Annotated in this window: 114 protein-coding genes and 12 pseudogenes (1 of these 126 running past the window's edge); 76 read left to right on the forward strand and 50 right to left on the reverse strand. The window is 38.7% G+C overall.

Annotation, left to right across the window (positions count from 1 at the left end; translation table 11 throughout):
• Position 1 precedes the first annotated feature (1 nt).
• Positions 2 to 1,240 carry a transposase gene (locus tag C6H66_RS02175; RefSeq protein ID WP_105394681.1) on the reverse strand — a complete coding sequence of 413 codons (1,239 nt, stop codon included), beginning with the start codon at positions 1,238 to 1,240 and terminating at the stop codon, positions 2 to 4.
• 264 nt (positions 1,241 to 1,504) lie between these two features.
• Here C6H66_RS02175 and C6H66_RS02180 point away from each other — a divergent pair, with 264 nt between their 5' ends.
• The 4 genes and pseudogenes from C6H66_RS02180 to C6H66_RS02195 all read left to right on the forward strand — a co-directional run bounded on the left by C6H66_RS02180 (position 1,505) and on the right by C6H66_RS02195 (position 3,006).
• Positions 1,505 to 1,747 carry a type II toxin-antitoxin system ParD family antitoxin gene (locus C6H66_RS02180; RefSeq protein WP_036811444.1) on the forward strand — a complete coding sequence of 81 codons (243 nt, stop codon included), beginning with the start codon at positions 1,505 to 1,507 and terminating at the stop codon, positions 1,745 to 1,747.
• A complete protein-coding gene (locus C6H66_RS02185; protein WP_105394682.1) occupies positions 1,740 to 2,024 on the forward strand; it encodes a type II toxin-antitoxin system RelE/ParE family toxin in 285 nt (94 codons plus the stop codon). Before C6H66_RS02180 ends, C6H66_RS02185 begins: the two co-directional genes overlap by 8 nt.
• Positions 2,025 to 2,653: 629 nt before the next feature.
• Positions 2,654 to 2,773, forward strand: a pseudogene (locus C6H66_RS26335) (type II toxin-antitoxin system RelE/ParE family toxin); the annotation flags it as partial.
• On the forward strand, positions 2,773 to 3,006 hold the full coding sequence (locus C6H66_RS02195) for a HigA family addiction module antitoxin (RefSeq protein WP_282183105.1): 234 nt from the start codon (positions 2,773 to 2,775) through the stop codon (positions 3,004 to 3,006). The pseudogene C6H66_RS26335 and the gene C6H66_RS02195, both read left to right, overlap by 1 nt.
• A 319-nt stretch (positions 3,007 to 3,325) precedes the next feature.
• On the opposite strand, the gene C6H66_RS02200 is transcribed toward C6H66_RS02195, so the two are convergent.
• Together C6H66_RS02200 and C6H66_RS02205 are read right to left on the reverse strand one after the other, a co-directional pair.
• Positions 3,326 to 3,673: a type II toxin-antitoxin system HicB family antitoxin gene (locus C6H66_RS02200; protein ID WP_036780168.1), complete on the reverse strand. Its 348-nt coding sequence runs from the start codon at positions 3,671 to 3,673 to the stop codon at positions 3,326 to 3,328.
• Positions 3,666 to 3,943 (reverse strand): annotated as a pseudogene (locus tag C6H66_RS02205) (type II toxin-antitoxin system HicA family toxin). Before C6H66_RS02205 ends, C6H66_RS02200 begins: the two are co-directional and overlap by 8 nt.
• Before the next feature lie 139 nt (positions 3,944 to 4,082).
• Here C6H66_RS02205 and C6H66_RS02210 point away from each other — a divergent pair.
• A complete protein-coding gene (locus C6H66_RS02210) occupies positions 4,083 to 4,358 on the forward strand; it encodes a helix-turn-helix domain-containing protein (RefSeq protein WP_036780172.1) in 276 nt (91 codons plus the stop codon).
• Positions 4,359 to 4,503: 145 nt separating this feature from the next.
• On the opposite strand, the gene C6H66_RS02215 is transcribed toward C6H66_RS02210, so the two are convergent.
• The 5 genes from C6H66_RS02215 to C6H66_RS26575 are packed head-to-tail and all read right to left on the reverse strand — an operon-like array spanning position 4,504 to position 7,172.
• Positions 4,504 to 4,722, reverse strand: a complete 219-nt coding sequence (locus C6H66_RS02215; RefSeq protein ID WP_023045648.1) for an ogr/Delta-like zinc finger family protein — start codon at positions 4,720 to 4,722, stop codon at positions 4,504 to 4,506.
• Positions 4,723 to 4,776: 54 nt separating this feature from the next.
• On the reverse strand, positions 4,777 to 5,886 hold the full coding sequence (locus C6H66_RS02220; RefSeq protein ID WP_422615619.1) for a phage late control D family protein: 1,110 nt from the start codon (positions 5,884 to 5,886) through the stop codon (positions 4,777 to 4,779).
• Entirely contained in the window at positions 5,883 to 6,347 is a 465-nt protein-coding gene (locus tag C6H66_RS02225; protein WP_105394683.1) for a phage tail protein, read from the reverse strand. Before C6H66_RS02225 ends, C6H66_RS02220 begins: the two co-directional genes overlap by 4 nt.
• Complete coding sequence (locus tag C6H66_RS02230; RefSeq protein WP_248000589.1) at positions 6,256 to 6,906, reverse strand: phage tail tape measure protein; 651 nt, start codon at positions 6,904 to 6,906, stop codon at positions 6,256 to 6,258. Before C6H66_RS02230 ends, C6H66_RS02225 begins: the two co-directional genes overlap by 92 nt.
• Before the next feature lie 50 nt (positions 6,907 to 6,956).
• Positions 6,957 to 7,172, reverse strand: coding sequence for a phage tail tape measure protein (locus C6H66_RS26575; RefSeq protein ID WP_248000590.1), 216 nt, complete (start codon positions 7,170 to 7,172; stop codon positions 6,957 to 6,959).
• Between the two features lie 425 nt (positions 7,173 to 7,597).
• Between C6H66_RS26575 and C6H66_RS02235 the strand changes: the two genes are divergently transcribed.
• The gene (locus C6H66_RS02235) at positions 7,598 to 8,809 is read left to right on the forward strand and encodes an MFS transporter (protein WP_105394684.1); all 1,212 of its coding nucleotides are present in this window, start codon (positions 7,598 to 7,600) and stop codon (positions 8,807 to 8,809) included.
• Between the two features lie 98 nt (positions 8,810 to 8,907).
• On the opposite strand, the gene C6H66_RS02240 is transcribed toward C6H66_RS02235, so the two are convergent.
• From C6H66_RS02240 to C6H66_RS02290, 12 genes are all read right to left on the reverse strand, one after another.
• Entirely contained in the window at positions 8,908 to 9,621 is a 714-nt protein-coding gene (locus tag C6H66_RS02240; protein WP_219847603.1) for an HAD family hydrolase, read from the reverse strand.
• Entirely contained in the window at positions 9,587 to 9,745 is a 159-nt protein-coding gene (locus tag C6H66_RS26340) for a hypothetical protein (RefSeq protein ID WP_219847604.1), read from the reverse strand. The genes C6H66_RS02240 and C6H66_RS26340 overlap by 35 nt, the downstream gene beginning before the upstream one ends.
• A gap of 248 nt (positions 9,746 to 9,993) precedes the next feature.
• Positions 9,994 to 10,788 carry a thymidylate synthase gene (gene thyA, locus C6H66_RS02245; protein ID WP_105394685.1) on the reverse strand — a complete coding sequence of 265 codons (795 nt, stop codon included), beginning with the start codon at positions 10,786 to 10,788 and terminating at the stop codon, positions 9,994 to 9,996.
• Between the two features lie 396 nt (positions 10,789 to 11,184).
• Entirely contained in the window at positions 11,185 to 11,409 is a 225-nt protein-coding gene (locus C6H66_RS02250; RefSeq protein WP_105394686.1) for a hypothetical protein, read from the reverse strand.
• 45 nt (positions 11,410 to 11,454) lie between these two features.
• Positions 11,455 to 11,667, reverse strand: coding sequence for a hypothetical protein (locus tag C6H66_RS02255; protein WP_181150135.1), 213 nt, complete (start codon positions 11,665 to 11,667; stop codon positions 11,455 to 11,457).
• 184 nt (positions 11,668 to 11,851) lie between these two features.
• The gene (locus C6H66_RS02260) at positions 11,852 to 12,664 is read right to left on the reverse strand and encodes a leucine-rich repeat domain-containing protein (protein WP_105394688.1); all 813 of its coding nucleotides are present in this window, start codon (positions 12,662 to 12,664) and stop codon (positions 11,852 to 11,854) included.
• A gap of 13 nt (positions 12,665 to 12,677) precedes the next feature.
• Positions 12,678 to 12,950: a hypothetical protein gene (locus tag C6H66_RS02265; RefSeq protein ID WP_105394689.1), complete on the reverse strand. Its 273-nt coding sequence runs from the start codon at positions 12,948 to 12,950 to the stop codon at positions 12,678 to 12,680.
• Between the two features lie 39 nt (positions 12,951 to 12,989).
• Complete coding sequence (locus tag C6H66_RS02270; RefSeq protein ID WP_105394690.1) at positions 12,990 to 13,703, reverse strand: hypothetical protein; 714 nt, start codon at positions 13,701 to 13,703, stop codon at positions 12,990 to 12,992.
• Positions 13,700 to 14,263, reverse strand: a complete 564-nt coding sequence (locus tag C6H66_RS02275) for a histidine phosphatase family protein (RefSeq protein WP_105394691.1) — start codon at positions 14,261 to 14,263, stop codon at positions 13,700 to 13,702. Before C6H66_RS02275 ends, C6H66_RS02270 begins: the two co-directional genes overlap by 4 nt.
• Positions 14,241 to 14,843 (reverse strand): hypothetical protein, encoded by a 603-nt coding sequence (locus tag C6H66_RS02280; RefSeq protein WP_105394692.1) that lies wholly within the window; start codon positions 14,841 to 14,843, stop codon positions 14,241 to 14,243. Before C6H66_RS02280 ends, C6H66_RS02275 begins: the two co-directional genes overlap by 23 nt.
• Positions 14,844 to 15,055: 212 nt before the next feature.
• Positions 15,056 to 15,886 (reverse strand): hypothetical protein, encoded by an 831-nt coding sequence (locus C6H66_RS02285; protein WP_105394693.1) that lies wholly within the window; start codon positions 15,884 to 15,886, stop codon positions 15,056 to 15,058.
• A gap of 12 nt (positions 15,887 to 15,898) precedes the next feature.
• Complete coding sequence (locus C6H66_RS02290) at positions 15,899 to 16,654, reverse strand: hypothetical protein (protein ID WP_105394694.1); 756 nt, start codon at positions 16,652 to 16,654, stop codon at positions 15,899 to 15,901.
• Between the two features lie 348 nt (positions 16,655 to 17,002).
• Between C6H66_RS02290 and C6H66_RS02295 the strand changes: the two genes are divergently transcribed.
• A complete protein-coding gene (locus tag C6H66_RS02295) occupies positions 17,003 to 17,596 on the forward strand; it encodes an IS1595 family transposase (protein WP_219847605.1) in 594 nt (197 codons plus the stop codon).
• Positions 17,597 to 18,046: 450 nt separating this feature from the next.
• Here C6H66_RS02295 and C6H66_RS02300 read toward each other — a convergent pair.
• A pseudogene (locus C6H66_RS02300) lies at positions 18,047 to 18,943 on the reverse strand (ISKra4 family transposase); the annotation flags it as partial.
• A 165-nt stretch (positions 18,944 to 19,108) separates the two neighbouring features.
• On the opposite strand from C6H66_RS02300, the gene C6H66_RS27560 reads away from it, so the two are divergent.
• From C6H66_RS27560 to C6H66_RS02315, 3 genes are all read left to right on the forward strand, one after another.
• Positions 19,109 to 19,321, forward strand: a complete 213-nt coding sequence (locus C6H66_RS27560) for a phage integrase (protein WP_422615620.1) — start codon at positions 19,109 to 19,111, stop codon at positions 19,319 to 19,321.
• 22 nt (positions 19,322 to 19,343) lie between these two features.
• The gene (locus C6H66_RS02310) at positions 19,344 to 19,637 is read left to right on the forward strand and encodes a helix-turn-helix domain-containing protein (RefSeq protein WP_023043964.1); all 294 of its coding nucleotides are present in this window, start codon (positions 19,344 to 19,346) and stop codon (positions 19,635 to 19,637) included.
• Positions 19,638 to 19,703: 66 nt separating this feature from the next.
• Positions 19,704 to 20,672: a phage integrase gene (locus C6H66_RS02315; RefSeq protein WP_105394757.1), complete on the forward strand. Its 969-nt coding sequence runs from the start codon at positions 19,704 to 19,706 to the stop codon at positions 20,670 to 20,672.
• Positions 20,673 to 20,902: 230 nt separating this feature from the next.
• Here C6H66_RS02315 and cpxP read toward each other — a convergent pair whose 3' ends face one another.
• Entirely contained in the window at positions 20,903 to 21,394 is a 492-nt protein-coding gene (gene cpxP / locus C6H66_RS02320; RefSeq protein ID WP_105394695.1) for a cell-envelope stress modulator CpxP, read from the reverse strand.
• 157 nt (positions 21,395 to 21,551) lie between these two features.
• Between cpxP and cpxR the strand changes: the two genes are divergently transcribed.
• The 40 genes and pseudogenes from cpxR to C6H66_RS02535 all read left to right on the forward strand — a co-directional run bounded on the left by cpxR (position 21,552) and on the right by C6H66_RS02535 (position 66,262).
• On the forward strand, positions 21,552 to 22,247 hold the full coding sequence (gene cpxR / locus C6H66_RS02325; RefSeq protein ID WP_036780962.1) for an envelope stress response regulator transcription factor CpxR: 696 nt from the start codon (positions 21,552 to 21,554) through the stop codon (positions 22,245 to 22,247).
• Positions 22,244 to 23,614 carry an envelope stress sensor histidine kinase CpxA gene (gene cpxA / locus C6H66_RS02330; protein ID WP_046395440.1) on the forward strand — a complete coding sequence of 457 codons (1,371 nt, stop codon included), beginning with the start codon at positions 22,244 to 22,246 and terminating at the stop codon, positions 23,612 to 23,614. Before cpxR ends, cpxA begins: the two co-directional genes overlap by 4 nt.
• A gap of 400 nt (positions 23,615 to 24,014) precedes the next feature.
• Positions 24,015 to 25,325 (forward strand): nucleotide sugar dehydrogenase, encoded by a 1,311-nt coding sequence (locus C6H66_RS02335; RefSeq protein ID WP_105394696.1) that lies wholly within the window; start codon positions 24,015 to 24,017, stop codon positions 25,323 to 25,325.
• A 14-nt stretch (positions 25,326 to 25,339) separates the two neighbouring features.
• Complete coding sequence (locus tag C6H66_RS02340) at positions 25,340 to 26,389, forward strand: Gfo/Idh/MocA family protein (protein ID WP_105394697.1); 1,050 nt, start codon at positions 25,340 to 25,342, stop codon at positions 26,387 to 26,389.
• Positions 26,390 to 26,407: 18 nt separating this feature from the next.
• Positions 26,408 to 26,995, forward strand: coding sequence for an acyltransferase (locus C6H66_RS02345; RefSeq protein ID WP_046395443.1), 588 nt, complete (start codon positions 26,408 to 26,410; stop codon positions 26,993 to 26,995).
• 14 nt (positions 26,996 to 27,009) lie between these two features.
• Complete coding sequence (locus tag C6H66_RS02350; RefSeq protein ID WP_105394698.1) at positions 27,010 to 28,080, forward strand: DegT/DnrJ/EryC1/StrS family aminotransferase; 1,071 nt, start codon at positions 27,010 to 27,012, stop codon at positions 28,078 to 28,080.
• 5 nt (positions 28,081 to 28,085) lie between these two features.
• Positions 28,086 to 29,024, forward strand: a complete 939-nt coding sequence (locus C6H66_RS02355; protein WP_248000591.1) for an oligosaccharide flippase family protein — start codon at positions 28,086 to 28,088, stop codon at positions 29,022 to 29,024.
• Between the two features lie 287 nt (positions 29,025 to 29,311).
• Positions 29,312 to 30,424 (forward strand): D-glucuronyl C5-epimerase family protein, encoded by a 1,113-nt coding sequence (locus tag C6H66_RS02360; protein ID WP_105394699.1) that lies wholly within the window; start codon positions 29,312 to 29,314, stop codon positions 30,422 to 30,424.
• Between the two features lie 1,217 nt (positions 30,425 to 31,641).
• Positions 31,642 to 32,745 (forward strand): glycosyltransferase, encoded by a 1,104-nt coding sequence (locus tag C6H66_RS02370; RefSeq protein WP_105394700.1) that lies wholly within the window; start codon positions 31,642 to 31,644, stop codon positions 32,743 to 32,745.
• A 5-nt stretch (positions 32,746 to 32,750) separates the two neighbouring features.
• On the forward strand, positions 32,751 to 33,728 hold the full coding sequence (gene wecB / locus C6H66_RS02375; RefSeq protein ID WP_282183108.1) for a non-hydrolyzing UDP-N-acetylglucosamine 2-epimerase: 978 nt from the start codon (positions 32,751 to 32,753) through the stop codon (positions 33,726 to 33,728).
• A 90-nt stretch (positions 33,729 to 33,818) separates the two neighbouring features.
• A complete protein-coding gene (locus C6H66_RS02380; protein ID WP_105394701.1) occupies positions 33,819 to 35,057 on the forward strand; it encodes a glycosyltransferase family 4 protein in 1,239 nt (412 codons plus the stop codon).
• Entirely contained in the window at positions 35,050 to 36,207 is a 1,158-nt protein-coding gene (locus C6H66_RS02385) for a DegT/DnrJ/EryC1/StrS family aminotransferase (RefSeq protein ID WP_105394702.1), read from the forward strand. The genes C6H66_RS02380 and C6H66_RS02385 overlap by 8 nt, the downstream gene beginning before the upstream one ends.
• Positions 36,208 to 36,819 (forward strand): sugar transferase, encoded by a 612-nt coding sequence (locus C6H66_RS02390; RefSeq protein ID WP_046395453.1) that lies wholly within the window; start codon positions 36,208 to 36,210, stop codon positions 36,817 to 36,819.
• Between the two features lie 9 nt (positions 36,820 to 36,828).
• Positions 36,829 to 38,704, forward strand: a pseudogene (locus C6H66_RS02395) (polysaccharide biosynthesis protein).
• Positions 38,705 to 38,990: 286 nt separating this feature from the next.
• Complete coding sequence (locus C6H66_RS02400; protein WP_105394703.1) at positions 38,991 to 39,950, forward strand: DMT family transporter; 960 nt, start codon at positions 38,991 to 38,993, stop codon at positions 39,948 to 39,950.
• 804 nt (positions 39,951 to 40,754) lie between these two features.
• Positions 40,755 to 42,065: a nucleotide sugar dehydrogenase gene (locus C6H66_RS02405; protein ID WP_105394704.1), complete on the forward strand. Its 1,311-nt coding sequence runs from the start codon at positions 40,755 to 40,757 to the stop codon at positions 42,063 to 42,065.
• Positions 42,066 to 42,078: 13 nt separating this feature from the next.
• Entirely contained in the window at positions 42,079 to 43,128 is a 1,050-nt protein-coding gene (locus C6H66_RS02410; protein WP_105394705.1) for a Gfo/Idh/MocA family protein, read from the forward strand.
• Between the two features lie 17 nt (positions 43,129 to 43,145).
• Complete coding sequence (locus C6H66_RS02415; RefSeq protein ID WP_105394706.1) at positions 43,146 to 43,733, forward strand: acyltransferase; 588 nt, start codon at positions 43,146 to 43,148, stop codon at positions 43,731 to 43,733.
• Between the two features lie 14 nt (positions 43,734 to 43,747).
• Positions 43,748 to 44,827: a DegT/DnrJ/EryC1/StrS family aminotransferase gene (locus C6H66_RS02420; RefSeq protein ID WP_105394707.1), complete on the forward strand. Its 1,080-nt coding sequence runs from the start codon at positions 43,748 to 43,750 to the stop codon at positions 44,825 to 44,827.
• A gap of 5 nt (positions 44,828 to 44,832) precedes the next feature.
• A complete protein-coding gene (gene wecB, locus C6H66_RS02425; RefSeq protein WP_105394708.1) occupies positions 44,833 to 45,951 on the forward strand; it encodes a non-hydrolyzing UDP-N-acetylglucosamine 2-epimerase in 1,119 nt (372 codons plus the stop codon).
• A 438-nt stretch (positions 45,952 to 46,389) separates the two neighbouring features.
• Positions 46,390 to 47,190 carry a hypothetical protein gene (locus C6H66_RS02435; protein ID WP_105394710.1) on the forward strand — a complete coding sequence of 267 codons (801 nt, stop codon included), beginning with the start codon at positions 46,390 to 46,392 and terminating at the stop codon, positions 47,188 to 47,190.
• Complete coding sequence (locus C6H66_RS02440) at positions 47,187 to 48,197, forward strand: glycosyltransferase family protein (RefSeq protein ID WP_105394711.1); 1,011 nt, start codon at positions 47,187 to 47,189, stop codon at positions 48,195 to 48,197. The genes C6H66_RS02435 and C6H66_RS02440 overlap by 4 nt, the downstream gene beginning before the upstream one ends.
• On the forward strand, positions 48,194 to 48,754 hold the full coding sequence (locus tag C6H66_RS02445) for a hypothetical protein (protein WP_105394712.1): 561 nt from the start codon (positions 48,194 to 48,196) through the stop codon (positions 48,752 to 48,754). The genes C6H66_RS02440 and C6H66_RS02445 overlap by 4 nt, the downstream gene beginning before the upstream one ends.
• 683 nt (positions 48,755 to 49,437) lie before the next feature.
• Positions 49,438 to 50,076: a PIG-L deacetylase family protein gene (locus C6H66_RS02455; protein ID WP_105394714.1), complete on the forward strand. Its 639-nt coding sequence runs from the start codon at positions 49,438 to 49,440 to the stop codon at positions 50,074 to 50,076.
• The gene (locus C6H66_RS02460) at positions 50,061 to 50,939 is read left to right on the forward strand and encodes a UDP-3-O-(3-hydroxymyristoyl)glucosamine N-acyltransferase (protein WP_105394715.1); all 879 of its coding nucleotides are present in this window, start codon (positions 50,061 to 50,063) and stop codon (positions 50,937 to 50,939) included. Before C6H66_RS02455 ends, C6H66_RS02460 begins: the two co-directional genes overlap by 16 nt.
• 51 nt (positions 50,940 to 50,990) lie before the next feature.
• Positions 50,991 to 52,184 (forward strand): glycosyltransferase family 4 protein, encoded by a 1,194-nt coding sequence (locus tag C6H66_RS02465; RefSeq protein ID WP_248000592.1) that lies wholly within the window; start codon positions 50,991 to 50,993, stop codon positions 52,182 to 52,184.
• Positions 52,181 to 53,338: a DegT/DnrJ/EryC1/StrS family aminotransferase gene (locus C6H66_RS02470; RefSeq protein ID WP_105394717.1), complete on the forward strand. Its 1,158-nt coding sequence runs from the start codon at positions 52,181 to 52,183 to the stop codon at positions 53,336 to 53,338. The genes C6H66_RS02465 and C6H66_RS02470 overlap by 4 nt, the downstream gene beginning before the upstream one ends.
• Positions 53,339 to 53,950 carry a sugar transferase gene (locus C6H66_RS02475; RefSeq protein ID WP_248000593.1) on the forward strand — a complete coding sequence of 204 codons (612 nt, stop codon included), beginning with the start codon at positions 53,339 to 53,341 and terminating at the stop codon, positions 53,948 to 53,950.
• A 9-nt stretch (positions 53,951 to 53,959) separates the two neighbouring features.
• Positions 53,960 to 55,835, forward strand: a pseudogene (locus C6H66_RS02480) (polysaccharide biosynthesis protein).
• A gap of 244 nt (positions 55,836 to 56,079) precedes the next feature.
• Complete coding sequence (locus C6H66_RS02485; RefSeq protein ID WP_105394718.1) at positions 56,080 to 56,925, forward strand: 3-hydroxyacyl-CoA dehydrogenase family protein; 846 nt, start codon at positions 56,080 to 56,082, stop codon at positions 56,923 to 56,925.
• A gap of 589 nt (positions 56,926 to 57,514) precedes the next feature.
• On the forward strand, positions 57,515 to 58,612 hold the full coding sequence (locus tag C6H66_RS02490) for an ISAs1-like element ISPlu18 family transposase (RefSeq protein ID WP_105394719.1): 1,098 nt from the start codon (positions 57,515 to 57,517) through the stop codon (positions 58,610 to 58,612).
• Between the two features lie 103 nt (positions 58,613 to 58,715).
• Positions 58,716 to 59,735 (forward strand): UDP-glucose 4-epimerase GalE, encoded by a 1,020-nt coding sequence (gene galE / locus C6H66_RS02495; RefSeq protein WP_105394720.1) that lies wholly within the window; start codon positions 58,716 to 58,718, stop codon positions 59,733 to 59,735.
• Entirely contained in the window at positions 59,735 to 60,445 is a 711-nt protein-coding gene (locus C6H66_RS02500) for a LicD family protein (protein ID WP_105394721.1), read from the forward strand. Before galE ends, C6H66_RS02500 begins: the two co-directional genes overlap by 1 nt.
• A 61-nt stretch (positions 60,446 to 60,506) precedes the next feature.
• Positions 60,507 to 61,409: a choline kinase family protein gene (locus tag C6H66_RS02505; protein ID WP_181150136.1), complete on the forward strand. Its 903-nt coding sequence runs from the start codon at positions 60,507 to 60,509 to the stop codon at positions 61,407 to 61,409.
• Positions 61,393 to 62,346 (forward strand): DMT family transporter, encoded by a 954-nt coding sequence (locus tag C6H66_RS02510; protein WP_248000594.1) that lies wholly within the window; start codon positions 61,393 to 61,395, stop codon positions 62,344 to 62,346. The genes C6H66_RS02505 and C6H66_RS02510 overlap by 17 nt, the downstream gene beginning before the upstream one ends.
• Positions 62,343 to 63,050: an NTP transferase domain-containing protein gene (locus C6H66_RS02515; protein WP_105394724.1), complete on the forward strand. Its 708-nt coding sequence runs from the start codon at positions 62,343 to 62,345 to the stop codon at positions 63,048 to 63,050. The genes C6H66_RS02510 and C6H66_RS02515 overlap by 4 nt, the downstream gene beginning before the upstream one ends.
• 78 nt (positions 63,051 to 63,128) lie before the next feature.
• A pseudogene (locus tag C6H66_RS26585) lies at positions 63,129 to 63,348 on the forward strand (IS256 family transposase); the annotation flags it as partial.
• Between the two features lie 256 nt (positions 63,349 to 63,604).
• Positions 63,605 to 64,303 (forward strand): class I SAM-dependent methyltransferase, encoded by a 699-nt coding sequence (locus C6H66_RS02525; RefSeq protein ID WP_105394725.1) that lies wholly within the window; start codon positions 63,605 to 63,607, stop codon positions 64,301 to 64,303.
• 193 nt (positions 64,304 to 64,496) lie between these two features.
• Entirely contained in the window at positions 64,497 to 64,985 is a 489-nt protein-coding gene (trmL, locus tag C6H66_RS02530) for a tRNA (uridine(34)/cytosine(34)/5-carboxymethylaminomethyluridine(34)-2'-O)-methyltransferase TrmL (RefSeq protein WP_105394759.1), read from the forward strand.
• Between the two features lie 578 nt (positions 64,986 to 65,563).
• Positions 65,564 to 66,262 (forward strand): class I SAM-dependent methyltransferase, encoded by a 699-nt coding sequence (locus tag C6H66_RS02535; RefSeq protein ID WP_105394726.1) that lies wholly within the window; start codon positions 65,564 to 65,566, stop codon positions 66,260 to 66,262.
• A gap of 99 nt (positions 66,263 to 66,361) precedes the next feature.
• Here the strand turns inward: C6H66_RS02535 and cysE are convergent, their stop codons facing one another.
• From cysE to C6H66_RS02555, 4 genes are all read right to left on the reverse strand, one after another.
• Complete coding sequence (cysE, locus tag C6H66_RS02540; protein WP_036811250.1) at positions 66,362 to 67,183, reverse strand: serine O-acetyltransferase; 822 nt, start codon at positions 67,181 to 67,183, stop codon at positions 66,362 to 66,364.
• Positions 67,184 to 67,227: 44 nt separating this feature from the next.
• The gene (gpsA, locus tag C6H66_RS02545) at positions 67,228 to 68,250 is read right to left on the reverse strand and encodes an NAD(P)H-dependent glycerol-3-phosphate dehydrogenase (protein WP_105394727.1); all 1,023 of its coding nucleotides are present in this window, start codon (positions 68,248 to 68,250) and stop codon (positions 67,228 to 67,230) included.
• On the reverse strand, positions 68,250 to 68,726 hold the full coding sequence (gene secB / locus C6H66_RS02550; RefSeq protein ID WP_036811245.1) for a protein-export chaperone SecB: 477 nt from the start codon (positions 68,724 to 68,726) through the stop codon (positions 68,250 to 68,252). The genes gpsA and secB overlap by 1 nt, the downstream gene beginning before the upstream one ends.
• A 69-nt stretch (positions 68,727 to 68,795) precedes the next feature.
• On the reverse strand, positions 68,796 to 69,233 hold the full coding sequence (locus tag C6H66_RS02555) for a rhodanese-like domain-containing protein (RefSeq protein ID WP_040149769.1): 438 nt from the start codon (positions 69,231 to 69,233) through the stop codon (positions 68,796 to 68,798).
• Between the two features lie 356 nt (positions 69,234 to 69,589).
• Between C6H66_RS02555 and envC the strand changes: the two genes are divergently transcribed.
• Complete coding sequence (envC, locus tag C6H66_RS02560) at positions 69,590 to 70,897, forward strand: murein hydrolase activator EnvC (protein WP_040149771.1); 1,308 nt, start codon at positions 69,590 to 69,592, stop codon at positions 70,895 to 70,897.
• A gap of 5 nt (positions 70,898 to 70,902) precedes the next feature.
• On the forward strand, positions 70,903 to 71,811 hold the full coding sequence (locus C6H66_RS02565; protein ID WP_046395476.1) for a divergent polysaccharide deacetylase family protein: 909 nt from the start codon (positions 70,903 to 70,905) through the stop codon (positions 71,809 to 71,811).
• A 253-nt stretch (positions 71,812 to 72,064) separates the two neighbouring features.
• On the opposite strand, the gene tdh is transcribed toward C6H66_RS02565, so the two are convergent.
• Together tdh and kbl are read right to left on the reverse strand one after the other, a co-directional pair.
• Positions 72,065 to 73,090, reverse strand: a complete 1,026-nt coding sequence (gene tdh / locus C6H66_RS02570) for an L-threonine 3-dehydrogenase (RefSeq protein ID WP_036811235.1) — start codon at positions 73,088 to 73,090, stop codon at positions 72,065 to 72,067.
• A 9-nt stretch (positions 73,091 to 73,099) separates the two neighbouring features.
• Positions 73,100 to 74,296, reverse strand: coding sequence for a glycine C-acetyltransferase (gene kbl / locus C6H66_RS02575; RefSeq protein WP_046394911.1), 1,197 nt, complete (start codon positions 74,294 to 74,296; stop codon positions 73,100 to 73,102).
• 233 nt (positions 74,297 to 74,529) lie between these two features.
• On the opposite strand from kbl, the gene rfaD reads away from it, so the two are divergent.
• The 3 genes from rfaD to rfaC are packed head-to-tail and all read left to right on the forward strand — an operon-like array spanning position 74,530 to position 77,493.
• Positions 74,530 to 75,468 carry an ADP-glyceromanno-heptose 6-epimerase gene (gene rfaD, locus C6H66_RS02580; protein ID WP_105394728.1) on the forward strand — a complete coding sequence of 313 codons (939 nt, stop codon included), beginning with the start codon at positions 74,530 to 74,532 and terminating at the stop codon, positions 75,466 to 75,468.
• A gap of 10 nt (positions 75,469 to 75,478) precedes the next feature.
• Positions 75,479 to 76,528 (forward strand): ADP-heptose--LPS heptosyltransferase RfaF, encoded by a 1,050-nt coding sequence (gene rfaF, locus C6H66_RS02585; RefSeq protein WP_105394729.1) that lies wholly within the window; start codon positions 75,479 to 75,481, stop codon positions 76,526 to 76,528.
• Complete coding sequence (gene rfaC, locus C6H66_RS02590) at positions 76,528 to 77,493, forward strand: lipopolysaccharide heptosyltransferase RfaC (RefSeq protein WP_105394730.1); 966 nt, start codon at positions 76,528 to 76,530, stop codon at positions 77,491 to 77,493. The genes rfaF and rfaC overlap by 1 nt, the downstream gene beginning before the upstream one ends.
• Positions 77,494 to 77,809: 316 nt before the next feature.
• Here the strand turns inward: rfaC and C6H66_RS02595 are convergent, their stop codons facing one another.
• Positions 77,810 to 78,769 (reverse strand): polysaccharide deacetylase family protein, encoded by a 960-nt coding sequence (locus C6H66_RS02595; RefSeq protein ID WP_046394907.1) that lies wholly within the window; start codon positions 78,767 to 78,769, stop codon positions 77,810 to 77,812.
• A gap of 181 nt (positions 78,770 to 78,950) precedes the next feature.
• Between C6H66_RS02595 and C6H66_RS02600 the strand changes: the two genes are divergently transcribed.
• The gene (locus C6H66_RS02600; protein WP_105394731.1) at positions 78,951 to 79,952 is read left to right on the forward strand and encodes a glycosyltransferase family 8 protein; all 1,002 of its coding nucleotides are present in this window, start codon (positions 78,951 to 78,953) and stop codon (positions 79,950 to 79,952) included.
• Positions 79,953 to 80,063: 111 nt separating this feature from the next.
• On the opposite strand, the gene C6H66_RS02605 is transcribed toward C6H66_RS02600, so the two are convergent.
• The 4 genes from C6H66_RS02605 to rfaQ form a co-directional block, all read right to left on the reverse strand.
• A complete protein-coding gene (locus tag C6H66_RS02605; RefSeq protein WP_248000595.1) occupies positions 80,064 to 81,092 on the reverse strand; it encodes a glycosyltransferase family 9 protein in 1,029 nt (342 codons plus the stop codon).
• Between the two features lie 103 nt (positions 81,093 to 81,195).
• A complete protein-coding gene (locus C6H66_RS02610) occupies positions 81,196 to 82,299 on the reverse strand; it encodes a glycosyltransferase (protein ID WP_105394733.1) in 1,104 nt (367 codons plus the stop codon).
• Complete coding sequence (locus tag C6H66_RS02615; protein ID WP_105394734.1) at positions 82,296 to 83,426, reverse strand: glycosyltransferase family 4 protein; 1,131 nt, start codon at positions 83,424 to 83,426, stop codon at positions 82,296 to 82,298. Before C6H66_RS02615 ends, C6H66_RS02610 begins: the two co-directional genes overlap by 4 nt.
• On the reverse strand, positions 83,423 to 84,487 hold the full coding sequence (gene rfaQ, locus C6H66_RS02620; RefSeq protein WP_105394735.1) for a putative lipopolysaccharide heptosyltransferase III: 1,065 nt from the start codon (positions 84,485 to 84,487) through the stop codon (positions 83,423 to 83,425). The genes C6H66_RS02615 and rfaQ overlap by 4 nt, the downstream gene beginning before the upstream one ends.
• Before the next feature lie 222 nt (positions 84,488 to 84,709).
• Here rfaQ and waaA point away from each other — a divergent pair, with 222 nt between their 5' ends.
• The 3 genes from waaA to coaD are packed head-to-tail and all read left to right on the forward strand — an operon-like array spanning position 84,710 to position 87,243.
• Positions 84,710 to 85,987, forward strand: coding sequence for a lipid IV(A) 3-deoxy-D-manno-octulosonic acid transferase (gene waaA / locus C6H66_RS02625; protein ID WP_105394736.1), 1,278 nt, complete (start codon positions 84,710 to 84,712; stop codon positions 85,985 to 85,987).
• Positions 85,988 to 86,761 carry a glycosyltransferase family 2 protein gene (locus C6H66_RS02630; protein WP_105394737.1) on the forward strand — a complete coding sequence of 258 codons (774 nt, stop codon included), beginning with the start codon at positions 85,988 to 85,990 and terminating at the stop codon, positions 86,759 to 86,761.
• Complete coding sequence (gene coaD, locus C6H66_RS02635) at positions 86,761 to 87,243, forward strand: pantetheine-phosphate adenylyltransferase (RefSeq protein WP_046394902.1); 483 nt, start codon at positions 86,761 to 86,763, stop codon at positions 87,241 to 87,243. The genes C6H66_RS02630 and coaD overlap by 1 nt, the downstream gene beginning before the upstream one ends.
• A 67-nt stretch (positions 87,244 to 87,310) precedes the next feature.
• On the opposite strand, the gene mutM is transcribed toward coaD, so the two are convergent.
• The gene (gene mutM, locus C6H66_RS02640; RefSeq protein ID WP_046394901.1) at positions 87,311 to 88,120 is read right to left on the reverse strand and encodes a bifunctional DNA-formamidopyrimidine glycosylase/DNA-(apurinic or apyrimidinic site) lyase; all 810 of its coding nucleotides are present in this window, start codon (positions 88,118 to 88,120) and stop codon (positions 87,311 to 87,313) included.
• Between the two features lie 119 nt (positions 88,121 to 88,239).
• On the opposite strand from mutM, the gene rfaL reads away from it, so the two are divergent.
• Positions 88,240 to 89,457 (forward strand): O-antigen ligase RfaL, encoded by a 1,218-nt coding sequence (gene rfaL / locus C6H66_RS02645; RefSeq protein WP_181150137.1) that lies wholly within the window; start codon positions 88,240 to 88,242, stop codon positions 89,455 to 89,457.
• A gap of 33 nt (positions 89,458 to 89,490) precedes the next feature.
• Here rfaL and C6H66_RS02650 read toward each other — a convergent pair whose 3' ends face one another.
• The 7 genes from C6H66_RS02650 to radC all read right to left on the reverse strand — a co-directional run bounded on the left by C6H66_RS02650 (position 89,491) and on the right by radC (position 95,600).
• Positions 89,491 to 90,666 (reverse strand): glycosyltransferase family 4 protein, encoded by a 1,176-nt coding sequence (locus C6H66_RS02650; RefSeq protein ID WP_105394739.1) that lies wholly within the window; start codon positions 90,664 to 90,666, stop codon positions 89,491 to 89,493.
• The gene (locus tag C6H66_RS02655) at positions 90,647 to 91,765 is read right to left on the reverse strand and encodes a glycosyltransferase family 4 protein (protein ID WP_105394740.1); all 1,119 of its coding nucleotides are present in this window, start codon (positions 91,763 to 91,765) and stop codon (positions 90,647 to 90,649) included. The genes C6H66_RS02650 and C6H66_RS02655 overlap by 20 nt, the downstream gene beginning before the upstream one ends.
• Complete coding sequence (locus C6H66_RS02660; protein WP_105394741.1) at positions 91,746 to 92,768, reverse strand: glycosyltransferase family 9 protein; 1,023 nt, start codon at positions 92,766 to 92,768, stop codon at positions 91,746 to 91,748. Before C6H66_RS02660 ends, C6H66_RS02655 begins: the two co-directional genes overlap by 20 nt.
• Positions 92,769 to 92,955: 187 nt before the next feature.
• Positions 92,956 to 94,077: a glycosyltransferase family 4 protein gene (locus C6H66_RS02665; RefSeq protein ID WP_105394742.1), complete on the reverse strand. Its 1,122-nt coding sequence runs from the start codon at positions 94,075 to 94,077 to the stop codon at positions 92,956 to 92,958.
• A gap of 174 nt (positions 94,078 to 94,251) precedes the next feature.
• Positions 94,252 to 94,419 carry a 50S ribosomal protein L33 gene (gene rpmG / locus C6H66_RS02670; RefSeq protein ID WP_010847629.1) on the reverse strand — a complete coding sequence of 56 codons (168 nt, stop codon included), beginning with the start codon at positions 94,417 to 94,419 and terminating at the stop codon, positions 94,252 to 94,254.
• 11 nt (positions 94,420 to 94,430) lie between these two features.
• Positions 94,431 to 94,667: a 50S ribosomal protein L28 gene (gene rpmB, locus C6H66_RS02675; protein ID WP_011148921.1), complete on the reverse strand. Its 237-nt coding sequence runs from the start codon at positions 94,665 to 94,667 to the stop codon at positions 94,431 to 94,433.
• Positions 94,668 to 94,907: 240 nt separating this feature from the next.
• Complete coding sequence (gene radC / locus C6H66_RS02685) at positions 94,908 to 95,600, reverse strand: RadC family protein (RefSeq protein WP_046394896.1); 693 nt, start codon at positions 95,598 to 95,600, stop codon at positions 94,908 to 94,910.
• Between the two features lie 197 nt (positions 95,601 to 95,797).
• On the opposite strand from radC, the gene coaBC reads away from it, so the two are divergent.
• The 3 genes from coaBC to slmA all read left to right on the forward strand — a co-directional run bounded on the left by coaBC (position 95,798) and on the right by slmA (position 98,168).
• Positions 95,798 to 97,015 carry a bifunctional phosphopantothenoylcysteine decarboxylase/phosphopantothenate--cysteine ligase CoaBC gene (gene coaBC, locus C6H66_RS02690; protein ID WP_105394743.1) on the forward strand — a complete coding sequence of 406 codons (1,218 nt, stop codon included), beginning with the start codon at positions 95,798 to 95,800 and terminating at the stop codon, positions 97,013 to 97,015.
• Positions 96,993 to 97,451: a dUTP diphosphatase gene (gene dut / locus C6H66_RS02695; protein WP_046394894.1), complete on the forward strand. Its 459-nt coding sequence runs from the start codon at positions 96,993 to 96,995 to the stop codon at positions 97,449 to 97,451. The genes coaBC and dut overlap by 23 nt, the downstream gene beginning before the upstream one ends.
• Positions 97,452 to 97,568: 117 nt before the next feature.
• Entirely contained in the window at positions 97,569 to 98,168 is a 600-nt protein-coding gene (slmA, locus tag C6H66_RS02700; protein WP_036778585.1) for a nucleoid occlusion factor SlmA, read from the forward strand.
• A gap of 59 nt (positions 98,169 to 98,227) precedes the next feature.
• On the opposite strand, the gene pyrE is transcribed toward slmA, so the two are convergent.
• On the reverse strand, positions 98,228 to 98,869 hold the full coding sequence (gene pyrE, locus C6H66_RS02705; RefSeq protein ID WP_046394893.1) for an orotate phosphoribosyltransferase: 642 nt from the start codon (positions 98,867 to 98,869) through the stop codon (positions 98,228 to 98,230).
• Positions 98,870 to 98,955: 86 nt separating this feature from the next.
• Positions 98,956 to 99,669, reverse strand: coding sequence for a ribonuclease PH (rph, locus tag C6H66_RS02710; protein ID WP_105394744.1), 714 nt, complete (start codon positions 99,667 to 99,669; stop codon positions 98,956 to 98,958).
• Positions 99,670 to 99,795: 126 nt separating this feature from the next.
• Between rph and C6H66_RS02715 the strand changes: the two genes are divergently transcribed.
• From C6H66_RS02715 to dinD, 8 genes and pseudogenes are all read left to right on the forward strand, one after another.
• Complete coding sequence (locus C6H66_RS02715; RefSeq protein ID WP_105394745.1) at positions 99,796 to 100,659, forward strand: YicC/YloC family endoribonuclease; 864 nt, start codon at positions 99,796 to 99,798, stop codon at positions 100,657 to 100,659.
• Between the two features lie 177 nt (positions 100,660 to 100,836).
• A pseudogene (locus tag C6H66_RS02720) lies at positions 100,837 to 101,650 on the forward strand (tyrosine-type recombinase/integrase).
• Positions 101,651 to 101,742: 92 nt separating this feature from the next.
• Entirely contained in the window at positions 101,743 to 102,636 is an 894-nt protein-coding gene (locus tag C6H66_RS02725; protein WP_105394746.1) for a hypothetical protein, read from the forward strand.
• Positions 102,637 to 102,739: 103 nt separating this feature from the next.
• Entirely contained in the window at positions 102,740 to 102,982 is a 243-nt protein-coding gene (locus C6H66_RS02730; RefSeq protein ID WP_105394747.1) for a helix-turn-helix transcriptional regulator, read from the forward strand.
• 38 nt (positions 102,983 to 103,020) lie between these two features.
• A complete protein-coding gene (locus C6H66_RS02735; protein WP_105394748.1) occupies positions 103,021 to 103,386 on the forward strand; it encodes a hypothetical protein in 366 nt (121 codons plus the stop codon).
• Between the two features lie 13 nt (positions 103,387 to 103,399).
• On the forward strand, positions 103,400 to 103,903 hold the full coding sequence (locus tag C6H66_RS02740; protein WP_339417421.1) for a BRO-N domain-containing protein: 504 nt from the start codon (positions 103,400 to 103,402) through the stop codon (positions 103,901 to 103,903).
• 492 nt (positions 103,904 to 104,395) lie between these two features.
• Complete coding sequence (locus C6H66_RS02745) at positions 104,396 to 104,683, forward strand: hypothetical protein (protein ID WP_105394749.1); 288 nt, start codon at positions 104,396 to 104,398, stop codon at positions 104,681 to 104,683.
• A 427-nt stretch (positions 104,684 to 105,110) separates the two neighbouring features.
• A complete protein-coding gene (gene dinD / locus C6H66_RS02750; protein WP_065388845.1) occupies positions 105,111 to 105,935 on the forward strand; it encodes a DNA damage-inducible protein D in 825 nt (274 codons plus the stop codon).
• A 251-nt stretch (positions 105,936 to 106,186) separates the two neighbouring features.
• On the opposite strand, the pseudogene C6H66_RS02755 reads toward dinD, so the two are convergent.
• Positions 106,187 to 106,345, reverse strand: a pseudogene (locus tag C6H66_RS02755) (IS3 family transposase); the annotation flags it as partial.
• 44 nt (positions 106,346 to 106,389) lie between these two features.
• Here C6H66_RS02755 and C6H66_RS02760 point away from each other — a divergent pair.
• Positions 106,390 to 106,860 (forward strand): annotated as a pseudogene (locus tag C6H66_RS02760) (IS630 family transposase); the annotation flags it as partial.
• Between the two features lie 57 nt (positions 106,861 to 106,917).
• Here C6H66_RS02760 and C6H66_RS26590 read toward each other — a convergent pair.
• Positions 106,918 to 107,266: pseudogene (locus C6H66_RS26590) on the reverse strand (IS3 family transposase); the annotation flags it as partial.
• 328 nt (positions 107,267 to 107,594) lie between these two features.
• Between C6H66_RS26590 and C6H66_RS25550 the strand changes: the two are divergent.
• The gene (locus tag C6H66_RS25550; protein WP_146111012.1) at positions 107,595 to 107,804 is read left to right on the forward strand and encodes a hypothetical protein; all 210 of its coding nucleotides are present in this window, start codon (positions 107,595 to 107,597) and stop codon (positions 107,802 to 107,804) included.
• Between the two features lie 49 nt (positions 107,805 to 107,853).
• Positions 107,854 to 107,943, forward strand: a pseudogene (locus C6H66_RS26595) (type II toxin-antitoxin system prevent-host-death family antitoxin); the annotation flags it as partial.
• A 217-nt stretch (positions 107,944 to 108,160) separates the two neighbouring features.
• Here the strand turns inward: C6H66_RS26595 and C6H66_RS02780 are convergent.
• Entirely contained in the window at positions 108,161 to 109,111 is a 951-nt protein-coding gene (locus C6H66_RS02780; protein WP_105394751.1) for a hypothetical protein, read from the reverse strand.
• A gap of 248 nt (positions 109,112 to 109,359) precedes the next feature.
• Between C6H66_RS02780 and C6H66_RS27565 the strand changes: the two are divergent.
• A pseudogene (locus tag C6H66_RS27565) lies at positions 109,360 to 109,467 on the forward strand (DNA translocase FtsK); the annotation flags it as partial.
• A 166-nt stretch (positions 109,468 to 109,633) separates the two neighbouring features.
• Here C6H66_RS27565 and fic read toward each other — a convergent pair.
• From fic to C6H66_RS02800, 3 genes are all read right to left on the reverse strand, one after another.
• Entirely contained in the window at positions 109,634 to 110,743 is a 1,110-nt protein-coding gene (gene fic / locus C6H66_RS02790) for a protein adenylyltransferase Fic (protein ID WP_105394752.1), read from the reverse strand.
• A gap of 183 nt (positions 110,744 to 110,926) precedes the next feature.
• Positions 110,927 to 112,144: an MFS transporter gene (locus C6H66_RS02795; RefSeq protein WP_046397228.1), complete on the reverse strand. Its 1,218-nt coding sequence runs from the start codon at positions 112,142 to 112,144 to the stop codon at positions 110,927 to 110,929.
• A gap of 47 nt (positions 112,145 to 112,191) precedes the next feature.
• Positions 112,192 to 113,112 carry a carbohydrate kinase family protein gene (locus C6H66_RS02800; RefSeq protein ID WP_105394753.1) on the reverse strand — a complete coding sequence of 307 codons (921 nt, stop codon included), beginning with the start codon at positions 113,110 to 113,112 and terminating at the stop codon, positions 112,192 to 112,194.
• Between the two features lie 754 nt (positions 113,113 to 113,866).
• Between C6H66_RS02800 and C6H66_RS02805 the strand changes: the two genes are divergently transcribed.
• Complete coding sequence (locus C6H66_RS02805; protein ID WP_105394754.1) at positions 113,867 to 114,649, forward strand: GNAT family N-acetyltransferase; 783 nt, start codon at positions 113,867 to 113,869, stop codon at positions 114,647 to 114,649.
• 88 nt (positions 114,650 to 114,737) lie between these two features.
• On the opposite strand, the gene fdhD is transcribed toward C6H66_RS02805, so the two are convergent.
• Positions 114,738 to 115,343, reverse strand: the 3' portion of a protein-coding gene (fdhD, locus tag C6H66_RS02810; protein ID WP_046396084.1) for a formate dehydrogenase accessory sulfurtransferase FdhD. 225 nt of this gene lie beyond the right edge of the window; only the last 606 of its 831 coding nucleotides appear in the window; its start codon lies off the right edge, out of view; the stop codon is at positions 114,738 to 114,740.

A 115,343-nucleotide genomic window follows, 5' to 3' on the forward strand; every position in this document is an offset into this window, starting at 1 on the left:
CTCAATATCTGTTGDKCTCGGCCATATGCAAACGAAGCGCCTCCCTCCCTTCATCTTCCGGATAACGTTTTATTTTTCTTCCTCCTTTAGCCTTTGTGCAGCCCGCTTTCTGCGGGCATCCGGCACAATTGTCAGCGCTATAAACCCGATAGGGCCGCGTTTTTTCAGTGGCTTTCACTGTACTTTGCAGGGACAATTGGTGATGCGCAGGACAAATATAGCAATCTTGCTCAGCATCATAAGTAAATAATGATTTAGGATAGATTTTTCGTGCACGCTGTCGGTCTGAATTTTCTGCACAAAACAGCAAGATCTGATGTTTCTTCGCCTCAGCAATCACATCGTCATGGAAATAACCGGCATCCAATATCAATTTTTCCGGGTGACCGCCCGAGATAGTGAGATTCTGCGCCAATAACGCGGCCATCACTTGGGTTTCACTGGAGGGATCGACCGTGTGAGCGACGATAAGACGTCTGTTGTTGACTAAAACAGACGGTTTATAGGAAGTTGAAAATCCCCTTCCCCGCTTAAGTTTCTGGACGACGGCTTCGGGTTCTGTTGGATTGATACGCAGTTGGCTGGCATCCTTCCCTTTTTTTTCGCGATTTTCTTGTCGGCGCCGTAATACGCTGGCTCCCTGTTCCAATTGCTTTATGCGTTTTTCTGTCTGCGCTGTGGCAGGGGTGGCCGTGAGAGTATTTTTTTCACGTGAAATCGCTTCCTGAGTTAAAAGGTGGTAATGAGAACAGGCCGCCTCTATCACTGTCCCGTCACCGGCCAGGCACGAGCCGTCCGAATGACTACGGTGCAAAATGGATAAGGTCAGTGCCTTAAAAAACGAGCCCGTCAGGACGGATTGGTGCTGATAAATAAAACGCCCAAGACTGGCATGATCGGGCGTAATTCCCTGACTGACAAAAATACAGCCTAAATCTAAACGCGCAAGTCGTTCAAGTTCTCTGAGCGAGCAGTGTCCTTTCATGATCCCATAAAGCAGGAGCCCTATCATGGAGCGTGGAGAATAAGGGGCTCTCCCTGTCGAAGCATAATGGCGTTCAAAAGGGCCCCAATCTTGCTCATCAAGAATGTCAGTAACAATAAATGCGCTACGCTCCCCCATTTGCCTGAGATAATCAGAAAGGGAAAGGGAGCCATCCAATACAGGTAAGTGCTGAGCTTTGACAAACTGACGTCCGGTATGAAGGGAAGGTTCCCGTTTTCGAATGAATAAGGTCATAAAAGATCTGCGCTTAAAAGAAGTACGCAGATCTTAACGGATAATACACGCCTTTTGCGACACCCTCATAAGGCGGGGGAAAAGACGGGATGGTGTTTGTTTTTAAAACATAACACATTGTAATAAAAGGATTTATTTAAGTAAGTGTCCACCCCTTGACCACATCGACATAAGCCCCGATTTTTTTCGGGGCTTCAGGACATTGGTAATGCAGCCTCATTTGCTGTACACTTGATGTATTAACTATTAATACATCGGTGAAATATGAGAAAAATTACTACTGTCAGTATGGGCGAACAACTTGACAGGTTCGTACAGCATATGATTGAAAGTGGCCGTTATGGAAATGCCAGTGAAGTTATGCGTTCGGCGCTGCGTTTGCTGGAGCAACAAGAAGCTTACGATGAGATTGTACGCAAGGCGGTTATTGCTGGCTTGGAAAGTGGGGAAAGCTCGCTGACCCTACGGGATATAGCGGAACAACGGAAACACAGACATAATGTATAAGCTCACGGATCAGGCTGCTGAAGATTTTGCTGGGATTTATGATTATACACTTTTGCAATTCGGTGAAGTTCAGGCTGACCATTATACGGAGGCACTGGAAGCATTTTTTGACACACTAGCTGAAATGCCACATATAGGGAGGGAGTACCCATCTGTCCCAGGTGTCATGCGGGTTGAGTTTCACCGCCACACGGTTTTCTATACTATCCGGGATACCGATATTCTGATTGCGCGTATCCTTCATCAACAGATGAATCACCCCCGTTATCTTCTTTGAACGGACGGGGGCTACGTTGTGCTGTGCATCAAGCCTGCGTAGCTGTCTCGCCCTGCGAGCTGCCATTGCTAATCGCAATGCTTTGTTGTTTTTATTTCTGGAGAACAAACATTTTATTGCAGGAGAAGTGAAAATAACGCCCTGGCGGGGGATTAGACCGGGTTAATGAGGAAAATGGAGACATTATGATTCATCACGAAAGAAGCAACCCCTTTATTTTCAACGAGGTTTGTCAGCAGTTTGAAACCCCTCATATATGTCTGAGGGGTTAATAAGCCCTTTGCGGGAGAAATTTTTAACAAAGCCCTCACGGGGAATAATCATACTCTAGTCGATAAAATCCAAGAGTCAACTTTCAGATTTACCGATAAGATTTGATGCGCCAATGATTTTAGTTATTGCACGTTGTATCTTTTCAATATCTTCACACGTCAAATATTGCTGAAATCGTTCATAGTCAAAATAACGTGCTCAAGCACAAAAAATATTCGTTTTTAGTAACTAATATTCATGTCACTTCACCTTGCCAAAAAATTTATACACAAGCCATCTTTGCATAAATCAACCAGATTAAATAAAATATACAGCAATTAAATCTTTAATTATCATAAATATTCATGCCTACAAGTTACCCCCTAAAAGGGACTCGGACTAGCATATGGTCAATTACTGTCAGAGCTAACTAGCGCATCACATTCGAATTTAAAAATGGTGATGCTTACATTTTAAACCTGGAGGATTATCACTAATGAGACAGGCTATTGTTTCTCATCCGGGCGTTATGGTATCCAACATGCTGGAGGATTTGGGGGTTGGCGTTCGCCAGTTTGCTAAAAACATCGGCGTAACTCCAGCGACGGTTTCCCGCTTTCTTTCGGGCAAAACAGCGTTAACCCCGGCGCTCGCCATCCAACTGTCTGCTGCGCTGGGGAGTAATCCGGCATTTTGGATGCGCTTACAGACGAACTACGACTTACTCTAACTGGAAGATGAGATCGACACGTCAGGTATCGTTCTATACGGCAACAATGACGAAACGCCGCAGGTCACTTCAAGGCATTAAGCAACAGTAAAAAGCCAACAAAAGTGGGGGCCAGTGTAGCCCGCATTTGTTGGCGGTTATCACAGCTACCCGGTCACTGCCCCATACTGTAGGCTTTTTCATTTATCAAGGCCGAACAGGAAAGTATCCTCAATAAGTCACTATTGCAGTATCTGTTATCGCTGGGGTGGTTGAGTAGACCCCAACAACCCCAAACAGCAATAAAAACAAGTTTTGTCACTGTCCGGCGTTATCTATTTTATTGAAGTTCCCGCTCAAGCAGCTGAACTATGAACTGGTTCTTTGAGACTGCGTGTGATATTGTCGCCGCAGTCAAGCGAGCTTCCAGCCAGCCAGGATAACGAAGCGTAAAAGATTTTAGCTTGCCCTCTTCCTTGAATGGGTTAATTCCCTCTTCCTCGCACGTTTCTATATATTCAGCCAGTGAGATTTGTCCCTCTTTTTCAAGCCCGTCAATACTGTTTGATACGAAATCACAATATCCGGTGACATCCAGAAACTTGCCGCGAAAGGCCCTAATTTCTGCTTCGTAGATAACAGAAGCGGGATGGCCGTCGATAGTCATAATGTTGTTGCTTTTAATCATGTTCGACCCCTATTACATTTTCGAACCACTCACGAAGGCCATTGACTGCGCCTTTATCCATTACGTTACCAGGATGAGGTTGATGAGTCTGATAGACTGAGCCCATGAGGATAAACTTCCGGCGTGATCCGTTGCCGTTCTTGATCTTCCCCCCCGTTTGTTAATCAGGCTGACTACATCATCCCATTTTATGCCGGATTTCGGCGGGGTGGTCAGCACATCCGCAAGGGTCTTGCGGTGCTTTGAGCTCAGCTCTTTAACCTTAATCATCCTTCATCCCATTGACGTCATTTGATGATATCATTCTATTTTGGTCCCATTATGATGTCAAACAATGACGTCGTTTTTCGCTTCTTAAAAATGTTAAATATATCGTCAGCTACATGTCTAATAACTGACGGTTAACTTTATGATTAACAAACGTTTAAAAGCCGCTCGTTTACGTGCAAATATCACGCAAGAAAAACTCGGAATTGCGGCTGGCATAGATGAAAAGTCAGCACGAGCGAGAGTGTCACAGTATGAAAATGGAACTCATCAGCCAACCTTTGAAACAATGTGCGCGTTTTCCAAGGTGTTAAATGTCCCTGAATGCTATTTTTATATTGTAGATGATGATTTTTCTGATGTTGTTTTGGCTATTCATCAGATTTTAGTGAACCACAGAGACGTCCCTGAAAATTGAATATAGTTTGAGACGATCATGACATAAGCCTTCTTCCCATCGTTCCTAAGCTCCTCCCAAGGAAAAGATTTTTACATAAAAAAAGCGCACCACGATGAATAATGGAACGCTTTTTTTAATTATTTACTCATCGGCACCTATTCGATCAGAATACCAGCACGGTCTGCTGTCCACTATCAGGATGCGGCGGAACCGCTTCAATCAATGTCGGCTTGGTGACGAACCGAACAAAGGTTTCATGACTAACAAACGTTGAGCCACAATTAATATTCTGGCACTGGTTGTAACGTTCCTTAGTTTGGGGAGTGTGTTCAAAACTGCTACGAGTGTGTGCGGCGTGGCCGCATAAGGGGCATCTCATCATAACGCGAATACCTCAACAAACAGGTTGCCATCGCTGAAACTGGCACTAAAGCAACTATACCCTATCTGAATCAGAAATTTTCACTTCCAATTGCAAGGATGACGTTAATCCACTGTCATTCAGGGTGTGTGTGACAGTTACCAGCGTCCAGTCTGCCGCGTCGATTTCGGTCTTGAAGCCACTCACCCTGACTTTCATTTCAGGGAACAGCTCTGGCCTTCCCTTCGCCAGTCGAATAGAGAATGACGCCACACCGCGCTGAATTTTCTCCCATTCTGCTTTAGCTGCACGTTCGGCATTGGCCTTGTTAGCATAGATGTGCTTCATCACAAAAACGTTACCCTCACTGCCAACCAGATAATGGTCCTGTTTTTTCTTTTCTTGCTGCGGATTAGTCTTACTTCGCTTGCGTTTGACAGTGATGTTCTCTTTTTTCCTTGGATTACGAGTATTAAGCCAACTGGCGGAAACGCCGGTATAAGCGCCCCGGTCAGCCAGTGAAAAACGGTGATCGTCTCCAGATTGCCGGGTAATGATAACCGAAGTCAGGGACTGCCCGCTGACAGCTTTGTTCTGCCCCTGTCGGATAAAAAGCAAATAGCCACTCTTGATCGTGGCAATGGCACCCTCCTGTTTTGCTAACCGGGTTAGAAAATTGCCGTCGGATTCGTTGGTCTGGTCAATATGACTGAGAGTGATGTTGGCTAGCATTTTGTCCACTTTCGGTGTCAAATCGTTACGCACGGCAATAGTGCGCACAATATCGCTGATCGTTTTCTGGTGATAAGCCACCTCGCGATTGATATTAAGCGTCGCCCGAAAATCTGCACTGCGGGCACGGATGATTATCTTGTCCGGCGCACCACTGTATTCGATTTCATCCACAATAAATTTACCTTTGTGGATCAGTGATTCCCCCTGCCAGCCCAGATGCAGAGATAACTCCGTCCCACGACGAGGCAGAGATAACAGACCATCGCTATCATTCAGTTCAATATCCAACTGGTCAGCCTCAAAACCCCGATTGTCGGTTAGATTCAGGGAAATCAACCGTGACTGAATGCGGGCATTGACATTTTTGTCACCAGCACTGAGAACATACACAGGTGTATTAGTTTTGCCGGTTACCCAATCTAGTTTTAGCATATCAGGTAAAGAAATCATGAAAATAGCCCGCCCAATTTGTGTGTGACACGGGTTTTCAAGTCAGTCATTTGGGTGCGAAGGTCGCCGAACATCTCCCCTAAATTGTCATCCACACGGCGCAACGTGACGGTAAAGTCAATTTTACGGGCGGTACCGTCGGTAAAAAATTCACTTTTGGTCTGGTCGATACTTTCAATAATAAACATGCCGTAAATCGTGCCGCTACCATCCAGAAATGACCATGCCTTGCCACTCTCAGCCATCAATTGCAGGGCCAGCAAGGACAACCGGCCGCCGGTGATTTCAGGGTACAGGGTGCCGGACAGTATAATAGTATCGTTATTTGGCCCCATAAACTGGAAAGCAGGACGGGCACCCACCCGATTGTTAAATCCATAGCACCATGATTGTTGGTGTTGCAAGCTCTGGTATGGCGTGGTTTTCAGCATAAAGACAAATAAGCCGAGTGCGGCCATCATGAATAAAAGTCCTCGCTATCAGAAAATGAGCTACGGGCGCGGGCGCGTTGTTGTTGCTCACGGCGATCATTTGAATACCGATATCTTCCCATGCCGATGACAGACTTTTCATGTCGCCGTCAAGGTTATTAGTCATAGTATCGGCGACTTTCCTGGCCTCACCTTGAGCGTTCTTCAATTCTTTGATGAGTTTCTGTAATTCCCCCGTACCGGCTCTTTCAGCCAATACCGACAGAGCGGAAAAGGCTTCCTCCCCGGCAATAGCTTTGAAAATGCCGGCACGCTGGGCGTTACCCGTTTTGGTAGTTTTCTTGTCCAGCTCAGTCAGAATATCCGGCAAAGCGCGGAGATTGCCCTTGGCATCCTTAGTCTGAATATTCAGCTTTGCCAACACTTTCGCAGCGGCGGCGGGCGGTTCAGCCAGCCGTCCTAAAATGGATCTTAGGGAGGTACCCGCCATACTACCCTGAATACCGGCATCACCGAGTTTACCCGTCGCCGCAGCGGCGGTTTCAATATCAACCCCTAAGCCTGCCGCTACAGGGGCAACATACTTCATGGTGTCACCCAGTATCATCAGATTAGTGTTAGAACGAGTAAAGGCACCCACTATAGTACATCACTCACCCGTTCCATTTCTTCGGATTTCAGCTTAAAACCCGTCAGGATATTGGAACCAATGTCCGCCGTCGAGGCCAAATCGGTATCACCCGCCAATGGCATCGCCAATGCACCAGGCATGGCTGATCGTATCTGGTCTGGAGTAAAGCCGGCCATTGCATAAAAACTCTGTCCCTGCGTGACCTGATTGGCGGTGGAAAGCATAAAAAAATCTGGGGCACTTATGTGACAACCGCTTGAAAGTGACGCCACACCATAAGATTAACACCCAAAAATGCATCTGTAACGGCATAGAAAGTATGCGGAGTTGTTGATTTTATCGCTAACTGAACAGAGTGCCCCAGACTTTTTTATGTTCTCAATCTACTTTTTGTTTTATGTTGTCAGAAAAAGTAAACTAGTTTACTACTCGGTTAACAAATAATAATTTAAATTTAGTTTTGTATAGAGATCACAGGGCGAGATCTTACTTTAAAATTAATTGTTTTTTGAATAAAATGGGAGTTCCTACATGAAAAATCACCTTCTTACTCGATAAAATGCGTCAGATTTTACGTACAGGCGCCAGAAGGTTATTTTAAAAAAAGTAGAATCCGCCTTGTATAGAGCCCTTTCTTAAGGATTTAAGAATGTATAAAATAAAGAATAACATTATTGCAGCAAGCTGTATTGCGAATATACTTTTATTCGCAATTATTAGTCTAGGCATCTCTCTTGCCATACTTCCGTTATATATAAATAAAATCCTGGGCTATTCTGCATTGTATGTAGGATTAGTTGTAGCTGCGGAATCACTTTCCACATTGCTATCCCGTTCTTTTTCAGGTCGTTTTTCAGATAATTATGGTCCGAGGAAAGGAATGATATTAGGACTATTTTTAATAATTTTTGCTGGTTTTTTATGTTATTTATCATTCATGTTTTTTAAACCAGGAATACTAGCTTTCTCAATAATAATTTTCTCGCGTATTCCTATGGGAATTGGTGAGAGCCTCATATTTACATGCAGCGGGACTTGGCCAATCGGTCTTGTTGGACGGGAGCATGCTGGCAAAATCATGTCTTGGTTTGGTATTGCTATGTTTCTTGGTTTAGCAATAGGAAATTACATCGGAACATGGTCTTATTATCAATCTGGCATTATATTTTCATCTATTGTAATGACACTCTTACCTGCGTTGGGTTATATAATAATATTTATTGTAAATCCAGTAGAAGTTCATCCTGAAAAAAATCAAACTACTATATTCTTCACCATAAAAAAAATATGGAAAGCTGGTTTAGGTTTTTCATTAGCTAGCATAGGTTATGCTACTATCACAACGTTCCTAGTACTTTACTTTATACAGAATGATTGGTCCAAACAGGCTGCTGTTGCTCTTTCTGCATTTGGAGTTGGTTATGTGATTTCAAGGTTAACTCTTGGCTGGAAAGCCGATAATTCTGGACTTAAAATGACCTTGTTTTCATTACTAATTGAAGCAATTGGTCTGTTACTTATAGGACTATCATCTCATCCATATGAAGCGATGTTAGGTTCTTTCCTTACTGGATTTGGGTTATCCATGGTATATCCATTACTTGCCCTACCAGCTCTGAAAAGTATGCCGGATAAAAATATTGGTCTTGCGCTCAGTACTTATGAATCTTGTTTCGATATTGGTATCCTATTTGCTGGTTTTATAGGAGGCACTATAGTATCGTCGTTTGGGTATTCAGCAGTTTTTATATTTGCATCTTGTTGTTGTATTATAGCTATATACTGTTCTGTGCTCGCTTATATACCTGCTAGAGTAGCTCGAAAAGATCTCATTCACAAACGCTCACGCAAGCGAGTATGAATCTATCGATCCATTCGGCTTAGAGAGCATAAATGCCCCACGGTTTTTTTATGCTCTTCTCTTAGTATGTTTTTTCACTAAATTTTATATTTCTATTATCAATTTCCTGCTTCTTGGATTATTCTTTGTGCTATAACTTTATCAATCATAGCCTTGACAGAGCGTTCAATAGCAGAGTCAGGGGTATAATCTGCTAAGGCCGCTAAACTTATACGCCCTTCTCTGGCAAATTGTTTGGCTTTTTCATGTGAGTGAGTGTTTTTTTTAGGATAAACAGCTATCGAGTGGCCACCTTGAGCCTTAACTAAACGCATGCACGGTATATCAGTTTCACCATCACCGATAAAAACCATATTATCAAATGGGATAGGACGTTCAGTATGGTCAATAAATTTATTGATTACCGTGTTATCACATTCATCAAGACAATTTTTATTAATACGAAATAAATATTGAGTTTTAGTTGTATAATTCACGGCTAAAGCAGGCCAATAGGCAATTCCATTGTGGTCATACATAAATCTAGATGCGTAAATTTTTTCAAATTCTTTAGCTATCTTTGTTCCTTGTATCATCTCTTGTAAACCGGAAGATATGATAAAATGCCTTACTTCAACCCCTTTAGAGTTCCCATATTGATTAATTCGCGAAAACCAATCAAGCACACCAGGAAAGAAATCAATATTTGAACCAAAATTCAGCAAATCTTGTTTTTTAATAGGTATATTAGCATCATTTGCCTTATTTAACATAAATAACATATAAGATAAAACTTCATCAGCCTTTTTTTTCTCTAGCAAGCTTTTTAACATCGTTCCAAAATTCAGAAGGATCGACATTTAAAGTAGGAATAAAATTATACTCTTGCATATTACCGGGAGCTAGTGTTCCATCAAAATCATAAGAAATTACAAACGGAATCGTCTTCTTTATCATAAAAAACCATCCTTATTTTATCCTATTGTAAACCATATTATTTCCATCATCCATTGTGATACTAGTAATCCTTGGATTACATAATATATAATTCCGTTATAAATACAACAAATGAATTAGCACTCCACTGAGTAATTCACTCGTTTTTTTGATGGTACATTTTTAAATTTTTTAGTGCAACGGTTATTTACAGAAATAACTGTCTATCTACCTAGTCAATTATTTCTGATTTTAAATATTAAATAGAGTTAAATTGCAACTGATGCTTTAATTTTTGGATGAGGGTCATAGCCTTCAATTTCAAAATCTTCAAATTGATAAGTAAACAAAGAAGTTGATTTGCGATTGATAATAAGTCTTGGTAATGCGCGCGGCGCGCGACTTAACTGCAGTAGAGTTTGCCCTATATGGTTGTTATAGATATGAACATCTCCGCCTGTCCAGATAAAATCTCCAACATCTAAATCACACTGCTGAGCCAGCATATGCACTAATAATGCATAACTAGCAATATTGAAAGGCAATCCTAAGAATACATCGCAGGAACGTTGGTAAAGCTGACAAGAAAGTTTACCATTCATCACGTAGAACTGGAATAGAGTGTGACAGGGAGCCATCGCCATTTTATCTAATTCGCCGACATTCCAAGCTGAAACAATAATTCTGCGTGAATCAGGATCATTTTTCAATTGCTCAATTACATTAGCCAATTGATCAACCTGACGACTGTCTGCAGTATTCCAAGAACGCCATTGTTTACCATAAATCGGTCCTAAATCCCCGCTTTCGTTAGCCCATTCATCCCATATAGTGACACTGTTATCATTTAAATATTTGATATTCGTATCTCCCTTTAGAAACCACAATAGTTCATGAATAATTGAACGAAGATGGCAAGCTTTGGTTGTGACTAACGGAAAGCCCTCCTGCAAATTGAAACGCATTTGATAACCAAAAATTGAGCGCGTTCCTATACCTGTCCGATCATTCTTTTCCATACCTTCTGTCAACACTTTTTTCATTAACTCTAGATACTGATTCATTTATTCCTCTTGTGTTTTATAATCTAGTTACGAGAATACCTATTAACAGAGCATATATACTCAATCTATCACCAACGTATTACCACAAATATGCACTGATATTTTACTGGTGATTTACACTAACTCAGCATATTTTCCCACTTTAAATAACATAAACAATATATATTATCTCTACTTGTATCACATGAGCATAGAAAATACGAATAAAAGAATTGTTTTATGCAATAGTTGCAATAGTACGATGAAAAAATCACCGCCGATAAACTGAGTGTTTTTTGCGTAACATATTGAAAATTTCATTTCAGCTAACACTAATTAATCTATTTTATGGTTATTCATTCCTAATAATTTACATAGAATGTGTTTTGCTTCACAGTTCAATAAATCAATTGAAATTTATTTCCTTACAAAGAAAAATTTAGGAATTAATCCCAATTTTACAGCAGCTTCATGATTGCGCAGAGAATCTTGAATTGCATAATCAAAAAACACTATTCCATCTGATTTAGGACATTTATCTATAATAATATTGTATAATTTATTAAATGCACTATAATTAATCATATTACTGTTATAAAGTGATAACATAATTAATTTATCTTCAGCTAAAGAACGTTCCATTATGATATTGTATCCATGAATTCATAAAAATAAATCGTTGATTTATCATATGCAATTGAAAAGTAAATCTATACGCATCAGATTACTCAAATTCAAACTAATAGATGGATGACGAAAGTAACTTTCATCGATCAAAATCGCTTTATTATCTAATTGAAATATTTCAGATCCCAATTTACGCATGAAATGCGATTTTCCTAAATTAGGACCACCAGAAACGGTAATGATGATTGGTTTTCTTCCAGATATTTCTTGCATCGTTGGAATATCCCAAGGATTAGAATTAATATAATGAAAATTCTCAGTTATCTTAATACAGGATGTTGGATTTATTTTATACATATTTATTTTTTCAAAATAGAATCAGATATGAACGAGACAACCTTTTTCTCTTAACATATTAATTTCTTTAGGTATTTTTGAAAATCTATTCCACCTCAAGTCAATTTTTTTTTAAATTATTCATATTTACTATATTAGCTGGTAAGCAAGTTAAATTATTGGCGCGTAAATCTAAAATAGTTAAATTATTCAACTCTGAAATTGAATCTGGTAAACGATTTAGTTTATTAAACCTTAGATTCAATTCCATTAATGAATCTAATTTTCCTATATTCACAGGGAGTTCTTCTATGCTGTTATTTGAAATATTTAATATAATTAAATTTTTCAGTTCTGTAATTCCATCGGAAATTACAGAAATCAAATTATTCATTAGATGGACCTCACGTAAAAAAAACAACTCTCTTATATTAGATGGAATATCTTCTATGCCATTATTGTAAAGACGAAGTTCAACTAATGATTTCATATCAAAAATAGAAGCCGGGATCTTTTCTAAAAGATTATCAGTTATATTAAGGTAAATAACATTTTTAAGATTATTAAAAGAATCCGGTAGATAAGATATCTTATTATTACTTACATATAAATATTTTAAAGAAGTCAATTGCCCCATTTCATGGGGTAGTTCAGAAATCTCATTATGCCCAAGATCGAGCATTTCTAATTCTGATAACTTAACTATATCGTTAGGGATTTTTTTTATATTGTTACATGACAAATTAAGAATTCTTAATTTGTCATGATTGCATATTAGATTAGGGAAATCTACAAGTTTATTATCGTAAAGACTGATATAAGATAATTCATGTCCTGCAAGAAACTCTTCTTTTAATACACTAATTTGTTGAGAATCTTTATTAAGGTATTTACTCTCATTCATATCAAAAGAAATTACATTCTGATGAAACATTTAATTTTCCTTATTAAGTAATGACAATATTTTGTAAAGGTATAGCCATAATAATCAATGAAACACGTTTATTATTAAACCAACCTATTCTTTTACCTTTTTTATCTTTATCATTAAATTCAATGATTTGTTGAATAGAACTATAAGGTATATAACGTATAAAGCAATCTTGTTTTACGACAAAATATTTTTTGTTGATATCAACAAGAACCGCGGATTCCAATCTACCATATTTGATACAAAATCCTATCTCTTTATGAAGGTAATTTGATAAAATTGTAAGCATGATTTATTTTTCACTAATTATTATAAATAACATTTATTATCAAAGAATTAAAAAACCATATACAAGTATTAATAAAAATATGAAAATTTTCAATTTATCACCATTAACATATGGCGATAAAAATCTTGAAGTAATAAAATATACTGGAACTGAAATGAATGAATATAACAAAGTATTAACACCAATAGAATTAATATAAAAAAACACAAATTGAATACAGCCTAAAATTAAATACCCACCTGCAATAAATTTCCTTACATTATCCGATGTTGAGTAATTCGCTGACCCTGACAATGCTAGTAAAGAGCCTCCTAAGCTTGATAATGCATGTATAATACCAATTAAAAAACTGGTACCTTTTGCGTTATCTCTTATAAAAAATAAGACTCTTTCTCTTAAACTTGCATTCAATCCAAATATACCTGTAAATATAAGGACTATTCCAGCAATAGTTTTATTAAACCTAAAATTAAACATATAATTTAAGATAATTAGTGAAATAATAAAGATTATACTCATTACTAGATAAAAAGAAAAGTCCATTTTATTGAATTTTTTTCTTTTCTCAAAAACTTGGAATGAATTTATTAATAAAGAACCAGGCAAGCACAATGAATGAGCCTCCGGAAAAGAAAATCCCATAAGTATCAATGTTGGTACTCCAATCATAATTAGCCCAACACCTACTAAAGATTGAAATATTGCACATGTAACTAATATAAAAATCAACAAATTTGGTTCTAGAATATTCATAAATAATTTACTTTCTTTAAAATCCAACCTACTTCAGATTCAATAAAATGTGTTATTGAACAATTTTCAATTTCTGAACAAAATTCATCAGAACCACAAAATATCCTTAAGATAGTTTTAATTACCCCTCCATGAGTATAAATAACAACTTTATTTTCGCGAGCTAAAATATCAGTGATTTCCATGCTTATTCTATGTTTAAAATCCATATATTCGCTAGGTTTCTTATCGGTCTTCTTTGGAAAAAAATCCCTTCTAATAAAAATACTACTCCTAACATGGAAATTTGCTTCATTAAAATTCTCATTAAAAGTAACCCGAGAAAAATTTTCTTCAGAAAGAGATAAATTACAAGTCTGCATAGCCCTATTAAGGGTACTACAATATAATGAGTAACTATTCATTTCAATATATTTTTTTAGCCTCATATATAATAATTTAGACTCTAAAACTCCTTTTTCAGTTAGATTACTATTCCGATCATTTGTAATTCCGCTCTGCCATTCAGATTGGGCGTGCCTTATTAAAATCAATTCCTTATGCATAGTTGATAGTTTCATTATCTAAGAAATCTCTTAAATTTTGTATAAATTCTATTTCTAAAATGGCTTCTTCATCAGATGCAGATAAATGCAGTCCATTAGTTGTAGGCGTATACCATGGTAATTCCCTAAACAAAGAACGCACACCAATTCCATTAGAGTTACTCTGAATGGCATCTCCCTGAAACTCCTTTTTTAATATTTCCCAAGTAGAGTATTTACTTCTTCTTATTATAAATAAATGCAATGGGACAAAAGAAAAAACAAAAAGTTTTTTTGCATAGGACAGAAAGGGTTTATAACAAGTAAATCTTTTTTTTAAGGCGTATTTATCATCACCTAATTTAATTACATTATTGTATCTTATAAAATTATAGCTCCCTATTTCATTTCCCTTTTGTTGTAAATTGGCATTTTTCAGTAAATTATTATAAATCCCATCAAATATAATCTCCTTGATATAACGGTTATTAGTTGTAAACTCCTCAATAATAGAGATATTATGCACCCTCATATAATTAATTAATTTTGGATATAATTTTTTCCTATCCGAGATGTTGAACTCTGGTTTTAACATCATTAATGCAATTTCTGACATTTTTATTTCTCATTTTAATTTTTCTAGCTTGTATAAAATAAATTCAAGCTACTATTCCAAAAACACCTAATTAAAAACCACAGTTATTAAAGTGGAGAAAATGCAAATAATAATAAACATCCTTCACAAGAAATGATACTTTTCCATTTGCAACATAAAATACACCAGCAATAGGTTTCAATATGGATATTTCATTTTCCTCCACCGTATATTTAACTCATTTTACCTAGAAGCTTCATTCCTCTCTGGTATTTTATATCATATATAACATGGGTATTAAAGCGGGAAACCAATGAATCTCTAATGTCTTGAATAAGTTGAATCACTCGTAAATCATTTTTAATCGCATCATCCATTCTCGGATAAAGAGAAATTTCTACTTCGCGAAATTTTTTCCAATTATTATCATCTTCTATATCAACCTCACCCCTTATATCAAAAACGGAAGAACGATCAATTGAACACCTTAATACATCATAATCATCAATAAGAACATAAAATGTAGTTCTATAACCTTTTAGAATCATTGCAGGATATATCTCTGATGGATTTATTCCAAATGTTTTTTCCAGAAATGTTCCAGGTTGCTCTATATCTTTTCTAGTAATTAGATTTTTAACAATTGATACCGCTTTCTCACCGCTTGGATTATTCTGAATTTCAGTTTTTTCTTTTCCTTCAAAAACATGTCGACGATCAAGACGATTTCCCGTTTCATCTTCAGGCATCTTAAACGCACAAAAAGCATGTGTTAGTTTACTGCATGAAGTTCTTAATAAGGCTCCGGTTGGCAATATATCATAATTTTTAGTATCATAATATATAGCAGTATTTAATGGTGGATTATCTCTAACCCAATCACGTTCTTTAAATTCTGCTGTAGGAAATTTACTTGCTAATTCAGCAGGAACACTATCTAACCATTGATAGTACTGCTCATCCGTAATATGATTGGCGAATACTTTAACTGCCAGCTGACGAAAAATATTATATCCTTCATAGTGCTCATGGATATGACCTTTACTATCTACCTTAAGATTCATAGTTTACACCTGTTATATCTGATTTAACGTATATTTCAATAATTCATCCAATTCATCTGTAGTGTACATTGGAACATTTGAAGAAGTTCCTTCTCGAGGATAAAAAGTATTATACGTGTGAGTAAAAATTCTTTTTCTCGGGCCTCTAACTAAAAAAGAAATAATAGGTTTCTCTTCTATAGGAAACATAATTCTGTGAATCGTGACATTTTCCATTGTATAAATATCACCTTTATTAACGATCATGTTATTTTTTTCATTTAGTTGAACATCCTTATCAAAATAACAATCATGTATGTTCCCTGTTTTTGACGGGTAGTATTTATACTTCTGAAAAATTTTTTTAGTTATTGATTCTTTTTCTACTTCAGAGAAAATTTGATGTTCTTGTTTTCCGCACACTATATATGAAGCAAAGCTAAAGCGGTGATCATGAATTAACTCTTGTGCCTTTTCTTTATCACTAAATGGAGGCTTCCATATATGAAGGGTTAATCTACAACGAGTTGGGTCTGCCTCATTAATCAAGACAATTTTTGAAAAATGATTCACATGCCTATATGATTGGGCTGCAATCTCGCTCAAATAACATTTATCGCTAATTATTTCTTGCAGTAATCTTGACAGCAACTCATTATCTTTTACATATTTTAAAAATTCACTTGCCATATGAAAAAATTGAGTTTCGGAATTCACATGATTATTTATTACATTAAACCTTTTACGTATATCATCCCTAACAATGCGAGTTGAGGTTAGATTGTTCATTTATTTTCTCTTGGGAAATTAATTTTAAGTCCATCATATAACAACAAGCTACAATAATGTTAATCCATATTTTAACATTATATATAATAGATTACTCCTATAAATTATGACCTCATGCTTTTTACTAAAAAAAGTAATTAATTATCAATAAAGACACGGAGTTTTGGACATATTCCCATGTATTTGCATTCAACTATCTATTTATTAAGCATTACAATACACTTCCACATTAATTCACCCCTTAATTAAAATAAGGGGCTGTCCTAGATAAGTAATTTGATCTAGGATATCCAAATGAGAAAAGGTCTGATTAGCTAATACCAACAAAAACGTCTTCAGGAGCTCTTTGTGGCAGAGGCTACAGCTCGCACTGCGGCAGAGTTAGTGGGTGTCAACAAAACGACTTCAGCTTACTATTTTCACCGCCTCAGAGTCCTTATCGCTGATTATGTCGATGAACAGTCCATGTTTGAAGGTGAAGTCGAGATAGACGAAAGCTATTTCGGGGGTAAACGTAAGGGAAAACGTGGGCGAGGTTCAGCCGAAAAAGTCCCTGTTTTCGGGCTTCTCAAGCGAGGAGGTAAGGTCTACACCCGCCTAATACCTAATGCTAAATCCGATACCTTGATGCCGATAATCACGGCGAAAATTAAGCCTGACAGCCTGGTCTACACAGACAATTTTGCCAGCTATGATGTGTTGGACGTGTCCGATTTTAAACACTATCGAATCAACCCTAGCACGGAGTTTGTAGACTCTAAAAATGGTCAAAACCACATCAATGGGATAGAGAATTTTTGGAACCAAGACAAACGTCATATGCGTAAATTTAATGGTATCCTAAAGGAACATTTTGAGCTCTTTCTCAAGGAATGTGAATGGAGATTTAACACACCGGGTGTAAAAGACCAATTACATATTCTAAAACAAATAGTTAAGTGAAAAATGTAATCGCTATCTAGGACAGCCCCAAAAATAAAGCTATAAGTGAATGAATAATATCCGTAACTATAATTTTTACTATATTCTCATAAAGAAAAATAAGTAAGGAAATAATTTTTTATCATACATAATAAAGCGTTAGTAATGCTATTATTAATGTCCGATATGATACCATAAATAATAATGTCCATTTGATTATAATAATTCCGAAACTAAATATTTCTCATGGTCTATATACGAGAATGTAATGAACACATCCCAACCACTTCGCCTTTAGCACAATGCTGGAATTGAGAGGTAAGGCGTAGATCCTCTCAGATTTCCAGCCTTATAGTGCCTAAAAGCGGGAGCCTGTCGCTCCCTGATAACTGGAGGATCCCCCCATGAAATTTACTCCTTTTGGCGTCGATATTGTAAAACATTTGGAGAGCATAAAAATCTGTGGAGCACTTATGCAGCGACCGCTTCTGTCCAAGAATGATCCATTGTGTCACCTAATTTTATACCCGGATACCAATGTTCAAATTGGGTTTTCATAATGCAATGTATCGTCATCACATATCAGGGCACAATGATTCAAATATTCTAATGCCTTATCGACATTCCCATGTCAGAGATACCATTTTGTGCTGGTTAACGTGTCTAACAATTCTGCACCGGGTTCAGGGGCGTTTTTTGATACTCCTTTGGCATATTGTTTTGAGACTATCAGGCGCATCGTGATATGAAACCAGTCGAGTACGTGCTGGGATTCAGGATACAAGTTAAATTGCAGATCCCTGAAATTATCAGCACCATCAGATAAGAAGATAATTTGTTGATTAGCCTGCATTCCTTGTGAAGATAACTGGGCCATCAATTTTCTTCTAGGGTGATTTTTCAGACACTGCACAAAACTGAAGCGTTTGGCTGGAACAGTCGCAGAGAACGATTTTCCGGCGATAATTTCGAAATGGTGTTTTCTATCATCTCGATTTTTGACATAGCCCCCATTGATACCCACCGTCATCAGTTTTCCCGGCTTGAGTAATGTTTCCCATTCTCTGGGAGCGTCGGAGAAAAAATCAGGCAATCCGTCTAATTCGGTCTATTGTCTTTTGGCGATCTGACAGAGATGATTTCTGACTGTGGCGGCATTACAGCGTTCCCCCATCGGCAGAATATCTTTGAGCAGATTGGCGGTCAATCCATAAACATCAGTGAAGCCCACCGGGTTTCTATATAGAGTTCCGGGTGAGTATGCGCATCACACCAGTTATTGAGCAAACTAACGGTTTGGGTTGAATATTTCTCACAAGCGCATCGGTAAACCCAAAATCCCTCTACCGGGATAATGCCAAATAAGGTGAGAGCATAAAAAAGTCTGGGGTACTCTGTTCAGTTAGCGATAAAATCAACAACTCCGCATACTTTCTATGCCGTTACAGCTGCATTTTTGGGTGTTAATCTTATGGTGTGGCGTCACTTCCAAGCGGTTGTGCCCCAGATTTTTTTATCTTTCTTACCAAAACAATGAGGCAGCTTAACAACCCCAAAATAGGCCATCTCACAAAGAGAGTCATCATGGAACATCGAGGAAAACGGTTGGCTGATGGAATAAGCGCGAAAACTGTAAATCGAGATATATACAGACTATCCGGCATGCTCTCGACCTTAATAAAAATCTACAAGGTGTTTTGCTCGTGCTTGATGGTTCCGACTTTTACACCACCAAGCGAATACTAGATCAATACTCGGAACTAAGTCAATGAACATAGGAGAAAAAATAAAGGCCATGCGTAATGCAGAGAACCTGAGTCAATCACAATTCTGTGAAATCATGCAGCTCCCCCTTAGCACATTAAAAAAATTAGAGGGAGGACATAACGAACCCGGCTGGAACACACTTTCTAAATTAACTCAACACCCTAAGTTCAAAAAATATACGCTGTGGCTAATGACTGACACTACAGCACCGGAAGCTGGTCAAGTCTCGCCGGCTATCGCGCACAATGGGCCAGAGAACGAAACCTCATTCCACTCAAACCAGAAAATTGGCTAGATATTGGTTATGCGTATGCTGACGGGTTGTGGTCACAATCTGTCAGTTTCATCGAAGGGCTTACTTATGCCAATTAAGAAGCTCAATGATGGTCGTTATATGGTGGATATTAGACCTCTTGGGCGACAAGGAAATCGCATCAGGAGAACATTCAACAAGAAGACAGAAGCTATTGCCTTCGAACGTCATTCAATGGCAAATGCTCAAAAACCCAGTACAAGAACTGATAGACGAGACCTTAGTGATTTACTGAACTTATGGTGGCTATATCACGGACAAACCGCAGAAAACGGCACTATAGAAAAACGACAACTGATGAAGACAATCAGGCAGTTAAATGATCCATCTATAAACCGTCTCAACAAGCATGTTTTACTGGAACACCGCAGTAATCGCCTGGCTGATGGGATCAAAGCGTCAACGATAAATCGGGATATGTATCGTCTATCAGGAATGATAACGACATTGCAAAAACTTGAAGTTTTTAGCGGTAGCAACCCACTGAATGGATTACCCCCGTTAAAGGAAAAACAGCCAGAAATGACCTTTCTAACAAAAGAAGAAGTCAAAACGCTGTTATCAGTACTATCAGGGGATGAAAGAAAAATTGCGCTGCTATGTCTCAGCACGGGTGCCAGATGGGGAGAAGCATCAACCCTAAAAAGCACCCAAGTAAAGAGTTGTCGAGTGACATTTTTAAAAACTAAAAATGGCAAGCAAAGAACTATTCCGATATCAAAAGAGTTAGAAAAGGAAATCAAACAGAAGTCAGGGGAATTATTTGACGTTGATTACGAAAGCTTTCGTACAAAATTAAAGTCAATAAAACCTGATTTACCAGAAGGACAAGCAACGCACGTTCTACGCCACACATTCGCAAGTCATTTTGTGATGAAAGGTGGAAACATTGTTGCACTGCAACAAATACTCGGTCATGCCAATATACAACAAACTATGGCGTATGCTCATCTAGCACCCGACTATTTGCAATTTGCAATCACGTTAAACCCACTGAATGGCGGCATGGAAATTTAGCAATCCTAAGCAACCGTAGCACTCAAAAGTGTCCACACTAGTGTCCACACTTGAAAATTTCCACGCTACTTACAGTTGCTTGTAAAAATTTTATCTGGTTGATTTTAAAGTGAATTAATCTTAGCCAGATAAAAAAATCCCGCCATAAGGCGGGGGAAAAGACAGGGATGGTGTCTATGGCAAGGAAAAATTCTCATTTGCTACTACTTTGCTGCTATGGGTATTACAAATCAGTTCGGTAATTGGGACATACGCTGCCGATAATGCTGTTCCAATTGTGCTTGTTGCTCAGGCGTTAACAGTTGGTATATCAGGTGATGGATACGGGCCATTTCTACCTGACGTTCCACATTACATCTGAGCATCTTTTCAATCAGGGCTTTTACTGCCACTTCATCAAAATCCTTCGCAGTGACCAGCTTACGCATCTCTTCTCGCTCTGTACGGCTCATCGACATCGATGAACGTGGTTGATGTTTCTGCCCTACCAAATCACGCATCTGTTGACGCTGCTGCTCAGTTAAAGTGATACCGCTGAACATATGGTCATTGTCACCAGCATCATTATTACGATAATAATAGTTTCCTGCATTTTTATAATCGCAAGGCGCACAATTATCAGGTACCGTAGCAGCGTGTATTGTACTTGCTGTTCCAGCTAAAGATGCTGTCGAGCCAAGAACAAACATTGACGCTAAAACTAACGCTGCTATGTTACGCATTAAACAACTCCTCGTTTCCCCGAACGATGCTATTAGGTCCAATGTGGACAACTATACCTACGCGGCTGCAAACTAGCGTCAAAGGCTTGTAAAAGAACGTAAAGTCGTGGAATAGCAAAGTTTGTTATCGTATTTTTGTTCTTGGAGGAAGTAATCGATGCATAAAATCCTATTAGTTGATGATGACCGTGAACTGACATCACTATTAAAAGAATTACTTGAAATGGAAGGATTTAACGTTGTGATCGCTCATGACGGAGAGCAGGCATTAAAATTCCTTGACGATTCGATCGACTTACTACTACTCGATATTATGATGCCGCGTAAAAATGGCATTACGACATTGAAAGAGCTGCGTCTACACCATCAAACTCCAGTCATTATGCTGACAGCGCGAGGAAGTGATTTGGATCGTGTTCTGGGACTAGAATTAGGGGCGGATGACTATCTTGCCAAACCATTTAATGATCGTGAGTTAGTAGCGCGTATACGTGCTATTCTTCGCCGCTCAAACTGGAGTGAGCAGCAACAAACAGACAGTGGCCTACCTACGCTTCAGGTCGATAACCTGCAATTGAATCCCGGCCGACAGGAAGCCAGCTTCGCTAATCAGATTCTCGATTTAACCGGTACTGAATTTACCTTGCTCTATTTACTAACTCAACATTTAGGTCAAGTTGTTTCCCGCGAACATTTGAGCCAAGAAGTATTAGGTAAGCGACTCACCCCATTTGACCGAGCAATTGATATGCATATCTCTAACCTACGCCGTAAATTACCTGAGCGGGAAGATGGACTACCCTGGTTTAAGACTTTACGTGGGCGAGGATATTTAATGGTATCTGCGACATGATAAACAGTTTAACGGCACGCATCTTCGCAATTTTCTGGTTTACGCTGGCATTAGTCCTAATGTTGGTATTAATGGTGCCGAAACTGGATTCCAGACAACTAACCTCTCTGCTGGAAAATGAATATCGGCAGGGAGTTATGCTGGAACAACATATCGAAGCGGAATTAGCTCAAGATCCCGCTAACGATTTACTTTGGTGGCGCCGTTTATTTCGCGCGACTGAAAAATGGGCCCCCCCAGGTCAGCGCTTGATACTGGTCACCAGCGAAGGGCGAGTTATCGGTGCACAAAGAAGCGAAATGCAAGTTGTCCGCAACTTTATTGGACAATCAGATAACGCCGATCACCCGAAAAAGAAAAAATATGGCCGCTCTGAAATGTTAGGGCCCTTTTCCATTCGAGATGGAGAAGATCATTATCAACTTTATTTAGTTCGTCCAGCGAATAGCCCACAATCGGATTTCATTAACCTGATGTTTGACCGGCCACTATTACTATTAACTGCCACGATGTTAATCAGTGCGCCCCTCCTATTATGGCTGGCATGGAGTTTAGCTAAACCTGCCCGCAAATTAAAAAATGCCGCCGACGATGTTGCTAAAGGTAATTTACGTCAGCATCCAGAACTGGAAGCTGGCCCGCAAGAGTTTCTGGCCGCCGGTAACAGTTTCAACCAAATGATCAGTGTATTGGAAAGAATGGTCACCGCACAACAACGGCTAATTTCCGATATCTCCCATGAACTACGCACACCGCTCACCCGCCTACAACTTGCCACAGCATTACTCCGCCGCCGTCATGGCGAGAGTAAAGAGCTGGAAAGAATTGAGACAGAAGCCCAACGGCTAGACAGCATGATTAACGATCTATTAGTACTCTCCCGCAGTCAGCATAAAAATGAACTGCTGAGAGAAAACATCAAAATGACAGATTTATGGCACGATATTCTTGACAATGCCCGCTTCGAAGCCGAACAAATGGACAAAATCCTTGAAGCAACTTTACCACCGAGTTCTTGGGCAATTTACTGCAACCCATTAGCACTTGGCAGTGCTTTTGAAAATATCGTGCGTAATGCCTTACGCTACTCCCACCACCATATTGCGGTCGCATTTAACACCGATAATCAAGGAATCACCATTACCGTTGATGATGACGGCCCGGGCGTCAACCCGGAAGACCGCGAACACATATTCCGCCCTTTCTACCGTACAGACGAAGCCCGCGATCGGGAATCCGGCGGCACTGGCCTTGGTTTAGCCATTGTTGAAACCGCGATTAACCAGCACCGTGGTTGGGTACGTGCTGAGGATAGCCCACTCGGCGGCTTACGCTTGGTTATTTGGCTACCGCTTCATGGCCGGTAATACAGATTTTTGCTAACATCACTCTACAAATTTATTAAATAAATAAATTTTATTTATACTTGACCCGGCAAGTCTGACGGTTTAACCTCCCCTGTTATTCATTAAAAATACTTATCTTTAATTGCTTTTATATTACAGCAGACAAAAGCACTGAAAAATCAAAACAGTAGATAAAATTATAAGATTCCATGGAGTTCTGGGAGCCAATAACCTAGTGCGGTAGCGTTGTTATTACTTTATTTATTATTTCAGCGATATATCTTACACAATCTATTAAAAAACCTATTAAAATTTCACCTGCCAAATGAAACTTATGGAAATAGATAGCATCCTATTAAAAACCAAATGTAATTTATTTTCATAAGTTTTATTTTTAAGTCATTATCTTAAAAGGCAAAATATGTCCTCACTCAACATTCTCACCGAGAAATTTGATAATAAAACCGCCACCATTGCCATTGTTGGCCTGGGTTATGTTGGCTTACCGTTAATGCTCAGATATAACGATATCGGTTTTAAAGTCATTGGTTTCGATATTGATAAAGAAAAAACAGATAAATTAAATCACGGCCAAAGTTACATTGAACATATTCCCGCGACCAAAATCAGTCACGCGATAAAGACCGGTTTTGAAGCCACCACAGATTTCACCAAAATCACTCAATGCGATGCCATTATTCTTTGCGTCCCGACACCGTTAAATAAATACCGTGAACCCGATATCAGTTTCGTCATTAACACCACCGACAGGGTAAAACCGTATTTAAGAGCCGGACAAGTCCTCTCCTTAGAAAGCACCACCTATCCGGGCACCACGGAAGAAGAGTTACTCCCCCGGGTTGAAGAAAGCGGATTAAAGGTGGGTGAGGATATCTTTCTGGTCTATTCACCTGAACGGGAAGATCCCGGTAACCCCGATTTCGAAACCCGCACTATTCCTAAAGTCATAGGCGGTCATACTGAAAACTGCTTAAAAGCCGGTATTGCCGTTTATCAACACGCCATTGACCAGGTTGTTCCCGTCAGCTCAACCAAAGCCGCCGAGATGACAAAACTGCTGGAGAATATCCACCGGGCGGTCAATATCGGCTTGGTCAACGAAATGAAACTGGTTGCCGATAAAATGGGGATTGATATCCACGAAGTGATTAAAGCCGCGGCAACCAAACCCTTCGGCTTCGTTCCCTATTATCCCGGCCCCGGATTAGGCGGCCACTGTATTCCCATTGATCCCTTCTATTTAACCTGGAAAGCCCGGGAATATGGTATCAATACCCGTTTTATTGAACTCTCCGGTGAAGTCAATTCCTCCATGCCGGATTATGTGGTCAATAAAACCGTATTAGCCCTTAACAAGGCTAATAAATCCATTAATGGCAGCCGCATCTTAATTCTCGGCATCGCCTATAAAAAGAATGTGGATGATATGCGAGAAAGTCCCTCAGTGCATATTATGGAAAAATTAAGAGCATTAGGGGCTAATATTGAATATGCCGATCCGCATGTCCCGCTCTTCCCGAAAATGCGGGAGCATCATTTTAATTTAATCAGCCACCCTCTCACTGAAAATAGTCTCAAAGATTTCGACTGCGTTATTTTAGCCACCGATCACGATAAATTTGATTATGAATTGATCATCAATAACGCCAAATTAGTCGTCGATACTCGTGGCAAATATGCCTCCCATCACAGAAACATTATCAAAGCTTAACTTAGGATAAGATTATGCTGAGCACTATCAACGACAGAAAGATAAGATTTGCTTTAGTCGGTTGTGGGCGGATCGCTAAAAATCATTTCAATTCTCTGGAAATACATCAAGAAACGGCCGAATTAGTGGCCGTCTGTGATAACGATCAAGACGCATTAAACACAGCAGTAGAAAAAACCGGCATCCCGGGTTTTAGCGACTTAAACACGATGCTGGATAACATCACCGCCGATATCATTATCCTGACCACCCCCTCCGGCCTGCATCCAGAACAGGCGATAGCCTGCTTTGATAAAGGCTTTCATGTCGTCACCGAAAAGCCGATGGCCACCCGGCTGGCTGAGGGAGAAAACATGGTTAAAGCGGCGGATAAAGCTGGAAAACACCTCTTCGTCGTCAAACAAAACCGCTTAAACGCCACCCTGCAATTACTGAAACGGGCGGTCAGTGAAAAACGGTTTGGTAAAATCCACCTGGTCCACCTCAACGTTTTCTGGACCCGTCCCCAGGCCTATTATGATCAGGCCGCCTGGCGCGGCACCTGGGAATTTGATGGCGGCGCCTTCATGAATCAGGCGAGCCATTATGTGGATTTAATTGAATGGTTAATCGGCCCGGTCAAAGATGTTCAGGCCATGACCTCGACCCACCTGGATATCGAAACGGAAGACACCGGGGTACTCAATATCCGCTGGCGGGATGGCACATTAGGCTCAATGGCCGTCACCATGTGCACATATCCTCAGAATCTTGAAGGCTCCATCACCATCTTAGGCGAAAAAGGCACGGTCAAAGTGGGGGGTTTGGCTGTCAATGAAATCCAGGAATGGCATTTCGCTGACGAAAAAGAGTATGACCAGCAAGTCAAAGCCGCCAATTACGAAACGACGTCGGTGTACGGATTTGGTCATCCGCTTTATTATAAAAATGTCATTGATGTGATGAAGGGCGAAGCCAAACCGATAACCGACGGCCGGGAAGGCTTAAAATCTTTAGAACTGCTTATCGCCGCCTATTTATCCGCCAGAGATAATAAAACCGTTTCTTTACCTTTAACCTATTAAATCTGTGGAAAAGGTCTCATGTCAGCAGAACACGTGATGATACATCCCAGTGCCATCGTTGATGAAGGGGCACAAATCGGAAAAAACAGCCGTATCTGGCATTTCACCCATGTCTGCTCTGGCGCTCAAATTGGCGAAGGCTGTTCTTTAGGACAAAATGTCTTTATTGGCAATCAAGTCACCATCGGCAATCACTGCAAAATACAAAATAACGTCTCGGTTTATGACAATGTTCATCTGGAAGACGGGGTATTTTGTGGTCCCAGCATGGTGTTCACCAATGTTTATAATCCGCGTTCATTGATTGAAAGAAAGAGTGAATATAAAGATACGCGAGTAAAAAAAGGCGCCACCTTAGGCGCCAACTGTACCATTGTTTGTGGCGCCACCATTGGCGCCTATGCTTTTATTGGCGCCGGCGCAGTAGTGAATAAAGATGTTCCCGATTACGCCCTGATGGTGGGGGTGCCAGCCAAACAAATTGGCTGGATGAGTGAATTTGGCGAACAATTAGATTTACCGCTACACGGCCAAGCCACCGCCACCTGCCCTCACACCCATCATATTTATCAGCTCAATAACAACATTGTCGTGCGCATTAAATAATCAAGGACCAAGGCATGCAATTTACCGATCTGGCAGCACAGCAGCTTAAAATTAAAGATAAAATTGACGCGAATATCCAGAAAGTATTAGCACATGGAAAATATATTTTAGGGCCCGAAGTCGCCGAATTAGAAGACAGGCTCATTGAATATACGGGGGCACCATATTGCATTACCTGCGCCAATGGCACCGATGCCCTGCAAATTGCTTTAATGGCGATTGGCATCAAACCCGGCGACGAAGTGATTACCCCGGGCTTTACCTACATTGCCACCGCTGAAACCGTTGCGCTACTGGGCGGTATCCCGGTTTATGTTGATGTCAAACCCACGACGTATAATTTAGATCCGGCGCTACTTGAAGCGGCGATTACCCCGAAAACCAGAGCCATCATTCCAGTTTCCTTATTTGGTCAATGTGCCGATTTTGACGAAATCAATGCCATCGCCGAAAAATATAATCTTATCGTGATAGAAGACGCAGCCCAGAGTTTCGGCGCCACTTATAAAGGCAAACGTTCCTGTAACCTGACCACAATTTCCTGTACCAGTTTCTTCCCCAGTAAACCGTTAGGGTGTTACGGTGACGGTGGAGCTATTTTCACCCACGATGAAGAACTGGCAAAAATTATTCGCCAAATTGCCCGACACGGACAAGACCGACGATACCACCATATCCGAATCGGGGTGAACAGCCGTTTAGATACCCTGCAAGCGGCTATTCTGTTACCCAAATTGGAGATATTTGATGAAGAAATGACATTACGTCAGCATGTGGCAGAAAACTATCATCAGGCGTTGAACAATATCGGCATCATGACCACGCCATATATTGAACCTCACAATCTCTCGGCCTATGCGCAATATACTATCCGGGTTAAAAACCGCGATGAATTACAACGCAAATTAAAAGAACAAGGCATTCCAACCGCCGTGCATTACCCCATTCCCCTGAATAAACAACCCGCAGTGGCCAGCCATATCGCTCTGCCTGTTGGAGATGAAATTGCACAAGAAGTCATTAGTTTGCCTATGCATCCTTATTTATCCATAGATTTAATTAATAAAATTGCCAGTTCAATTTAAAATCTATGAATTATAAATTATTGCGAAATATATCTGGCTTATTACTCTCATCATTATTCAGCCAGATATTATTACTGCTATCAACGCCAGTATTAACCAGACTATTTTCACCTGAAGAATTAGGTATTTATGCTTCATTTTCATCGCTTTTAAGTGTTTTTGCCGTCGGTGCTTGTCTTCGTTATGAATTTTCAATCAGTGCATCAGGAAAAAAACGTGAAATTAATTCACTAATCACATTATCTTGCATTATTCCCATAACCATTAGCTTGATAGTTATCACTGTTATTGCAATATCTAATATCCCAGAAAAGATAATTATAGGAAATTATATATACTATATCCCTTTAGGTATTATTACCTATGGGTTTTATCGTGCTGTAAGTTTTAATAGTATAAGAGACAAGCAATACCATGCTCTCTCTATCACTAAAATAACGCAAACAGTTGCCATGATTAGCACTCAAATCATTGGTGGTATTACTCATTTAGGTGCAAGCAGTCTCATATTAGGCCAAATATTAGGCCAATCATTAGGTGTCCTATTTTTAAGTAAAAGATCCAAATATCGTTTAATTATCAACAAACATGAATTTAAAAAAGTAAAACTGCTTGCTAACAAATATTATAAATTTCCAGCTTATGATTTTCCTGCGGCTCTCATTAACACATTGAGTAATGAACTACCTCAATTATTTATCATGTCCACCTATGGGCTAAAATCCGCAGGGTTTTATTTAATTGCATCCAGAATATCAGGAGCCCCAATTACACTATTAACCCAAACTGTTTCGTCTATATTACAAGGATATTTAAAAGACACAATTACATCACCTTTTTTAAAGATAAAAAAAAACATTTTATTGCCTAACGCTCATTGCTATTTTATTTGCTATAGTGACATACTTCGCGGGCATACCCATTATAACCTTCATTTTCGGTGAGGAATGGCTTGAATCAGGAAAATATCTATTATGTTTAATACCGCACTTATGCGGACAAATAATATATTCATCGTTATCGATATATTTATCCATTTATGAACATCAGAAAAGCAATTTATTTATTCAAACAATATCGATTATATTAAGATTAATCGCCCTCCTTACTGGATATCTATTAGGCGATATTTATCTTACCCTGTTATTATTTTCACTCACAAGTTTTATTCTTTATATGACGAGTACGGCTTATATTTTAAAATTATCTTTCATGCGTAAAGAAGGTTAAAATGAAGACAAGCAAAAATATAATAAAAATAATTCCCTATATCATTATCGTGATGATTGTCAGCTATACATTCAATAAATATGCTTATGAATTAGATGAATTCAACGGGAATATAAGAAGTCTGGTCATGAAAGGGAAATTCTCTCAACGCGAATTTAATAGCAATGGTTTTCCATTATCCCATTCACCTCATATTCCTAAGCCATTCCTATCCCCATTTTATGTTGTTCACTATGGCCTGATATACTCTTCTTTAGGTTTAAATAAAGATAATGTTAATATATTATGGCGAACCGATTCATCCTTACCCGGCTGGAATGTACCCCCACCTGAATTCAATCAAAAAGAACTAATAGCTAATTTTAAGTTCTCAGCCGACTGGTTATTAAATAATATAAAATTATTTCATGGTGAAAATCATTACTTATATGATTTCGATTGGTCATATAAAGGCTATAAAAACAATAAACTCTTTGCTCCTTGGTGGTCTGGATTAACCGATGCTTATGCCATTATTCTCCTATTAAGAGCTTATGACCATTTTGGCGATAATAAATATCTGTTAACTTCAAAATTACTCTATCAATCATCACTAGCACCTATTCATAAAGGCGGAAGTTTAACAACATTAGATAATATGCTCTGGATTGAAGAATATGTTGATCCTCAAGTCCATTCAGACCAATTGGCTTTTGTATTAAATGGTATGATCTACTCTACTTATGGTATCGAATCCTTTGAAAATTATCTAAACATAGATGAAAGCAAAAGATTATCCGATAATTTATATAAATCGATCAGCCATAATATATTTAAATTCGACATAAAAAACGAATGGTCCAGCTATGATTTAATTGGCAATCCCTGTAATATTAAATATCATAAAATACATACCCTTCTTTTAAAAGATCTGATAGATAGAAATCAAAATTTTAAAAATAAAGAAATAATAGACTTATATAATAACTGGAATAAATCCGCTGCTAATAGCGGATATTATTACATAAAACATGGCCCTATTAGTTGGGCATACTATCAATTTATCACTATGTATCTCCTGTCTATCTTAGTATTATCACTCATTTACTTCTTGATCAGAAAAAATGCAAAATAATATTAAAATAATCCTGAAAATATTTATCTATCAGGTTATTATCTACCTGAACTCAGTGCTTATATTAGAAACCTTTCATGAGATAAGAGGCTATAATATTACCCCACAAGGTTACTTAAGTATTTTTTTCTGCTGGATATCATTCTTACCACTCATTTTACTCAACAACAAAAAAAAATCCAGTGATGGTTTTTTTATGGTTAATCTATATCACTTACATTATACCCATATCAATTATATTCCCACTCATTAATTCGGCCTCTATCAATTCAATCATTTTCGTATGCACAATAAACATATTATTTTTCTCATCAATATTATTTTTTCGAATAATAGATAGAATAACGATGCCAAAACTAAAAATTCCGTGGGATTTATATAAAATACTGATAATAGGATGTGGTATTATTGTACTCTTATTCGTCATTAGTAATCCTGGATTAAGTTTAATACCCCCTAATATATTTAAAGTTTATTCCGTGAGACAGCACTTTAAAGACAGCACACCGCTACTCACTATGTACATCATCACCAATGGGGGATATGTTATTTCACCATTGCTACTATTAGCGTCACTCTATATAAAAGGCCCTATTAGATATATCCTCATTACAATAAGTATTATGATTTCCTATTTAATCTACAGCTCTTCAGGATTAAAAAGCATAGCATTCATGAATCTCGCCGTTATGATCCTATTCTTCTATATAAAAGGAACAAGATCGATAAGCAATTCAGTGATAAATATCATTCTCTATTTATTCCTGACCGCCGGGATACTATATTTTGTTTTCGATTTCTATGATCCACTGATACATTGGCTACGCAGAGTATTCTTCACACCCACATTAAACACCTATTACTTTTATGACTATATTTACAACACTAATAGTGAATTTACGACAGAAGCACCTCAAATAGTTTCTCAGATCTATTATGGCACATCAGGATCGGCGAATACCGGCTTTATTGGAGACGGCATCGCCAGATACGGCACACTGGGTTTAATCATAAACTTTTTTATATTTAATATGTTGCTCTTTGCCATGAACCTGAGCTCAAAAAAAAGTTCCATTTGAATTTTCAACAACACTCTATTTACCCTTTGTCTACACAATATCCAACTCAGCGATTACAGCACTGCTACTGACATATGGTCTGCTGGCATTAAGCATATTATTATTTTTATTCCCGACGAAAACTAACAAAATATCCTTATGAAAATTACACATATGACCTCTGTGCATTCGCGTTTCGACATCCGTATTTTCTTAAAAGAGTGTTCTGCCTTACAAAAAGAACATGAGGTCTCCCTTATTGTTGCAGATGGTAAAGGTAATGAAGTCAAGAATAACATTGCTATCATTGATGTCGGTATATTACCCGGTCGATTAAATAGGATCTTTAAAACAACCAATAAAGTTTATAAAAAAGCATTAGAATTAGACGCTGACTTATATCATTTCCATGATCCAGAACTCATCCCTATCGGATTAAAATTGAAAAAGAAAGGTAAAACAGTCATTTTTGATGCCCATGAAGATGTCCCTAAACAAATTTTTAGCAAACCTTATTTAAATAAATTTACCCGGGTTATTATCTCTAAATTATTCTCCCTCTACGAGAAATATGCTACGCCTAAATTTGATGGAATTATTACAGCTACTCCATCAATAAGAGATAAATTCTTAAAACTCAATAACAACACCATAGACATAAATAATTATCCCATATTAGGCGAGTTATATAATAAAAACGCCAACTGGCATGAAAAAGAAAAACAAGTCTGCTATGTCGGCGGCATTTCTGACATTAGAGGTATAGCCGAGATGGTTGAATCCCTCTCTTACCTTACAACAAATACGACAATGAAATTAGCGGGCAATTTTTCTGACAAAAATTTAGAAAATAAAATAAAAAGTATGAAAAATTGGCACAAAATAGATGAGCTGGGATTTTTAAATCGCATAGAAACCAAAAAACTTTTATCTAAATCTATTGCGGGTATCGTTCTATATCACCCACTCCCCAATCATATTGATGCCCAACCCAATAAAATATTCGAATATATGAGTGCGGGTATCCCGGTTATCGCTTCAAATTTCACATTATGGAAAGATATTGTTGTAAAAAACCATTGCGGCATTTGTATCGACCCATTAAATCCTAAAGAAATCGCTAATGCGATAGATTACTTGTCAAATAACCCTGATATAGCGGAAGAGATGGGTCGCAATGGGCTTATAGCAGTCAATGAAAAATACAATTGGGATATTGAACAAAATAAACTTAACAAATTTTACCAACACATTGGACGTTAATCGATATGAAAAAAATTATTACCGTATTAGGCGCCAGACCGCAATTCATTAAAGCAAGCCCAGTATCTCGCGCTTTAAAAAATCATAATAAATTTAAAGAAATTATCATTCATACAGGTCAACATTTTGATACCAATATGTCTGATATATTTTTTAATGAATTAGCCATCCCCAAACCCGATTACACCCTCAATATTCATGGCGGCTCGCACGGCGAAATGACCGGAAAGATGCTAATCGAAGTTGAAAAAGTACTTATCACAGAAAAACCGGATGCCGTCATGGTATATGGTGATACAAACTCGACTTTAGCTGGCGCACTAGCCGCGTCTAAATTACATATTCCCATTATCCATGTTGAAGCCGGCCTACGCAGTTTTAATATGCAGATGCCCGAAGAGATAAACAGAATATTAACCGATAATGTGAGTTCAATTCTATTCTGTCCAACAGACATTGCCGTCAATAACCTACAAGCAGAAGGCTTCGGCTCAAAGCCCGTTCATATCAGAAAAGTCGGTGATGTCATGGAAGATGCGGCTTTATATTTTAGCCAAATGGCCAAAAAACCCGATGGGCTGGATTCCATACAAAACTTCATATTAACCACACTCCATCGTGCTGAAAATACCGATAACCAAGCACGTTTAACTGCAATTGTAAACGCCTTAAATGATATACATAAAAGAATTGCTACTGTTATCATGCCAATTCACCCAAGAACTAAAAAAATGTTAGCGCAATACGACTTAAATTTAGATGTCCATTTAATTGAGCCAGTGGGATATTTAGAGATGATCTGGCTACTCAAAAACACTACTCTGATTATTACCGATAGTGGCGGACTACAAAAAGAGGCTTTTTTCTTCCGTAAACCTTGTGTAACCGTGAGAGATCAAACTGAATGGGTAGAACTCATTGAAACCGGCGTAAATAAACTCTCAGAAGCTGAAAATAAAAAAAATAACCCAAGCCGTTCATAACATGATAGGGACTAATATGGACTCTATTCAATCCATGTATGGCGGCGGTATCGCCGCGACAAAAATTGCTGACGAATTAGAAAAATTACTATGAATATCGTCTATATAAACCATTATGCGGGTTCGCCGGACCTGGGTATGGAATTTCGCCCATATCATTTAGGGCAAGAGTGGATTAAATCGGGACATAATATTACCCTACTCACAGCCTCTTATTCTCATGTTCGAACAAAACAACCCAAGCTGATAGATAATAAAAAAACCACCGAAAATATTAACGGATTAGAATATATCTGGTACCCAACCCCGAACTATAGCGGAAATGGATTATCCAGAGTCAAAAATATTTTCTCTTTCTTGCGACAAATTTGGTTTGATAGTCACAATCTAGTTAAAAAATATCGACCTGATGTTGTCATTGCTTCAAGTACATATCCGATGGATATCTGGGTGGCAAAACGTATTGCTCAAAAAGCTAATGCCAAACTGGTCTTTGAACTACATGATTTATGGCCGCTTTCCCCCATAGAATTAGGTGGCATGTCACCGAAACATCCCTTTATTCAATTATGTCAATTCGCTGAAAACGCAGCTTATAAACATGCTGATGTGGTTATTTCCATGCTTCCAAATGTACAAGAACATACGAAAGCACATGGATTAGACCTCAGAAAATTACATATTATCCCTAATGGCGTGGTTGTAGAGGATTGGACAAATCAGCTTACGCCATTAAACAGTTTACTAGAAGAACTTATTATAACCGAAAAAAATAAAGGACATAAAATTGTATGCTATAGCGGAGCTCACGGCCGCCCAAATGCGCTAGAAAAGCTACTAAAAACGGCTTCGCTTCTTCATGACAAACCGATAACTTTCTTATTAGTCGGCACTGGCCTTGAAAAGGATAAATTAATAAAGGAATCTCAATTACTGGGAATAAATAACGTTATATTCTTTGATCCGATCCCAAAAACTCAAATCCCAATACTACTCAATAAAATTGACATTGCCTATATAGGATTACAAAAACAATCATTATTCAGATTTGGCATCAGCCCTAATAAACTTATCGATTATATGATGGCTGGCAAACCCATTTTATGTGCGATTGATGCCGGTAATGACCCTGTTTCCGAAGTGAATTGCGGTATCACCGTTAAATCAAGCAAGCCAGAAGACATTGCTCAAGCCTTATTAAAACTCAGTGAGTTATCAACTGACGAATTAAACCAAATGGGGCAACAAGGTAAAATTTACGCTTTAGAAAATCACGCTTATTCCGTATTAGCAGACAATTTCATAAAGGCTACCATTAATCATGAATAATAAATTCCTTCCTTTTGCATTACCTGAAATTGGACAATCTGAAATTGATGAAGTTATTGACTCACTTAAAACAGGTTGGATAACCACCGGACCTAAAACCAAAAGATTTGAACAAGATTTTGCCCAATATTTAGATTCTGATGTTGAAGCCATTGCAGTAAATTCAGCAACAGCGGGATTGCATTTAGCGTTGGAAGCCATTGGTATTCAGCCGGGTGATGAAGTCATTGTTCCGACCTACACCTTTACGGCAACCGCAGAAGTTGTCCGTTATCTGGGGGCTCACCCTATTTTTGTCGACTCTTTACCTGACAGCCTGAATATTGATCCAACAGCCATAAGAAAAGCCATAACCGCCAAAACTAAAGCGATTATGCCGGTGCACTTTGCGGGTCTGTCCTGCGATATGGATGCCATCATTGCCATAGCAAAAGAATTTAATCTACGAATAGTTGAAGATGCCGCCCACTCATTTCCGACTTTATATAAAGGAAAGAAAATTGGCACGCTAGACACCGATGCCACCGTATTCAGCTTCTACGCGAATAAAACCATGACGACAGCGGAAGGCGGCATGCTAGTCTCCAGAGATCCAGATATCATAAAAAGAGCAAAAATAATGCGTCTCCACGGCATTAGCAAAGACGCCTTTGATAGATATCAATCCAAAATACCTGCCTGGTATTATGAAGTGATTGAGCCAGGCTATAAATATAATATGCCAGACATTTGTGCATCCATCGGCATCCATCAATTACAGAAAATAGACACTTTCCACCAGAAAAGAGAAGAAATGGCCAAATTCTATGATGATGAATTAAAAGATCTACCGATTATATTACCCACTAAACCTAAAGAACCGAATAGCCAACACGCCTGGCATCTATATACCATTAGATTAAATGATGAAGTAAAAATATCCAGAGATGACTTTATCATAAAAATGGCGGAAAAAAATATCGGCTGCTCTGTCCATTTTATACCACTGCATAAACAACCTATCTGGAAAAACACCTATTCTATTAATGAAAACAACTTCCCAATCGCAGAAGAAAATTTTAAAAGAATTGTATCTATTCCTTTATATACAAAAATGACAAAAGAAGACCAAATCTACGTTATCAAAACAATTAAAGAGATCTTGGCATAAATGATGACATATTATTTAGCTATAAAAAGGCTTTTTGATTTTATTGCTTCTCTCATTGGACTCATCATATTACTCCCTATTTTGACAGTTATTGCTATCTGGATAAAAATGGATTCAAAAGGACCCATTTTTTTCCGACAAAAACGAGTGGGCCAATATAACCAAGATTTTTATATTCACAAATTTAGGAGCATGACGACGGGATCAGAGCAAAAAGGACAACTCACTATCGGTCACGATCTGCGTATTACCCACTCAGGAAAATTTATACGCAAATATAAAATTGATGAATTAGCCCAACTGATTGATGTTGTTCGAGGAAAAATGAGCTTAGTCGGGCCAAGACCCGAAGTGCCACAATTTATGGACAAATATACAGATGACGTCAGAAACAAAATATTATCGGTAAAACCCGGCATAACAGATTTAGCTTCCATAGAAATGATCGATGAAAACCAGATACTAAGCCAATATAAAGATCCTCATCAAGCTTATATCGATATTATTATGCCAATAAAAGCCAAGTACTACTTAGAATATATTGATAAAAAGTCATTTTTCTATGACCTAAAGATCATTTTTAAAACAATTTACAAAGTAGTGTTTAGGTAATTAACCATTATGAACAAGAGAATGTTTTTCAATCAAGATAGATTAATCAAGACCCTCGTTCTTCTGATTGTAGATATATTTATTATCACTATTTCATACTGGCTAAGCATGTGGCTACGCCTTGACAGAGAAGTCCCCATCTATAGCTTACAACATTGGTTAACGATTATATTCACCATACCTTTAACGCTATTTATTTTCTTAAGAATTGGCTTCTATAGATCCATATTAAAATATGTCAACATGAGTATATTGAAATGGGCCATTGTTGGTTCATTTCTATCTACTCTATTATTGACCGCAATTTCCTTATATCAACAAGCATTTTTACCCAGAACTGTACCAATTATCTATTTTTCTTTTCTGGTTATTTCACTCTGCGGCACAAGATTTGTCTATCGAACGCTACGTAATTTAATAAAATATAAAGGCGCGCCTGTTATCATATACGGAGCAGGAGAATCTGGCCGGCAACTCTTACCCATATTAAGAGAACATAGAGAATTCAACCCGATTGCCTTTGTTGACGATAATATTAAATTACACAATTTATCTATTCATGGGATTTGTGTCTTTTCTCCAGAGAAGATAACGCTCTTAGTAGAAAAATATCATATAAAGAAAATATTATTAGCCATACCCAGTGCATCAATATCTAATAGAAAAAAAAATACTTGAAAGACTCCAAAAAGAGCATTGTGAAATCCTCACCATACCAAGCTTCAATGATCTGGTTGAAGGAAAAGCGCAAATAAACTCACTGAAACGTGTTTCCATTAACGATCTGCTAGGAAGAGAACAAGTTAACCCACTACAAAGTTTACTCAGTAAAAACATTAAAAACAAAAATGTGCTTATTACTGGCGCCGGAGGTTCAATCGGATCAGAGTTATGCCGGCAAATCATCACTCAATCTCCTTCACAACTGGTCTTATTTGAATTAACCGAATACTGCCTTTACTCAATAGAAAAAGAATTACAAAAGATAAACTCAGATAGAGATCTGAATATAACGATTACTGCAATTTTAGGTGATATAAAAGATTCAGATAAAATGACCAGAATAATCAATAAATTTAACATTAACACCATATACCACGCTGCGGCATATAAACACGTTCCACTGGTAGAAATGAATACCATAGAGGGCATTAATAACAATATTTTTGGCACACTTTCACTGGCTAAAGCCGCAGTTAACCAAAAAGTTGACAAATTCGTATTAATCTCTACTGACAAAGCCGTCCGCCCGACAAATACAATGGGCGCAACAAAAAGATTTGCCGAACTTATACTACAAGCTTTTGCCAAAGAGCACAGCCATACAAAATTCTCAATGGTTCGCTTTGGCAACGTCCTTGGTTCATCCGGTTCCGTTGTCCCCCTGTTCGAAAAACAGATAAAAAGTGGTGGACCGATAACCCTCACCCACAAAGACATTACCCGTTACTTCATGACAATCCCGGAAGCCGCCCAATTAGTCATCCAGGCAGGAGCACTGGGCAATAATGGCGATGTTTTTGTTCTGGATATGGGAGAGTCAGTAAAAATTTATGATCTCGCCCGAAAAATGATCCACCTTTCTGGATTAACAGTGAAAGATGAAACCAACCCTCATGGCGATATCGAAATCAAAATTACCGGATTAAGGCCCGGAGAAAAACTTTATGAAGAGCTATTAATTGGAGATAACGTTTCTGGCACCAATCACCCAAGAATAATGACAGCCAATGAAATTTTTCTGACTTGGGATAAATTAAATCCGTTATTAAATAACTTAAAAACATCTTGTGAAAATTACGATTTTAAAAATATTAGGAAGATCCTCATCAATGCGCCTATTGATTTTCATCCTAAAGATTACATTTACGATCTTCTAAAATAAAATCCATAAATACACTCATGCCATGAAGCTGGCTAAAAGCCACATTACCGACATTAACCTTCTGGATAAACAATAATCCTACGAAACCTTTAACACACGAGCAATTAAAAATCACATAATTCAGAAAACAAAAATAACAAGCCAACAAAAAACTCATTATTAGATATATCATATGCATTATACTTCCTTCAAATCCTCCCTCAATAAAGGAAAATGGTTAAACATCTGGTAATTATGGTGCTAGCCTCTTAGCATGAGTCTATAAATTTATGAAAAAAATACCCAAATGGCCATATTCACTAATAGTAAAATAACAGCCAATGCTTATGGACTCTCCTCGGGTGTTTTTTGGGGGCTAAGTGGCGTACTTTTCGCATTATTACTAAAAAACACCGCACTTTCCTATTGTTTCTTCATTCCTATCGTACTCGCTTTCCTAAATGATCTAATCTCATGCGTATATATGTTTATATATCTTATAGCTAAAGGAAAATACCGAGAGATACGCCTTATCCCCAAGAACAAGAAAAATGGAATAATTATACTGGCGGCTATATTTGGCGGTCCAATTGGTATGTCTTGTTATATTTTAGCGATTCAATACATTGGTATTAGCTACACAGCAACTATCTCGGCAACTTACCCTGCTATTGGCGCACTAACTTCTTTCTTCCTACTTAAAGATCGCATTCACCTTATCGGTATATTGGGATTAATACTAGCTGTTATATGTACCATGATATTAGGTTACTCAGCATCAACTCAAACAATATCTGGCTGGATCGGCTTCCTTTTCGCTTTTATATGTGCACTAGGCTGGAGTTCCGAAGTTGTTATCAGCTCTTATGGCATGAACAAAGATATACCTGCTGATATTGCTTATTTCATCAGGCAATTATCATCCTCAGTGGGCTATTTAGTTATTATCATATTATTCATTCACTCTTTTCCTGGTATTGTAAATATATTCTCAAATACAGGATTATACTCCTTATTATTTTTCACTTCTTTGGTAGCCACACTATCGTACCTCTTCTACTACAAAGCAATCTGCATGCTGCAACCCATCCGTGCGATGAGTTTAAACATCACTTACGCCATCTGGGCAGTCATCTTTGCTTGTTTGCTGGTAGATGAGCCTATCTCTATAAAACTAGTGCTCCTATGTGTAGGAGTCTCTGCCGGATCATTCCTGACTGCTGTAAATCCACTTAACATCAAAAAATTGATTTTGACTCTTAAATGAATGCGATTCTATTCGTATCAAGTTTAGGCTCGCTTTAATGTTATAGTTAAAGAAAACCACTAAAATTCTAATTACCTATAAAAAAATTACCTATCAATATCAAGCATTCCCTAATCTACACCAACCACTCCCCTCTCTTCTCTAGCCTTTTAGATAACAATCACTATTGAGTTTCTACACCTTCAAAGATTACGGATTTCAGAATCAGGAACATCGTTATCCCACCAATCACAATGCTAAATAAACATAATGTCACAATTAAGCTTTACTACCGAATGGATATCACGGAAATATGGCCACATCCCGAGACGAATGGAATAGCAACAAACATGTTGAAAAATAAGGCATCATAGTACGTTGTTGGTAAGGTCTACCTGCCACTCCATGAGCAGTAATACAAATTTCAGCTAACTGTATTCTACCAATTAGTTAAACAAGTGGTTTGTTAAACTTGACCCAGATAAGTTTACAGTCTAATCTCGTCCCAACTAGTTAAAAAATCTTATCCCCCATTACTTTTTGTTAAGACAGACAAAAGTATTGAGAAATCAGTGCAATAGATAAGATTTCCGAATATCACAGGCACTCTGGGAGCCAAAAACCTAGTGCGGTAGCTTTATCGTTATACTACCTATTACTTCTACCTTTAGTAACCCATGCTAACAAAACTTTCTTAAGCACGTTATTAAAGTTCCTGCTATCAAGTAAATTCATGAAAATAAACGACATTCCATTAGATACTGAATGTTATTTATTTTTATAAATTTTTTATTTAATCAAATCGGAACCTTATAAAGGCAAAATATGTCCTCACTCAACATTCTCACCGAGAAATTTGATAATAAAACCGCCACCATTGCCATTGTTGGCCTGGGTTATGTTGGCTTACCGTTAATGCTCAGATATAACGATATCGGTTTTAACGTCATTGGTTTCGATATTGATAAAGAAAAAACAGATAAATTAAATCACGGCCAAAGTTACATTGAACATATTCCCGCGGCCAAAATCAGTCACGCGATAAAGACCGGTTTTGAAGCCACCACGGATTTCACCAAAATCGCTCAATGCGATGCCATTATCCTTTGCGTCCCAACGCCGTTAAATAAATACCGTGAACCCGATATCAGTTTCGTCATTAACACCACCGACAGGGTAAAACCGTATTTAAGAGCCGGGCAAGTCCTCTCCTTAGAAAGCACCACCTATCCGGGCACCACGGAAGAAGAGTTACTCCCCCGGGTTGAAGAGAGCGGATTAACCGTCGGTGAGGATATCTTTCTGGTCTATTCACCCGAACGGGAAGATCCCGGTAATCCCGATTTCGAAACCCGTACCATCCCTAAAGTCATAGGCGGTCATACTGAAAACTGCTTAAAAGCCGGTATTGCCGTTTATCAACCCGCCATTGACCAGGTTGTTCCCGTCAGCTCAACCAAAGCCGCGGAGATGACAAAACTGCTGGAGAATATCCACCGGGCGGTTAATATCGGCTTAGTCAACGAAATGAAACTGGTTGCCGATAAAATGGGCATTGATATCCACGAAGTGATTAAAGCCGCGGCGACCAAACCCTTCGGCTTCGTTCCCTATTATCCCGGCCCCGGATTAGGCGGCCACTGTATTCCGATTGATCCTTTCTATTTAACCTGGAAAGCCCGAGAATATGGTATCAATACCCGTTTTATTGAACTCTCCGGTGAAGTGAATTCCTCCATGCCGGATTATGTGGTCAATAAAACCGTATTAGCCCTTAACAAGGCTAATAAATCCATTAATGGCAGCCGCATATTAATTCTCGGCATCGCCTATAAAAAGAATGTGGATGATATGCGAGAAAGTCCCTCCGTGCATATTATGGAAAAATTAAGAGGATTAGGAGCCAATATTGAATATGCGGATCCGCATGTCCCGGTCTTCCCGAAAATGCGGGAGCATCATTTTAATTTAATCAGCCACCCTCTCACTGAAAATAGTCTCAAAGATTTCGACTGCGTTATTTTAGCCACCGATCACGATAAATTTGATTATGAGTTAATTATCAATAACGCCAAATTAGTCGTCGATACCCGTGGCAAATATGCCCCCCACCACATAAACATTATCAAAGCTTAACTTAGGACAAGACATGCTGAGTATTATCAACGACAGAAAGATAAGATTTGCTTTAGTCGGCTGTGGGCGGATCGCTAAAAATCATTTCAATTCTCTGGAAATACATCAAGAAACGGCCGAATTAGTGGCCGTCTGTGATAACGATCAAAATGCATTAAACACGGCGGTAGAAAAAACCGGCGTACCGGGTTTTAGCGACTTAAAGACGATGCTGGATAACATCACCGCCGATATCATTATCCTGACCACCCCCTCCGGCCTGCATCCAGAACAGGCGATGGCCTGCTTTGATAAAGGTTTTCATGTCGTCACCGAAAAGCCGATGGCCACCCGGCTGGCTGAGGGAGAAAACATGGTTAAAGCGGCGGATAAAGCCGGAAAACACCTCTTCGTCGTCAAACAAAACCGCTTAAACGCCACCCTGCAATTACTGAAACGGGCGGTCAGTGAAAAACGGTTTGGCAAAATCCACCTGGTCCACCTCAACGTTTTCTGGACCCGTCCTCAGGCCTATTATGATCAGGCCGCCTGGCGCGGCACCTGGGAATTTGATGGCGGCGCCTTTATGAATCAGGCAAGCCACTATGTGGATTTAATTGAATGGCTAATCGGCCCGGTCAAAGATGTTCAGGCCATGACCTCGACCCACTTAGATATCGAAACGGAAGATACCGGGGTACTCAATATCCGCTGGCGGGATGGCACACTAGGATCGATGGCCGTCACCATGTGCACGTATCCTCAAAATCTTGAAGGCTCCATCACCATTTTAGGCGAAAAAGGCACGGTCAGAGTGGGGGGTTTAGCTGTCAATGAAATTCAGGAATGGCATTTCGCTGACGAAAAAGAGTATGACCAGCAAGTCAAAGCCGCCAATTACGAAACCACTTCGGTGTACGGATTTGGTCATCCGCTTTATTATAAAAATGTCATTGATGTGATGAAAGGCGAAGCCAAACCGATAACCGATGGCCGGGAAGGACTAAAATCATTAGAACTGCTTATCGCCGCCTATTTATCCGCCAGAGATAATAAAACCATTTCTTTGCCTTTAACCTATTAACCTGTGGAACCGGTCTCATGTCAGCGGAACACGTAATGATACATCCCAGCGCTATTGTGGATGCAGGGGCACAAATCGGAAAAAACAGCCGTATCTGGCATTTCACCCATGTTTGTTCTGGCGCCCAAATTGGCGAGGGTTGCTCCTTAGGACAAAATGTCTTTATTGGCAATCAAGTCACTATCGGCAATCACTGCAAAATACAAAATAATGTCTCGGTTTATGACAATGTTCATCTGGAAGACGGGGTATTTTGTGGTCCCAGCATGGTGTTCACCAATGTCTATAATCCCCGCTCATTCATTGAAAGAAAAAGTGAATATAAAAATACGCGAGTAAAAAAAGGCGCCACCTTAGGCGCCAACTGTACCATTGTTTGTGGCGCCACCATTGGCGCCTATGCTTTTATTGGCGCCGGCGCGGTAGTGAATAAAGATGTTCCTGATTATGCCCTGATGGTGGGGGTGCCGGCCAAACAAATTGGCTGGATGAGTGAATTTGGCGAACAGTTAGATTTACCTCTACACGGCCAAGCGACAGCTACCTGCCCGCACACCCATCATATTTATCAGCTCAATAACAACATTGTCGTGCGCATTAAATAATCAAGGACCAAGGCATGCAATTTACCGATCTGGCAGCACAGCAGCTTAAAATTAAAGATAAAATTGACGCGAATATCCAGAAAGTATTAGCGCATGGAAAATATATTTTAGGGCCTGAAGTCGCCGAATTAGAAGACAGGCTCATTGAATATACCGGGGCGCCATATTGCATTACCTGCGCCAATGGCACCGATGCCCTGCAAATTGCTTTAATGGCGATTGGCATCAAACCGGGCGATGAAGTAATTACCCCGGGCTTTACCTACATTGCCACCGCTGAAACCGTTGCGCTACTGGGCGGAGTTCCGGTTTATGTTGACGTCAAGCCCACGACGTATAATTTAGATCCAGCCCAACTCGAAGCCGCAATTACCCCAAAAACCAAAGCCATCATTCCGGTTTCCTTATTTGGTCAATGTGCCGATTTTGACGAAATCAATGCCATCGCCGAAAAATATAATCTTACCGTGATAGAAGACGCGGCCCAAAGTTTTGGCGCCACCTATAAAGGCAAGCGTTCCTGTAACCTCACTACAATTTCCTGCACCAGTTTCTTCCCCAGTAAACCGTTAGGGTGTTACGGTGACGGTGGAGCTATTTTCACCCACGATGAAGAACTGGCGAAAATTATTCGCCAAATTGCCCGACACGGACAAGACCGACGATACCACCATATCCGAATCGGGGTGAACAGCCGTTTAGATACCCTGCAAGCGGCTATTCTGTTGCCCAAACTGGAGATATTCGATGAAGAAATGACATTACGTCAGCGGGTGGCAGAAAACTACAATAACGCATTAAACAACATCGGTATCATGACCACGCCGTATATTGAGCCTCACAATCTTTCAGCCTATGCGCAATATACTCTCCGGGTTAAAAACCGCGATGAATTGCAACGCAGATTAAAAGAACAAGGTATTCCCACCGCCGTTCATTACCCCATTCCCCTGAATAAACAACCCGCAGTAGCCAGCCATATTGCTCTGCCTGTCGGTGATGAAATAGCCCAGGAAGTGATTAGTTTGCCTATGCATCCTTATTTGAAAATAGAAGAACAAAGATCAATCACTAAATTATTTGAGATCAAGTAACAAACATGAAAATAATATCTGTTTTTGGTACAAGACCTGAAGCTATAAAAATGGCTCCGTTAATAAAAGAACTAGAAAAAGACCCTAATATACATTCCATAATATGTGTAACAGGCCAACACAGAAAAATGCTAGATCAAGTCATTGAACTGTTTGGAATAAAGCCCGATTTTGATCTAAATATAATGAAAGAAAATCAAAATCTAACATCAATAACAAGTGAGATTTTAGTCAACTTAGAATATATTTTTGATAAAACAAAGCCTGATTTAGTATTGGTCCACGGAGATACAACAACATCTTTTGTAGCAAGTATGGCTGCATATTATAAAAAAATCAAGGTAGCACATATTGAAGCTGGCCTTAGAACAAATGATATTTACTCCCCTTGGCCAGAAGAAGGAAATAGAAAACTTATTAGTATTCTTAGCCATCTACACTTTACACCAACTAATGAAGCAAAAAATAATCTAATTCATGAAGGTATACCAGAAGATTGTATTTATATTACAGGTAATACAGTAATAGATGCTTTATTAGAAACAATTAAAAAAATAAATAGTAATGATTTTATAAAAAATAAACTTAAGAACGAGTTTCAATTTATAGACTTTTCTAAAAAAATAATCTTAATAACAGGTCATAGACGAGAAAATTTTGGAAAAGGAATTAATGATATATGTCATGCGATTAAACACTTGGCAAATGAATTCAAAGATATTATATTTGTTTATCCAGTACATTTAAATCCCAATATAAAAAAGCCCGCAGAAGACATACTATCCAATGTTATTAATGTTTTTTTGATTTCTCCACTAGATTATTTATCTTTTATTTATTTAATGAGCAAATCTTATCTAATATTAACAGATTCAGGAGGTATTCAAGAAGAAGCCCCATCATTAAATATACCTGTATTAGTAATGAGAAACAATTCAGAACGTCCAGAAGCTATAAAATCAGGTAGTGTCAAACTAATAGGTTCTTCTACCAATAAAATAATAATGGGCGTTACATTATTACTTAAAGATAAAAAAATATATAATAATATGAAAAATAGCACGAATCCTTATGGAGATGGGCAAGCAGCAAAGAAAATAGTCCACATATTAAAGAACTTATGAATATGACGCTATTAATTTATATTTTCGTTGCTATTAATATAATGACTCTCATTATACCTCTAGTAAAGGATAAACATAACGTAATTTTGAGTATATTCTGGATAGTGTTATTATCAATCAATATCATAATTAGCTTAAATTTGATATTGGACATTCAATTCAAAGAGGTTTATAGAAATATAATTTGTTATATCTATATTATAATAAGTAATATTCTTCTTTTTATTACATATAGTTTTTTGAAAAAAAAAATATGTAAATTTCCCTAATAAAATAACATATAATCAATATGCAACTTTATCTCATAGAAAAGCTCTCCTTTGGTCATTAATTGCGCTTATATCTTTAATAGTTTCAGTTAATAATATTTCGGATATTTTCCTTAGATGGGATTACTTAAGTGTTGAACTGGAGAACAGTAACGTATCAAGAAACATAATGTACATATCTATAGGTTTTAGTCTTGCTTATCTTGTTATATCCATTTCTAACAAAGATCATATAAAAAAGATATTACCTACCATTATTACGTTGTTATTTATAATAATAATATTAAGAATAAAATTATTTTTTATTCTATTAATGCTATGTATATTTGTCGGGAAATCCAAAAAACCACTTAAACCTAAGCAAATACTTTCCTTATTTATTTTAGGAACATTATTATATCTTTCATCTATGACTATCCGTTGGTTAGGAAGTCTAAACACATTAAACTCAGAACATATTATAGAAATAATAAGAACCGTTTGGAATGCAGGAATAGAAAGAGAATTATATTCACAATATACAAAAACCTTCCATTACTTTATTAATAATGACTATTTATTAGGACAAACATATATTATTCTAATAAACAAATTTTTATATTATTTTGGTTTAACCAATAACATAGAAAATCCAATTTATTTATATTATAAAGTTACATATAGCGCAGTGGACTCTCAAAACGCAATTATGAAAGGAAGTGCTCATCCTACAATTTATGGAGACTCTTTTGCTAATTTTGGTTGGTTTGGAACTGTTATTTTACCTATAATATATACTATTATCATTTATCTATCCAATAAATCACTAAAAAAAATAAATATAAACAATTCTTTACTAATAATAGGAGTGTTGATTTTTGTTATATTAAGCATTAGAGGTTCTGTATATTACGGATACTTGTATTTAATACTCCTAAGCTCTTTTTCTTTATCTATATATTTTACTAAAAGTTTATTGAGGAAATTATGACTGCATTTATAACCAGAAATAACCCACAAAAACATCCTGTATTAATATCTCTGATATCAGCAATAGAAAAACTATCAAATTCAAAATTAAACATTATAGAAAAAAAACTATTTTCAATAATATTTTTTCATTCCCACTCTAATCTGAAAGATAAAAAATATATTTTCGTAGATGATCCAATTACTTTTATTTACTGCAATATTTATCTAAAAGTACCAGCAGCAAAGATCATTCTTTATTCACTGGAAATGTATGAATATCAAGTGGATAACAATAAAATAAAGAATAAAATAAGAAACCTTATTTTTTACGTAACACATATTTATGCTCAAAAAAAAGCAAATAAAATTATATTTCCATCAGAAAGCAGATTTAGGTTCTATTTAAATAACAAAAATAGACTATTCTTAAAAGAAAAATCAAAGATCATCTATAATTATCCAGACTCGAATACATTGACAATATCTAATGTATGCAAGAATAAATCAAAAACAATTAAGGACTTAAAAGACAAAGGTAAAAAAATTGTCATATATGCAGGCTCAATACAAAAAGGTAGGGACATTGATATAATTGCAAAAAGCTTCGCCAAGTTATCAAACTTCCATTTAATTTTAATTGGCCCTATAAAAGAAAATAAAAATAATCACTTTGATAACCTAAAAAATGTTTCATATTTTGGGGTTATATCAAGAAATGAAGTTAACTATTTTTACTCCGTAGCTGATATTGGTTTATTAAATTACTCTAATACTCCCATAAATACAAAATTTTGTGCACCTGTAAAATTATGGGAATATCTATATTTTAAACTAAAAATCATATCGAATTCTAACTATGCAATGCAAACAGAGTGGAAAATATATGTTAATGATTTCTATAAAACAGGTGAAGACTTCATAAAAATCTTACATGCATCTGAAAAATATGAAAGCAAGCATCTGTCAAATATACCCTTTTTAGAAGAAGAAATAGCGTCTTTCATTCGAAAAGACTTACTATCGTGAAAAAAATCTTACATACCTATGGAAGTTTTTTTATTGCAAAAGCAATAAGTATATCTGTATATAGCTCTGCACTTGCTCTTTGGATGCCTGAAAAATCAATTAATTTACAATTCCAATATTTAGTATTAACTGAACTTTTTTATGGAATGCTTCTTTTCCCTTTAAAAATTTCCATAATGAAAAATAGAAAAGATACATACTCATATTTATCATGGTCTTTTATTTTTGTCATATTAGGATTCATTTATGCTTTCATCACTTTGGACGTAAATATAAACTTACTTATTCTATCAATAAGTCTTTTGTTATTTCCCATTCGCCTTTTATTAACTACTTACGGTGAAATAACGGATATAGATAATTTTATCTTAAAAGAAAATTTATCTTCAATGAGTAGTTCAATTATATGTGCAATTTTATTTTTTATTGGTTACATGACCAATACGCAATTTTTCCTAAATATCATATATAGAGAATTATTAACTACTATACTAATTATTATATTTAATTTAAATCTTATCACATTAGTATTTAAGATAAAAAAAAACCAAGATTAAATGGGACTTTCCTGAAGTCTTATCTGGAGTCGATTATTTATTAACATTATTTTTATTTAAAAATATGGTTTTTAAAATATTATCAAACGGTTCTTACATGTCTAATGAATTCTCAGAAAAGACTATCAAATATTTTTCTATACTATATGATCCAATGGCTGCGGTTTTCGGAATAGCACTACGGCGCAATTTAGCAATTAAAGGTTATACAGAATATTTGCAAAATACAAAATATCTCTTTATTATTTTAGCAATTATGAACATTGGGTTTTATCTTTTAGCCAGTAATATGTCGGAATTTTACTTTCTTGCTATAGTTTTTTTTATTTGTCTTCTTGGCTGCTTCACTAAGCAGCATTTTGCTAGTACCGAAATATATAAGATACATCATTATTTTTTTATTATCCTCAACAACCTTAGCACTATATTTTAAAGTTTTACCATTTAATTTGATACTTTACTTGCCCATATTTATTTTCATTTTTATCTATAAAAATAATCTCTACAAAAAGACACTATAGCCATAGTATACATTTTAATCATTATGTGAGAACTCCTGGGCTACAATATTAGCCATATCCTTATTACATCAAGTATTTATCCTTTGGATGTTTGAATAGCAAAACAACTTTCTAAAAAATCTAAAAGCGTATTATCAAAAAAAAATTTCAAGGACTACAATTATGAATAGAATATTCCATAATGCACTTATCCTTGCTCCTCACACTGATGACGGTGAATTAGGAGCTGGAGGCACTATAGCCAAATTAATTGAAAGTGGAACAAATATCACCTATGTTGCTTTTTCAACCGCAGAAGAATCTGTTCCTGAAGGAATGCCAAAAGATATCCTAAAAACAGAAGTTAAAGCAGCAACTCAAGCATTAGGCATAAAAAATGAGAATTTAATAATTTTTAATTACCAAGTAAGAAAATTGAATTATGCCAGGCAAGAAATCCTAGAAAATTTAATAAAAATCAGAAAAAACAATAATTTTGATCTTATTCTTATGCCTTCACTGAAGGACATACATCAAGATCATACGACCATATCGCAAGAAGGACTTAGAGCATTCAAAAATACAACTATACTTGGATATGAGTTGATTTGGAATAATTTATCTTTTGATACCACCTGTTTTATAAAATTAGAAAAAAAACACATTAATCAGAAAGTATCTGCTCTACGAGAATATAAATCACAGGGCAATAGAGATTATATGTCAGAAGATTTTATATTTTCTTTAGCAAGAACAAGAGGCGTTCAAATAGGAGCAGAATATGCTGAAAGCTTCGAGGTGATAAGATGTGTTATCAATTAATAAAAAATATCTCAACAGAAGAAATTTGTAATAAACTCAATTTACCTTATCATGGAAATAATACTAATATAACTAATGTATCTCCTATTAACCAGATAAAAGAAGGTAGCCTTTCTTTTATAAAAAGTGATATCGAATTATTAAATCCTAATGTAACATTAGTCTGTCAAAAATCTGATATAGAATTTTTTAGAAACGAAAATACAGGATTAATAATTAGTAAAAATCCAAGATTTGATTTTATCCGAATCTTAGAATTTTTAAAAAATAGTATTGGATTTAGTCATTTCGCATTTAAATCTCAAATATCTCCGACTGTATCTATAGGACACAATGTTGTAATTGAAGATGGTTGTATTATTCATGATAATGTCCAAATTGAGCATAATGTGGTAATACACTCAGGTACAATTATAGGATCAAACTCAAGAATAAGAGCGAATTCATCTATTGGAGGCGATGGTTTTGGGTTTGAACGAACAGAAGAGGGTACACCTATTCGTTTCCCACATTTAGGGGGGGTTATTATTGGGGAAAATGTAGAGATTGGATCTAATACATGTATATCAAGAGGTACTCTCTCAGACACTATAATTGAAGATTACGCCAAGATCGATAATTTAGTCCATATAGCCCATAATTGCCATATAGGAAGAGGTGCCTTCATTATTGCATGCGCTGAAATTAGTGGAGGAGTTCACATTGGAAATAATGCATGGGTTGGCCCAAATGCATCAATTATTCAGAAAAAGAATATTGGTAATAGCTCTCTTATCGGCATAGGAGCTGTATTAACAAAAGATGTACCAGATTCAACTGTCTTTGCAGGTAATCCAGCTAAAAAGATCCGAGATATAAAATAATCTATGAATATATTATATATTAACCATTATGCTGGAAGTCCAGAGTATGGAATGGAGTTTCGCCCATATTATTTGGCACAAGAATGGCTAAAACATGGTCATAGGACAACCATATTGGCATCTTCATTTTCCCATGTAAGAGCTAGACAGCCTAATGTGGGCAATAAAATTACAGAAGAAAATATTAATGGTATAAATTATATCTGGTATCCAACCAGAGTATACAATGGAAACGGAATCACTCGTGTAATAAATATTTTTTCTTTTTTATTTCAAGTTTTTTTAAATCTAAATAGGAAAAAAAATATTAATGAAATCAAACCTGATGTTATCATTGCTTCCAGTACATATCCATTAGATATATGGATTGCAAAACATATAGCAAAGAAATCTGGAGCAAAACTAATATATGAAATTCATGACTTATGGCCTCTATCGCCAATAGAATTAGGGGGAATGTCTCCTAAACATCCTTTTATAATGTTATGCCAACAAGCTGAAAACAGCGCATATAAAAATTCAGATGCTGTTATATCTATGTTACCTAACGTTCATCAACATGTTGCAGAACATGGATTAAACATAGATAAATTGCATATAATTCCTAATGGAATTGTATACTCTGATTGGGAAGACAGTAACCATGAACCTATACCAGATGATATTAAGCTCAAAATTAATGTATTAAAAAATAAAGGAAAAATTATTGTTGGTTATGCAGGATCCCATGGAATACCTAATGCATTAACCTATCTGATAGATGCAGCTAATATCTTAAGAGAAAAATCTTTTCATTTTGTTCTCGTTGGTTCAGGATTAGAGAAAGAAAATCTTATAAAATATTCAGAATCTCTAAATCTAAAAAATATAACTTTTTTCGATCCAATAACAAAAAAACAAATGCCGAACTTACTGAAATTATTTGACTTCAGTTACATTGGAGCTCATAAAACACCAATTTATCGCTTTGGTGTTTCTCCAAATAAATTAATGGACTATATGATGGCTGAAAATATTATTATAAGTTCTATTGAAGCCGGAAATGATCCCATTACTGATGTTAATTGTGGCCTAACTGTAAACCCAGAATCGCCTCAATCGATTGCCGATGGTCTGTTAAGACTGAGCCAATATTCCCCAGAAGAAAGAAGTCAAATGGGAAAAAATGGTAAAAATTATGTACTAAAAAACCATACTTATTCGATTTTGGCTGATAAATTCTTACAAGTGATGAAAAAATTATGAATAATAAATTCCTTCCTTTCGCATTACCTGAAATTGGACAATCTGAAATCGATGAAGTCATTGATTCACTCAAAACAGGTTGGATAACTACTGGCCCTAAAGCTAAAAGATTTGAACAAGATTTTGCTCACTATTTGGGTTCTGATGTTGAAGCAATCGCGGTAAATTCAGCAACAGCTGGCTTACATTTAGCGTTAGAAGCCATTGGTATCCAGTCTGGTGATGAAATCATTGTCCCTACCTACACCTTTACTGCAACAGCGGAAGTTATTCGTTATCTGGGCGCTCACCCTATTTTTGTTGATTCTTTATCTGATAGCCTGAATATTGATCCAACAGCGATAAAAAAAGCAATCACATCCAAAACCAAAGCGATTATCCCTGTACACTTTGCCGGTTTATCATGTGACATGGATGAAATCATTGCTATAGCTAAAGAATTCAATCTACGAATAATTGAAGATGCAGCCCATTCATTCCCGACCTTATATAAAGGAAAGAAAATTGGTACTCTGGACACCGATGTAACCGTATTTAGTTTCTATGCCAATAAAACCATGACGACAGCTGAAGGCGGTATGCTAGTATCCAGAAATCCAGATATCATTAAAAGAGCAAAAGTAATGCGTCTCCACGGGATTAGTAAAGATGCTTTTGACAGATACCAATCTAAAACACCAGCTTGGTATTATGAAGTCATTGAGCCGGGTTATAAATATAACATGCCAGATATTTGTGCAGCGATTGGTATTCATCAATTACAGAAAATAGATGCTTTTCAGAAGAAAAGAGAAGCAATGGCTAAATTCTATGATAATGAATTAAAAAATCTGCCAATTACCTTACCCACTAGACCTAAAGAACCTAATAGTCAACATGCCTGGCATCTATACGCTATCCGACTCAACAATAAAGTCAAAATATCAAGAGATGACTTTATAATGAAAATGGCAGAGAAAAATATAGGATGTTCTGTCCATTTTATCCCACTACATAAACAACCAATATGGAGAAATACCTATTCCCTAGATAAAAATAATTTCCCCGTAGCAGAAGAAAGTTTTAAAAATATTGTATCCATTCCTTTATATACAAGGATGACAAAAGAAGATCAAATCTACGTTGTCAATACAATTAAAGAGATTCTTGAATAAATGAAAGCAATGTATTCAATTATAAAAATAATTTTTGATTTTATCTCATCTTCAATTGGGTTATTTCTCCTTTCTCCTATTTTAATTGTGATAGCTATTTGGATAAAAATGGACTCAAAAGGGCCCATTTTTTTCCGACAAAAACGGGTAGGCCAATATAATCAAGATTTTTATATCCACAAATTTAGGAGTATGGCTACTGACTCAGAACAAAAAGGACAACTCACCATAGGTAATGATCTCCGTATTACGAATTCTGGAAAATTTATACGTAAATACAAACTTGACGAACTAGCACAACTCATTGATGTCATCCAAGGAAAAATGAGTTTAGTTGGACCAAGACCCGAAGTCCCACAGTTTATGAACAAATATCCAGGTGACATAAGAGATAAAATATTATCTGTGAAACCAGGCATAACAGATTTAGCCTCCATAGAAATGATCGATGAGAATCAGATATTAAGTCAATATAAAGATCCCCATCAAGCCTATATTGATATTATTATGCCTATAAAAGCCAAATACTACTTAGAATATATTGATAATAAATCCCTATTCTATGATCTTAGAATTATTTTTAAGACAATTTATAAAATAGTTTTTAGGTAATTAAAAATTATGAATAAAAGAATAGTTTTTAACCAAGATAGACTAATAAAGACCATAGTTCTTCTGTCAGTAGATATATTGATGATCATTTTCTCATACTGGCTAAGTATGTGGCTACGCCTTGATAGAGATGTACCCATTTATAGCTTACAGCATTGGCTAACCATTATTTTCACTATACCTTTCACGCTATTTATTTTTTTAAGAATTGGTTTCTATAGATCTATAATAAAATACGTTAATATGAGTATATTAAAATGGGCCATTGTTGGTTCATTTCTATCCACTCTATTATTGACTATAATTTCCCTATATCAACAAGCATTTTTGCCTAGAACAGTAACAGTTATTTATTTCTCTTTTCTAGTTATATCACTCTGTGGCACCAGATTCTTATACAGAGCGTTGCTCAATCTATTAAAAGATAAAGGCACCCCAGTGATTATATATGGTGCCGGAGAATCCGGTCGTCAACTTTTGCCAATATTAAGAGAACATAGAGAATTCAATCCTATCGTTTTTATTGACGATAACTCAAAATTACATAATTTATCTATTCATGGGGTTTGTGTTTTTTCTCCAGAAAAAATAACACTTTTAGTAGAAAAATATAATATAAAGAAGATATTATTAGCAATACCTAGTGCTTCAATATCCGATAGAAAAAAAAATAATTGAGAAACTACAAAAAGAGCATTGTGAAATACTCACAATCCCAAGCTTTAATGATCTGGTTGAAGGTAAAGCACAAATAAACTCACTAAAACGAGTTTCTATTAATGATCTTTTGGGAAGAGAACAAATCAATCCATTACAAGATTTACTATGTAAAAATATTAAAAATAAAAATGTCCTTATTACAGGAGCGGGCGGCTCAATAGGATCAGAGCTATGCCGACAAATTATCACTCAGTCTCCAGCTCATATGATATTATTTGAGTTAACAGAGTACTGTCTCTACTCAATAGAAAAAGAACTGCAAAGAATAAATTTAGAAAGAAATCTTAGTATAAGTATTGTTCCTATTTTAGGTGACATAAAAGATTCAGATAAGATAAATAAGATAATCAGTAAGTTCAATATTAATACAATATATCATGCTGCTGCATATAAACACGTTCCCCTTGTAGAAATGAATACGGCAGAAGGTGTGAATAATAATATTTTTGGTACATTCTCACTTGCCAAAGCAGCAATTAATCAAAAAGTTGACAAGTTTGTATTAATTTCCACAGATAAAGCTGTCCGCCCTACAAATACAATGGGAGCAACTAAAAGATTTGCAGAGCTTATATTGCAAGCTTTTGCTAAAGAAAATAGTCATACAAAATTCTCAATGGTTCGTTTTGGCAACGTTCTTGGTTCGTCTGGTTCTGTCGTTCCCCTTTTCGAGAAACAAATAAAAAGCGGTGGACCAATAACTCTAACTCATAAAGATATTACTCGTTATTTTATGACTATTCCAGAAGCTGCCCAATTGGTTATCCAGGCAGGAGCAATGGGCAACAATGGCGATGTTTTTGTTCTGGATATGGGAGAATCAGTGAAAATTTATGATCTTGCCCGGAAAATGATTAACCTTTCTGGCCTAACAATTAAAGATGAAACAAATCCTCATGGTGATATAGAAATCAGAATTACGGGATTAAGACCAGGCGAGAAACTTTATGAAGAGTTATTAATTGGTGATAATATTTCTAGTACAAATCACCCTAGAATAATGACAGCCAATGAAGCTTTTCTAACTTGGGATAAGCTAAATCCACTATTAAATAGCCTAAAAATATGTTGTGAAAATTATGATTTCGAGAGCATCAGAAAGATTCTTGTTGATTCTCCTATTGAATTTCATCCCAAAGATAATATTTACGATCTTTTAAAGTAGTATTTAAATTATCTGGCTTGATGAATAGGAATTGCTTTATATTTTTCTGAAAATGGTATAAAAAATGATTATCCACAAGATCACAAATAGATATCCTAGGTAAGTAAACAACATATATTATACGCAATAGCTGGAATTATAAAATTAAGACTAAAATGACTTCTAGATGATATTATATTGCATAATTCATTATTTTATCAACTTGAAGTTACTTCTAGAATGAATATTAATAGGACTGTTAGAAATGAAAATTGGATTGATTGGTCAAGGTGTTATGGGAAAGGGAATTGTTCAGATTTTGGCACAAACAGAATCTGTATCATCTATCCTATGGGTAGGAAGAACCCTTGATAAATGTAAGACATCCTTTACAGAATTAGAAAAACAATGGAAGAGAATGATTGCGAAAAAAAAGCTATCCGAAGATAATATGTTCTACTATATAAATAAAATATCACTAATAGATGACTACTCTCTTTTATCTAATGTAAATTGTGTAATAGAAGCTGTTCCAGAAAAGATGGAAACTAAAAGAGAAATATTTACTAAAATATCCCATGTAGTAAAAGACAATACTATCGTCGCATCAAACACGTCTTCACTATCTATTACAGAACTTGCAAGCCTATCTAAAAAGCCTGAAAACGTCATTGGATTACATTTTTTCAATCCTGCAACCGTAATGAAGCTTACAGAAGTTATTATTGGCTTAACAACCTCTCAGGATACTATCAATTGGGCTGTAGATTTTGTTAAAAAACTTAATAAAGAACCAGTTATCGTTAATGAAGCTCCTGGATTTATTGTTAATAGAATGCTTATTCCCATGATTAATGAAGCAATTGGCATCCTTGCTGAAGGTGTAGCTAACGCTGAAGAAATTGATAAAGCAATGAAGCTAGGTGCCAATCATCCTGTTGGCCCACTGTCCTTAGCAGATTTAATCGGAAATGATATAAATCTTTCAATAATGGAAAATCTCCACAATGAAACAGGGGACCCTAAATATAGAGCCCATCCTTTATTAAGAAAAATGGTCAGAGCTAATAAATTAGGTCGTAAAACTGGTTGTGGATTTTTTAAATATTAAATTTAATATAATCTCGACTTTGTAAATAACTATGTGGTGCGGTACGAAACTGCTTCTTGATTGTTTCAGCCAATAAGTTGTAATTAAATAAGATGAAACCGACTATCTCACCAATAGTTTCTTACCTGGCGGTGTGTTAAAAGTAATTTTAAAGTGTTGGAGATAACGTAGCCATACACAACAAAGAGAATTCTGACAAGAATCGTAATGTTTATGGAGCCAAAGCGACTATCAAACTTCAGTAAAAAAGCATACAAATATATACCTTTTCACAAATGATGTATCATGAGTTTTGAACCGCAGATGTTAACGAAAGATCTATCTCCTCAGATCACATTGGAATGAAACACAGTAACCTCATATAATTCCGGTAGATAAACGAACTAGTAAGAGCAAGCTATGATTGTTTAGGAATACGAGGCCGGAAAAAGCGAAAGGCCAAATGATAATCATCGATGATTGCAGGGTGAGATCTCACATTTTAATAAGGTTATTTTGGTTAAGTAAAAATCAGAATATGACTTTTTATAGGCATTTCTCTCATTAAAACGTTAAGATCTCTCTCTTCCATAAAAAAGCGATCCTAATAATGAGTATTTTTAATTTTATCAGCAAGATAGAAGACCCTCGCTCTGACATCAATAAAAAACATGAATTAATGGATGTGATTTTTTTAGCCTTCTCCGCGGTATTATGCGGCGCTTCTGGCTGGAAATCGATTCAGGAATTTGGTGAGTTACAGAGCGAGTGGCTTAAACAATACACGCATTTTACTCACGGTATTCCTCGTCGTCACTGTATTGCTAATATTATCAAAATGATAGAGCAAGATGCACTGGTTGAAGCCTTTTATGCCTGGATCAACCAGCGTCGGGTCAGGGCAGGAAAAAGTCTTATCGCCATTGATGGAAAAACCCTGAGAGGAACCTGTAAGGGGACATTATTTGAAGCCCTGCATGTGGTCAGTGCTTATGATGTTGAATCCGGTGTAGCCCTATACCATCAGGCAGCCGAAAGCAAAGGTCAGGAAGGTCCGGTTGCCAGACAATTGATTGAATTACTGGCGCTTGATGGCGCGATTGTCACTATGGATGCCTTGCATTGCCAGAAAGAAACTCTTGCGTTAATTACTCAGCGCGGCGGTGATTTTATTGTGGGTCTTAAAGGCAATCAAAAGACCCTCTATGAATGGGTCAAATCGTATTTTGCTTCGCATTATGAGAGTGATGAGCTTGTTGAATTTACGCAGAAAAATAGCGGTCATGGACGGACAGAATTTCGGCATGTCATGCAAATTCGTGCCGTATTGCCGGAGGTCCTTCGGCGGCAATGGCCTTCAATACAAAGTGTTATTGAAGTCGTCAGTGAACGAAGCGTAAAAGGTCAGCCTCCTCATCGTGATTCACGCTGGTATGTCAGCTCGCTACCGTTGGAGGCGGAAATCGTGGCTAAGGCAATAAGAAGGCACTGGTCGGTGGAAAACGAGCTGCATTGGGTATTAGATGTCACTTTTCGAGAAGATGCTATCTCACTCAAAGATCCTGATGGGGCTGCACAAATGGCGCTTTTTAACCGAATTGCATTAAGCGTGATTAAACAGAATACCAATATAAAAGACAGTCAGGCGGCTAAACGTCGAAGAGCCATTTGGTCAGGGGAATTCCGTAGTCAACTTATCTTTGATTAAATTAAATACAAAGTGGAATCCCGCCCTGTCGATGATTGTGTATAGGGATGGGTTAAATCATCATGAATTCAAAAACAACTAATGAAAGTACAAAGGAATATTAATGCCAACCCTAATCACCGGAGGAGCTGGCTATATCGGTTCACATACCATATTAGCGCTTCTAGAAAGAGGAGCTGATGTTGTTGTTATTGATAATCTGTGTAACTCATCACCCGAATCTCTTCACAGAGTTGAAAATCTTACTGGCAAATCAGTGAAGTTTTATCAAGGTGATATCCTTGATTTAGATTTACTAAATAAAATCTTCCAAGAAAACAAAATAGAATCTGTAATTCATTTTGCCGGATTAAAAGCGGTTGGTGAATCTACCAGAAAGCCACTTGAATATTATCAAAACAATGTTATTGGTACTCTAGTTCTATTGCAGGCTATGCGTGCCAACGGCGTACATCAACTGATTTTCAGCTCATCGGCAACGGTTTATGGTGATCCTGAATTTGTACCACTCACGGAAAATGCTAAAGTAGGTAGTACCACCAACCCTTATGGCACCTCCAAGCTGATGGTCGAGCAGATTCTGAAAGATTTTGCCGCAGCCGAGCCAAGTTTCAAAATCACCAGTTTAAGATATTTCAATCCTGTCGGTGCTCATCCATCAGGTATGATTGGCGAAGACCCTAACGGTATTCCCAATAACCTGTTACCTTATATCACTCAGGTTGCCATTGGCCGTTTGGAATGTTTATCAGTGTATGGCAACGATTATCTAACCAAAGACGGTACCGGTGTTCGTGATTATATTCATGTGATGGATTTGGCTGAAGGCCATATTGCCGCTATTGACTATCTGGATAAACAGCAATCCTATGAAGTTTTTAATTTAGGAACAGGTGCTGGTTATTCTGTACTTGAACTACTTCATGCTTTTGAAAAGGCATCAGGTAAAACAATTCCATATAAAATTACAGATAGACGTCCTGGGGATATTGCTGAGTGTTGGTCTGATCCGTCCAAAGCCCTCAATACCCTTGGCTGGCAAGCAACACGCAATATTGACGATATGATGCGTGATAGTTGGAATTGGCAAATAAACAACCCCTATGGATATGGCAATCAATAATGGTGATATTTAAAAAACTAAAAGGAAATATAGATAAGAACCCTCTTTTCAGATATGTCCGATTTATCCTACTTCCTTCAATTTTTTCTTCAAAAGAGGAGATTAAGAGAAATAAGAGATATCACAAATATAATCTGGCTGCTTTGTATGCATTTCAGGAAGCGATGGAAAGTATTAACAAAACATTCTGGCTGGACTGGGGAACTTTGCTGGGTGCAATAAGAGAAAAAGATTTTATCGTACATGATAATGATCTGGATTTTGGCATGTACTTATCTGATTTTTCAGATGAAATTGAAATATCCTTAATCTCCAAAGGTTTTAAGAAACTCAAAAAGTTTGAGAAAGATAAAGGGGAAACAGCACTCGAATATACTTATTCCTTAAGAGGTGTACAAGTAGATATCTTCTTCTATTCTAAAAAAGAAGAGCACATGATTTGTCATCACTTTGGTGACTTTGGAGAACCGAAAATTAAAGGCAGTATTAAAGAAGGAGAATGCACTACTTTCGAGAATTATTGTCCTTCATTCGAGTTAACTAATACCGAGTTTAAAGGTAGAAACTTTCTTATACCTAAAAATACTACTGAGTATCTAACTAACTACTATGGTAAAGATTATATGATACCTGTCATAGAAACGGAGTACATTCCTGATCGATACTCATACACTAAGCCAATTGGGGTAGGAAAATATTATTTCTATTAATTTCTTATTTAGAATAAAATTAGCTATTTTATAATCATGAATGACTTTCTCTTTTGACGAAATGAAAAAAAATATTAATGAAATCAAACAGTTTGTTGCAAAGCTATTTAAGCTAGAAGTAAATGATAAATTTGAAATCTCCGTGATCGGAGGTATGACCAACAGTAATTATTTGGTTAAATTAAATAACCAAGAGATAGTTTTGCGTGTGCCAGGCAGAAAAACAGAATGTTTCATTAATAGGTATCACGAAAAAGTCAATAGCGAATTAACTTCGTCCTTAGGAATTAATGTGCCAGTATTCTATTTTGATCACAATACTGGCTTAAAAGCAACAAAGTTCTTAAGCGGCTCTGAAACCTTATCACCAATTAACGCAAGAAACTCAGCTAATATTCCATTGATTAGTAAGCAGTTAAAATATTTACATCAATCAGATCTAGCTTTTAATAATTCATTTAATGTCTTTACTGAATTCCATCGTTATTGGTCATTACTCCACAATAAAATTATTCCTTATCCTTTTGAACATACAGCAGAAGTATTGGATTTTTTCCATCAGATTGAAGCTATTTTAAACAATCTTGGCTTAGAGCATCGACCTTGCCACAACGATTTAGTCGCTGAAAATATTCTAAAATTAAATGAAAATGTCTATTTTATAGACTGGGAATATTCAGGTATCAATGATCCTATGTTTGATATAGCTGCACTATTTCTGGAATGTGGTTATACACAAGAAGAACAGAAACTATTTCTAGCTGAATATTTTGGGGAAAATATAATGCCAAATGCACTAGAAAAGATATTATTGTTTCAATTTTCCCAAGATGTTCTCTGGACAATATGGACAATAGTAAAAGAGGAAAATGGTGAAAAATTTGGGAATTATGGAATTAACCGCTTAAAACGGGCCTATAAGCTAATGGAACGGTACAAAAATAGCTATGTTCACCAACTTTAAAGCTACTGCAAATGCCTATGGGCTGTTTTCTGGTGTTTTGTGGGGGTTAAGCGGCGTGCTTCTAGCATTATTGTTAAAAGATAGCGCCCTTTCCTCTTATTTTCTTATCCCCATTATACTCGCCTTCCTGAATGATATGATTTCATGCGGATACATATTTATGTATCTTGTACTTCAAGGAAAATACCAAGCAATACGCTCTATCCCCAAGGACAAGAAAAATGGAATAATTATACTGGCGGCTATGTTTGGTGGCCCAATGGGTATGTCTTGTTATGTTTTAGCTATTCAGTACATTGGTATTAGCTATACAGCAACTATTTCGGCCACTTATCCTGCTATTGGCGCTCTAATTTCTTTTTTTCTACTCAAAGATCGTATTCATCTTCTCGGTATATTGGGATTAATATTAGCCGTTATGTGTACCATGATACTAGGTTACTCAACATCAACTCAGACAACATCTAGCTGGCTCGGCTTTCTTTTCGCTTTTATATGTGCACTAGGCTGGAGTGCTGAAGTTGTTATCAGCTCGTATGGGATGAATAAAGATATACCTGCCGATATCGCTTATTTTATCAGGCAATTATCATCCTCTGTAGGCTACCTAGTAATTATCATACTATTCGTTCACTCTTTTCCTAGTGTTGTACATATTTTCTCAAATATGGCATTATACTCCTTATTATTTGCAACTTCTCTGGCAGCAACGATGTCATACTTTTTTTATTACAAAGCGATCAGTATGCTCCAACCTATCCGTGCTATGGGTTTAAATATCACTTATACTATCTGGGCAGTGATTTTTGCTTATTTGCTTATCGATGAACCCATCTCTGTAAAGCTATTGCTCCTATGCATAGGTGTCTCTACAGGTTCATTGCTGATCGCTGCAAATCCACGTAATATCAAAAACTTAATTTTTACACTTAAATGAATGCAATTATATTAGCAGCCGGTTTAGGTTCTCGTTTTAATAACCTAACCAAAGAAAACCATAAAGCCTTGCTACCCATCAATGGTATACCTAATATTGAGCGTACAATTCAATATTTACATGAGTTTGGTATACAGGAAATACACATAGTTACTGGACATATGGCTCACTTATTCGACTATCTTGCAACTGGATATGATTGTAACTTAATTTATAATCCTAATTATGCCAATTATAATAGTATATATTCTTTTTACTTAGCATCTGATTTCTTCAAGAACTCACTTGTTATAGATGCAGACGTTGTTCTACTAGATAATATCTTCACCTCTTTAGAACAAAGTATCTATTACGTTATCAAACGACCTAAAAGTGAGGATGCTGAATGGATACCCATATTATCTAAACAAAATTTAATCAAAGACATCCAAGTTAGTAATGCTAATAAACCTTCTCTTTTAGGTATCTCGTATTGGGATGAGGTATCATGCGAAATTATTAAGAAAGAAATACCAAAGTTCTTAAATAAAGAAAATTTGGAAAACAGCAAGTTATATTGGGATAATATTCCAATCATGCTACTTGATAAAATTAAGGTTGGTATACATTTAGTAGGAAAAAATCAAGCGGCAGAAATGGATACTATAGAAAACTATCATTACATTTGCGATACAATGATCAAAGCATGCTATACATCATCTTAACTTGAACCTGAGACTATAATTTAGATTGTGTAATTGCCTGTTTTTAATATGTTTCTTCCAACACCATAGGACAGGCAAATTATGGACAAAAAGTTTAAAGTGCTCGCAACCGAACTGGCTAAAGGCGTCAAAACCGAAGCAGATCTCAATTAGTTTTCCTATATGCTCACTAAGCTGATCGTCAAAACTGCGCTGAACGCGGAACTGACTATCTTAGATATAAGAAAATACACCAAAATCAGGCTATAATACCCGTAACAGTTACTCGTCTAAAACGTTACTCAGTGATAAGAACCAGCGCAGCGACTCAGTAGAATTGTCATCTCGGATAAAACACATCGCCGTGAATTTACTGAATAACACTAAAATATTTAAGGAGAAGATTGAAACAAAAGCATCAACGAGTACAGCCTATCTATCTGAAATTCCTGTCAAGCAAACCCTCCTGTAATCTTTTCCTAAAATACCATCATTAAAAAATAATGTATCACTAGATCTTAATAATTCACTATAAAAGTATTATCAAAATAATTAGTCTATTGGTCGTTTTTTTTATGAAAACAAAAAACTCAAGAGAGCTACTCAATGATGTAATAGAGTGGGATATATGTAATTGGAGTCATGCTTTAAAATATTGGCAGGACTATTCTAGTCTAGAACTAAAATCAGCTAATATTCTAGAACTAGGAAGCCGAAATGGTGGATTATCACTGTGGGCAGCATTAAATGGAGGTAATGTTTTATGTACGGATTTAAATGGCCCTACTTCAAAAGCACAGGAGAAACATAAGCGTTATAATATAGAAAATAGAATTCGATATGGTAAATTAAGTGCATTAGATATTAAATATAGAAACCATTTTGATATTGTTATGTTTAAATCAGTATTAGGTGGTATTGGCTACAATTCAAATAAATCGGCACAAAAAAAGGCGATTAATCAGATTTTCCATTCATTAAAAAAAGGTGGGGAATTTTGGTTTGCAGAAAATTTAATCGCATCACCATTGCATAAGTTTCTCAGAAAGAATTATGTTAATTGGGGGAATGCCTGGGGCTATGTTACTGTTAGCGAAATGACTGAGTATCTATCAGCATTTTCAAATGTTAATTATACAACTTTAGGTTTCCTTGCTACGTTTGGCAGGAATGAATCTCAAAGAAAATTTTTAGGGATGTTAGATAATAAAGTCCTAAATAAAGTGGTTCCTAAACATTGGCATTATATTATAATCGGTGTGGCAAAAAAATAATCCAGAGAATATCTAAAAATTTTAGTTTATTAGATTATATCCAGTGATGTTTTTTCGCGTTTAGGCTCACAATACAAGCTAATGTCTCAACAGGAAAAGATCTTTCAATAGATAAATAGGAATATCGATGAAGATCCCCCTGCATCCTTTCCTGATTTCTGCTAACCTGTGCCCCTTGTTTCTGGGGGGCATTATGCTAAACATCGTCTTATTTGAACCTGAAATCCCACCTAATACCGGTAATATTATTCGTCTTTGTGCTAACACCGGATTTCAATTGCATCTGATTCAACCTCTGGGGTTTACCTGGGATGATAAAAGGCTACGTCGAGCCGGGCTGGATTATCATGAGTTCGCCAATGTTAAACAACATCATGATTATTTTACCTTTTTAGAGAATGAAGGATTAACAGGAGAGTCTTCTGTTCGTTTGTTTGCTCTCACAACAAAAGGAACTCCGGCACATAGTGCTGTAAGTTATCAAGCCGGGGATTATTTAATGTTTGGGCCGGAAACCCGAGGGTTACCACCTTATGTATTGGATAATATGCCACCACAACAAAAAATTCGTATCCCAATGCTAGCAAACAGTCGCAGTATGAATCTTTCCAATTCAGTTGCCATTGTTGTTTTTGAAGCTTGGCGGCAATTAGATTATCAGGGCGCTATCATTAGAAAATAGTGTGCCAATAAATATGCCTAATATCGCTACACACTTCTGCAATGGTTCAACGTGTTATTGATCATATCACGGCAATTTTTTCCTCTTTGCGTGGGTCACAGAAATACAGTATAGGAGCTGCTCTGCACCAGACCCACGGTGAGAACCAAACAACCCTTTTCGTCATGTTCCTCAGATAGATAAAGCATGGTACGACCATGATAGTTATCAGCTCAATATTCCAATATCACATCCGACAGAAGATGGACAGAGTACAACCAGACTTTGGAGATGTAAGTGGCAGAATGACCTGATGTATCGTTAGGAAAGCAGTAAGACATCAAGGGCATAGTTTTTATCCTAGGTTTTCTGAACAAGTTTTTGCGCTAAATCATCATTTATCACAGGACGTAGGTGCTATGATTAGTATAACTTAACCCTATTGAGGAATTTTTTCTCTTTGAAAATCGATTCAGATAACTTAATCAGGGTTAATTCCCTCAAATGATCTACTATTTGATAAGACTATTTAGATCATAATAATTTAATAAAGTTAGTATTAAAACAACTCATTTTCATTGATATATATTGGTTACGCTATGAAAGCAAAAAATTCAAAAGAATTTCTCCATGATGTCATAGAATGGGACATATATAACTGGAGTTATTCCTTAAAATATTGGCAAGATCATTCTGGATTAGACTTAAAATCAGCTAATATTCTAGAGCTAGGTAGTAGAAATGGTGGGCTATCATTATGGGCGGCATTAAATGGAGCGAATGTCTTATGTACTGATTTAGATGGCCCCACGCCAAAAGCACTGGAGAAACATAAGCGTTATCATATAGAAAAGAGCATTCAATATGATAAATTAAACGCATCGGATATCAAATATAAGAACCATTTCGATATTGTTATGTTTAAGTCAGTATTAGGTGCTGTCGGTTATAATTTCAATAAAATAGCACAAAAAGAGGCTATTAATCAGATCTTTCATTCATTAAAAGAAGGAGGTGAACTTTGGTTTGCAGAAAATTTGGTTGCATCACCATTGCATAAATTCCTCAGGAAAAATTATGTTAATTGGGGAAATACCTGGGGCTATGTTACCGCCAGGGAAATGACAGATTATCTATCAGCATTTTCAAATGTTGATTATACAACATTAGGCTTCCTTGCTACGTTTGGCAGGAGTGAATTTCAAAGAAGATTTTTAGGGATGTTAGATAATAAAGTTATAAATAAAGTCGTTCCTAAACATTGGCACTATATTATAATAGGTGTAGCAAGGAAATAATTTATAAAAGCTCTAAATAAGTTAAGCATGCAAAATCATATTTCCACATTTAATATGTGAAAATATGATAATGATTACTAATATCTATATTTCGAAAAGTCAAATTCCATCACCATACTCAAAGCCATTGTTGATACCATTAAAGTGTTGGTTCATATCCAATGATGGCTTTTCGCTTTCAGGTTTACCGACGATACGGGCAGGCACCCCAGCGGCTGTTGTGTGTGGTGGAACAGAGCGCAATACAACCGAACCTGCGCCAATTTTCGCCCCACGGCCAATTTCGATATTACCCAATATTTTCGAACCTGCGCCAATCATCACCCCTTCCCTAACTTTCGGATGACGATCACCCCCTGTTTTACCAGTACCACCAAGAGTGACGGATTGCAGGATAGAAACGTCATTTTCCACTACTGCCGTTTCACCAATCACTATGCCTGTAGCATGGTCAAGCATAATGCCACAACCAATCTTTGCCGCCGGGTGAATATCAACGCCAAAAGACATCGAGATTTGGTTTTGCAGATAAATAGCCAATGCTTTACGCCCTTCTCCCCAAATCCAGTGGGCAATACGATAGGCTTGTAGAGCATGAAATCCTTTGAGGTACAGCAGAGGAGTTGAGTATTTATCTACAGCGGGATCACGTAGACGTACTGCTATGATGTCGCGGGCAGCAGAGACAATCATCTTCTGATCTGAACGATAAGCCTCTTCTACAATCTCTCTCACAGCAATAGCCGGCATAATCGGCGTAGCCAGCTTATTAGCCAGCATATAACTTAAGGCACTGCCCAGATTTTCATGCTTGAGTAATGTTGCATGAAAGAAACTGGCCAACATCGGTTCACATTCAGCCAGTGCTCTCGCTTCTGTTTTTATGTTCTTCCAAACTTCGTCCAATTCTTCTAGCGACATATTTTTTACTCTCACATTTAGAACCTATTTCATTAGATTTTTATTTAAGAACGCACATCATCGCTCTCATCCTTTCTGGCTCTTCCTAATAATGCCTGAGCAGCTTCTTTCACATTTTTATTGCAATAGAGTATCTGATAAATTTGTTCTGCAATCGGCATTTCGACATTGGCACGATCAGCCAACGCACGTACTTCTTTGGTATTGCGATAACCTTCAACAACCTGTCCAATCTGATCCTGGGCTTCTTCAACGCTAATTCCCTGCCCTAGCATCATGCCAAAGCGACGGTTACGTGATTGGTTATCAGTACAAGTTAAGACCAAATCGCCCAATCCCGCCATGCCCATAAAGGTAGAAGGATCAGCGCCAAGCGCTATACCAAGGCGACTCATTTCCGCCAATCCACGCGTAATCAAGGCAGTACGAGCATTAGCACCGAAACCCATACCATCAGATATCCCCGCGCCAATGGCAATCACGTTTTTTACGGCACCACCAAGTTGAACGCCAATAAAATCAGTATTTTTATAAACCCGAAAACTTTTGCCACAGTGGAATAATTGTTGGAGTTCGTCGCTAAAAGCAGATTCCGTCGCGGAAATAGCAATCGCAGTGGGTAAACCAGCCGCTAATTCTTTAGCAAATGTTGGGCCAGAAAGCACCGCTAGCGGTATTTCATTGCCCAATATCTCACGGGCCACATCTTGTAATAACCGACCGGTATCCGCTTCCAGACCTTTAGTTGCCCAGACGATACGTGAATCAGACCGTAGATGAGGTTTTACCTGCTTTAATACCTCACCAAACACATGGCTCGGTATCACAATAAGAATGTTACGGCTTGCTGTTAATGCTTTTATCAGGTCTGTTTCAAGCAATAAACTATCAGGAAAGGAAACATCCGGCAGAAATGCCTGATTACAACGCGCCTGTTGCAATGCCCGGATATGTTCTGGGTTGTGCCCCCAAAGTACAACATTATGGCCATTACGAGCCAGCGTAATGGCTAATGAGGTGCCGTATGAGCCGGCACCGATCACTGTCATAGAAACAGTACTATTCATTAAGCTTCCTGTTCAGTTTGTTCACCGCCCTGAGACTGTTCTGCCTGCTGTTGCAGGTAGTTCATGAACAGGGCATCAAAGTTTACTGGAGCCAGATTCAGTTGTGGGAAGGTACCACGACTAACCAAGTTAGTGATGCATTCACGAGCATATGGGAACAAGATATTCGGACAATATGCACCCAAGCAGTGAGCTAACTGCGTTCCTTCGATACCTTCAATAGAGAAAATACCCCCTTGCTGTACTTCACATAGGAATGCTGTCTCTTCTCCCAAAGTGGCCGTTACAGTTACACGCAGAACAACTTCATAAACCCCTTGAGCCAACTCACTGGAAGCAGTATCCAGATCCAGTTTTACTTCCGGCTGCCATTCCTGTTGAAACACTTGCGGTGCGTTTGGTGCTTCAAAAGAGATATCTTTGGTGTAGATGCGTTGGATCTGGAAAGCCATTTCTGTATTGCTTTGTTCTGACATAATAATTGTTACCTTTAGATGTCCTTATTAAATTTTTTATGTGAATGTCTCCATTCACGCCCAAAATGATTACTTTTTACCACGCGCCAATGGCAAGTTTTCGCCTGTCCAACCAGCCAAACCCTCTTTCAAGGAACATACGCGCTCAAAACCGGCACGAATAAGATTCTCTGCCGGAGTACGAGATTCAATACCATTCGCAGAAACAACAATTACAGGCTGCTTTTTATGTTTTTCCAACTCAGCAAAATTGTTGTCTTTAATTTCAGAGGGAGTCAGGTTTACTGCACCAATAATATGCCCTTTGCGGAAATCTTCACGGGAACGTAAATCCACGACGATGGCTTCTTCTTTGTTGATCAGATTAATAGCTTGAGCACGAGTTATCTCTTTGGTTTTAGAGAAGAAACCTCTCGATGTAGTCACAATAACGGCAACCAGCAGCGCAATCCAGATGAGGCTTAAGGTCATATGCTGGTTAATAAATTGCATGATTTCTTGCAGCATGGGGACAAAAACTCCCGTTGGTTAATAACAAATTTCTAAGGTTCCAGAGTATACCTTTGTGTTGCGTCAATTACAGCCAAATAGCATAAGCTCAATGCAAATTTTGCGGAGAGTTTCGAGAAAAAATAAAAATATCCTGAAAATGAAGCATTTTAAGTACCTTACCTGCATCTGCCCTGTCACACTCAATGCATACAGGAATTTCAGCAATAAATAGGCTAGTATGTTTATTACTATTCGATTTCGATGTTAAGACAGCATTATCTGAAAGTGTAAAAAATCAGCGTAGCATCTGGTAACTCTTTGTTCATCATGAAATAATCTAGCGCATACAGTAGCAAGGTATATTTACAGAAATGGCTGACAACAAGGAAATACATAGCCGTAATTATCGGCGCCATCAGAACTCACGGCGGAATAATATCTGTGCCTCGTTGTTCTATGCTTTCCTATTTGTTATTTTCAGCTTCAATACCTTTGCAAATCAAATTATCGCCAATAAAAATCAGCTCAAAGATCTCCAACAAGACATCGCGGAGAAAGAGAAAAGTGTACAACAACAGCAGCAAAAACGTAGTTCTTTGCTAAATCAATTAAAAGATCAGGAAAATACCATTTCCACAATTGGTCAATCCCTACACAACACTCAAACTCAACTCAGTAAGCTGAATAAAGAGATTGCTGCTCTCGTCTCCAACATCAAAAAACTGGAAAAACAACAAAACGCGCAACGAGATATGCTGGCACGCCAATTGGATGCTGCATTTCGTCAAGGGCAACATCAAGGGCTTGAACTCATGTTCAGAGGAGAAGAGGGAAAGAGAGGTGAGCGCATACTCGCTTACTATAGCTACCTTAATCAAGCCCGTCAGGACACCATTGTTAAACTTGAACAAACAACCGTTGATTTAACTGAACAAAAAAAACTTGAGCAACAGAAACAGGAAGAGCAAAAACAAGTTCTAACTGAACAACAACAGCAAAAGCAGCAAATGGAAGTAGCCCGCAATGCTCGGCAGAAAACCCTAACTGAGCTGGAATCTTCCTTAAAGCAAGACCAAAAAAATCTCGCTGAACTAAAACAAAATGAAACCCGTCTGCGAGATAAAATTGCTAAAGCAGAACGGGAAGCGAAAGCACGTGCTGAACGAGAAGCCAGAGAAGCTGCCCGTGTTCGTGCTCAGATTGCAGCGAAACAGAAGCAAGCGCAGCAAAAAGGTTCCAGCTATAAACCCACTGAAGATGAACGCGCATTGATGGCACGTACAGGTGGCCTTGGCCGTCCAGCGGGTCAGGCAATCTGGCCTGTCCACGGTAAAGTGATACATGAGTTTGGTGAAGCATTGCAAGGCGAATTGCGCTGGAAAGGCATGGTGATTTCTGCGCAAGAAGGTACTGAAGTTAAAGCAATATCCGATGGCCGGGTACTGCTGGCTGACTGGTTACAAGGCTATGGGCTGGTTGTCGTGATAGAGCACGGTAAAGGTGATATGAGTCTCTATGGCTATAATCAGAGCGCTCTGGTCAAGGTCGGCCAGCAAGTTCGAGCCGGACAACCTATTGCGTTGGTCGGTAACAGTGGCGGTCAGCAACAATCCGCACTCTATTTTGAAATCCGCCGCCAAGGAAGAGCGGTAAACCCACAACCGTGGCTTGGGAGATAAATTAGTTGAGACAACACAGGTTCACAAAAATTGGTATTACCGCCCTGCTTCTCTTGAGCCTACAAGCCAGTGCAGCCCGTCTGGCAATTGTTATTGATGATTTTGGTTACCGTCCTCATAACGAAAACAAAATATTGCAAATGCCTGTTGCGGTTTCTATCGCCATTCTGCCGGATTCACCGCATGGCAGGGAAATGGCCGAAAAAGCATACAAACAAGGGCGGGAGATCTTAATCCACCTGCCAATGGCGCCTTTAAGTAAACAACTGCTAGAACTGGATACTCTTCAGCCAACCATGAGCAGTGAAGAAATTGACCGCATCATCCAGCGTGCAATACAAAAAGTCCCTTATGCTGTAGGAATCAATAACCATATGGGTAGCGCTATGACTTCGAGCTTGCCGGGAATGCAGAAAGTGATGCGCTCACTGTCTCGTTATAACCTCTATTTTCTCGACAGTGTGACGATTGGCAATACTCAGGCAACAAAGGCAGCGCAAGGCACGCCTGTTCGCGTTATCCGCCGTAATGTTTTCCTAGATAATGTGCAATCAGAAGCGGAAACTCGCCATCAGCTAAATCGTGCTATTTCCATTGCCCGTAAAAATGGTTCCGCTATTGCTATCGGCCATCCCCATCCAACAACCATTCGCGCACTGCAACAAATGCTGCCAACGCTTCCAGCTGATATTGAGTTAGTCAGCCCAAGTAGGTTGTTAAGTGGCAAACCTGTTGGTGATAACCAGCATAAATGGGGCAAGCTGTGTGAAATAAAAGAGGCACCCATTACAGTTACCAGCCAAGATTATCTGGCAGTTATTGGCGATACTCTGGTTGATAATCCTATTGTGAACACGGTAAGCCGATATATCCAGAAACTGGCCGGAGATAAGTCTCAGGATAAAACAGAATAGAAATTCATTTTAAGAAATAGCCAATTATACCCTAAAGATTTCAAGATGCATCGCGACGGCAAGGGAGTGAATCCCCGGGAGCATAGATAACTATGTGACCGAGCGCAGCCAACAAAGAGACAACCTGAAAAATAACGGGTATATCTTGCTATTTCTATTTATTCGATGATAGCTTGCAATATCGCTAATACTTCAAATAGGCGCTCAAGAACTAAAAGCGCCTATTAATTTTAGTGATAACTGATTCGATCGGTTAATCCCAGTTCAGAATAACTTTACCAGACTGCCCTGAACGCATGATGTCAAAGCCTTTCTGGAAATCATCAATAGAGAACCGGTGGGTGATGATGGGTGTCAGATCCAAACCAGACTGAATCAATGTAGCCATTTTGTACCAAGTCTCAAACATTTCACGGCCATAAATACCTTTGATAAACAAGCCCTTGAAAATTACCTGATTCCAATCAATTGCCATATCTGATGGCGGAATGCCCAACAGTGCAACACGGCCGCCGTGATTCATGGTATTTAATAAGGTACGAAACGCCGCCGGAGCGCCGGACATTTCCAAACCAACATCAAAACCTTCCGTCATGCCCAATTCCGCCATGACATCGGTCAGATTTTCCTGACTGACGTTCACCGCACGGGTGACACCCATTTTACGTGCCAGCTCAAGGCGATACTCGTTAACGTCTGTGATAACAACATGACGCGCGCCAACATGTTTACACACTGCCGCAGCCATAATACCAATTGGGCCTGCACCAGAAACCAGCACATCTTCGCCAACCAGATCAAACGAAAGCGCGGTATGAACAGCATTGCCAAATGGGTCAAAAATAGAAGCCAGCTCATCAGAGATGTTATCTGGAATTTTGAACGCATTAAATGCAGGAATAACCAAGTATTGAGCAAAACAACCAGGGCGGTTTACCCCTACGCCAATGGTATTACGGCATAAGTGAGTACGGCCACCACGACAGTTACGACAATAACCACAAGTGATATGTCCTTCGCCAGACACCCGGTCACCAATCTTAAAACCCTTTACTTCCTGACCAATAGCGACAACTTCACCAACATATTCATGACCAACAACCATAGGTACAGGAATTGTTTTTTGCGACCAGTCATCCCAGTTATAGATGTGCACATCCGTACCACAAATCGCCGTTTTACGGATTTTGATCATCACATCATTGTGCCCCAACTCTGGCTCGGGCACATCGGTCATCCAGATGCCTTCTTCTGCTTTTAACTTTGACAATGCTTTCATAGAGATGCCTTATGCAATTACGCTCAATTGCTTACCAATTCGCGTGAACGCCGCAACTGCACGTTCAATTTGCTCTTCCGTATGCGCGGCTGACATTTGCGTGCGGATACGGGCCTGATTTTTAGGGACTACCGGATAGAAGAAGCCGGTAACATAAATGCCTTCTTTCAATAATTCTGCGGCAAACTCCTGTGCCAATTTTGCATCGCCTAACATGACAGGAATAATAGCGTGGTCAGCCCCTGCTAATGTGAAACCTGCTGCGGTCATTTTTTCACGGAACAGATTAGCGTTCTTCCACAGGCGATCACGCAATGCATCCCCCTCTTTCAGCATATCCAGTACCTTAATGGATGCCGCTACAATCGCCGGAGCCAGTGAGTTAGAGAACAGATATGGGCGTGAACGTTGGCGCAGCCACTCAACAACTTCTTTACGTGCCGCGGTATAGCCACCGGAAGCACCACCTAATGCTTTACCTAAAGTGCCGGTAATGATGTCAATACGATCCATAACGTCACAATATTCATGAGTACCACGGCCATGAGCACCAACAAAACCCACAGCATGGGAGTCATCCACCATGACCAGGGCATCAAATTCATCAGCCAGATCACAGATAGATTTTAAATCAGCAATCACACCATCCATTGAGAACACACCATCGGTTGCAATCACAATATGACGTGCATTATCTGCTTTGGCTTGTTCTAACTGTGCTCTCAGTTCCTGCATATCATTATTAGCATAGCGATAACGCTTCGCTTTACATAAACGGACACCATCAATAATAGAAGCGTGGTTCAACGCATCAGAGATAATGGCATCTTCCGGCCCAAACAACGTTTCAAATAAACCACCATTAGCATCAAAACAAGAAGAATAAAGAATGGCATCTTCCATACCCAAAAATTCTGCCAGCTTTTTCTCCAGCTCTTTATGAGTATCCTGAGTTCCACAAATAAAACGAACAGAGGCCATACCAAAACCGTGGCTATCCATTCCCGCTTTAGCCGCGGCAATCAGCTCAGGGTGATTAGCTAAACCTAAATAGTTATTTGCGCAGAAGTTAATAACGTGGCTGCCATCGGCTACAGCAATGTCAGCATTTTGTGCAGAAGTGATGATACGTTCATTTTTAAACAACCCTTCCGAATGGGCTTGTTCTAATTGTTCATTAATTTGCTGATAAAATGATGCTGACATTTATTTTCTCCTGATTTATAAATAAAGGGTCGTTAGACATTTTACTCATTGATCAGGCTACTGACGACACTATCAGGCAGATAATATTAACTTTGCTGTATCCGTCACGTCATGCGACCTGAATTACCATGATATTTCAGTATATTCCCCTGCTTAAGCTGCTGTCGTCATGGATGTTAGATGTTATTATAGACGCAATTTGCTTCATTAACCCGATTGTAGAGGTGAGTCGGATGATTATTGTCACTGGCGGTGCTGGATTTATTGGCAGCAATATTGTCAAAGCACTAAATGACGAAGGATATAAAGATATTCTGGTCGTAGATAATCTAAAAGATGGTACTAAGTTCACCAATCTGGTTGACTTGGATATTGCTGATTACATGGACAAGGAAGAGTTTATTGCCAGTATTCTGGCCGGTGATGATTTCGGTGATATTGACGCTATTTTCCATGAAGGCGCTTGCTCATCCACAACCGAGTGGGATGGCAAATATATGATGGATAATAACTATCAATATTCAAAAGAATTGCTGCACTATTGCCTTGAACGCGGCACCCCTTTCCTGTATGCCTCCTCAGCAGCAACCTATGGCGGCCGCACTGATAATTTTATCGAAGAGCGTCAATATGAGAAACCACTCAACGTTTATGGTTACTCTAAATTTCTATTCGACCAATACGTTCGGGAGATCCTGCCTCAAGCTGATTCACAAATTTGTGGTTTCCGTTATTTCAATGTATACGGACCACGGGAAGGGCACAAAAGTAGTATGGCGAGTGTTGCCTTTCATCTGAACAATCAAATCAATCAGGGACAAAATCCAAAACTATTCGCCGGCAGTGAAAGCTTTCAACGTGATTTTATTTATGTCGGTGATGCCGCGGCGGTTAATCTTTGGTTCTGGAAAAATGGCGTTTCCGGGATTTATAACTGTGGAACGGGTCGTGCTGAGTCTTTTCAGGCGGTTGCAGATGCGGTTGTTGAATTCCACCAAGATAAATCACTGCCTGTTGAGCGTATTGATTTCCCTGAACATTTGAAAGGCCGTTATCAGCGTTTCACGCAAGCAGATCTGACTAAACTTCGGGCGGCGGGTTATGATAAGCCATTCAAAACCGTTGCCGAAGGAGTAACGGAATATATGCATTGGCTTAATCAGGATAAGTAATCTACTCGCTATGAAAATATTGGTGATCGGCCCTTCGTGGGTGGGTGACATGATGATGTCGCAGAGCCTTTACCGGACATTAAAGGCTTTGCATCCTAATGCAGAAATTGATGTGATGGCCCCAGCCTGGTGCCGCCCACTGCTGGACAAAATGCCGGAGGTCAATCAAGCATTGGCTATGCCGTTAGGTCATGGCGCATTAGCACTAGGCGAACGCCGTCGTTTGGGGGTCGCCCTGCGTGAACGTAAATATAATCGTGCTTATGTGCTACCAAATTCTTTCAAATCTGCCTTGGTACCCTTCTTCGCCAATATTCCTCTGCGTACCGGCTGGCGTGGTGAAATGAGATATGGATTGCTCAATGATATTCGTACATTGAATAAAGAAGCCTTCCCATTAATGGTTCAACGCTATGCCGCATTAGCTTACGATGCAAAACCCAGTAGCGCGGCAGACCTGCCTCAACCATTACTTTCACCTCAACTAGATGTCAGTGACGAGGATATTGCTGAATCCACCGCAGCATTCAATATTTCTGATTATCGGCCTATCATCGGTTTTTGCCCCGGCGCAGAATTTGGCCCGGCAAAACGCTGGCCGCATTATCACTATGCCACGTTAGCTCAACAGCTTATTACTCAAAAGGGCTATCAAATTCTGCTATTTGGCTCAGCCAAAGATCACGAAGGTGGAGAGGATATCCGTAAATCACTGACAGGAGAAGCTTGTGAACACTGTATCAATCTTGCCGGACAAACCTCTCTTGAACAGGCAGTCAATATCATCGCGGCCTGTGACGCCATTGTGACCAACGACTCTGGCTTGATGCATGTTGCCGCAGCGCTTAATCGCCCTCTGGTTGCACTTTACGGTCCAAGTAGCCCAGATTTTACCCCACCATTATCCGATAAAGCGGAAATTATCCGTCTCATTACTGGCTATCATAAAGTCAGAAAAGGCGACAGCGCACATGGCTATCATCAGAGTCTGATTGACATTCAGCCAGAACAAGTTATCACTTCCCTGGAAAAATTATTACAAGCGGAGAACCAGAGTTAATGCGGGTTTTACTGGTTAAAACTTCTTCTATGGGCGACGTCCTCCACTCGCTCCCTGCACTGACTGATGCAGAAAAAAACTTACCTGACGTCCGTTTTGATTGGGTAGTAGAGGAAGGTTTTGCCCAAATCCCTGGCTGGCACAGCACTGTTGATCACATTATTCCTGTTGCTATTCGCCGCTGGCGTAAAAACTGGTTTAGTCCAGAAATTCGTACAGAACGTCGTTTATTCAGAGAAAAATTAAAATTACATCAATATGATGCCATCATCGATGCTCAAGGGTTATTGAAAAGCGCATTTTTAGTCACTCGATTAGCTTATGGCCCTAAACATGGTTACGACCGCAAAAGTATCCGTGAGCCATTAGCAAGTTTCTTTTATGATTATTGTCATGCAGTCAGCAAGCAACAGCACGCCGTAGAACGTATCCGGGAACTGTTTGCTGTCAGCCTGGGTTATACCAAACCGGCAGCACAGGGCGATTATGGGATTGCCCGTCATTTTCTGAATCAGCCCCCAGAAAACCAGAACAATTATCTGGTTTTTCTCCATGCCACCACTCGCGATGAAAAACATTGGCCGGAAAGTCATTGGCGACAACTTATTACCGAAATTCAGCCGACAGGTGTACAAATTAAGCTCCCTTGGGGCGCAGAACATGAATACCAACGTGCGCTGAGACTGGCAGAAAACTTTCCTCACGTGGAAGTACTACCAAAGCTGACTTTAGCACAAGTAGCCCAAGAGTTAGCTGGTGCAAAAGCGGTTGTTTCTGTTGATACTGGCCTGAGCCACCTCACTGCTGCATTGGATCGCCCTAATATCACGTTGTTTGGTCCGACAGATCCAGGACTAATTGGTGGCTATGGCAAAGAACAAATATCTTTAAAAGCGGGGGATGGGAATATCAAAAGTATTACCCCATCGAAGGTATTAGCTCATCTTCAAAAAAATATTGGCTGATTAATTATTAAATATGAGGCGTTTCTGGTAGACGCCTGATTTTTTAGTTGTTAACTGAAAACAGATAATTCGCTATAAACCCTATCCCATATTATCTATTTTTCTATTCAAACGCTAAAATAAGCGCTTTATAATAATAGCACATGTATTATTTAATTATTATTATACAAAATTTCCTTCAACTTAATCTTATTAACAAAATGAACACTAATTTAAACAAAATAATATATTCAACACTTAACCTAATTTAGGCAGTATTATCTGCCCAAATTTAAGTGAATCTCTATTAATATCTATATTAATTCTATTTTATTAATCATGATGACTTCTTAAATTGATAATATTCAGCCAATGTCATTCCTTGAACCTGTGGTTGTAAGTAGTTAAATAGTGCTTCTAGATCCCGATAAAGTAATTCAATCTGTTGTTCATTTTTAAATGTCGGACTGCCACCAGGCATAAATTCAGATGAATGCAGCATAAATTCAACATAATCACAGCCTTCTGCTAATGTCTGCTGAACCACTTTTTTCATTTGTTCCAAATTTCCCCCCTTTGGCCTTAGCCAGTTAACAGATGGAGAACGCTGTTTCCCACGTAAGCTGTCATATTTCTGTTTAAGGAAATTCATCAACGGAGAGTGTTTATATTGAATACTCATAGGGACTTCCAGCAAAGAAGAATCACCTTCTTTAGCAATATCCTGCAAATCCATAAAATAGGCATAAGATGGAAAGTAACGATAATCAGTTCCACCATTACCATTAGGGTCGCCTTTGGTGAAACGCCAATTAACCCGTGGTGTTACTGAACAATCGACTTGATAACCATATTCCACCAGCAATTCAGCATAATATTCATTAAATGCCCAACGACCTGCCCGATGACTTAACATTTTGACCTGTAGTTTGTCTTCCAATAACTTAGTCATGAGATCAACTTTGGCTCTAACTTGTTCTTTTGGAAATTCAATCAGATAAGGTTTATAACGCATGTCATCGTCTGTAAGAGGAACAAGTGGCGGGTTATTCCAGGCATGTAAATGCATACCAATTTCCCCCTGCCCTCTGGCAATAATATCTTTGGCAAATTCAATGTATAAATCATTCATTGCCATTTCATAGTTCGTCAACCAAACCGGCTTAAAACCAAAACGTTCACATAAACGCTGAAATCTTGGTAAGTAATGGGTATTTTTTGTCGAAATCTGACCGTGATTTTGCCACAGGTCATCACCCTCAGTGTCTATAGTGATAATAAATGCAGGTCGAGTCATCAGAATATGCCCACAATAGAATAATATGATGGCTTTATAGTACGCAGATCTATAAAATAGTGCAATTATCTTATCATACGTATAGTAGCTCTATATCTTAATTAAATTTCATGCTTCGCATTGTTAAATCAACAATATAGATGTTATTTCAGCTCATAATACACTTACTATTAAGCAACATATGGAAATATCAGAGAATATTATTAATTTCGGTTTCGGTGACTGTAAAGTAACAAATTTTGCTTTCCCAGGCGATAAATTTGATCCCTCTGTGGAACATTTTGATGTCTTCTTTGGCGTAACCAATGATTATTTAAGGCATGCAATAACGACTACTGCCTCAATAATTGAGAATAACAGAAACATTAGTTTTGTATATCACTTTATTTCTTCTGATGATTTATTAAATTACCAATACTCCATTGAAGAATGGGTTAAAGATAAAAAAATAAAAATAATCATTCATGAATTAAAGGATACTATACTTAACAATAAGGAATTCGATAGTAAATACTCAATCGCTGCCTTTTTCAGAATATTATGTCCTTACTTTTCTAATAATGACTACTCTCTATACGTTGACAGTGATGTCATATGTATAAATAATATAGAAGACCTATTCATAAAATCAAGCAACAGTACATTAAAAGCTGTCAGAGATTGCTATTCTTCGGCAAAATCAAGAATTGAATTTTTAGGTCTAAAAGATAAGAATTATTTCAATTCAGGAGTTCTTGTTTTTAATAATAAACCCTGGATAGAAAAGCAATTAACTAAAAAAATCATTAATTTTGTTTTAAATGATACTAGAGAATTTGATTTCCCCGATCAAGATGCTATAAATGGTTGCTTGTCCAACGAGATAGAATGTTTAGATGACAAATACAATTGTTTAGTAAACTCGCAAGAAGTAAATTCAAACATATTAAATACAGATAAAATTGTATTTTTACATTTTGCTGGTGATGAGAAGCCCTGGTTCCCATGGTATTCAGAATTACCGTGTTCAAAACTCTACATAAAAGCCACAGCCTATTCTCCCTGGAAAAATTCACCTTATATTTTAGAAACAAAAAATATAACACAATTAAGAGCAGCTTATAAATTTTACGCCAAAAATAAAATGATTATCCATTTTCTAAAATATTATGCAAAGTACCGATACTATAAAATAAAATTATAGATATCTTGTCTCTATAAAAGCGCTGATAAAATCATCAGTGCTTTTATTACTATATCTTTATTAAATAATCCCAATAAATGGAAATCCAATATGTACGCAATATTATAATATCTAATGGATTGAGAGTATCTTATCCGTTATCGCCATGTAGATATCAGACAATGGGATATCACCTATTTTTCCATTTTTACTAATGAGTTGGGTTGCATTTTTATTTCCAGGCCCCCAAACATCATTATTTACAAATTTACCATGAAGATCATTACCATATAATGCGATTGTATTTTTTTCATAAGCGGCTGCCACATGGACTATTGATGTGTCCGGAGAGATTACTAAATCAGCATTCTTTATTATTTCCACAGCACTCAAAAAATCACCAAAGGGGTTACAGATACACCCATTCAAATAAGAAAGCGATTTTAACTTATCAAATTTACCAATAAGAATAATATTAACTTTACTATCTAGACCTTTGAAATAATCAACAATACCAATTAATTGCTCTCTAGATATATCTCTTTTCCTTTCCGCGGCAAACGGATTAATGACTACGGTAATACCATCTAATAACCCTAATAAAAAGTCATTTACTTTTTCAATTGTATCCGCTGGAATATGAATATCATATCTCATATTATATTGATTAATATCCATAGCGTGCAAAAGAAGTTTATATCTTTCTGTAATATGAGAGTTATATTCCAAATATTTAACGCTCTTACTATAGATGTTAACATGTTCTTTATTAAACCCAATAACATATTTAGCATTAATTATTCTTATGAATAAAAGATAGGTAATGGGTATATGATCACCCATATCAATGATCAGATCAAAATTTTCTTTTCTTAATGAGAATGCTAATTTTATAATATCAAAAGTTTTTTGGGGATAAAAATATACTCTGTCAATATATGGATTACTCTCAATCACACAGTAGTTTGATTTCCCAGATAATACATGGGGCTTTATTCCTTTTTTGTCCAACTCTCTAAAAACAGGCGTGGATACAATCATATCACCAATCTTATCATCATCTCGCAAAAATAAAACTTTCTTGATGTCTGATGATATAAAATTATCTCTCCTGATTTTATCGACAAATAATTTTAAAAAATTAAATTTTAGAGATTTCAAAAAGTAATTTCTTTTTCTATTCAGTTCTCTTAATTTCTGGAACTTTTTTTTTATTCATTCTCTTATCTCAACAACCAAGCTTAAAAAGCTGATACAACAATGTTTATTTCTTTAGCAAAGTTAAATATTTTACCAAAATAATATCTAAATCAAACTTCTTATACATATCCTCTGTAATTACAGGCGGTTCATAGCAGACAAACTTCATTTTCTCTGCAAGCGAATCAACTGTCAGCTCTGATTTATATTTCTCCAGCTCACCGGCCATAATTTCATTAACGCCACCAGGACACATCGTGCTAACAATTGGCGTATCGCAAATCAATGATTCAATCAGTACGTTACCTAATCCCTCGCTATCAGAACTCAAGACAACCGCTTTAGCTCCACGGATAACAGGTAATGGGTTTTCAAGGAATCCCGTTAAAATAACTTTAGACTGTAAGTTTAAATCCACAATTTTTTGCGTTATCTGTTGAGTAATAACCTCATCTCCGTGACCAACAATCAATAATTTACACGGAATATCTGCTTTCGCAAACGCTTCTAATAAACGATCATGCCGTTTAACCCGGTGAAATCTACCAACATGTAATAAATAGGTCTCATCCTCATAAGGGTTATTTCGCAGTGATTTTTGTTTAATATCTGGGATATTAAAAGGATTATAAATTGTCACCGTTTCATTAGGCGTAAGTGACAAATTATTTTTTAAATCTCTCCCTACAGCATCAGATACACAAATTAAATTCCGGTTATTATATGTCCACTTAATTTTTTGTTTCTTGATCCAACGGGATAATCCCGTTTTATTACCAAGATATGAGTTTGAAAATACCCCATGAATACAAAACCATACATTTAACCCCGCTAACACTTTTGATTGCACGACAATACGATCAGTTTTATGCAAGTTTGAGACAATCAATGCAGGGATTCCCTTGCGAAGAAAAACTTTTTCTAAAACCTTATCCATAGATTTAGCCCGACGGCAAATCTCAGTCTGTCTTCTAAAAAGCCCTTTGTACCTATCAGCATCAATGATCAGTTCAATACCATCAGGTACCGAATATTCACACTTCTCCGCCAAAGAGAGCAGCGTAACGTCATATCCCCTCTGTTGCAGACCATCACAAAGCCGGATAGTGACATTTTCTGCACCGCCACCAGGTAATCCATCAATGATAAATAATATATGTCCTTTCATGATGAAAGCACCCTTTCGTATAATCCAATGAGCTGTTGTGATAAATGTTCCGGTGTATAACAGAGTATTCCCGTTCTCGCTAATTCTGACATTTTATTATTCAAATGATTTGAAGGCGTATTTTGAATCGCTTCCGTAATATCTGAAATAGCCAGAGCATCACATACAAACCCGTTATTCCCTGAGTTAATAAATTCAGCGCCGCCACATGTCGTACTGGTTATTACCGGAAGCCCGCAAGCCATCGCCTCCAGTATCACATTTGGAAACGGATCATATAAGGTCGGCAACAACAAGCTATCTGCAAGCTGATAAAAGGGCAACGTCTGTTTTTGAATACCCATAAATCTAATTCGCCCATTGCATCCCAGCGAGTTAGCTAACTGCTTGTATTTCTTCTCTTCTTTATCTTGCCCTACAACTATCAAATAGGCATCAGTCGCACTCACTGCCTGAATCGCTGCTTTTAATCCCTTTCGCTCAAACCCCGAACCAACATAAACTAAACATTTAGCCTGTACGGGAAGGTTATGTTCTTTCCTTAATTGTATTCTCTGAGATTCAGTTGCCGGAAAAAATTGTTTATTGTCTATCGAATTATAAATAACCGATATTTTTTCCTCAGAAAGCCCAAAATCTGTCATGACCTCCCTTTTTACCATTTCCGAGTTACAAATAACCATTTTTAACTCTGGCGCCGAATACATCTTTTGTTCAGCGTCCATTACATAACGATGGTAACGACTCGTAAAAAGCAATTTGCTTCGCCAAGGAGATAAAACACGCGCACGCTGCTGTAGCCAGCGCTGATGAACGCCATCACCCGCACGATAAATATCGCAACCAGCAATACGTTCATGACTTTGAACAAGATCAAACTGCTCTTTTTCCCATATTACTTTGGCTGCTTTAGCAAATCCTCTCTCACGGCTGATGCGTCCCCATTTATGAGGATTTGCTAAATGCACATGCCAATCAGGATTAACATCTCCCTGCCAAGAACGTGTAATAACGTTAAGCTCCAGGTTTTCATTTCCCAAAGCTTCTAAGGCGCGGGAGACAAAACGTTCTGCACCACCATCCGGACGATATTTCTGCCGAACAATCGCAAGACGTACTAATTTCATAATAAATTTCTCCGGGCGGCTGCAATAACCATATCACTGGGAATGACATTCAGATAACGTATATCCGTTTTAGTATCAACATCATCAGGATCAGGTAAATCACCATAATCACCAGCCCAAATAACTTCACCTTTCGCTTCCCACGGACGCCAGAATACTAACTTTGATGGCCCAAATAAAGCGATAGCCGGTGTTTTCAACGCAGCAGCCATATGCATAGCAACGGAATCCATCCCTATGAATAAATTAGCCCCCTCAATCAGCACTGCAAGTTGCGGTAAAGTTAACTGGCCAGCAAAAGAAACTACTCTTTCTTTTGGACAGTTTGCTAAAATCTTCTCCACCATCTCCTCCTCCTTACGATCTGGCCCGGAGGTAACAACAATTACCCAACCATCAGACTGCAATGCACTAATCGTTTCACTCATCTTTTTTTCATCCCAACATTTAAAAAGCCAGCGGGATGTTGGTTGCACAACAATATATTTTTGATTCACACCATGCTTACCAAGAAGCGCCAAAACAATCTCTTTATCCTCCTTACAGTAACTCATCGTCACTTTAGTGTTGATCAATGGAAGATTTAACAACGAAAGAGCTGACAAATTCTGCTCAACAATATGCAAAAACCGGCTATGCTCTGTCGGAACAAGATTTGTGAAACATTTTTTCCAAAACAGGCTGCGTCGTTTTACTAAATCGAACCCAATACGCACTTTTGCGCCAGTAAATCGTGCCACAAATGCACTATACCATTGATCAGCTAGATTAATAACCAAGTCGTATTGACGATATCTTAATCGTCTAAGCAATCTCCATTCATGACCAAGATGTGCTTTGGTTCCTTGTTTTTTCCATTGTCTATCTATAGAAAATAGATTATCCACAGAAGAAAAATCAGCCAATATTGGTTCGGTTTCTTTGTAGAGTAAAACATCAATTTCCACCTCAGGATAATTATCCTTAAGGGTATTAATAACTGGTGTAATTAATAATACATCACCATGATGTCGTAACTTTATTATCAGAATACGGTCAAATTGAGCGTGTAATTTACTCATTGCATTCCCAGTATAAAGATAAACGAAAAAGCTGCCGCGACCATGTGCAGAAGCTGCAAAAAATCCGTGCTACTTTCATATTAATAGAAGCACGATCTTACCTAAAAATCCTAATTTACCTTTCTAATTCTGTTCAGATTCTAGAAGCCATACGCATTTTCATACTTTCTTTGAAGCAATGTGATACTATTGGCGCTAATTTATGTAAATGAATTTGATAGAATGTTACTGCGTTTATATCAGGTACTTCTCTACCTTATCCAACCTCTGATTTGGTTGCGTTTATTGCTCCGCAGTCGCCAAGCCCCTGCTTACCGTCAGCGCTGGGGTGAACGCTACGGTTTCTGTGCTGGTAAAGTTGCCGCTGGAGGCATCCTGCTCCATTCCGTTTCCGTGGGTGAGACGTTGGCCGCAATTCCTTTAGTCAGAGCCTTGCGTCATCACTACCCTTTTTTACCCATTACCGTGACAACGATGACGCCAACGGGCTCAGAAAGGGTGCTTTCTGCTCTGGGAAATGATGTTAATCATGTCTATTTGCCATACGATCTTCCCGGTTCTATGGAGCGCTTCCTCAATCAAGTTAATCCAAAGTTAGTCATTATTATGGAAACAGAACTTTGGCCTAATCTGATTTTCCAACTTCACCAACGCAACATTCCTCTGGTCATTGCTAATGCCCGTTTGTCCGCACGTTCCGCTGCGGGATACCAAAAAGTAGGCCATTTCGTAAAAACAATTTTGCGTAGCATTACCTTGATTGCCGCTCAGAATCCAGAAGATGGTGAACGCTTTATTGAACTGGGTTTAAAACGCTCTCAACTGACTATTACCGGCAGTTTGAAATTCGATATCTCAGTAACGCCTGAATTGGCCGCTAAAGCCGTGACATTACGGCGCCAATGGGCTGCTCGTCGGCCTGTCTGGATAGCCACCAGCACCCATGATGGGGAAGAGAGTATTATTCTAGATGCTCATTGCAAGTTACTGAAACAGTGTCCAAGCCTGTTATTGATCCTAGTTCCTCGTCATCCTGAACGTTTTATTAAAGCGGAAGAGTTAACCAAGAAAGCTGGACTCAGCTATATTCTTCGCAGTTCTGATAAAATCCCTGACGCCAATATTCAGGTTGTTATCGGCGATACGATGGGTGAACTGATGCTACTTTATGGTATTGCCGATCTGGCCTTTGTTGGCGGCAGTCTGGTTGAACGTGGCGGTCACAACCCGCTAGAAGCGGCAGCCCATGCTATTCCGGTGCTAATGGGTCCACATACCTTTAACTTTAAGGATATCTGCGCCAAGCTGAATCAAGCTAATGGTCTGATTACCGTTTCGGACAGCCACTCTTTGTTCACCGAGATCAACAGCTTACTGACTGACGAAGATTATCGCCTGTATTATGGTCGCCACGCAGCAGAAGTGCTGCATGAAAATCAAGGCGCTCTTCAACGCCTGCTTAAACTGCTGGAACCCTATCTCCCACCTCGGAGCCACTGAATGAGTGACAAAAAACGTCTTTCCGTTGTCATGATCGCCAAGAATTCAGCGGATCTGATAGCAGATTGTCTTACCTCAGTCCATTGGGCTGATGAAATCATCGTGCTCGATTCTGGTAGTTCAGACGATACTTGCCAGATAGCACAGGCAATGGGCGCAAAAGTATTTTCTAACACAGAATGGCCCGGGTTTGGTCGTCAGCGTCAGTTAGCTCAGCAATATGCCTCTGGCGATTATATTTTTATGATCGATACTGATGAACGCGTAACACCAGAACTGAAAGCATCCATAGAGCAGGTTCTAGCACATGCTGATAACAGCAAAGTCTACAGTTGCGCCCGCCGGAATCTATTTCTTGGCCGTTTCATGAAACACAGTGGCTGGTACCCGGATCGCGTCATCCGCCTCTATGCCCGTGACCATTATCAATACAATAACAATCAGGTTCATGAATCCCTTGAAACCAATGGTTCGCCGGTTGTCACTTTGCAAGGGGATTTACTTCATCTTACTTGCCGTGATCTGATGGAATTTCAGAGAAAACAGCTAAATTATGCTAAAGCTTGGGCAAAACAGCGCTATGAACAAGGTAAACAGTGCGGTTATTTCTCAATTTTCAGTCACACTTTTGGGGCTTTTTTTAAAACCTGGCTGTTGCGAGCTGGCTTTCTTGATGGTAAACAAGGGTTAGTACTGGCTATTGTCAATGCTCAATATACGTTTAATAAGTACGTCGGATTGTGGGAAAAGAGACAACAGAAGGGTAAAAATTGATGAAAACCAAAGCTATTTATCCCGGAACATTTGATCCTGTCACCTACGGTCATATTGATATCGTCACCCGCGCCGCGGATATGTTTGACCACGTTCTATTTGCTATCGCCAACAGTGCCAGAAAGAATCCTATGTTTACTCTGGATGAGCGCATTACTCTGGCAAAAGAGGTGACATCACATCTGGATAATGTGGAAGTGGTAGGTTTTTGTGAATTGATGGCTAATTTCGCCAAAAAACAGCAAGCCAATATCCTTATCCGTGGCCTTCGTTCAGTATCTGATTTTGAGTATGAATGGCAGCTTGCTAATATGAACCGCCACTTTATGCCCGAATTAGAGAGCGTTTTTCTGCTGCCATCACAAAATCTTTCGTTTGTCTCTTCATCTTTGATTAAAGATGTCGCTCTCCACGATGGCGATATCTCATCATTCCTACCAGAGCCTGTCGCCCAAGCCATGCTAAAAAAACTGGGCAAGTAATTTACTCTATTCACTGGAGGCGGATATTATTTCCTATGCAACGCCTCCCCTAACTATCCGATATCAACTAATACTGACAGTGACGGCAAAAGAAAGTACTGCGCTGCCCAAGCTTAATACTCTCTATTTTTTCACCACAAATTCGGCATGGCTCTCCTGCTCTGCCATAAACAAACAACTCTTGAGCAAAATAGCCCGGTTTACCATCAGATTGCAGAAAATCCCTGAGTGTCGTACCACCCTGCTCAATAGATCGTTGTAGAACCTTCTTAATCGTTTCCGCCAGTAAATTGGCTTCACACTCAGTTAAAGTATGAGCGGGACGATCAGGCTGAATATGGGCAGTAAACAATGCTTCATTTGCATAGATATTACCGACTCCAACAACCAGTTTGTTATCCATTAACCAAGGCTTAATCAAGGTTTTTTTCTTACTTGACCGGGTGTAAAGATAAGAACCATTAAAATCATCAGAAAGCGGTTCCGGCCCCAAATGAGCCAATACCGAGCACCGTTCAAGATCATCGCTCCATAACCACGCCCCAAATCGTCTGGGATCGGTATAACGCAAAACCTTACCATCTGCCATCACTAAATCCACATGATCGTGTTTCTCCGCAGGGCGCTCCTCTGACAAGATACGCAAGCTGCCCGACATTCCCAAATGGACAATAATCCAACCATCTGCCAGTTCAATCAGCAAATATTTGGCACGGCGTTGAATGCTAAGCACAAGCTGGTCACTCAACTTCATAATTTCTTCCGCCACCGGCCAACGTAACCGACCATTCCTGACTACCGCATACTGGATCACATTCCCTACCAGATGTGGCTCTATTCCTCTCCGGCTGGTTTCTACTTCTGGTAGTTCTGGCATGGTAATAACTCCTAACTATGTATATTGTTTCAACTCTATTGCATCTGAGCAGATTAAGATAATCTTTTCATGTATTATTTCCAACCAAACTCAACAGAAACGAAAGCAGATTGATGAATATGTTTAATATTAAAAGTCGTGATAAAAGATCATTATGGAATCTATCCATCATTGGGATTTATATAGCCCTTGTTTATCTGCCCGATATAACGAGATATAAAAACCTGGTTATCGCTCTTATTGGCATTACAGCACTAACCTATCTGGTGACAGATTTTCGTCAAGTGATGCGTTCCATGCGTAGTTCACTATTTCTGTCCATTTTGTTATTCGTTTTAGCCATGTTCTATTCAGTGGCGATTTCCGTCGATCCGGCATTGAGTTTTAAGGATATGAATAAACCCATCCTGAATGGGCTGTTATTGTTCAGTTTTACTTTTCCTGTTGTCCTGTACAAAGAAAACAAAGAAAGTATTGCCAAGATGATTTTGTACTCATTTGCCATTGGTATGCTGGCAATATGCCTCACTGATATTGGTAAATACATTATTAACTACAATAAAGGTGAAATGCCTTTTACCAACTTCAACCATCGAGAATTTTCTTACGGCTTTATTTTCTATTTCCCCATCTTACTGTGTACTTGGGCATTGTGGAAAAAACATACCTTAGTGAGTTGGCTGATACTGGCTGTTGCTTCCACTATCAGTCTGTTTTTGTTATTAGGTACCTTAGCTCGTGGCGCTTGGGTCGCCGTTGCCGTCATCACTGCTTTTATCATTATTATTAATCGGGAATGGAAGCTGACCTTAATAGCAAGTTTAATCCTTAGTGTTTCATTTGTATTTTCTCACACGTCGATAATAGCCAATGAAAACACTCAATTATTATTTTGGAAACTGACTCAAACTGATAGCAGCCATCGTTATAAAAATGGCACACAAGGGGCTGCTTTGGAGTTGATTCTAGAAAACCCGATTAAAGGCTACGGTTTTGGCAATAAAGTCTATCACAAGGTCTACAATGAACGAGCTGTTGACTATCCAGACTGGATATATCGCACATCTATCGGCCCCCATAATATCTTTCTGGCACTCTGGTTTGCTGGTGGAATCATTGGTTTGATTACCACTTTGCTGATGACCTTTTCAGCGCTATACACGGGTAGCCATATTATTAGCCGTAACAATGGCGTAATAAAGCAGGCCAGTATTATTCTACTGACGGGATTTATCGGATTATTTATCGTCCGAGGAGCCTTTGAAAATACCTATATCAATGAGATAGGTATTCTATTCGGTCTGATGATTGCTCTACATCAGCAGAAAAACGATTAACCAGACATCTCGACTATACTATCAGACCGATTATTATGCAGAAATATCCCTTGATATTGTCTGCATAATAAGCTTCGCTCGCTGTTCCCAATTAAAACGCACTGTCACCAACATTTTCGCATAACTGACTTGTGACTTAACTTTCTCTGGATTATCTCTTATTAACTGAATCTGCTGAGCAAAACTCTCCGCATTCTCACTGTCAGCAAAACTGACCGCATTTTCATCAACCACATCACGAATCGAAGGAAAATCGGAGATAACCACCGGCTTATCCATCGCCATATATTCAAATAGTTTCAGTGGCGAAGTATAGCGACTGCCAATGCTAGTTTTAGTTAATGGCAACAGACAAATATCATTATCTGCAATTATCTGAAAACGTAATTTAGGTTGAATAAATCCAAGAAAATTGATTTTATCGCCAACCCCCATTTGCTGAGCAATCTGTCGTAATTGCTGAATTTGCTCTGGTTCACCACCAGCAATATTCAATATTGCATTCTCAAGGTAAGCCATCGCTTTGATCGCCGTAGGAACACCTTTCCAATGATGCAAACTGCCCAAATAAAGGATCTGGGTTGGTAATTCACCGTCGTCTGATATACGTTTATCTAATGACACCGATTCGACTGCCCGCAGATCCACACCATCCGGCGCAACAACTATTGGTATGCTGACATTGTATTCACTAATAATATCATCACGGAGTAACGACGTCAGAGCGAAAACAATCCTGGACTGACGATAAACAAAGTACTCGATTTCTCTCAGCTTCTGATACTTACGCTGATTTTTATTTTTACTTAAATCATGCGATTCTTTAAATGATTGAGCAAAAATCTCATGACTCTCAAAAAACAGCGGAATTTCTGGATGTTCACATAATAAATACTTTGCCATCTTCAGATTACGGGTAAAAACGGCATCTACCTCATTTCTCTTCAACCAATGGGAAACCTGGAAATAGAACATTTTTTGGGTATTGAATGGAAAATACCATTTACGCCGAATATTGCGTAAAGAGATCAGCTTAGCTGATGATGATAATGAACGTCCCAAGATCTCCTCTGCGGTATTTTTACCTTCAGGCGTAACCAGATATACACTAGCACCCTGGCGAGCAAATGCATCAACATTCTGCAAAATTTGCAGTGATGCTACCCGATAATCAGGAACCGGATAGGGATCAATATAGGCAATTTTCATTATTTATCGCTTTTAGTAAACGATTTGCTGAATGCTCCCAGGTATACATTGTTTCAATCCGTTGACGAGCCGCTTTTCCCATTTTTTGCCCCCTGTCTGGTTGAGACAATAAAGAATTAACCGCATCGACAATTGCTGAAACATCTCCTGGCGTAACCAAAATACCTGAATTACCTTCATTACCGACAACTTCCGGTATGCCTCCGATATAACTGGCAATAACCGGCCTGCCACACGCCATCGCTTCCGCAATCGTAATCCCAAATGCTTCGTCACCAATACTGGGGAAAATCCCCGCGTCACCAGCAGCATAATATTCAGGCAACTGATCGTGCCCTACAGGTGGATGGAAGATGACCTGTTCTTCCAGCCGCAGTGCTGCAACCCGCGTTTCCAAGCATTTCAGATCTTCACCTGATCCGATAATCAGCAATTTAACGTCTTTATCCTGTAGTTGAGCCATTGCATCAATAGCCACATGTATGCCTTTCCAGCCAACCAACCGCCCGGCAAAGGTCAGCAAAAATGTTTTATCGCTGATCCCAAGACGAGTTCTGACAGAAGAGTCTATCGGCCTGAATTTATTAATATCAACACCATTGTAAATCACCTTCGGAAATTGTTTAAAATGGTGCTGAATCTGCCAGGCATTAAAATGGCTGCATGCCACCCAAGCTGAAATTCGCTTACTCAGCTTTCTGTCGCCCTTGAAAAAACTGGTGCCACCGCTCATATAGCAAAATTTGGTGCGACTCTCTTTTGGCATCATTCGAGGCCAGAAAAAATCAAATGGCTTCGTCAGAATAATCCAGTCAAAATCTTCAGTAACAACTGTACCGCGAGCATGGCGAGCAAACGAGTAACGTTCAATAATACGTTGGAAACGTCGACCAATATTAATTACTTTCTCTCTGGGAATAAATGGAAAAGTATGAACTTGGATTGCTCTTCCATTGAGCTCTGGCTGGACATCACCCTTGCCGCCAAAAATATGGATCTCATGCCCGGCATCAGTCAACGCTTTCGCAAGTTCCCAGACTGCCGTCTGAATACCACCGTAAGACATAGTTACAGTGACATCAACCAAACCTATTTTCATCTTTTCTTCCTGACGACGTAGTTTCTAGTAACTTTTGCGTTGCCTGCCAGACTTGTTCAACAGATATTGCAGACATCGAGTCTTTGCGGGTGGCTTGCATATAGTGAACCGGATGTTCAATAACCGCCAAATGTGAATGCTGTTGAGGCGCTAAAAAACGGCCTGGGTGAAAACTATGATACATAGCAACCATCGGGATACCCAATGCACCGGCTAAGTGTGTCGGCCCTGTATCAACACCAACATACAAATCAAGTCTACTCATTATTGCTGCATTCTGTCGCATTGTTAGTCTACCAACCAATGAAGTACATTTTTCAGCGCCTAATCTTTTTGCCAGTGACTGTGCAGCAATTTTACCGTCAGTACTGCCTAATAACATAATATGCGACTGGGGATAACGGCTATAAATGTGTTGCGATAATTGGTAAAAATGTTCAACCGGCCAATCACGATAAGCTTTTGCCGGGAAGCTTTGTAACTGAAAACCAATCAGGAGTTTATTCTCTAAATGATACTGCCGCATAAAACCATCAGCAAAATGTAACTCCTTTTCACTCACACAATAATTCAACCGCCAGTCACTTACCTCAACATCTACCGCACCAGCAAGCATGGCCCGTTCCTGTTGAGCTGGCATCAGCACCTTTGGCTTTTCCACAGTTAGCCAATCAGATTGCAACGTGGACTTATCTGAAAACGAAACTGTTAAGCACAATTTACGTTTTGCATACTGTAATAAAGGTTTATCGTCACTATAGACTAAAGCCAAGTCATAATGTTTACAGGTAAACCAACCACACCATTTTGCCTTACCTTTCGAAAAAGCAGTCAATTTATTGATATCATTTATATTTTCAAGGATCTGTTTAGTCCTTTTATGAGCCATAACATCAATATTCGCACCAGGCCATTTCTGCTTTAAAGCACGAATCACCGGCGTTACCAATAAGGTATCACCGAAACTTGCTACAACAATGACCAGAATATTTTTGATCTGCATAAGACAATTATCTAATTAATCTGCTATAAAATTCAACAAAATATATAAAAAAACTATTTTGTATACAATTGATCGCAGCAGGGTGATTTAACTAACAATCAACCTTAAAGTAATTTAATATCAATAAGTTGATATTACTCAAAACCATAAACCAAAGAATAAGCACCAGAATAAATCTTAAAAAATGTTAACGTTTTTTACCTTTAATGCTGTAAAAAAAGATATTTTCCATTTTATCCAACATATTATCTATGCCAAATAAAGCAGTTGCCCGCTTTAATGAAGAATGACTGAATTGCAAGCGCAGCTCATTATTATGAATCAATAAATCTAAACTTTTCGTCAATAACTCTGTATTTCTAGGTTCCACGATATAACCCGTTTCACCATCAACGACCGCTTCGGCAATTGCACCAACAGAGGTTGATACAACAGGTATTCCACACGCCATTGCTTGCATAATGCCTTGTGGCACGCCTTCATTACCAAAAGAAGGTAATGCAAATAAATCCATCGCATTCAAACAATCAGGAACATCCTGACGGTTGCCTAAAAAAATGACACTGTTTGACAAGCCTTCTCGCTTTACTAATGGTTCCAATGATTTACGTTGTGGACCATCACCCACAAACAAAAGTTGCCAATCAGGATATTTCTGGTGCAGAACTTTCCAACTTTCTAACAGATAGCGATGCCCTTTCCAAGTTCTCATGGTCGCAACGACACCTAATGTCGGTTTATCTTGAATCCCAATTCGCTGACGGCAAACTTTTTTATCTTCCGGTCGGAAACGATCCAAATCGATGCCGGTAGGCACTGATGTCATATGCTGTAGTGGATAACGATTATTAGCATGCAGGTGTTGACGCAATTTTTCACCGGTAGTCGCAATATGTCGGCACGCTCTCAAATACAGCCAACGAGTTGATATTGAATTAGAAACATGGGTAGAAACATGCCTGGTTCTGACCATTGGCGGCATATGCCTTAACGTCGTGCAAGCCGCGGCAACCAACCATGCATCTGTCGAACTATGTGTATTAATAACGTCAAATTGACGGCCTTCTTTTTGCAACCAACGACGCATAGCAAGAAAGCAGGACAACCGCTTTTTCTCAATAGGCAGGGCTACTACCGGCACACCATAAGATTTTGCTTCACGGTAGATATTAGAACCGGGACAACAGACAATAACCACCTTGTGTCCACGTCTTATCATACCTTGGGATTCCGTCAGAATACGGATTTCCTGACCACCCCAACCACAAGAAGATTCTGTATGTAAAATATTTAGTTTTTCTTTAGCCATTTCGGTTTCATATCTAGCCTACCGGAAGGCGTTAGTATAGCGAAACAACATCTTACGTCTACGAATAACAGGATATATATGAAATGCAGAGAAGAATCAGTGAGTATTTGTTAAAACTCTTCAGACAACAAAAAACCCGGCCTAAGCCGGGTTTTTATCAAATCAACCAAAATTTTATTTAATCTTGGCTTCTTTATACATAACATGCTGACGAACAACTGGATCAAATTTTTTCATTTCCAGTTTCTCAGGCATAGTACGCTTGTTCTTCGTAGTGGTATAGAAGTGACCAGTACCAGCCGAAGAAACTAGCTTAATTTTATCGCGAATACCTTTAGCCATTTTTCAGCTCCTTAGTACTTCTCACCGCGGGTACGAAGCTCAGCCAAAACTGCGTCAATACCCTTCTTATCAATCACACGCATACCTTTAACAGATACACGCAGAGTCACAAAGCGCTTCTCGGACTCAACCCAGAAACGGTGGGAATGCAGGTTAGGCAGAAAACGACGCTTAGTCGCATTCAATGCATGAGAGCGGTTATTACCACTCATCGGGCGTTTGCCAGTAACTTGGCAGACTCGGGACATGTCTATTCTCCAAAAATCAAATCAGCTCGAGCTTTGTATTGGGTATGGCCGCCTCGTCAGGCTTAGGAGCCCATCTCAGCAAATTCTACTGAAAAGACTCACATTTACTCAGAAAATGTGCTGAGATAGGCTCTTCTCGCCAAACCAAAGATCCTCAAAGGTGGCGTAGTATACGCCCTCAATCGCTGACGCTCAAGTCCCGCACAACCAAAGATCCACAAGGATCTTGAAAAAGTTAGCTTAAATCCATCCTCGCTCCGCAAATGAGACACAACATTGCCGGCCAATAACCAGATGATCCAGCACTTTTATACCAACCAAATTACAGGCATCAATCACTTTATCTGTAACAATCTTATCTGCCAAACTCGGCTCTGCATGACCTGATGGATGATTATGAGCCAAAATGACGGATGAAGCATTCACCTTTATCGCTGATCGGATAATTTCACGAGGATGAACTTCAACTTTATTAATGGTGCCTTTAAACATCTCCTCATGACAGATGACTCTATTTTGGTTATTGAGAAACAACACAACAAATATTTCCCTATCACGCCCCGATAATAGATTTTGCAAATACTCTTGAGTCACACTTGGACTACTCATAATATCTTCATGCATGAACTGGCTGGAAAAAAAACGTTTTGCCAGTTCTGCAATAGCCTGTAATTGTGCATACTTGGCTAATCCCATTCCTTTATGAGAACAAAAAGTGTCATAATCAGCAGAGAGTAAATGGTACAAAGACCCAAATTCTTTCAATAGAAATTCAGCCATTCGTAAAACAGGAAGTCCTCTGGTCCCGGTACGTAAAAAAATAGCCAGTAACTCAGCATCTGTCAGAGAAACCGAACCATAAGCCAACAACTTTTCTCTGGGAGCTAAATTTGAATATATTTCTCCTGTATTTTCAGCAACATTAAATTCCATATATTCATCTCCCTGCTCTGTTTTACCTGATACAAACAGTATTCCATGCCTTAAACATCAGGGCGAATATCATATTTAGGAGCTGCGTAGCCGCTCGCAAATTTATCCTTTTTTACAATCAAAGTTCAGACTCTGCTCAACTCTGTAATCTCTTGTGATAAAATCTTGTCCCCTTGCAACTTAATATTCGGACACTCATGATGGCAGGACTTTCCGGCAAACAGATTGTGCTCGGTATCAGCGGAGGGATAGCCGCTTACAAAACTCCCGAGCTAGTACGTCGCCTGCGTGATCGCGGCGCACAAGTACGTGTAGTGATGACACCAGCAGCAGAAGCGTTTATTACATCAATGACGTTGCAGGCAGTTTCTGGTTATCCTGTTTCTAATGACTTGTTAGATCCAGCAGCAGAAGCGGCTATGGGGCATATTGAACTTGGCAAATGGGCCGATCTAATTATTCTCGCCCCTGCTACCGCTGATTTACTGGCGCGCCTGGTAGTCGGTATGGCAAATGATCTCATAACCACTGTCTGCCTAGCCTCCTCAGCCCCAATTGCCGCAGTGCCCGCAATGAATCAACAGATGTTTCGAGCTCAGGCAACACAACATAATCTCAAGCTTCTTGAAGAACGGGGGGTTCTTCTGTGGGGACCGGATAACGGCAGCCAAGCTTGTGGTGATGTTGGTCCCGGCAGAATGTTAAACCCTACGGCGATTGTTGAACTCGCTGAACAACATTTTCAATCCAGCCAAGACCTAGCTCACCTAAAGCTTGCTATTACCGCCGGACCAACCCGGGAAGCATTGGACCCCGTTCGCTTTATCAGCAATCACAGCTCCGGCAAAATGGGGTTTGCTATCGCTCAGGCTGCGGCAACACGTGGTGCAGAAGTCACCCTTATCACAGGCCCCGTTAATTTACCGACACCACCAGGAGTCAAACGAATCGACGTTACCAGCGCTCTGGAAATGAATGAACAAGTACAGGCAGTAGCAGATTCACAGCATATCTTCATTGGTTGTGCTGCGGTTGCAGACTATCGCGCTAAACAGATTGCCGCCGAAAAAATTAAAAAACAGAGTGATGAGATCACTTTTACCCTGATCAAAAACCCGGATATTGTTGCCAATGTAGCCGCAATGCAAGAAAACCGCCCTTTTGTGGTTGGATTTGCGGCTGAAACCCAGAATGTGGAAGAATACGCACGAAAAAAACTGAACCAAAAACATTTGGATCTGATTTGTGCAAATGATGTATCCCTTACCGGCCACGGCTTTAACAGTGATACTAATGCATTACATTTGTTCTGGCATGAGGGAGAAATCCGCTTACCTCATAGTAATAAGTTATTACTTAGCCACCATTTATTAGACGAGATAGTCAGACGCTATGATGAAAAAAATCGACGTTAAAATTCTTGACCCACGTATCGGGAAAGAATTTCCTTTGCCAACTTACGCAACGCCCGGCTCCGCAGGTTTAGATTTGCGGGCTTGCCTGGATAATGCGGTAGAACTGGCTCCAGGCCAAACAGAACTGCTTCCAACCGGGCTTGCTATTCATATTGGCGATGAACAATTGGCAGCCGTTATTCTGCCTCGCTCCGGCCTTGGGCATAAGCATGGCGTCGTTCTGGGTAATCTAGTGGGTCTGATCGATTCTGATTACCAAGGTCAACTAATGGTTTCCGTCTGGAATCGTGGTGATAAAACTTTCACCATCCAGCCAGGCGAACGTATCGCTCAAATGGTTTTTGTACCCGTCGTCCAGGCTGAATTCAATCTGGTAGAAGATTTTGAAGCCAGCAAAAGAGGCAGTGGTGGTTTTGGTCATTCCGGTCGCCAATAAGTCCCCGTAAAACCTAATACCATTTAACCTATTATCATATTCTTTGCTCAACATGCCGTTGAGCGGAGAATTACTGATCTATTTGTTTTGCTGTTCTTAACAAAGGTCTTGTCAGACATGGCAGAAAACGAAAATACAAAGAAAAGAAACAGGCGCGAGGAAATCTTACAGGCGCTGGCGCATATGTTGCAATCCAGTGATGGTAGTCATCGAATCACTACCGCCAAACTGGCCGCCAACGTAGGCGTTTCCGAAGCTGCCCTATACCGGCATTTTCCTAGTAAAACCCGGATGTTTGACAGTTTGATCGAGTTCATTGAAGACTCATTAATTTCACGGATTAACCTGATTCTGCAAGACGAGAAAGATACCACGACTCGTATTCGCCTAATATTAATCCTGATTCTAGGTTTTTCAGAAAAAAATCCCGGTCTGACCCGCATCATGACCGGTCACGCTCTAATGTTTGAACAAAACCGGCTGCAAGGGCGTATAAATCAGTTATTTGAACGAATTGAAGTACAGATCCGTCAAGTTTTAAAAGAGAAAAAATTACGTGATGGGCAAGGTTTCAGTTATGATGAGTCGTTATTAGCTTCTCAGTTACTCGCGTTTTGTGAAGGGATGCTATCACGTTTTGTACGCTCTGAGTTCCACTATCGTCCAACGCAGGAATTTGAAGCGCGCTGGCCATTATTATTGGCTCAGTTACAATAAGTTGTTCTACTACTCACCCCGCCCGTTATTGGGCGAGGGCTTTTTTTAAAGCTTATCTATCAGATACCGTACTGCGCACGATAGGCTTTTACTGCATCCAGATGATCTTTCATCTCTGGCTGACTACTCAAATAATTAATCAAATCATTTAAGGTAATGATAGAAAACACTTTGCAACCATAATCTCTTTCCACTTCCTGAATTGCCGAGATTTCACCATTCCCACGTTCCTGACGATCAAGACAAATCATCACGCCGGCAAGTGTCGCATTATGCTGCTTGATAATCTCCATAGATTCACGGATAGCTGTGCCTGCGGTAATAACATCATCAACCAGAACAACATTGCCTTTAAGCGAACTACCAACCAAAGTACCGCCTTCGCCATGATCTTTAGCTTCCTTACGGTTAAAACAATATGGCATATCAATATCATGATACTCTGCCAGTGCAACTGCCGTTGTCGTTGCAATTGGAATACCTTTGTAGGCGGGGCCGAATAACAAATCGCACTGAATACCGCTATCCAACAATGCTGCTGCATAAAAACGCCCGATTAACGCCAAATCACGCCCTGTATTAAACAGCCCGGCATTAAAAAAATACGGGCTTTTACGTCCTGATTTCAGGGTAAACTCCCCAAATTTCAGTACCTGTTTTTTTAGCGCAAGCTCGATAAATTCGCGCTGATAGGCTTTCATTGGTGTCTCTCCTCTCTCTTGGTCATGGTTATCCGCCATACAACAGGCATAAAAAAGGCGACTATTCCGTCGCCTTGATCAACTTATTATTTTAATGCATTTCTCTGCGCTGCAAAAATATCCTCTAATCCTCCCTTGGCAAGGGCCAATAAGGATAACAACTCATCATGACTAAATGGCTCGCCTTCCGCAGTGCCTTGCACTTCAATCATCCGACCATCTTCCATCATCACGACATTCATATCAGTTTCAGCGGCGGAATCTTCCACATATTCCAGATCACAACGGCCTTCGCCATCCACAATGCCAACAGAGACCGCGGCAACCATTGATTTCAGAGGACTCTCTTTCAACTTGCCTACTTCCACCATTTTATTCAACGCATCAACCAGCGCGACACAAGCACCCGTAATAGAAGCTGTACGGGTACCGCCATCAGCCTGAATGACATCACAATCTAGTGTAATGGTGTGTTCGCCCAGTTTTTTCAGATCAACCGCGGCGCGCAACGAACGGGCAATTAAACGTTGGATTTCCATCGTACGTCCGCCCTGTTTGCCTTTAGCGGCTTCACGAGCATTTCGGGTATGAGTAGAGCGCGGTAACATGCCATATTCCGCCGTCACCCAACCTTGCCCCTGACCTTTCAAGAAACGAGGAACCCCTTCTTCAACGGACGCATTACATAACACTTTAGTCTCGCCAAACTCTACTAGAACCGAGCCTTCCGCGTGCTTAGTATAATGACGGGTTATAGTGATAGGACGCACTTGTTCTGCCGCTCTTCCTGTTGGGCGCATAGTGTTATCTCCGTTGTTAGATCATTATTGGGGGCGCATTATACGGCCTAACCGGGCTAATGCCTATCCTACATCTACAACGAGCGTTATAATCTGTTAATCTTTTGTTTAAATTGGGAACGAATCATGATCCGTAGTATGACTGCTTTTGCACGGCGAGATATCAAAAGTGAATGGGGAAATGCGGCCTGGGAACTACGCTCCGTTAATCAGCGTTATTTAGAAACTTATATTCGCCTACCAGAACAATTCAGAAGCTTGGAACCGGTGATCCGTGAACGTATTCGTTCCCGTCTGACTCGCGGAAAAGTTGAGTGTAACCTGCGTTTTGAACTGGATTCACGCGCTCAAGGCGAACTTATCCTGAATGAAACTTTGGCAAAACAGCTAGTAAACTCAGCAAACTGGGTCAAACAACAGAGCAATGAAGGTGAAATCAACCCTGTTGATATTCTGCGTTGGCCTGGCGTTATGGCAGCAGAAGAGCAAGACTTAGATGCTATTAGCACTCAATTGCTGGCAGAGCTGGACACAACACTGGATGCCTTTATTCAAAGCCGTGAAGCCGAAGGCAATGCACTCAAGATGATGATTGAACAACGTTTGGACGCTGTTACCGAAGAAGTCAGTAAAGTTCGCCAACAAATGCCTGAAATCATGCAATGGCAACGGGAACGCCTGCAAACCAAACTGGAAGAAGCGCAGGTACAGCTTGAAAATAACCGTCTTGAGCAAGAATTGGTTTTACTGGCCCAACGCCTTGATGTGGCAGAAGAGTTAGATCGCCTCGATGCCCACGTCAAAGAAACCCGTAATATTTTGAAGAAAAAAGAAGCCGTCGGCCGCCGTCTGGATTTTATGATGCAGGAATTCAACCGCGAATCTAATACGCTTGCCTCCAAATCTATCAACACCGATATCACTAATTCCGCTATTGAATTGAAGGTGCTGATTGAGCAGATGAGAGAGCAGATTCAGAATATTGAGTGACGTTTCTTAGCATATCAGAACAAATCATAAAGCCAGTATATACTTTGTTATATCTGACTTTTTTACTATCATAGCATTGCAGAGCGAATCACAGTAGCGCATGATTAGCGTGTACCCAAAGCGCATTCAAAAAACCATTTTGGGTACACCCCCTATTTCATACTGGAAATTGCACAAATGCCTAAATTCACAGATAAAGAAATCAGGGCATGGATAAAGTCAGGCGAAAGGTTCGAAGGGAAAGCGGACGGCAACGGGCTATATTTACGCTTTAGAGAAAATGGCCGAATTCCATCATGGCGTTTCAGATATAAATTAGCTGGAAAGTCTAGAACCATGAATTTGGGAACGTACGCCAACCTATCCCTAGCCAAAGCACGAGAGTTAACCAGATAGCTATCAGCCCGTGTTGTTTTGAGCTATGACGTTCTGGCGAAAAGCAGGAACGCAAAGCCGAAGCACTGGCAAAGATTGAAGCTGAGAAGAACGCTATCAAGGTATCAGACCTAGCGACTGAATATTTTGAACGCCAGATACTGCCACGCTGGAAACACCCTGACATACTCCGCAGAAGAATAGATAAAGACATTAACCCTCGCATTGGTCATATGCAGCTGGAGGACGTGAAGCCCCGTCATATTGATGAAATTCTAAATAGCATCGTTGATAGAGGCGCACTCACTATAGCAACAGACGTTCTGCGATGGATTAGGCGTATATTTGATTATGGTATCAGGCGTCAGATCATTGACGTAAATCCCTGTTCAGCATTTGAGGTTGCTGATGCTGGTGGAAAAGAAGTATCACGCGACAGATGGCTAACCAGAGAAGAGTTGATCATCCTATTGAAGGCGTTGAGGGCATCTATAACAGACATGATTATTTCGACGAGCGCAAGGCGGCATTAACTCAATGGTGTGATTTGCTGGTAGCACTAGAAAAAGGCAAAGATTACAACGTGATCCCGATGGGCACACGAAAAACAAAATAACCGAATTAGCCGTATCTAGCCCGACGGGCGAAAAGTGAGGAAGCCTTACTCACCTGATACGGTTATCTTTAAGGCACGTCAAAGGTGACGTAATGGCATTACCAAAAAGAAAATATTACACATTAGAGAAAGCTATCAAGGTTATTAGTGGTGACATTGATTTTAGCGATTTGATTCATTTTGCTTCAATTGGTTTATTACAATTGTGTGTGAAAGCTCCAGATATGGGATTTTACTTATTCAAAGATGATGAGGTAATAAATATAACAATTGAATCTAATTCGATTTTATTTTTAGATAAAAATACTATTGATAAAAGTAAAGAAGAAATTGGTAATATCATAGCTAAATATGAAAGCACTCCCAGTAAGAGCATCTATCCAGATGATAAATTCTTTCATTACCAATCTGATTATCTTTTTATTTCTGAAGAATTTGATACTCCAAAAGACACAAATAAAGTTCATATTCTTGATGGCCTAGTCGCTATTCCTTATCATCTCATTGCTCCTGACGAAATTGATATAATTAATGGAGTCGCCGATGACTTTTTAATTGATAGTTTCGATATACCCCGATGCGATAATTTTACAAAATCTGATGGATATGAACCTAGTGATTACTATTTATCCGATTGGTTTTCAGTTAAGGTAAAAGATCTACTGATAACAGACTATGAATTAGATATTCTCATCAATGGCGGACGAGCTGTTAGTATTGGCATAGAACGCGATATGTTTCATCAAAAGAACGCAAAACTTGAAAAAAAACCAACGGTAAGGACTACAGCAAACCAAGCAACATATATCAAATTTTTACTTTTACTGAATGGCTTTTCTGAACAACAACTAAAGCAATCACCCCAGACACTTTTAGATGAAATCAGCAAAAGAGCAAACGCTGCAAAGATAGAACCGCCAGTAATCTCAGACAAAACATTAGGAGATTGGCTGGAAAGAGCCAGAGGTATAAGAACTCATTCATAAGAAGTTATCAATAACTTCTGGAAGTTTTCGATAACTTCCTAATATTATTTATCAATTCTGCTTAAATATGCCTAGTGACCAACAGAACGGAGCTAGGCAAATCATGGAATACCAGCGCAAACGCAATCCACGTACTAAAAACAATACCCCATACCCTACCAGTGGCAATGCTCGCAAACGCCACACCGCCGACTTTTTAGGCATATCGGACGCAACTCTTAACCGTTGGGCTAAAGTCGGAAAACTGCCATTACCCTTTGAGCTTGGGGAAGGTTTTTCTGTCTTTGACGCAGCGGAGATCCGTGCATGGGTTGAATCTAAAAAAGCACAACGAGAGGTGGCATAAGATGAAAAAAAAACCGCCCTTGTGGTGGCGGCTTAAATATTTCAGATATTGAAAATTGCCCCACGATTATAACCAAACGGACACCAAAGAAACAGCGAAGCTTTATTTATATTGCTGGCACGGGTGTTAATGGGTTTACCGAAAATGACGGCTTGAAATATTACCGCTTATCCTCTTTCCGTAACTACGCCTCAGAACTGGAGCGCACGCTAAATATTAAGTTAGAACGCATAGACGAGCCTAACCCTGATGGCATAGGTAGCCATTATCGCTATCGTATTCGCCACCAGCAGGACGTACAGAAGATTGTCAGTCTTGTTAATAAACGCGTTCAAGCTGGTGGATATGAGGGCATATCTGAATCACAAGCTGAATTAATTTTGTCTCTGTACCCTACCGAATAACGGAGTAATAAACATGACATCCAAAAATATGGCCTTAATCGGTCAGGGACTTGTTCACTCTGAAAACGGTCAAGAACCTATTTTGAATATCGACTCAGCGGATATCTCATTTATTAAATTTGAGTGTGTACAGGTTCGAATTTTCAAAAATAACAATGAGCCGTGGTTTATTGCTGCGGACGTGTGTAAGGCTTTGGGGATCACGAACCCAAGTAAAGCTCTAAAGGCTTTAGATTTGGATGAAAAAAATACTGTAACTTTAAGTTATGGTATTCAGGGAAATCCAAAACGAGCTGGCATTTCAGAGTCTGGTTTTTACAAACTAATCACTCGTAGCCGCAGGGCCACCAAGCAAGGAACGTTTGCCCATAGATTCGCTAATTGGGTATTCCGTGAGGTTATCCCGTCTATCCGCAAAACGGGTTCTTATGGTGTGCCATTTGCCGCGCTGAACGACTTCACCCGGCGACAGAACGAATACAAAGCAATTGCGTCTCAACGTGGGCGCGATCTTTAATCATGCAAAGGAGAACTAGCCAGCTTAAATAAAGAAGGACGGGAACTGTGGAGAACATACCAGCCTGACCTTTTGGAAGAGGCAGAGTGATGATCATTGTTAACTGCGTAGACTCCTTGAGGTTAAGGAGTCCTACTTTTGAAGTCCTCACTTCGGCTGCCCCGATAATTTCGGGTCAGTTACCTAACCCATTGAAATATAGTCACACGGCATATTTGCAATCTGGTCATAATATGCGCGTATCATTTAGCGACGCGGTTAATTTGCGATCCTCATTGAGTGGAGCACAAAAAGAAAAGGATAGCACGGCGAATGCTACCCTTTGAGATCACTCAAAGTTGAGTCATGTGATAAAATCAAACAGTTAACTACCCCTCTTTAAGAGGGGCAGTCAACCAAGTCAATAATTTTGACGAGGTTAACCACCGAGCTTATTGTCCTTACTGATTATTATCATGAAGAAAAAACAAGATCATCTACAGGTGATGGAAAATGGCACCACGAAGAAAGCAAAAGAACGCATCATCGATAATCGCCACGGTCACAGGGAAGGTAACCGTTGCGCCTAGGCGTATTAAGTGCCAAACAGATAAAGTGATGGCAGTCGCTACCATGCAGGCACAGAGTGAAAAGCGCAGTGATTACCCGCTGCGTGTAGTGGGCTTTGATGAAATGGCACTGTCGGTGATGCTATTGCGGAAAGGTCAGGTGATCACTGTTATGGGGGGATCTTCTTATTGGCAAGGATATCAGTTAGCTGTCTCCTCAATCACTCAATAGGTTCCGACGCAATACGTCGCGACTCCTATAGCTCAGAACGTTAAACGTACCAACCTACTCACTGAATTTGCAGGGCTTAATTTTAAGCTTTGCCATGAAAACAATGAGTAACAGAATGGTGAGCCCAGTTCTTCTATTCACTTCCGACGATATTCGTTGTCAGTCATTAGCTCAGTGCGTTTAGTGTACTGACTTCACTTCATTGATTGTGGGGATATCAGATAACGACAAAGAAAATGATTAATAAAGTGAAAGGTAACAAAATAATGCAGAGGTTCAACTACCGAGGATTTTCCGGTAGTTCGATAGCCACGGTGAGATTACGGAGAGGGTTATTCTTGGATGGCATAACAGTATTTGAATTACACTAAAGGTAAGCTATCCGTATTATCAATCTATACCACTACAAATATGAGAGGTTCGATACATGGAGCAACACCACCAGCCATTTGAAGAAATAAAAAGAATTGATGAATCTGATATCGAATTCTGGTCGGCTAGAGAGCTTTCTAAGCTTCTTGAATATTCAGAGTACCGTCACTTCACGCCTGTTTTAGAACGAGCTAAAGAAGCCTGCTCCCATAGCGGACACAATATTGAAGACCATTTCGAGGATGCCCTCGATATGGTCAATATTGGCTCAGGTGCACAAAGAAAATTAAAGGATGTAATACTGTCTCGCTATGCCTGCTATCTCGTTGTACAAAATGGCGATCCTAGCAAGCCAGTGATAGCGGCAGGGCAGACATATTTTGCGATTCAAACTAGGCGGCAAGAGCTAGCAGATGATGCGACATTTAAAAGACTACGAGAAGATGAAAAGCGGCTATTCCTGCGTAATGAGCTAAAAGAGCATAACAAGCAGTTAGTTGAAACAGCCCAGCGAGCAGGCGTAGAAACAAATATTGATTTTGCCATTTTCCAAAATCACGGCTACCAAGGTTTATACGGTGGACTAGACCAGAAAGCAATCCACCAACGAAAAGGCTTAAAAAAATCACAACGAATATTAGATCACATGGGGTCAACAGAGCTTGCTGCTAACTTGTTTAGAGCAACCCAAGCCGAGGAAAAGCTGAGACGAGATAACGTAAAAACCAAAACACAAGCAAACCAGACTCATTTTGACGTTGGAAGAAAAGTTAGAGATACGATCCAAGAGTTGGGCGGAACAATGCCAGAGGATTTACCATCACCAGAGAAAAGCACCAAACAATTAGAAACGATAGCAAAGAAAAAACTCAAAAAGTAATCACATCGCTAATATGTAACTTCCATGATTGTACACATTTCAATCACCCCAGAGGTACACCTCGATTTAGCGTGTACCCAAGGGTGTATCCCTATAAAATATTGAATAGATCAAACCCAGTAATGACGCAACCTAACGCCTCATACTCAATGAATTGATTCAAGAGTAAGGTTTCAGACGATATCACATTGTCTCAGCCTAACTAACCATTCCCCTAATAGCCGTAACCCCATAAAGTTGAACAGGTTACATTACGCGGCTAACAAGGTCTGAGTTCGGAACTCTACCGGACTCAGGCCATTTAACTTCAGACTAATATGCTCGTTATTGTAGTAATGGATGTATTCATCGATAGCCTTTCGCAACTCGCTAATACTCATGAGCTGGCGAAGGTAAAAACACTCTGATTTGAATGCGAGGCGGTGGGTACCGTGGTACCTGCAATTAACGCGGGAAAGTCGATATCGAGCTAAACCCAAAAATCGGCGCTGACGGGTATTTAAAAAGGCAGCAGAAACGTATCGTGACACCAAGAAAAAATCAAAAACATTACTTTGCGGGTTGCCTAAATGTTCAATCGGGGAAAATCACTTATGTTGACGGGTTAAATAAGAATTCTCGATTGTTTATCAATGCATTGGAAGAACTTGATCGCCAATATTATCATTCTGAAACCCTCACATTGATTTTGGATAATTACAGTATCTATAAAAGCTGGCTGGTCATTGATTGGCTGGCCTGTCACCCTAAATTTAACCTATTGTTTTTACCTGTTTATTCTCCCTGGCTGAATAAAATTGAACTCCTGCGGTAATCCTTATATGAAACGGTGGCTCGAAATCATTACTGTCAGTATATGTGGCAGTTGCTTGAGAAAGTGAAAACGTTTTTAAATTCATATCTCTACAGGAATAGCAAAGAATAAAAAGAGTGGGTGTATCATAATTATGAAATAATGAAATGGACACTTCCCTAAAACGGCTTCAATGACCCATTTTTCGTTAACTTTCTGTACGCTAAAGTCTCGTTTTAGGATATTTGGTGCTGTTTTACCGACTCCCCTTTCCATGAGAGATATTTCTTCACCCTGATTAATGCCTGAGAGACTGTTCTGCCATAAGTCTCTGTATCGTCTTATGGTTTACGTGGTATCCCTGTTTTCTCAGTGAGACCGTGATTCTGCGATAACCGTAACAGCCTTTATTATGGTGATATACCTCGCTAATTTTACTTTTTATCTCAGCGTATTTGTCCTTTCGGTTCAGAGCATTAACATCGTAATACCATGTGCTATGGGACATTTTTGTCGCCCTCAAACAGAGACGCAAGCTTATTGATATTAACCTAAATAAACACCCACAATTTTTACGCATCGAAGTTCGCTTTAAACCTAAAAAAACCATCACCTAAACATGGTAACGCACTCATACTATAAAGCATTTGCCAAATGAGAAACCCTTTTAAACGGCTTCAAATTTATTCAAGAAATATAAGGTTAGAATTAATTACGAAAGGATTTATTCATAAGATTCCTGAGGAACTAACAGTTAGGAAATATAATCACTATATTATGCAAAGCATGAAATGCTCCCGATTGCCAAGAAAAGTCATGAAGTTAATCAGCAGCTATGAAATAGAATTATTTAACAAAGGAATAGTATGGCTTCAATGGAAAAGTATGTAAGTCGTCTAGGTAGCACATTAGTATTAAATACATTAATCTCTCTTGATTGGTGTAAATATAAAAACTTGATTAAAGCGGAAAATACAAATAAAAAAAATATATACCCTATGGATTTCAAAATGCATCGCGACGGCAAGGGAGAAAATCCCCGGGAGCATAGCGAACTATGTGACCAGGGTGAGTGAGTGCAGCCAACAAAGAGGCAACTTAAAAGATAACGGGTATAAATGAAATGAGAATTATCGAAATGCTAAACTGGATGCCGAGTTTGATCACATTATGCAGCGCCACAGATATACTGTAGAGGCGTTGACTTACCGATGATTTGGGTGAATGCGCAGGAAATTATCGCATTCCACGATTGTATACTGCATCGTAATGGCATACATATCCTTAAATAACGACAATACACTGGAAAATCTGGCTGTAGATACCGCTACTAGTGAGAAAAGTGTTAGCCCGCTGGCACAGAATTTACGGAACGTTGGTAAAAAATACTAGCTCACTCAGCTAAGAACCCTGTTTTTCCCCGTACTTAAATTTAAACTTTTCTTTTAGGAAGAGGATTATCTACATTAATATCAATGTAGTCTAAGTTATCAACATAGAAATTAACATACTCTTTATTATTGATTTTCGATCTAATTATTTCAGGCCGCCCATAAATGAAGACAAATGCTGTAGATTTTTGTGTCTGTATTATTTTTGACAACCTCTTGATGACAAGTTTTTTTACATGATATTTATCTATTAGCTTTTGGGATATAAAACAAGTTGTTTGTAGTAATTCACCATGTGAGTTTTTTATCTTTTTTTTAAATTTAATACGATATCCTTTACCTTCATACTTATCTATATAAGCCCAACCATAATATATAATTCCATACTCTGGCAACGAATCTATTTTCTGCTCCCAAATACATTTAAACACCCCAGAATATGGTATATCCATTCCAGATATATTCAACTTCCTATTTATTAACGTATTATCCTTAATATACCTTATATAACGACTTACGATAGTTCTAACCGAGTAGACTTTCCCTATATTGCCGATTTCTTTCAGATTAAGAGCATATGACTTTGATAGATATTTATTCTGCTTATTTCCATGATTTTTATTATCATCCTTCTTCTTAGATTCATAATAACTATCCGGGCGATGAAGTATAAAAGAATCAACTATCGACTGATCAAGTGTCTTTTTCTCTCCTTGCTTAGCATTTTCAATGACACTTAATATCTTAAGCGGAACTTTTCTCTCTATTTCACAATTAGGATGATGTTTACCATAAATGCGATAATGAGGAACTACACGCATGTTCTGCATATCTTCATCAAGATTCGCGCAAGTAACCTGTGCAGAACAATCTTCGCCAGGACATATAAATAATTTTTTATTAGTAATTAATCCAGACCAATACAAATCATAAGCTCGATCAGGGTCGATATACTCATTTAATTCAATGCTATAAGCTACATCCAAAGACATATTTCATCACCATCGCACTATAATCATTCTGATAAGTTACCCCCAATAAGTTAAAAAAGCTATAGTGTTTCTCTTATCTGAAAAAGCTCCCCCCACTTCCCTAAGTACAAAAATAATGAATAATTAATAAATATCAATTAGTTATGCTATTAAAATTTACTATTGTCGCAGTAACTACTTATTTTTAAGGTCATGCCAGCGAAGTGGATATATGTATTGTAAGAAATTTTTAAGCGACACATTATTTTGTTGGCTATAACAGAGCCTTACGTATCATTGAACAGATGGAAACTGCTGATATCATCAGTATGCCGGAGAATAATGGCAACCGGAGAGTATTAGCCTCTCCATCATAAAAAAACAAAGAATAAGTCACTTCTGCAAATTACGTTTAGCTCTTTATCGTTGTATAGCCAGCAGTACTGCAACAATGAAAGCTAGCGGTTTTTACTACATCATGTTCGGCTTCAATTTTTACCAGTTATTCACAAAGATTTTTAATAAATTTGATGTAGATACTTTTCAAACTGTGTAATAACTCAATGTATTACTATCCTTAGTCATTAACTGTACCAGTTTAGGGTGAACAAATAACTTTTCTTTCCCGGCCTGAATTTCTCGTAATACTCCAATATCACACAACTGTTTTAAATAAACCGAAGCAGTTTGACGCTTAGCAATATCACTCTCAACCAAATTACTAATACGGCAATAAGGTTGTTCAAATATCACCTGCACCAGCTCATGGCTGTAAATTTTAGGCAGGCTTTGTTTTATATACTCACTGGTATGTTCAATCAATTCTCTTACCCCAGCAATTTTATCCGTAGTCCATTTAGCAGTTTGCTCTACTGCGGTTAACATATAGATAATCCACTCTTCCCATTTCCCGGCGGCAGTGACTTGAGTCAGCAACCGATAATAATCACTCTTATGTTGTACAATGTAGCGACTTAAATAGAGAATTGGCAGCGTCAAAAGCTGCTGTTCAATAAGATAGAGAATATTAATGATACGGCCGGTACGTCCATTGCCATCAGTAAATGGATGAATAGCCTCAAACTGGTAGTGAGCAATAGCCATTTTGATTAATGGGTCGATTCCATCTTCTGCATGAAGAAATTGCTCCCAATTGCTGAGTAAATCACGTATCTGAGATTCTCCCTCTGGCGGCGTATAAATAATCTCACCCGTTGCCTGATTACTCAGCGTTGTACCAGAAACTTTGCGAATATTCATATCAACAGCTTTTAGTCGGCTACAAACTTCAATCGCTGTATTCGTGCATAGTGGCCGCCGAGTTAATTGTATGAACCCTTCATAAAGTGCAGTGCGGTAGCGTAGTGCTTCTTTCGTTGCAGGATCAGCCAGACTGTCTTCTTGTGCATATTGGAACAGTTTGTCTGAAGTAGTAACAATATTTTCGATTTCTGAGCTGTCTTTTGCTTCCAGCAGCGGCAACAAGTTAATGAGTAACCCCTGATTAGGCGACAATTCACCAGCTTGCTTAAGCTCAGCCAGTGCAGCTCTGGCAGGTATACAGGCTTTTAATACCGCAATGGACTCCATCACCTTTATGACCGGTGGCAATAAGGGAATAGCATTAAAAGGCGCATCGGGCTGCCATGTCATGTTTATATTTCCTGTTTTTTTCGACACGTTGCGAGTATATGTTGACGGCATCGACACGTAAAGGTTTCATGTCGATAAAATCGATAAATTTCGACATGTACTAGCCATATGCCGATAGAATCGACATATGGAAATCCATTCACGGCGCTGCGCTTATCGCATAACTGGCAACATTAAGCCTGATTAAACTGCTCTGCTACTTTCTCGGCTGTCTTCTCCGTTAAACATAAAAAACAGTGCGCCAGTCAATAATATCAACCCGCCAGATATCATTAAAAGAGATTGAATACTAATATAGTCAGCAATTGGACCAAACAGCACCATACCTAATGGCAGAGAGCAGGACAGAGCAATTTGAACTAAACTAAATACCCTGCCCATCATTTCAGGTTCGACTCTTTCCTGAAAAACCGCTGTTATCGGTGCGTTAAAACAAGGTGTTACCACACCTAAAAAGACATTGAGTACGAGATAAAGTGGGAACCAATAGGCATTACCGAGAGCGACCATAAATAGGCCAAAAAACGCGCAAGCTACCGCCGTTATACGCATTTTATTTTTATATTCACTCCAGAAAGAGATCAGCAATCCCCCCAAAACCGCGCCGGCACTAAATGTCATTTCATTAACGGCTAAACGCCACGGCTCTTCTCCAAATGTCCGATTAACTAATAAAGGCGTCAAAAATGCAGCCGGACTAATCAGAAAGCAGACACAAATCAGAAAAATCAAAAGATTTCTGATCAATTTATTCTCTTGCAGATAACGGAAGCCCGCTAAAATCGCCTGAAATTTATTATCCGGTATGGAATCAGAAGCAATTTTAGGAATAGGAATAAACGCAACAATACTGATGCCGATAATGGCAGTCGTTACGTCCACCAAGAAAATATTTTCAATTGAAGTTTGAGAATATAAAAAGCCGCCAATAGCAGGAGATGCCAACATCATCAGTGAAGTCAGAGACGTATTAATACCATTGACCCGCAATAATTTCTCTTTCGGCACAAGTTGCGGAATAATAGCACTAACAGCCGGCATCTGGATGCCCGTCCCGAATGAGCGGACAATCAGCGCGACAAATAACAACTCAATGCTCTTAAATCCGAGCATAAAAGAGATAGCTAAACCAAGAGTGACTAATGCAATTGCTGCATCAGAGGCAATACTGAGCAACTTACGGCTATAAGTATCCGCCCAGACACCAGCAAATAAGGAGATCAACACCTGTGGAAGAAATGCACAGAGTACCGAAATAGCCAGCATTTCTCCCGATGATGTATTTAAGGTGATATACCAGACGATAGAGAACTGGACAATGGAAGAACCTAGCAAAGAAATTGTTTGAGCTGATAAAAATAAAACCGTTTTGCGTTTCCAACCTGGAAGTAATTCACTCATTTTAACTACGCCCCTTAAAATCTAAGAGGCGTAGTACCTGAAAATAATTATTCAAACACAAACTCCTCTAGTTCTTTTATTGTTGGTGCACCCGCAGCACCAGAACGGTTGACAACAATGGCGGCAACACGATTGCCAAGCTCAACAGCATCTCTTAATGACATTCCCTGCGATAAACCTGCAAGCATGCCACTACTATGAGCATCACCAGCACCGATGGTATCCACCACTTTCACTTTATAAGCAGCAACATATTCTGGCTCACGATCAGGCAGACATATCCACGTACCCTGTGAACCTAACCGACAAATAATAGTGATTTTTCTTTTACTGGAATAACGGCTAGCTTGGACGACAGGATCGCCTTCCCCGCACAATATAGCAACTTCATTACGACTCAGCGTCAGAATGGTCCGGTCAACAGGTAATGCATCAAGGAATGTAGGATCTATTTCTGGTAAACGTGGGCCAAAATCCAGCAATAACGTCTGCCCGGATGGTGACGCCAGTAACCAGTCACATAAAATCGCCGTTGATTTACCCGCCATGACATAACCACTGGAGTAGATATACCCCCTTTCCGGCAAAGCAATAGAAGAAAGCATGGCCGTATTCCAGTCAACTTCACAACCACTTACGGAGACAAAACTTCTTTCCCCATCCGGTTCAACCATAGCCAAACACCAACCATTATCAAGATAGGAATGGGTCAATGTGACCTCAAGCCCAAGGGCTTGCATCTCTTTGGTGACTTGCTTACCCCAGTATCCGTTACCAATGGGTATGCCATTGATCACAGGGACTTGCAGGCGGACCAAGGCCCGAGCAACATTAAAACCAGAACCGCCAATCTGTCGATCAATTTCTTTAGCTTCCTGATCTGCCCCACTGCGAGGAAGCCTCGGTAAACTAAGAACAATATCTCCTGCCGCCGCACCAATTACAGTAATCGGTAGTAAACCCGCCATCAGGCTCTCCTCTTACCGGCCTAAATATCAGCCATAGTCACATCAAATTGGAAAAGAAACAGATAAATCACTTAGGAAAGAAAACTTGCAGCAATTATTGCCGAATTCACATACATAAGAAGTACTTATACTTTAACATTAATCGGGTTCAATAAAAGTCAACCTGTATCAATTATGTGATACCAACGTGATTGATTTCCAATTTATCGGTCATAGGACGATGATAATTCCTGTGTGAAATAGTGACATATAATCATTGTTGCCAAAATATATAAAAACTCATAGAAAAAGTTGATTAATTCATGAAATTAGCCTCATGAGGAGAGCCAAAATGAATGAAAAAGCCAAGTGTCCCAATATTATAACAAGTTATTTAATAGGTAAAAGTATTATCATTTTTCCGTCCGGCCGTATTTAAATGCGAAATGCATTCAAAAGCTAACATTTTTATCTGATTACTGCCCAAGAACACTTTTATGATCAACAACGGCAAATAAAATAACTCTATTGGGACAAACAGTGAGTTGATTCTATTGTATTTCCAACGGCGTATTATCAGTGCAAGATAAATAAAAATTCAAGTTAAACAACTAATCAAAAATATAAAATTTATTTAATTGGCTCTTAGTGGAAATTACTTAAAACATATTATCTATTTATGTCCATAAATATTACTGCTATTCTATACAATTAAAATTTTCCACTAATGAAGTACTTATCAATATTACAAATTACCTTTACAGGAAATCCTACTTTGAAAACACACATCATTATTCAATCCGCCAAACAACGACCTGATTTAAAAAATGCCACTGATGAGCTTATTTATAATAATTGGCCTTTGTTTATGCAGAACTCCCCTGTGACATATGAACATTGGAATAAATTATTTGAGCCAGATTTCAGCCATTTTCAGCAATTTGCTATTTTGCAACAAGGGGAAGAGCAGAAATTAATTGGTGTTGCTAATTCAGTACCTTTCCCTTGGGAAGACGACTCATTAGAACAACTGCCAGATAATGGTTGGGATGAAGTTTTCCGCAGAGGTATGTTTGCTCGTGGAAAAACAGTCACAAAAATATTGTCGGCGTTATCAGTAACGGTAGCGCCTGAATTTCGCGGTAAGAATATACCGGCATTGCTTATTGGCAGCTTAAAACAAGCGGCTATTGAGGCAGGGTTTAAAGCATTAGTTGTTCCCGTGAGGCCGACGTTGAAAAAAAACTATCCATTGCAGGATTTTGTACAATACTGTGAATGGAAAAATGATAACAATGAACCTTTTGATCCCTGGATTCGAGCACACTGGCGTCTGGGAGCGAAGATTATTCGACCGGCGATACGCTCAATGCATATAGATGCCACACTTGATAAATGGCAGGAATGGCTAGGAATGAAACTCCCCGAAAGTGGTCAATATATTATTCCTGGTGGCTTAGTACCGCTGATGGTGGATGTACAACAACAAATGGCTTATTACATTGAACCCAACCTATGGATGTTTCACAGCTTGCATGATTCAGAATTATTGCGATAACCTCGGTTGATTAATATGAAAATAAACTTTTCATATTAATCACAGTAGGAAATGCGGGCGTTCTTGATATGCCTATTTTTTTGCGCATTTAACTTATTAATCTCTCAGCATGGGTATAAATAGTCGCTTTACCGGGTTTACAAAAACCAACCAAGGTTAAATGACATCGATCAGCGATTTCTACAGCCAATGAAGTTGCTGCTGAAACCGCAAACAGAACCTCAACACCACAAACGGCTGATTTTTGTACCATCTCATAACTAGCACGACTAGATACCAGAACAGCGCCTTGCTGCCAGCCTGTTTTCGCCTTCATGCCTAGCATTTTATCCAGTGCAACGTGACGACCTACATCCTCACATCCCCCCAATAATTTACCTTCCGGATCAATCCAACTTGCCACATGAGTGCAACCTGTCAATGCCCCGACATCCTGAACGTTAGTCAGTTGAGAGAGGGCGTGATCAAGCTGGCTTAACGAAAAGGTTTGAGTAAAAGGCAACGGGGAAATCGGGCGAAAAACATCAGAAAGTTGTTCTGTTCCACAGATGCCACAGCCTGTTCGTCCAGCCAGATTACGTCTGCGCTCTTTCAAACTCGCAAAACGACGGCTAGAAAGTTCGATTTGCAACTCAATACCGCCATTACAATTAGCGATAATATCAATGCCGCGAATCTCGTGTTGAGATTCAAT

The sequence above is a fragment of the Photorhabdus hindustanensis genome, from assembly GCF_002968995.1.
In the GTDB taxonomy this organism is placed as follows: Bacteria; Pseudomonadota; Gammaproteobacteria; order Enterobacterales; family Enterobacteriaceae; genus Photorhabdus; species Photorhabdus akhurstii.

What these genes read in the sequence shown, in the direction of transcription:
- C6H66_RS02180 (WP_036811444.1), top strand. Translation starts at nt 1,505, where the DNA reads ATGAGAAAAATTACTACTGTCAGTATGGGCGAACAACTTGACAGGTTC.
- C6H66_RS02185 (WP_105394682.1), top strand. Translation starts at nt 1,740, where the DNA reads ATGTATAAGCTCACGGATCAGGCTGCTGAAGATTTTGCTGGGATTTAT.
- C6H66_RS02195 (WP_282183105.1), top strand. Translation starts at nt 2,773, where the DNA reads ATGAGACAGGCTATTGTTTCTCATCCGGGCGTTATGGTATCCAACATG.
- C6H66_RS02200 (WP_036780168.1), bottom strand. Translation starts at nt 3,673, where the DNA reads ATGATTAAAAGCAACAACATTATGACTATCGACGGCCATCCCGCTTCT.
- C6H66_RS02210 (WP_036780172.1), top strand. Translation starts at nt 4,083, where the DNA reads ATGATTAACAAACGTTTAAAAGCCGCTCGTTTACGTGCAAATATCACG.
- C6H66_RS02215 (WP_023045648.1), bottom strand. Translation starts at nt 4,722, where the DNA reads ATGATGAGATGCCCCTTATGCGGCCACGCCGCACACACTCGTAGCAGT.
- C6H66_RS02220 (WP_422615619.1), bottom strand. Translation starts at nt 5,886, where the DNA reads ATGATTTCTTTACCTGATATGCTAAAACTAGATTGGGTAACCGGCAAA.
- C6H66_RS02225 (WP_105394683.1), bottom strand. Translation starts at nt 6,347, where the DNA reads ATGATGGCCGCACTCGGCTTATTTGTCTTTATGCTGAAAACCACGCCA.
- C6H66_RS02230 (WP_248000589.1), bottom strand. Translation starts at nt 6,906, where the DNA reads ATGAAGTATGTTGCCCCTGTAGCGGCAGGCTTAGGGGTTGATATTGAA.
- C6H66_RS26575 (WP_248000590.1), bottom strand. Translation starts at nt 7,172, where the DNA reads ATGCTTTCCACCGCCAATCAGGTCACGCAGGGACAGAGTTTTTATGCA.
- C6H66_RS02235 (WP_105394684.1), top strand. Translation starts at nt 7,598, where the DNA reads ATGTATAAAATAAAGAATAACATTATTGCAGCAAGCTGTATTGCGAAT.
- C6H66_RS02240 (WP_219847603.1), bottom strand. Translation starts at nt 9,621, where the DNA reads ATGTTAAAAAGCTTGCTAGAGAAAAAAAAGGCTGATGAAGTTTTATCT.
- C6H66_RS26340 (WP_219847604.1), bottom strand. Translation starts at nt 9,745, where the DNA reads ATGATAAAGAAGACGATTCCGTTTGTAATTTCTTATGATTTTGATGGA.
- thyA (WP_105394685.1), bottom strand. Translation starts at nt 10,788, where the DNA reads ATGAATCAGTATCTAGAGTTAATGAAAAAAGTGTTGACAGAAGGTATG.
- C6H66_RS02250 (WP_105394686.1), bottom strand. Translation starts at nt 11,409, where the DNA reads ATGGAACGTTCTTTAGCTGAAGATAAATTAATTATGTTATCACTTTAT.
- C6H66_RS02255 (WP_181150135.1), bottom strand. Translation starts at nt 11,667, where the DNA reads ATGCAAGAAATATCTGGAAGAAAACCAATCATCATTACCGTTTCTGGT.
- C6H66_RS02260 (WP_105394688.1), bottom strand. Translation starts at nt 12,664, where the DNA reads ATGTTTCATCAGAATGTAATTTCTTTTGATATGAATGAGAGTAAATAC.
- C6H66_RS02265 (WP_105394689.1), bottom strand. Translation starts at nt 12,950, where the DNA reads ATGCTTACAATTTTATCAAATTACCTTCATAAAGAGATAGGATTTTGT.
- C6H66_RS02270 (WP_105394690.1), bottom strand. Translation starts at nt 13,703, where the DNA reads ATGAATATTCTAGAACCAAATTTGTTGATTTTTATATTAGTTACATGT.
- C6H66_RS02275 (WP_105394691.1), bottom strand. Translation starts at nt 14,263, where the DNA reads ATGAAACTATCAACTATGCATAAGGAATTGATTTTAATAAGGCACGCC.
- C6H66_RS02280 (WP_105394692.1), bottom strand. Translation starts at nt 14,843, where the DNA reads ATGTCAGAAATTGCATTAATGATGTTAAAACCAGAGTTCAACATCTCG.
- C6H66_RS02285 (WP_105394693.1), bottom strand. Translation starts at nt 15,886, where the DNA reads ATGAATCTTAAGGTAGATAGTAAAGGTCATATCCATGAGCACTATGAA.
- C6H66_RS02290 (WP_105394694.1), bottom strand. Translation starts at nt 16,654, where the DNA reads ATGAACAATCTAACCTCAACTCGCATTGTTAGGGATGATATACGTAAA.
- C6H66_RS27560 (WP_422615620.1), top strand. Translation starts at nt 19,109, where the DNA reads ATGAGGCAGCTTAACAACCCCAAAATAGGCCATCTCACAAAGAGAGTC.
- C6H66_RS02310 (WP_023043964.1), top strand. Translation starts at nt 19,344, where the DNA reads ATGAACATAGGAGAAAAAATAAAGGCCATGCGTAATGCAGAGAACCTG.
- C6H66_RS02315 (WP_105394757.1), top strand. Translation starts at nt 19,704, where the DNA reads ATGCCAATTAAGAAGCTCAATGATGGTCGTTATATGGTGGATATTAGA.
- cpxP (WP_105394695.1), bottom strand. Translation starts at nt 21,394, where the DNA reads ATGCGTAACATAGCAGCGTTAGTTTTAGCGTCAATGTTTGTTCTTGGC.
- cpxR (WP_036780962.1), top strand. Translation starts at nt 21,552, where the DNA reads ATGCATAAAATCCTATTAGTTGATGATGACCGTGAACTGACATCACTA.
- cpxA (WP_046395440.1), top strand. Translation starts at nt 22,244, where the DNA reads ATGATAAACAGTTTAACGGCACGCATCTTCGCAATTTTCTGGTTTACG.
- C6H66_RS02335 (WP_105394696.1), top strand. Translation starts at nt 24,015, where the DNA reads ATGTCCTCACTCAACATTCTCACCGAGAAATTTGATAATAAAACCGCC.
- C6H66_RS02340 (WP_105394697.1), top strand. Translation starts at nt 25,340, where the DNA reads ATGCTGAGCACTATCAACGACAGAAAGATAAGATTTGCTTTAGTCGGT.
- C6H66_RS02345 (WP_046395443.1), top strand. Translation starts at nt 26,408, where the DNA reads ATGTCAGCAGAACACGTGATGATACATCCCAGTGCCATCGTTGATGAA.
- C6H66_RS02350 (WP_105394698.1), top strand. Translation starts at nt 27,010, where the DNA reads ATGCAATTTACCGATCTGGCAGCACAGCAGCTTAAAATTAAAGATAAA.
- C6H66_RS02355 (WP_248000591.1), top strand. Translation starts at nt 28,086, where the DNA reads ATGAATTATAAATTATTGCGAAATATATCTGGCTTATTACTCTCATCA.
- C6H66_RS02360 (WP_105394699.1), top strand. Translation starts at nt 29,312, where the DNA reads ATGAAGACAAGCAAAAATATAATAAAAATAATTCCCTATATCATTATC.
- C6H66_RS02370 (WP_105394700.1), top strand. Translation starts at nt 31,642, where the DNA reads ATGAAAATTACACATATGACCTCTGTGCATTCGCGTTTCGACATCCGT.
- wecB (WP_282183108.1), top strand. Translation starts at nt 32,751, where the DNA reads ATGAAAAAAATTATTACCGTATTAGGCGCCAGACCGCAATTCATTAAA.
- C6H66_RS02380 (WP_105394701.1), top strand. Translation starts at nt 33,819, where the DNA reads ATGAATATCGTCTATATAAACCATTATGCGGGTTCGCCGGACCTGGGT.
- C6H66_RS02385 (WP_105394702.1), top strand. Translation starts at nt 35,050, where the DNA reads ATGAATAATAAATTCCTTCCTTTTGCATTACCTGAAATTGGACAATCT.
- C6H66_RS02390 (WP_046395453.1), top strand. Translation starts at nt 36,208, where the DNA reads ATGATGACATATTATTTAGCTATAAAAAGGCTTTTTGATTTTATTGCT.
- C6H66_RS02400 (WP_105394703.1), top strand. Translation starts at nt 38,991, where the DNA reads ATGGCCATATTCACTAATAGTAAAATAACAGCCAATGCTTATGGACTC.
- C6H66_RS02405 (WP_105394704.1), top strand. Translation starts at nt 40,755, where the DNA reads ATGTCCTCACTCAACATTCTCACCGAGAAATTTGATAATAAAACCGCC.
- C6H66_RS02410 (WP_105394705.1), top strand. Translation starts at nt 42,079, where the DNA reads ATGCTGAGTATTATCAACGACAGAAAGATAAGATTTGCTTTAGTCGGC.
- C6H66_RS02415 (WP_105394706.1), top strand. Translation starts at nt 43,146, where the DNA reads ATGTCAGCGGAACACGTAATGATACATCCCAGCGCTATTGTGGATGCA.
- C6H66_RS02420 (WP_105394707.1), top strand. Translation starts at nt 43,748, where the DNA reads ATGCAATTTACCGATCTGGCAGCACAGCAGCTTAAAATTAAAGATAAA.
- wecB (WP_105394708.1), top strand. Translation starts at nt 44,833, where the DNA reads ATGAAAATAATATCTGTTTTTGGTACAAGACCTGAAGCTATAAAAATG.
- C6H66_RS02435 (WP_105394710.1), top strand. Translation starts at nt 46,390, where the DNA reads ATGTACATATCTATAGGTTTTAGTCTTGCTTATCTTGTTATATCCATT.
- C6H66_RS02440 (WP_105394711.1), top strand. Translation starts at nt 47,187, where the DNA reads ATGACTGCATTTATAACCAGAAATAACCCACAAAAACATCCTGTATTA.
- C6H66_RS02455 (WP_105394714.1), top strand. Translation starts at nt 49,438, where the DNA reads ATGAATAGAATATTCCATAATGCACTTATCCTTGCTCCTCACACTGAT.
- C6H66_RS02460 (WP_105394715.1), top strand. Translation starts at nt 50,061, where the DNA reads ATGTGTTATCAATTAATAAAAAATATCTCAACAGAAGAAATTTGTAAT.
- C6H66_RS02465 (WP_248000592.1), top strand. Translation starts at nt 50,991, where the DNA reads ATGGAGTTTCGCCCATATTATTTGGCACAAGAATGGCTAAAACATGGT.
- C6H66_RS02470 (WP_105394717.1), top strand. Translation starts at nt 52,181, where the DNA reads ATGAATAATAAATTCCTTCCTTTCGCATTACCTGAAATTGGACAATCT.
- C6H66_RS02475 (WP_248000593.1), top strand. Translation starts at nt 53,339, where the DNA reads ATGAAAGCAATGTATTCAATTATAAAAATAATTTTTGATTTTATCTCA.
- C6H66_RS02485 (WP_105394718.1), top strand. Translation starts at nt 56,080, where the DNA reads ATGAAAATTGGATTGATTGGTCAAGGTGTTATGGGAAAGGGAATTGTT.
- C6H66_RS02490 (WP_105394719.1), top strand. Translation starts at nt 57,515, where the DNA reads ATGAGTATTTTTAATTTTATCAGCAAGATAGAAGACCCTCGCTCTGAC.
- galE (WP_105394720.1), top strand. Translation starts at nt 58,716, where the DNA reads ATGCCAACCCTAATCACCGGAGGAGCTGGCTATATCGGTTCACATACC.
- C6H66_RS02500 (WP_105394721.1), top strand. Translation starts at nt 59,735, where the DNA reads ATGGTGATATTTAAAAAACTAAAAGGAAATATAGATAAGAACCCTCTT.
- C6H66_RS02505 (WP_181150136.1), top strand. Translation starts at nt 60,507, where the DNA reads ATGAAAAAAAATATTAATGAAATCAAACAGTTTGTTGCAAAGCTATTT.
- C6H66_RS02510 (WP_248000594.1), top strand. Translation starts at nt 61,393, where the DNA reads ATGTTCACCAACTTTAAAGCTACTGCAAATGCCTATGGGCTGTTTTCT.
- C6H66_RS02515 (WP_105394724.1), top strand. Translation starts at nt 62,343, where the DNA reads ATGAATGCAATTATATTAGCAGCCGGTTTAGGTTCTCGTTTTAATAAC.
- C6H66_RS02525 (WP_105394725.1), top strand. Translation starts at nt 63,605, where the DNA reads ATGAAAACAAAAAACTCAAGAGAGCTACTCAATGATGTAATAGAGTGG.
- trmL (WP_105394759.1), top strand. Translation starts at nt 64,497, where the DNA reads ATGCTAAACATCGTCTTATTTGAACCTGAAATCCCACCTAATACCGGT.
- C6H66_RS02535 (WP_105394726.1), top strand. Translation starts at nt 65,564, where the DNA reads ATGAAAGCAAAAAATTCAAAAGAATTTCTCCATGATGTCATAGAATGG.
- cysE (WP_036811250.1), bottom strand. Translation starts at nt 67,183, where the DNA reads ATGTCGCTAGAAGAATTGGACGAAGTTTGGAAGAACATAAAAACAGAA.
- gpsA (WP_105394727.1), bottom strand. Translation starts at nt 68,250, where the DNA reads ATGAATAGTACTGTTTCTATGACAGTGATCGGTGCCGGCTCATACGGC.
- secB (WP_036811245.1), bottom strand. Translation starts at nt 68,726, where the DNA reads ATGTCAGAACAAAGCAATACAGAAATGGCTTTCCAGATCCAACGCATC.
- C6H66_RS02555 (WP_040149769.1), bottom strand. Translation starts at nt 69,233, where the DNA reads ATGCTGCAAGAAATCATGCAATTTATTAACCAGCATATGACCTTAAGC.
- envC (WP_040149771.1), top strand. Translation starts at nt 69,590, where the DNA reads ATGGCTGACAACAAGGAAATACATAGCCGTAATTATCGGCGCCATCAG.
- tdh (WP_036811235.1), bottom strand. Translation starts at nt 73,090, where the DNA reads ATGAAAGCATTGTCAAAGTTAAAAGCAGAAGAAGGCATCTGGATGACC.
- kbl (WP_046394911.1), bottom strand. Translation starts at nt 74,296, where the DNA reads ATGTCAGCATCATTTTATCAGCAAATTAATGAACAATTAGAACAAGCC.
- rfaD (WP_105394728.1), top strand. Translation starts at nt 74,530, where the DNA reads ATGATTATTGTCACTGGCGGTGCTGGATTTATTGGCAGCAATATTGTC.
- rfaF (WP_105394729.1), top strand. Translation starts at nt 75,479, where the DNA reads ATGAAAATATTGGTGATCGGCCCTTCGTGGGTGGGTGACATGATGATG.
- rfaC (WP_105394730.1), top strand. Translation starts at nt 76,528, where the DNA reads ATGCGGGTTTTACTGGTTAAAACTTCTTCTATGGGCGACGTCCTCCAC.
- C6H66_RS02595 (WP_046394907.1), bottom strand. Translation starts at nt 78,769, where the DNA reads ATGACTCGACCTGCATTTATTATCACTATAGACACTGAGGGTGATGAC.
- C6H66_RS02600 (WP_105394731.1), top strand. Translation starts at nt 78,951, where the DNA reads ATGGAAATATCAGAGAATATTATTAATTTCGGTTTCGGTGACTGTAAA.
- C6H66_RS02610 (WP_105394733.1), bottom strand. Translation starts at nt 82,299, where the DNA reads ATGAAAGGACATATATTATTTATCATTGATGGATTACCTGGTGGCGGT.
- C6H66_RS02615 (WP_105394734.1), bottom strand. Translation starts at nt 83,426, where the DNA reads ATGAAATTAGTACGTCTTGCGATTGTTCGGCAGAAATATCGTCCGGAT.
- rfaQ (WP_105394735.1), bottom strand. Translation starts at nt 84,487, where the DNA reads ATGAGTAAATTACACGCTCAATTTGACCGTATTCTGATAATAAAGTTA.
- waaA (WP_105394736.1), top strand. Translation starts at nt 84,710, where the DNA reads ATGTTACTGCGTTTATATCAGGTACTTCTCTACCTTATCCAACCTCTG.
- C6H66_RS02630 (WP_105394737.1), top strand. Translation starts at nt 85,988, where the DNA reads ATGAGTGACAAAAAACGTCTTTCCGTTGTCATGATCGCCAAGAATTCA.
- coaD (WP_046394902.1), top strand. Translation starts at nt 86,761, where the DNA reads ATGAAAACCAAAGCTATTTATCCCGGAACATTTGATCCTGTCACCTAC.
- mutM (WP_046394901.1), bottom strand. Translation starts at nt 88,120, where the DNA reads ATGCCAGAACTACCAGAAGTAGAAACCAGCCGGAGAGGAATAGAGCCA.
- rfaL (WP_181150137.1), top strand. Translation starts at nt 88,240, where the DNA reads ATGTTTAATATTAAAAGTCGTGATAAAAGATCATTATGGAATCTATCC.
- C6H66_RS02650 (WP_105394739.1), bottom strand. Translation starts at nt 90,666, where the DNA reads ATGAAAATTGCCTATATTGATCCCTATCCGGTTCCTGATTATCGGGTA.
- C6H66_RS02655 (WP_105394740.1), bottom strand. Translation starts at nt 91,765, where the DNA reads ATGAAAATAGGTTTGGTTGATGTCACTGTAACTATGTCTTACGGTGGT.
- C6H66_RS02660 (WP_105394741.1), bottom strand. Translation starts at nt 92,768, where the DNA reads ATGCAGATCAAAAATATTCTGGTCATTGTTGTAGCAAGTTTCGGTGAT.
- C6H66_RS02665 (WP_105394742.1), bottom strand. Translation starts at nt 94,077, where the DNA reads ATGGCTAAAGAAAAACTAAATATTTTACATACAGAATCTTCTTGTGGT.
- rpmG (WP_010847629.1), bottom strand. Translation starts at nt 94,419, where the DNA reads ATGGCTAAAGGTATTCGCGATAAAATTAAGCTAGTTTCTTCGGCTGGT.
- rpmB (WP_011148921.1), bottom strand. Translation starts at nt 94,667, where the DNA reads ATGTCCCGAGTCTGCCAAGTTACTGGCAAACGCCCGATGAGTGGTAAT.
- radC (WP_046394896.1), bottom strand. Translation starts at nt 95,600, where the DNA reads ATGGAATTTAATGTTGCTGAAAATACAGGAGAAATATATTCAAATTTA.
- coaBC (WP_105394743.1), top strand. Translation starts at nt 95,798, where the DNA reads ATGATGGCAGGACTTTCCGGCAAACAGATTGTGCTCGGTATCAGCGGA.
- dut (WP_046394894.1), top strand. Translation starts at nt 96,993, where the DNA reads ATGATGAAAAAAATCGACGTTAAAATTCTTGACCCACGTATCGGGAAA.
- slmA (WP_036778585.1), top strand. Translation starts at nt 97,569, where the DNA reads ATGGCAGAAAACGAAAATACAAAGAAAAGAAACAGGCGCGAGGAAATC.
- pyrE (WP_046394893.1), bottom strand. Translation starts at nt 98,869, where the DNA reads ATGAAAGCCTATCAGCGCGAATTTATCGAGCTTGCGCTAAAAAAACAG.
- rph (WP_105394744.1), bottom strand. Translation starts at nt 99,669, where the DNA reads ATGCGCCCAACAGGAAGAGCGGCAGAACAAGTGCGTCCTATCACTATA.
- C6H66_RS02715 (WP_105394745.1), top strand. Translation starts at nt 99,796, where the DNA reads ATGATCCGTAGTATGACTGCTTTTGCACGGCGAGATATCAAAAGTGAA.
- C6H66_RS02725 (WP_105394746.1), top strand. Translation starts at nt 101,743, where the DNA reads ATGGCATTACCAAAAAGAAAATATTACACATTAGAGAAAGCTATCAAG.
- C6H66_RS02730 (WP_105394747.1), top strand. Translation starts at nt 102,740, where the DNA reads ATGGAATACCAGCGCAAACGCAATCCACGTACTAAAAACAATACCCCA.
- C6H66_RS02740 (WP_339417421.1), top strand. Translation starts at nt 103,400, where the DNA reads ATGACATCCAAAAATATGGCCTTAATCGGTCAGGGACTTGTTCACTCT.
- C6H66_RS02745 (WP_105394749.1), top strand. Translation starts at nt 104,396, where the DNA reads ATGGCACCACGAAGAAAGCAAAAGAACGCATCATCGATAATCGCCACG.
- dinD (WP_065388845.1), top strand. Translation starts at nt 105,111, where the DNA reads ATGGAGCAACACCACCAGCCATTTGAAGAAATAAAAAGAATTGATGAA.
- C6H66_RS25550 (WP_146111012.1), top strand. Translation starts at nt 107,595, where the DNA reads ATGGCTTCAATGGAAAAGTATGTAAGTCGTCTAGGTAGCACATTAGTA.
- C6H66_RS02780 (WP_105394751.1), bottom strand. Translation starts at nt 109,111, where the DNA reads ATGTCTTTGGATGTAGCTTATAGCATTGAATTAAATGAGTATATCGAC.
- fic (WP_105394752.1), bottom strand. Translation starts at nt 110,743, where the DNA reads ATGACATGGCAGCCCGATGCGCCTTTTAATGCTATTCCCTTATTGCCA.
- C6H66_RS02795 (WP_046397228.1), bottom strand. Translation starts at nt 112,144, where the DNA reads ATGAGTGAATTACTTCCAGGTTGGAAACGCAAAACGGTTTTATTTTTA.
- C6H66_RS02800 (WP_105394753.1), bottom strand. Translation starts at nt 113,112, where the DNA reads ATGGCGGGTTTACTACCGATTACTGTAATTGGTGCGGCGGCAGGAGAT.